Below are 113,870 nucleotides of genomic sequence, written 5' to 3'. Positions count from 1 at the left end.
GGCCGGTCAGCCTGGCGAGCAGCACTCCCCAGGCGGTCTGGAACACCGTCGTCGGGGTGATGCCGCGTTCGCGGGCGAAGGCTCGCAGCCGTTCGCTGAACTCTCCGCCCAGTTCCACGGTGACGCGTTCCGGACGCTCCACAGTGGACTCGACGCTCGCCGGGGCCAACCGCGTGCCCTCATCGAGCCCGGCAAGTGCCTCGCGCCACGCTTCCAGCGCGGCGTCCGGGTCGCGTTCGCCGAGCACCCGGTGGTATTCCGAAAGCGGCGGCGCGACCGGGGCCGCCGGGCCGCCGCCGAGTTCGGCGTAGGTGGCCAGCAGGGTGCGGCCGACCAGCGGCATCGACCAGCCGTCGAGCAGCGCGTGGTGGTTCGTGAGCACCAGGCGGTGCTCGTCGGGGCCGAGGGTCAACAGCAGGAACCGGATCAGCGGCGGCGTCGCCGGATCGAAGGGCCGGGCCAGTTCGGCACGGCACTCGGCCTCGACCTGGTCCGGTGAGACCCGCGCGAATCGCCAGTCCAGCGAGACGTCGGCGGGCACCACCTGGACGACCTCGCCCACGTCGGTGGTGTGCAGGTGGACGCGCAGCGCGGGATGCCGTCGCAGCACCTCCGCCGCGGCCTCGCGCATGCGGTCCGCGTCGAGCGCGCCGCTGAGCAGGGTGACGGCCTGGACCACGTACACGTCGGTGTCTTCGGTGCCGCGCGCCAAGGTGTGGAACGAGAGGCCGGTCTGCAGCGGGGTCGCGGGCAGCACGTCCTCGACTCGGCCCCGGCGTTCGAGCGCGTCGATATCGGCCTGGCTGAGGCCGACCAGCGGGAGATCCGACGGCGTCAGCCCACCACCGTCCGGGCCGATCCGGGCGGCGTGCGCGGCCATCGCTTCCAGGGCGAGTGACCACGCTTCTTGGAGCTCGGCAACACCTTCCTCGGACAGGACGGCACCGGCCGCGGTCCATTCGACGGCGAGCCGGGGTCGGCCGTCCTCACGGACGAAGCAGTTGAGCGCCAGTACCTGTTCCAGCGATTTGGCGTCCGGTTCGGTGACCGCGAACGGGTCCTCTTCGGGCAGACGCCAGCCGGTGCCGGGCAGGGCCGCGAACCGGCCGAGGTAGTTCAGGACGACGTCCGGCGGCGGGACGGCGGCGAGTTCGTCCCGGGTCAGGGGGTCGAGATACCGCAGGACGCCGAAGCCGACGCCGTTGTCCGGCACCGCGCGTTTGGCCTCCTTGGCGGCCCGCAGGAGCCGGCCGGCCTCCGCCACGCCAGCGGGAACGCGCAACGGATACTCGGCGGTGAACCAGCCGACGGTGCGTGAAAGGTCCAGGCCGTCATGGTCTCGGCCGTGCCCTTCGAGCGACACCGTCTCGGCCTCGACCGGGGCATCGCGCCAAGACCGCAGAGCCAGCACGAGCGCGGCGAGCAGCACGTCGTCCGGCCCGGCGCGATAAGCCGCGGGCAACGCGGTGAGCACCGCGTCGGTCTGCTCCGGGGTGGCGAGGGTGACCGACCTCCGCGCCGTCGCGACCGTGTCGACGGCACGGTCCAGTGGCCGGTGGCCGAGACGCGGACCGCCGAGCGCGCCGCGCCAGTGGTCGAGTTCACCGCGCCGGGCACCGGAAGTCCCTTGCTCGGCAAGGAGAAGCGCGTGCCGTCGCCACGACGTCCCGACCGGTTCGAGCGGCTCACCGGCGCAGGCCGCGCGCAGGTCCGGCAGGAGCACCCGCCACGAGACACCGTCGACCGCCAGATGATGGATCACGATGACGAGGTGATCCGGCAGCAGGGCGACCTTGAACACGCCGGTCCGGAGGTCCAGGGACTCCGCGAGTTCCGCCGCGACCTCGGCCGGGTCGCCCGTCCGCTCGACCACGACGTCGGACGCCCTGACCACTCCGCGTTCCCCGACCCGCATTTCGTCCTCTAACCGCAGCCGGAGGACGTCGTGGTGGTCCAGGAGTGTTTGCACGCCTTCGGTCAGCACGGCGGGAGGGAGATCCTCGTCGAGCCGAAGCGCGGTCCATTGCGTGTAGCCGGCGATCGTCGCGACGTCCGGATGCGGGTCGAGCAAGGCTCGGACGATCGGCGGAGCGGGCACCACACCGACCGGCTCGTCCGGCGGAGCGGCGGGCCCGCCGATCTCGGCGCTCGCCGCGGCCAGCGCCTCGAAGCTGCGGCGGGCCAGCAGGTCACGCGGGCGCAGGTCGAGTCCGTGCGCGCGCAGCCTGCTGCTGACGCTGATCGCGGTGATGCTGTCGCCACCCAGCGCGAAGAAGTCGTCGTCGACGGCGACCTCGTCGACGCCGATCACCTCGGCGATGGTGGCGCACAGCAGCCGCTCGCGTTCGGTGGCGGCGGTCCGCCCGGCCGCGGCGCGCGGGGCGGGCAGCGCGGCACGGTCGATCTTTCCGTTGGAGGTCAAGGGAAGTGTGTCGAGTACGACGACCGCGGCCGGTACGAGATGCTCCGGCACCCGCCCGGCGAGCTCCGCGCGGACCTCGTCCGGGACGACCTCGCCGACGACGTAGCCGACGAGCCTGGGCCCGCGCACCGCGGCGGCGGCCGCACGCACGCCGGGAACGGCGGCCAGCGCGGCTTCGACTTCACCGAGTTCCACGCGGTGACCGCGCACCTTCACCTGACCGTCGCGGCGGCCCAGGTACTCCAGACCGCGGCCGGGCACCCAGCGGACGAGGTCGCCGGTGCGGTACATCCGGTCGCCGGGGGCGCCGAACGGGTCTGCGACGAAACGTTCGGCGGTCGCGCCGGGACGCCCCAGGTAGCCGCGCGCCAGATGCGGCCCCGCGAGGTACAGCTCACCCGGCGTTCCGGCGGGCGCCGGACGCAGCGCGGCATCGAGCACCCGGACCGCCGTGCCCGGAACCGCGGTACCGATGGTCGGTTCCCCGTCGTCCAGCCAGGATCCGGCACCGTCCACAGTGGCCTCGGTCGGGCCGTACATGTTGCGCGCGCGGACACCGGACGCGGCGACGCGTCGCCACAGCGCGGGCGGAGTCGCCTCGCCACCGAGGACGAGCAGCGTGGGCGCGCCGGGGCCGTCGAGCAACCCGGCGTCGACGAGCGGAGCGGCCATCGACGGCGTGGTGTCGACGACGTCGATCCGGTCGCGGGCGAACGCGGCCAGCAGTTCGTCGGCGTCCCGCGCGACGTCGGTGCCGTAGACGTGGAGTTCGTGCCCGAACAGCAGCCACATCAGCTGGTCGAGCGCGGAGTCGAAGGCGAACGAGTAGGTGTGTGCGACGCGCAGCCGCCTGCCCGCGGCGCGTTCGGTCTCGGCGACCGTGGTCGCGCGATGGTGGCGCAGCAGCGTCGCGAGCCCGCCGACCCGGCCCAGAACACCCTTGGGGCGCCCGGTGGAGCCGGAGGTGAAGATGACGTACGCGAGATCTTCCGGATGGCGCGGAATCCCCAGCGGTGAAGAGTCCAGAGTGGACAGATTGGTTTCGCCGAGCAGGAGGTGAGGCCCTGGCACGATTCCCGGGTCGTGGGTCACCGTGAGCACCGCCTCGGCTTCGGCGGCGAGCTCCCGCAGGCGTTCGACGGGATGCGCCAGATCCAGCGGGAGGAAGGCGGCTCCGGCGTCGAGCACCGCCAGCAGGGCGACGACGAGATCCGCGGACCGCGGCAGGGCCAGCGCGACGACGTCGTCCGCTCCGACGCCGCGAGCCCGCAGCGCCCGGGCGAGGCGGTGGACCCGCGTGACGAGTTCGCCCGCGGTCAGCCGTTCGTCACCGAAGACCAGTGCGGTGTGTCCGGGATCCAGCCGGTCGAGAAGTTCAGGTACGCCAAGGAGTTCACCCTCGGGTGCGGGCGTCGACCACGCCGTCAGCACCGTGTCCCGCTCCCCAGCCGGGATCAGATCCACACCCGCGATCGCCGGGCCGTCCGGCTCGGTCAGCGCGGTGATCAAGCAGCGCAACGCGGTCAGCTTGGCGTCGACGGCGGCCTGGTCGTGCGTCCGCGCGTCGACCTCGAACCCGAGCAGCAGCCCACCGTCCGAGGTCGGGAGCACCGACAGCCCCATGTCCTCCGGCGGCCCGCCCGCGACGTTGCGCATCGTGCCGTGCGAGCCCGCGAAGTCGAGCTTCAGGTCGAACGCCTTCAGGTTGATGCCGCGGCCGTGCAGCAGCGCTCCGGCGCCGGGCACCGCGAGATCCTGGGGCAGGTCTTCCCCGCGATACCGCTGGTGCGTGCGCATCTCCTTGAGCGCGCCCGCGACCCGCGCGGTCAGCTCGGTTCCCGTGTCCCGCGGCAGCACCTCGACCCGCAGCGGCAGCACGTTGACCGCCATCGCCGGGGTCCGCAGCGCCGCGCCCTCGCGGCACATCAACGGCATCGCGAACACGACGTCGGCCCAGCCGAGCACGCGGTGCAGGAACGCGGCGTAGCAGGCGATCAGCGCGTCGCCCCACGTCGTCCCGGCGCGCTTGCCCAGTTCACGAAGCCGGGCGACGTCCGAAGCGGGCAGGACCGACCGGGCGGTGACCGTGCTTTCCGGAGGCCCTGAAGCGCTGCCGGCGTCGTCGAGATCCGGCAGCGGCGTGAACCGCTCGCGCCAGTACTCGCGGTCCTGGGCGAACCGTTCGCTCTCGCGGTAGGCACGGTCGGCCTCGACGAGATCGGCGAACCGGGCGAACGTCGAAGCCGGAACGTCCTTGCCCTGCACCGAAGCGGTGTAGCGGCCCGCCGTCCGGCGCGCGAGCATCGCCGCGGTGTAGCCGTCGAACACCAGGTGGTGCCCGAGCTGGGTGAACCACACGTGCGAGTCGGACAGCCGCAGCACGAGATGGGCGAACAGGGGCCGGTCCACCATCCCTCGGCAGGACTCGGCGACCCGGCGGCGTTCGGCGTCCACCCGCTCGTGCGCGGCGGCGACCGGATCGGTCTCACCACGCAGATCCACCACGTCCGGCAGCGGCAGCGCGTCTTCCGACACGACCTGGCGCGGACCGTCCGGCGTCTCGAAGACCCGAAGCCGCAGGCTGTCCGCCTCTTCGGCGGTCGCCCGGATCGCTTCGGTCAGCGCGACCACGTCGACCGCCTTGTCGCCGACGATCTCGATGACGTCACCGACGACGTAATACGGCGAGTCGGGTTCGAGGCGCTGCGCGGTCCAGATCCCCAGCTGGGCACCGGTCAGGTTCAGCATGAAGGCACCACCATCGGAGTTCCGGTCACCGGGTCGGGCACGACGACGCACGGGAGATCGAAGACCTCCTTCATCAGCTCGGCGTCGACGATGTCGGCGGGCGCTCCTTCGGCGACGATCCGGCCGTCCCGCAGAGCGACGAGGTGATCGGCGTACCGGCAGGCCTGGTTGATGTCGTGCAGGACGGCGATCACCGTGCGGCCTTCGTCGCGCAGCCGCGCGAACAGGTTCAGCAGCTGGTACTGGTGCGCGATGTCGAGGAACGACGTCGGCTCGTCGAGCAGCAGGTACGGCGTCTTCTGCGCCAGCACCAGCGCCACCCACACGCGCTGGCGCTGCCCGCCCGAAAGCTCCTGGACCGGCCGTTCGGCCAGCCCCGCCACCCCGGCCGCGGTCATCGCGTCGATCACCGCGCGTTCGTCCTCTTCGGACCACGAGGCGAACAGCGACTGATGCGGGAACCGGCCGCGCGCGACCAGCTGCCGGACGCGGACGTCCTCCGGGGCGACCGGATCCTGCGGCAGGAATCCGAGTTCCCTCGCCAAACCCTTGCCGGGAAAGGAACCCACGTCCTTGCCGTCGAGAAGGACCTCGCCGTCCGACGGACGCAGCAGCCGGACGAACGCGCGCAGCAACGTCGACTTGCCACACGCGTTCGGTCCGACGACGGCGGTGAACGCACCGTCGGGCACGTCGAGGCTCAGCCGGGTCGACACGACCCGCTCGCCGTAGCGCAGGGTCAGGTCCCGAGCGGTCAAGCGGGCACTCATGTGCGCCGAACCTCCTTGGTGAGCAGCCAGATCAGGTAGCCGCCGCCGATCACGGTGCTGACCACACCGACCGGCAGCGATTCCGGCGCGAGCAACATCTGGGCGGCCAGGTCGGCACTGGTGAGCAGCACGGCGCCGGTGAGGGCGGCGGGCAGCAGGGCGATCCCGGGCGTGCGGGCCAGCCGCCGCCCGATCTGCGGTGCGGCCAGCGCGATGAACGCGATCGGGCCCGCCACGGCGGTGACGGTGGCCGTGCAGCCGACCCCGATCAGCACCAGGACCAGCCGCAGGCGGTCCCAGCGGACCCCGGTGGTGACCGCCAGCGCGCCGCCGAGCGCGGCCTGGTGCAGCGCCGGTGCCCTGGTGAACAGCACGACGAACAGCACCGCGAGCACACCGAACGGGATGGCCACGTCGTCCCAGCCGACCCCGTTGAGGGAACCGGCGTTCCAGCCGACGGCCGCGATCGCGATCTCGAGTTCCGCGCGCAGCACGATCCACGAGTTGAACGCCAACAGCATCGCGTTGATCGCGATCCCGATGACGATCAGCCGCAGCCCGGACAACCCGCCACCGAGCGACAACGCGTAGACGATGGCCGCCGTGATCACGCCGCCGAGCACCGAGCCGATGGTCAGCTGCGTCGACGTCCCCGAGAGGACGGTGATCGCGAACAGCGCGCCGGTGTACGCGCCGGCGTCGAGACCGATCACGTCCGGGCTGCCGAGCGGGTTGCGGGTGACGTTCTGGAAGATCGCGCCCGCCAGGCCGAGCGCGGCACCGAACACCAGCCCGGCCAGTACCCGGGGCAGCCGCCATTCGCGGATGACCACGCCCGGCCCGCCGCCGGAACCGGTGAGCGCGGCGAACACGCGGGCGGGACTCGCCCACGCCGCGCCGTAACAGAGCCCGAGCAGCGTCAGGCCGGCGATGACCACCAGCATCGCCACGAGGAAGACGAGGGTGCGGCGTTCCATCCGGGCGGAGAACCGCCCGCGCCGCAGGACGAGGGTGCTCACAGTGTTCACAGCGGCGCCGCCCCGTATTTGCGGACGGCCCAGATCAGCACCGGGCCGCCGAGGAACGCGGTCACGATCGCGACCGGGACCTCGCCGGTCGGCAGCAGCACCCGGGAGCCGACGTCCGCGGCCAGCATCAGGACCGGCCCGAGGAGCGCGGCGAACGCGATCAGCCACGGGATCGACGCGCCAGCCACCCGGCGGGCCAGATGCGGCACGATCAGCCCGACGAACAGGATCGGCCCGGCCAGCGCGGTCGCCGCGCCCGCCATCAGCGTGATCAGGAGCAGCGTGATCGTCCGGACGCGCGCGACGTTCGCGCCGAGCGTGTGCGCGACCGTCTCGCCGAGCGCGATCGCGTTCAGCTGACGGCTCACCGCGAACGCGCCCAGCAGGGACAGCCCGATGATGATCAGCGGGACCGTCGTCGGCGCCTGTTCGCGACCGGCCAGCGAACCCACCGACCAGAACCGGTAGACGTCGAAGGTGTCCGGGAACAGCAGCCGCAGGCCGAGGGTGAGCCCCAGCAGCACGGCGCTCAACGCGGTTCCGGCGAGCACCAGCCGCAACGGCGACTTGCTGCCGACCGCGTACACCAGCGCCGACGCGCCGACCGCGCCCAGCACCGCCAGGCCCAGTTCGACGGGTGCCGACGCGGCCAGCCCGAGCGAAGAACCCACCGCGATGGCAAACCCGGCCCCGGCGGTCACGCCGAGCACGCCGGGTTCGGCCAAGGCGTTGCGCGACAACGCTTGCACGAGCACACCGCCGACGGCGAGCGCGGCGCCGACCCCGATCGCCAGCACCGCCCTCGGCATCCGGATGTCCAGGACCACCGCCCGGTCACTCGGATTCCCGTCGCCCAGCAGGGCGCGCACGACCTCGCCGGGGGCGATGGCGTGCGCGCCGACGCCGACGCTCAGCACGGCGACCACGACGAGCCCGAGCAGTGCGGCGCCGAGCAGCGCGGACCGCCCGGTGGTGGTCACTGCTTGAGCAGCGGCGCGAACGCCTGGTCGACGGCGTCCAAAGTGGACGTCGCGGCCCGGTAGGTGGCGGCCTCGGTATAGCGGAACGGGTAGACCTTGCCCGCCTTCACCGCGGGGAGTTCCTTCCACAGCGGCGAATCGAGGACGTACTTGACCGGCGCGGGCACGGAACCGTCGGCGCTGACCGAGTAGGTGATCGCGTCGGCCTCGGCGAACGCGGTCGACAGCTCTTCGATCGACGGGTACTCGCTGACGTCCTTGGAGCCGCCGCCCTTGACCTTGACCTGGCCGTAGTACGTGGCACCGACGTCCTGCGCGATGTTGGTGCCCCAGGAACCGTTGAACTCCCGCTGGAAGTTGCCCTTGGCGACCTCGCCGTAGGCACCGACGTGGCCCAGCTTCAGCTGCGGCACCACGGCCTTGTACTTCTCGGCCAGCCCCTTGGCCTTCGTGTCGTACGCGGTCTTGACCGCGTCGAACCCGGCGGCCGCGCCGGCGGCGTCGGCCTGCTTGCGGGACAGCTCACGCCACATCGACGGCACCGACGGGCCGATGGCCACGACCGGCGCGATCGCTTCGAGGCGCTTGATGTCGATGTCGGCGAGCACCGGCTTCGGCACACCGATGACGATGAGGTCCGGATCCGCCTGGGCGATCGCCTCGTAGTTCGTCTCCGAAGCCGACTCGCCCGCGACCTTCGCCAGCTCGTCGTACTTCTTGCGCTCCTGCTCGTTGAACAGCGGGATGCCGCGCTTCCAGCTGGAGACCCCGACCAGCGGCGCGCCCGCTTCGAGCAGGGCGGGCACGGCGTAGCCGGTGGCGATGACGCGCTTCGGCGAGACCGGGATGGTGATCTGGCCGTTGTCGGCGGCGAACACCCGGGTCGGACCGCCATCCGCCTGCCCGGCGTCGCCGGACCCGCAGGCGGTGGCCGCGGTCACGACCGTCAAAGCGAGCGCGAGCGCTCCGGCGAGACGGCGGGTTCTTTTGGTGCGCATGGGTTTTCCTCAGTTTTCTTGGTGGGGATCAGTGGTCGTGCTCGTCGTCGAAGTCCGCGACGCCGCGTTTCCAGTAGCCGGTCACGTCGTGGTCGTCCTTGCCGAGCCCGAGGTCGTTCTTGAGCCAGCGGCGCAGCGGCTTGATCTGCCCCGCTTCACCGGCGACCCAGGCGTAGAGCCGTTCACCGGCGGGGACCTCGATCGTCATGACCGCGCGGGCGAGCATGTCCGAGGCGCCCGGCGCGACGTCGCCTCGGTGCAGCCAGTGCACCTCGACGTCCTCGGGCGCGGACAGCTCGATCTCCTCGCTCGCGTCGGTGACCTCGATGAACGCCCAGCCCGCCGCGGTACGCGGCAGTTCTTCGAGCCAGCGCGCGATCGCGGGCAGCGCGGTGAGATCACCGGCGAGCAGGTAGCGGTCGTAGGTGTGCGGCACGATCAGCCCGCCGGGCGGACCGGCGACGTGCACCGGCGTGCCGGGCGTGACCTTCTCGGCCCAGCCGGAGCCGAGCCCGCCTTCGTGCAGCGCGACGTCGAGGTCGAGTTCCCCGGAGGCCGGGTCGTATCGGCGGACCGTGTACTCGCGCGACGTCGGGGATGGCTTGGGCCAGCGCAGCATGTCGCCGTCCTGGACCGGCAGCTTCGGCTCGGGATCCAGCTCGGGGAACAGGACCTTCACGTGCTCGTCGGGCGAATGCGCCTCGAACCCCGCCGTTCCCGGCCCGCCGAGGGTGACCCGGAGCAGCCCGGAACCGATCATCTCGGTGCGTACGACCGCGGCCTGCCGGACCCGGATCGGGTACGGGACCTTCTCCGCGTGCGCTCCCCCGCGCACCTCCGCGATGCGTTCGAGGTGCCGGTGGCGATGGTCGGCGCGGCTCACGCGGTGCTCCCGGTGAGCACCTGGGCCCAGTGACCGAGGGTCGGCTGCTCGGCGAGGTCGGCGAATTCGAGCGTGTCGGCGCCTTCGGTGCGCCACTGCTCGACCAGGCCCATGATCCGCATCGAGTCGAGACCGAGGTCGGTGAGGTCGGTCTCCGGCTTCAGCTCGGCCGGGTCGCAGCCGAGCAGTTCGGCGACGTCGGCGTGGATCTTCTGGACGGTCAAGCTCATCGCTGTGCTCCCGCGTGGATGGGGGCCAGCGCGGCGAGCGCGGCGGCCGTGGTGGTCAGTGCGCCGCAGCGCTGGGCGACGTACTCGCAGGCCTGGTCGTGGCGTTCGCGGGAGAAGTCCGCGACCGCGTCGCCGACGAGGAACGGCTGGATGTCGCGCATGAACGCCTCGACGGCGGTGGCCTGGCAGCCGATATGCGCGTAGACGCCGGTGATCAGCAACTGGTCGCGGCCCGCTTCGGCGAGCTGCTCGGTGAACGTGCTGCGCTGGAAGGCGCTGTAGCGCCACTTCGTCAGGACCTTGTCCCCCGGTTTCGGGGCCAGCTCGGCCACCACGTCGGCCGCGGCGGGGTCGTCGTCGATGACCGCGCCGATCCCGTCGCCCCAGAACTCGGTGAGCAGGCCGCGATCCTCGGCGGCCTGGTGACCGGGCTGCGCGGTGTAGAACACCGGGACACCCGCCGCGCGGGCGGCGTCGGCCAGCGCGGCGATGTTCGCGACCATCTCCGGGACCGGGGATCCCGCGTACGGCGCGAGGAAGTACCGCTGCGCGTCGTGCACCAGCAGCGCGGCACGGGCGGCGTCGGGCTTCCAGCCGACCCGTCCGGCGGGCAGCTCGGCCTCCGTCGGGAGGGCGTAGGGCTCGATCTTGGGCAGTGACACTCTCACTTCTCCTTTGCCAGAGCGGCCAACGCCGCCCTCAGCTCGCGTTTGCTGGTCTTGCCGACCCCGGTCACCGGGAACTCCGGCACGACCTGGACCAGATCGGGCACCTTGAACGCCGCGACTCCGCGTTCGCGCACGAACCGGCGCAGCTCCGCCGCGGCGGGCTCGGCGCCGGCCGCGGGAACGACGTAGGCGCAGGTGCGCTCGCCCAGGTACGGGTCCGGCACCGCGACGACGGCGGCGTCGAGCACGCCGGGGTGGGCCATCAGGTGGTTCTCGACCTCTTCAGCGGCCACCTTCTCGCCACCGCGGTTGATCTGTTCCTTGGCCCGGCCGACCACTTCCAGATGCCCGGACGGATGCCGCCGCACGAGGTCACCGGTGCGATAGAAACCGTCCTCGGTGAACGCGGTCTTGTTGTGCTCCTCGGCGCGGTAATAGCCGCGGATCGTGTACGGCCCCCGGGTCAGCAGCGCGCCGATCTCCCCCGGCGCCACCACATCGTCCGAAGTGGACAGTGGGTCGTCCGGGTTCACGACGCGGATCTCGTCGTCCGGCGAGATCGGCCTTCCCTGCGTTGCGAGGACGTACTCGTCCGGGTCGTCGAGCCGGGTGTAACAGACCAGTCCCTCGGCCATGCCGAACACCTGCTGCAGACGGCACCCCAGCGCGGGCCCGATCTTCTCGGCCAGTTCGCGGGCACATTTCGCGCCGCCGACCAGCAGGACGTCCAAAGAGGACAGATCGCGCTCGGTCCGCGCGGCGGCTTGCGCCCATGCGGCGGCCAGTGGCGGCACGAGCCCGGTGATCGTCACGCCCTCGGCCTCGATGAGCCGGAACGCGGTGTCGGCGTCGGGACGCGGCGCGAACACCGTGGCCGCGCCCGCGTGCAGCGCCCCGAGCAGACCGGGCGAGCTGAGCGGGAAGTTGTGCGCGACCGGCAGCGCGGCCAGGTACACGCTTTCCGGACGCAGGCCGCAGATCCGCGCGCTTTCCCGGACGCTGTAGAGGTAGTCGTCGTGCGTGCGCGGGATCAGCTTGGGCAGACCGGTGCTCCCGCCCGACAGCTGGAGGAACGCGACGCCTGCCGGATCGGGATCCGGCAGGGCGCGCGGAGTCGCCGCTTCGAGCACGGCGAATTCCTCCGAGCCGACGACGAAGACACTGCGCACCGACGGGCTCTCGGCCGCCACCGCGCGCGCCATGGCGGCGTGGTCGAACCGTTCGTGTTCGCCGACGGTCAGGATCGCCGCGGCCTCGCTCTGCTCGGCGAAGTGCCGCAGCTCGCTCGCGCGGTGCGCGGGCAGCGCGAACACCGGCAGGGCACCCACCCGCCACAGTCCGAACACGACGGACGCGAACTCCGGCACGTTCGGCAGTTGCACGACGACCCGGTCACCGGCCTGGATCCCGGCCCCGGCGAATCCGGCGGCGAGCCGGTGCGCCCGCTCGTCGAGTTCGGCGAAGGTCCAGCGGGCGTTCTCACCGATCACCGCGGGGCGCTCGGCGTACGCCTCAGCAAGGCTGGTCAGCAGCTTGCCGAAGGTCTGGCCGCGCCAGTAGCCCGAAGCCCGGTAGAGCGCGGCGGTTTCCGGCGGCCAGGGCACGTGATCGGCGGTCATTCCGCTCCCTCCAGCCCGAGGGCTCGCAGCATGGTGCCGAATTTCGCGCCGGTCTCGGCGAGTTCGGCCGCCGGATCGGAACCCGCCACCACTCCCGCGCCGGCGAACAGGCGGACAGTGCGGTCCCGGACCTCGGCGCAGCGGATGGTGACGACCCATTCGCCGTCCCCGGCCTGATCGGTCCAGCCCACGAGACCCGCGTAGTAGCCGCGATCCTCGGGTTCGAGCGCGGCGATCGTGTCGCGGGCGAGCGCGGTCGGGACGCCGCAGACGGCGGGTGTCGGATGGAGCGCCTCCGCCAGCCCGAGCGCGGACGAACCGGCGTCGTCCGGGTCGGCGAGCCGTCCGCTGATCGTGGTCGACAGATGCCACATCGTGGGGGTGCCGATCACCTCGGGCTCGGCGGGGACATCGAGGTCGGCGCAGAACCGGCCCAGCACTTCGGCCACCTGGGCGGCGACGTGCGCGTGTTCGGCACGGTCCTTTTCGGACGCCAGCAGATCCTCGACGCGGCGGGCGTTTTCGGCGTCGTCGGCCACTCGCGGCCGCGATCCGGCCAGCGGGTTGGCCGTGACGACCCGGCCGCGGCGGGAGACCAGCAGCTCCGGGCTCGCGCCGACCAAGGTGCGCGGCAAGGGATCCCCCGGCGCGCTGACGTCGACCGCGAAGGCGTGGGCCGCCGGATCCGCGTGGACGAGCCGGGCCAGCAGCCGCGGCACGGCGACGGGGTCGCCACCGGTGACGTCGAGGCAGCGGGCCAGCACGATCTTGCGCAGGTCTCCGTCGCGGATCTCGGCCAGCGCCTTGGCGACGGCAGTGGTGTAGACCTCCGGCGCGGGCCGCGGCGACACCGACCAGGCCCCGCCGCCGAGCGGGGCGACCGGACCACTCGCCGTCGGTGGTCCTGCCCGGCGCACCACCGCGGGCACCACCAGGCTGCTCGGCGCGTCGGGCCGGAATCCGATGGCCCCGGCCACCACGGGCTCGGTCACACCCGCCACGAGCGCGGCGTCGAGGACTTCGGCGGCGGCGCGGGCGCGTTTGCCCGGAACCGCGTGAACCGGGGAATACACCCCGTCCGCGAGAAGCGATCCCCGGGCGGACGAGTAGTAGAACGATCCGGGCAGGTACGCCGCCAGCAGATCGGCCGCCTGGTGGACCGGCCTTGGTCGGGCCGGTGCAGGTGAGGACACGACTGGATTCCCTTTCGCGAATACTACTGACCGAACAGGCGCCGGTGACACCCCAGCACGAAAGCGCCGACTACGACTTTTCGGTTAGCCTAACCTAATCGTACGGACCCGAAAAGTCTTCGTTGCGTCATCGAGATCACGCACGGAGCGTGGCCCCGCCGTCGACGTACAGGTTCTGCATCGTGATGTGCCGCGCGCGATCGGAGGCCAGAAACAGGACGGCGTCGGCGATATCGGCGGGTTCGGCTATCCGGCCCAGTGGTATGCCGACCCGGTATTGCTCCGGATTCCCCGCGATGACACGGTCCGCACCGTTCTCGTCCGTCCACAGTAGACGTTGCATCTCGGTGTCGGTCGAACCAGGAGAGACGATGTTGCAGCGGATGCCGGAGCCGGCGAGTTCGAGCCCGAGACACCGGGTCAGCATCGTCGCCGCGGCCTTCGAAGCCGCGTACGCGGCCATCCCGCCGCGTGGGACTCCGGCCGCGTTCGACCCGACGGTCACCAGCACCCCGCTCCGGCGGGGCACCATCCGGCGAGAGATCTCGCGGAGCACAGTGAAGACACCGGTGGAGTTGACCGCGAAGGTCGCCGCCCAGTCTTCGTCGCTCGTGTCGCAGACGGACCCCGGCTTCAGCACACCCGCGACGGACGCGCCGATCCCGATCGGACCGAGTTCGCGCTCGACCTCGCCGACGACCCGCGCGACGGCCACGGGATCCCCGACGTCCGCGACGAACGGCGTCACTCCGTCCCTGGAAGCGCTTTCGGCCAAATCCACCGACGCCACGATCGCACCCGCCCGGGCGAGCCCGTCCACGACGGCCGCCCCGATCCCGCGCGCGCCTCCGGTGACGAGCGCGACCTTGCCCTCGATCCCTTCCACGCCACAACCACCCCCTGTCTCATTTGCTTAGCCTTGCCTAAGCTAGCGGGCGGATCCGGGCAAAGCGAGGGACCGACACCGGTGATTCGGGACACTTCCGAGGTGGGCGGTGTCGGTAAAAATGCCGTCGCGCTTGCCATTCGTGCGTGCTCGGCCCCGGTCCGTGAAGACCCCTAACCAGGCAAGGGGCACGACAGCGGACCGCGTACGGATCCCCCGCCCCGCAACGTGATCTGCGCGCTTCCCCCGAGAGAATCCCTGGCAGTGCACACGATCTGGTCGACCGCCCGCGCCGACAGCGCGGCGACGCCGATCGACAGGGTCACCGTGACCCCGTTCGACGCGGGCGTCTGGTCCAGGACCGCGGTACCGGGCGGGACTTCCGTGGTGTACTGCCGTTCCCGCTCGGTCTCGTCCGGCCCGGCGGCGAGCAGATCGACGGGACTCGCCGGAGGCGACTCCCCGGCGAGCGGGCGCAACACCCGGACTGGTTGCCCGCCGGAGAGGAAGTAGAGCACCGCGGCGTTGGCCGGGCCCGCCGGTGCGGGCGCTCCGGTGATCACGGCGCTCGGCCGGACACCACAGCCCGCCACCGTCGAGACGAGCAGAAGTGCCGGGAGCCAGATCTTCCTCATGCCGTCACTCCCCGCCGGGGCAAGCGCAGGGTGAACACCGCGCCACCGTCGGCTCCGTTGGCGGCGCTCAAGTCACCACCGTGGAGCCGGGCGTTCTCCCAGGCGATCGCCAGTCCGAGCCCGCTGCCGCCGGACCTCGCCCTGGCCGAATCCGCCTTGTAGAACCGATCGAACACATGCGGCAACACCTCGGGCGCCAGCCCGGGGCCGTGGTCCGAGACCTCCAGCGTGATCTGCTCCCCCGCTTCGGAAAGGCGGAGCGAGACCGGCTTTTCCCCGTGCCGCAACGCGTTTCCGACCAGGTTCGCCACGATGACGTCCACCCGCCGCGGATCCCACTCGGCGAAGATACCGGCGGGCAGGTCTTTTTCCACCTCACCCGTCCAGCCCCGGATCCGCAGGCTCGCCGTGACCACCTCGGCGACGTCGACTTCCTCTCGCGCCAGGGCGGCCGCCCCGGCGTCGAAGCGGGAGACCTCGATGAGGTCGTTCACCAGCCGCGTCAAGTTGTGCGTCTCCTCGATGCTCATCCGCGCCGCGCGGCCGGCGTCCCCCGGCAGCTTCGACGCCTCCTGCTCCAGCACGTCCGCGACCGCGGTCATCGCGGCGAGCGGGGTGCGCAGTTCGTGGGAGACGTCGGCGACGAACCGCCGCGCGTCGGATTCCATCCGTTCCAGCTCGCCGACGTGCCGCTCCAGCGATTCGGCCGTCTCGTTGAACGTGCGCGCGACTCCGGCCAGCTCGTCCGAGCCACGGACGCTGATCCGCGCCCGCAGATCGCCCTTCCCCAGCCGCCGCGCCGCGTTCCCGAGTTCGCGCACCGGCCGCAGCACACCGCGGGCGGCCAGCAACGCCAGCCCGATGGCGAAGACGAGCGCCAGCCCGCCGATCAGCCAGGCCCGGGTGGCCAGTTCGTCGATACTCTCCGCCTCCGGCGCCATGCTGCGCGCGATGTAGGCCTCGATCCCCGAATCCCGTTGCTGCCCACCGGGTAGCACGACGGTGAACCTGGTGCCCACCACCAGCATCGGCGCGCCGCGGGCGTCGACTCGCTGCCAGGCGACGTCTCCCGACCGGACCCGCTCGCGTAGCTCGGGCGAGATCAACGACCGCATCTGCTCGTTCCCGCTCGCCTTGTCCTGGTACAGGACCAGAGAGCTCAGGTCGCGGTCGGACAGCTCGCCGCTGATCCGGCTCAGCGTCCCGTCGGCCGGCGGCAGCGGGCCGAGCGGGAAGAGCGAGGTGGCCTTGTCGACCAGGACGCGGGCGGTGGCGTCCTGCGCCTGCTGGAGGATCACGGTGCGGGACTGGACGTAGGCGCCGCCGGCGACCGTCGCCGCGGTGATCACGACCAGCAGGCTGAACGCCAGGAGCAGCCGGGTGCGCAGGCCACCGAGCTTCACAGTGGCCCGAACCGGTAGCCGAAACCCCGGACCGTCTGCACGTACACCGGCGCGGACGAATCGTCCTCGATCTTCGCGCGCAGCCGCTGCACGCAGGCGTCGACGACGCGGGAATCGCCGAAGTACCCGTGCTCCCACACGCTTTCCAGCAGGTACTGGCGGCTGAGCACCCGGCCGGGGACCTGGGTGAGTTCGAGCAGCAGCCGCAGTTCTGTCGGGGCGAGGGCGAGCGGCTTGCCCGCCTTGGTCACCGTCAGCCCGGCACGGTCGACACCGAGATCGCCGTGACGCTCGATCTCGGCGGACGTGGGCACCGCGGGCGCCGGTTGCCCGGTGCGGCGCAGCACCGCGCGGATCCTGGCCTCCAGCACCTGGGCCCTGGCGGGTTTGACCACGTAGTCGTCCGCGCCGGCGGCGAGCCCGGCCACCACGTCGATGTCCTCGTTGCGCGCGGTGAGCATGATGATCGGCAGATCCCCCGCCGCGCGGATCCGGCGGCAGACCTCGAAACCGTCCAGTCCGGGCAGCATCAGGTCCAGTACGACGATGTCCGGCGGCCGGGTCGTGAGCCGGGCGAGGCCTTCTTCGCCGGTGGCCACCGCGTCGACCGCGTGGCCACGGCCGCCCAGCGCCATGCTGAGCCCGTCACGCACGGCTTGGTCGTCCTCGATGAGCAGCACCCTGGGCATGCCGACGACTATCGCAGCGCCGGACGGAATCCGCTCGTCCATGACACGCCATGGTGCCCGTTCCGTTTCCCCGGAACGTCCACGGAACGTCATGGTTGCGTCACGGCGTGATCCGTGCGGAACGGTGACATTTTCGTGGGCGTCCGCGAACGTCGCCGCGATCGGGTCCGCACGGTGGGCGGCGAGTGTTGGCGTCATGAAAGAACTCGTGCTCGCGGCGATCACCCGCGTCCTCGCGGTACTGCTGCTGATCCCGGCGTGGCTGCGGTCCCCCGGCCAGGCCCGCCGGCTCGCCTGCGGCTGGGCGCTGTCGCTGAGGTTCCCCGCCGAGAACCTCGCCGGGCTCACCGCCGGAACACTCGCCGCGTTCACCGCCGCCAGGACCGAGGCGTTCTGGCGGCACCGCACGCTCCTCGGCGTCACCTCGGGGCACCGGGACGCCGCCGAGCAGCACCGGCTGTTCCTCGCCGAGGCCGGGCGAAAGCGGGTCTTGCCACCCAAGGACTCCGCGCATGTCCGTGGCACCGCGCTCGACGTGCGGCCGCGAGAAGGCGCGCAGTGGCTGGAGGACCACGGAGCCCGCTTCGCGCTCTACCGGATCTACGACAACGAGTGGTGGCATTTCGAGTACCGGCCCGGTGAGGCTCCGCCCGCGCGGTTGCCGCACCCGGGCTGGCAGGCCGGTGTCACCCGGTGACGGTGACCCGCGGCGCCAGCGCCGCCAGGAAGTCGGCCGCGTCGAAGACCTCGCCCGCCGAGACGACCCCGGTCGCCTTCGTCCGGCCGTCGAGCACGCGCTGGACTGCCTCCACCACCAGCGGAGCGGTGATCGCGTAGATGTCCCGCCCCCGCGCGACGATCCGCCGCTCTTCGCCGCCGGCTCGCACCACGACGTCGACCACGAACTCCTGTGCCGACGGCCCGTCGGCGGGAGGCGCGGGCGTCTCGGGCGTCACGACCTCGCGGGCCGCGCTCACGGTCATGTAGGTGGTCACTTCGGGAATGTCGAGGTGACTGGGGACGGTGACGACGTCGGCCATCGTGAACTCGCCGAACACGGCTCGGGTCCCGAACGGCGCGGGGAAGTCCCAGTCCAGCTCCGGCAGCGCGTCGTCCCGGTGTTCGATCCGGCCGCGGGCGAAGCGGATCCGCTTCCCGTCACGCCGCTCCCGCGAGACCTTGCCGGCCGCGCGAGTCCCTTCCGTCGGATGCCAGCTGCTCAGCCCGTAGGCGACGTGCGCTTCGTCGGCGGACGTCCAGTCGCCCATCGCGGCGGTGACCATCAGGTCGCCGAGACCGCCGAAGAAGGCCATCGCCGGGATCACCGTCGCTCCCGCCGCGCGCTCGCCGAACTGAGCGAAGGTGTCGATGTTCGCTTCGAGCTCCGCGGCCACGTCGAGGTACGGGACGCCCGCCCGCAGCGCCGCTTCGATCACCGGAGCGGCGGTGCCGGCGAACGGCCCGGCGGCGTTGATCACCGCGTCCGCGCCCGCGAAAGCGCGGTCGAGCGAAGCCGGGTCGTCGGCCGACGCCTGCCGCACGTCGAGATCGGGCCACGGCAGGCCCCGCAGTTTCGTCTCGTCGCGTCCCACGGCCAGCACGCCGAATCCGCGTTCGCGCAGCTCCGCCACCACGAACCGCCCGGTGTGCCCGTAGGCCCCGAACACCGCGACGTCGTACGTACCCATGTGCTCTCCTGCCATCGATTGATCCACTGTGGACCATCCTGTCGGCCGATCCGGCCGATCGACAGTGTCCGGAACGCCATCATGCGTACACTTTCGGACATGAGTACGGTCGCCCTCGCCGCCACGGACGGGATGCTGCAATTCGAGCTGTCCATCGCCCACGAGGTCTTCGACACCGGCCTGTACGACTTCGGCGTCTACGGCTCGGAAGCGGTGAAGGTCGGGCGGTTCCTGCTCGAACCGGATCACGGGCTCGACGAGCTGCAGCGCGCCGGCACCGTCATCGTCCCCGGCTGGGCCGACGTCGACGTCGATCCGCCGCCGGATCTGGTCGAGGCCGTGCGCGCCGCCCACGAAGCGGGCGCACGGGTGGCGTCGCTGTGCACGGGCGCGTTCGTGCTGGCGGCCGCCGGGCTGCTCGACGGCCGCCGGGCGACCACGCACTGGGCGCACACCGACGTCCTCGCCGCCCGGTTTCCCTTGGTGGAGGTCGATCCGGACGTCCTCTACGTCGACAACGGCAGCGTGCTCACCTCCGCGGGCAAGGCCGCCGCGATGGACCTGTGCCTGCATCTGGTCCGTCGCGACCACGGCTCGGCGGTCGCGAACACCGTCGCCCGCCGTCTGGTCGTCCCGCCGCACCGCGCGGGCGGGCAGGCCCAGTTCGTCACCACCCCGGTGCCCGACCAGGACGACCATCCACTCGGCGGGCTGCTCCCCTGGATCACCGAACGGCTGGATCTTCCGTTGACCGTCGAGGACCTCGCCCGGCACGCGAACATGAGCTCACGCAACCTGGCGCGGCACTTCCGGTCGGCGACCGGGACGACCCCGCTGCGCTGGCTGCTGACCCAGCGCATCCGCCGTGCGCAGGAACTCCTGGAGCGGACCGACGACAGCGTCGACCTGATCGCCGAGGCCACCGGGATGGGCACCGCGGCGACGCTGCGGCGGCACTTCAACCGCACGGTCGGGGTGCCGCCGGACAGCTATCGCCGCACCTTCCGCGCTGCGGCAGCCGCGCCGTGACCAGATCCGCGACGGCCGCCATCCCGGCCTCGTTCGGGTGGTACGGCACGCGTCCCGGCGCGGCCGCGTACCGCTCCATCCACGGGACGGCGGCGCAGGCGTCGTGGTCCGCGCTGGCCGCGGCCGCCGGAACCGGGGTGGCCCGTTCGTCGCGCGCCGCCCGCCGGGTCGCCGCCGCGAGCCGGGCCGCGACCTCGCGTTCGAAGGCCAGCTGATCCGGGGTGAGCGGAACGCCGTCGCAGGCGGGCGCGGTGCGCGGCACGATCGTCAGGTAGTCGACGATCAGCACCCGCGCCCGCGGTGCCCGCCGGTGCACTTCCGCGAGGACGGCGCCGATCTTCTCGTGCACCGTGGTCAGCGCCGTGCGGACGGCGTTCTGGTCGACCTGGCCGCAGTTCGTGCCGCCGGTGTTCTGGCAGCCGTAGGTGAACAAGCTCCCGACGTAGCCGACGTCGTTGCCGCCGATGGTGACCGTCACGAGCCGGGTGTCCCTGGTGACGGCCTCGATCTGCGGCGGCTGCCCGGCCTGTCCCGAGGTGAGGATGTTCGCCGTGGTCGCGCCGGAGCAGGTGACGTCGGTCAGCGCGAATCCGCGTTCCGCGGCCACGAGGGTCGCGTAGTTCTTCGTCGAACGTCCGCACGCCGCGGGGGTTCCGGGCTGCTGCGGCGGGATTCCCGGCCCCGCGGCGAAGGAACTGCCCATGGCGACGTAGCGGGCGGCCCCGGCGGCTTGGCCGGGCGGCGTGACCAGGAGACCGAGCATGACCGCGGCGAGCACCGCGACGGACATCCGCTTGACCATGTCGAACCCCTTATCTCAGGAAGGTGACCGGTTCCGGTCCCGCGATGCCGTCGATGACACCGAGGGCGAGCAGATCTTCGGGACGCGGCTTCAGCGCGTCGGCGAGGGCGGGGATCTCTTCAGGATCCCGTTTGAGGATCCCGGCCGCCAGTTCCGGGGCGATCACGGAGAAACAGGCGTCCGGGGTGAGCCAGATCCGGTCCGCCGAACAGAAGGCGAGCGCGCCGCCCGAACCGCCTTCCCCGATCACCAGCGTCGTGATGGGCACCTCCGCCGCCGCGATCACGCCGAAGAGTTCGGCGATGGCGTTCCCGGCCCCGGCCGTCTCCGCGGCCGGATCGGCGGCCGCTCCCGGGGTGTCGACGAGGGTCAGGACCGGCGACCCCAGCCGATCGGCGAGGCGGATCAGGCGGGTCGCCGTCCGGAAACCACCGGGCGTGGTCGCGGTCCCGGTCTGCGCCGCGAAGGCGATCGGCCGCCCGTCCCTGCTTCCGAACCCGCAGAGGACGCCGTCGTCGGCGCCGCCCCGGAGCGTGACGCGGGTGTCGAAGTAGTCGTCGAGGTAGGCGCCCGCGCGGGGCCGGTCCGCCGACCGCGCGCGCTGGACGGCTTGCCAGCCGTCGGTCGCGGAGTCGAGGGCGCCGAGCGCGCGGGGCAGATCCGCCGGGCGGTTCCGGGAAGCACCGGTCAGGAGCCCGAGCCAGACCTCCAGCCGGTCGGCGATCGCGTCCTCGGTGACGAGATCGTCGACATATCCGGCCGTGTACTGGTTTTCCGCCGTATACGCCGGATCGTCGGCGTACCGCTCCGGCCGCACCCGTCGTCCGGCGAAGCCCACCTGGGCGCCGCCGACGGCGAGCACGACATCGGCGTCGGCGCCGAGGGACGCCCACACCCCTCCGGTGGTGGGATGCCGCGCGACGGTGATGTGCGGCAGCCGCTCTTCGCGCAGGAGTGCCAGTCCGCGCGCGATCCGCTGCAGTTGCCGCAGCGCGGGGACGCCCTCCTGCATCCGGGTCCCGCCCGTGGACAGCAGCGAGACGACGGGCAGGCGATGCGAGCGCGCCTCGTCGAGCGCCCGCTCGATGAGCGCGCCGGCGCCGGTCCCGACCGAACCGCCGAGGAATCCGAACTCGAAACGGATCACCACGACCTCGTGGCCGCCGATCTTCGCGCGTTCCCAGGCCACCGACTCGTCCGTACCCGTGCGTTCCCTGGCGCGAGCCGAAGAAGCGGCGTAGCCCGCCCAGCCCAGCGGGTCAGTCATGGAGAGCCCGCTTGAGGACCTTGCCCATCTCGTTGCGGGGCAACGCTTCCAGGTAGTGCACCACCCGCGGCCGCTTGTGCGGGGACAGCAGACCGGCGACGTGGTCGGCGAGTTCGCCCGGCGACGGCGTTTCTCCGGCGGGGACGATCCAGGCCACGACGCGCTCGCCGAGGTCTTCGTCCGGTTCCCCGGTGACGGCCGCCTCCGCGACCCCCGGATGTTCCAGGAGCGCGTTCTCGATCTCGCCCGCGCCGATCTTGTAGCCGCCGCTCTTGATGAGATCGGTGGCGCGGCGGCCCACGATCCGCACGTAACCATCCGGATCGCGCACCGCCATGTCGCCGGTCTTGAACCAGCCGTCGCGCAACGCGGCCTCCGTGGCGTCCGGCCGGTTCAGGTACCCGAGGAACAGGTTCGGGCCGCGGACCTCGATCTCGCCGACGGTCTCGCCGGAGAGCGGTTCCCCGGCGTCGTCGACCAGGCGCAGTTCGACGCCGGGCACCGGCGGGCCGACCGCACCGGGCCGCCGGTCCCCCGTGGCGCGGACACCGCAGTTCATCAGCGTTTCGGTCATGCCATAGCGTTCGACGACCCGCTGCCCGGTGGCGGCGGTGATGCGCTCGTGGTCGGTCGCGGGCAGGGCCGCCGAACCCGAGACCAGCAGGCGCGCCGCGCGCACTCCGGCCGCCAGCGCGGGGTCGGCCTCGCAGTCGGCCGCGAGCCGGTGGTACATCGTCGGGACCCCGAAGAGCATCGTGCCCGCGCCGGCGAGTTCCTTCGCGGCCGCTTCGGTCGAGAACCGGCCGAGATGGTGCAGCGAACCGCCGCGGCGCAGCGGGCCGACCACGCCCAGGATCAGGCCGTGCACATGGAAGAGCGGGAGGGCGTGCACGAGGACGTCGGCGTCGGTCCAGCCCCAGATCTCCGCGAGCGCGTCGAGATTCGAGGCCACCGCGCGACGCGGGAGGAGCACGCCCTTCGGCGGTCCGGTGGTGCCGGAGGTGTAGATGACGAACGCCGGGCTCTCCGGATCCGGTTCCTCGCCTCGCCACGGCGCACCCGAGGTGTCCAGCTCGACCGGGACCCGCGGCAGCACGTCGAGCTCCGGCGGCAGCTCCGCGTCCGGCGCGGCCAGCACCAGGTCCGGCACGCTGTCGGCGACGATATGCGCCAGTTCGCGTGCTCCGGCCTTCGGGTTGATCGGTACCACGGGGACGCCGGCGGTCAGCGCGGCGACGATCGCGACACAGGTCCGCAGCGACGGTGTCGCCCACACCGCGACCCGCGGGCGGCCGGCCAGCCCGGCGGCGAGCGGGCCCGCGACGCGCGCGAGTTCGCCGTAGGTCAGGGATTCGTCGCCGAACCGCAGGGCGACGCGGTCACTCTTCCCGGCAACCAGCATGGATCTCCTCCTCAGCCCCAGTGGGGCACGACGAACACGAGCCAGGCGACCAGTGGCACGACGGCCACCACGAGCGCCCCGTAGACAAGAAGTTGTTTGAAGAACTTGTCGCGGTCGACGTCCTTCGCGTTGGCGAGGACGAGCGCGCCGTTGGTGGAGAAGGGACTGACGTCCACCATCGTCGCCGAGACTGCGAGGGCGGCGATCATGCCGACCGGCCCGATCGTGCCCTGCGCCAGGAACGGCACGGCGAGCGGGATGAGCGCGCCCATCAGTCCGACCGACGACGCGAAGGCGGACACGACACCGCCGATGTAGCAGAGCAGCAGCGCCGCGAGCAGCGGGATCCCGACGGTGGTGACCGCGTTGCCGACATAGTCGATGGTGCCGATCTCCTTCAGCACGGCCACGTAGGTCAGCACACCGCAGATCAGCAGGACGGTCGGCCAGGTGATCTCGGAGACGGCGGAGCGGCTGGTCTTGGGCCACGCGACGCTCAGCAGGACGGCGACGGTGATGGCCGTCAGGCCCGGGTCGAGGTCGAACACGAGGGTGCCGACCACGAGCGCGACCAGGCCGGTCAGCGTCACGATCTTGGGCCCGTCCAAGGGAATCCGCTGTTCGTGCGGCAGCGGTTCTTCGTCGGTCTCCGCTCCGCCGGCGCCCGCCGTCACGAGCTGGCGGCGCCGCAGTCTGGTTCCGCCGAGGACGACGAACAGGACGCCCGCGATGGCGAGGTTCATGCCGAGGCTCGCGAGGAACAGCACCACGGGGCTGCCCGCGATGTGGTTGCGCTCGACGATCCCGTTGACGATCGAGCCGTAGACGCTGATCGGCGAGAATCCGCCGCCCTGCGCGCCGTGCACCACCATCGCGCCCATGAGCAGCGGGCTGATCTTGTAGCGGGCGGCGAAACCGAGCGCGATCGGCGCGACGATCGCGCAGGCCGCCGGGCTCACCGCACCGATCGCGGTCAGCGCGCCGGTGACGACGAACATCACCCACGGGATGAGCGCGATCCGGCCGCCGACCAGGCGTACGGCCGCGGCGACCAGCCAGTCGGTGGTGCCGTTGGCCCTGGCGATGGCGAACAGGTACGTGACGCCCACCAGCACCACGAAGATGTCGCCGGGGAATCCGGCGAAGATGCCGTCGGTGTCCAGGCCGCCGGCCAGGGTGCCGACGAGGAACGCACCGGCGAAGGCGAGCGCCCCCATGTTGATCGAGCGGGTCGTGGCGAGGGCGAAGATCACCACGAGAACGAGGATCGAGATCAGCTGGGCGGACATGACCGTCCTCCTTGACGGCGGGAGCCCCCTGGCGAGTGGCCGAGTGGACTAGTGGCTGAGCCACTTTCCCTGTGACGCCGACCACCTGTCAAGGGATGAGTGGTAAATTGGCTAAGCCACTTGTCCAGTCGTGGGAGGGGACCGAGTGCCGGAGGCGTTGAGCCGGTTGAACCGGGCGAAGCTCTACGAGCAGGTCGTCGAGCGGATCAAGGCGCACGTCGAGGAGTCCGGCCTGCGCGCGGGCGACAAACTCCCCAGCGAGCGCGACCTCGCCGAGCGGCTCGGGGTCAGCCGCGCGTCGATCAAGCAGGCGATCGTCGTGCTCGAGGTGCAAGGTCTGCTCGAATCCCGGCACGGCGGGGGCACCTACCTGCGCAACGATCATCTCGACGTCGAACCGGTCGACGAGCTCGTCGCCCGCCGCAGGCGGCTTCCGGAAGTACTCGAAGCCCGCGAGGCGATGGAGACCAAGCTCGCGGAGCTGGCCGCGTCGCGACGATCCGAGGCGGATCTCGCCGCCATCGACGCGGCACTGGAGTACATGAAGACCGAGATCGAGGACGGCGGGCACGGCGCCGAAGGCGACCGCCGGTTCCACGAGGCGATCACCGCCGCCGCGAACAACGCCCTCCTCGCCGAGTTCATGCGCTCGATCGACACGCAGATCGCGGAAAGCCGCAACGAGTCCTTGCGCCAACCCGGCAGGCCGTGGCGTTCACTGAGCCAGCATCACAACATCGCCGAGGCCATCCGGAACGGCGACCCGAAGGCGGCCGCGAACGCGATGCGACGGCACGTCCAGACCGTCAGCAAGGTCCGGCTGCTGACCTGGGACCCGCAGGCCGACTAGCGCTTCGACAGCTGCGAAACCCCGGAACGCTCTTGGCCGCCCGAGCCCGGCGGGTTCGGGCTGCTCAAGGCGACCGCCGCCCATCCCGCGACCTACCGGGCGCTCTATCAGGCGTTGCGGATCCGCCGCACCTGGCGCTGGCGCAACACCTACGGGTGGCTGGCCAAGTACCCCGTCGAGGCACGGGCCATGGAGAGCTACATCGGCCCGGCGCTGACCGACCCGGCGATCCGCCACGACGGCCGCAAGGCCATCGGCAGCGTGTCGGCGCGGTACAGCCGCGAGGCGGCCGCCAACCTCGCGGCCGGGTTCGGCAAACCGATCCTGCTGGCCTGGGCCGCCGAGGATCGCGTGTTCCCGCTCGCCAACGCGCAGCGGTTCGTCGAACGACTGGACGCACCGTTGGAGACCATTCCCGACAGTTACGCCTACACGGCCGAAGACCAGCCGGCGAAGACGGCCGCCGTGATCACCGAATGGGCGCGGCAGCTTCTCTGAGAGGCCGGCGGAGCCGCTTCGCGTGACCGGATGGACGACACACGTGACCAGATGGACGACACACGTGACTGGCCGGACGGCACACGTGATCAGCGGGACGACACACGCCTGCGGCCGGTCCGCCGCGAGTCGTCCGCCTGATCACACGTGTCGTCCATCCGGTCACGCGTGTCGTCCCTTGAGACACGGTCGCTGCCGACCCGACCCGCCCCTTACACACCCGAGCCGGGGTACGAGACCCCGGACGACGCTCACCTCACCGCGACAGGGCTTTGCCCAGCCTCCGCAGGCCCTCGGCGATCGTCTCCGGAGCGTGCGTGGCGAACGACAGCCGCAGCGCCGACCGATCCGGCTCCCCCAGCTGGAACGCCGAGCCGGGCACGAAAGCGACGTCCTCCCGCAGCGCCTCGGGAAGCAATCGGTCCGTGTCCGCGCCGCCGGGAAGAGTCACCCAGACGAACATCCCGCCGTCCGGATCGGTCCACGTCGTGCCCGGCGGGGTGATCGCGGGCAGTTCGGCCAGCATCGCGTCACGGCGCACGCGGTACGTCGCGCACAGCTTCCGCACGTGCGCATCGAGATCCGCGACGGCCAGATACTCGGCCGCGGCCGCCTGGTCGACGGTCGAACTGTGCAGATCGGTCGCCTGCTTGAGGATCGTGACGCGGCGCAGGAGGTCCGTCGGCGCGCGGAACCAGCCCAGCCGCATCCCCGGGGCGATCACCTTCGAGAAGCTGCCGAGGTAGATCGTGCGCCCGGCGAGTTCCGGGCGGGCCGACAGCGGTTCCTCGCGTTCGCCGCGATACCGCAGCTCGTGGTACGGATCGTCCTCGACGAGCCAGAACCCGTGACGCGCGATGACTTCCGCGAGCGCGCGGCGTCGCCGCGGACCGATCGTGCGCCCGGACGGATTCGAGAACGTCGGGACGAGGTACAGCAGCGCCGGCCGCTCCCTCGCCGCGATCTCGTCCAGCGCGGCCGGGTCGATCCCTTCCGCGTCGCCGGGGACGGGCACGACGCGCGCCTCGGCGAGCTGGAAGCATTGCAGCGCCGACAGGTACGCCGGTTCTTCCACCAGCACGGTGGCGCCGGGATCGAGCAACGCGGTGCTCAGCAGTTGCAGGCCCTGCTGTGAACCCGTGGTGATCAGGAGATCGTCCACAGTGGTCGCGAGCCCGCGACCGGACAGCCGTCGCGCGAGCAGCTCGCGCAGCCGCGGATTCCCTTCGGTGGGCGAATACTGCAGCGCCGACTTGTCGGCGAGTGCCCGGTCGAAGGCGGCGCGGAGGCCGTCCACATCGAACAGTTCCGGCGCGGGCATGCCACCGGCGAACGAGATCACGCCCGGGCGGGCGGTGAGCGCGAGCAGATCGCGCACGGGAGAACTGGTGACGCCGTCCATACGACGGGCGAGGGGAAGAGACATGAAGGCTCCTCGGGAGAAACGTGCGGCTCCAGTGCAGCAGCCGGGGATCTTCCCGCGCGAGCAAGCAACTGCCGCCACGATAGCAGTTTTCACCTGTCCTAGGCTTGTGCCGTGCCTCTCGTGGAAATCACCTACGCGCCCCATCTTCCCGAAGCCAAGCTTCGTGAGCTCGGCTCGGTTCTGCCGCATCTCGTGTCCGTCGCGGTGGAGTGCCCCGAGGAGCCCTACGACGGCGACCTCCAGCCGGGCGACGTGGAACTGCGTTTCCGCGCACCGGGGCCCTTCGACCGCTCCGGGCTCGACCTCCTGGTGGAAGTCCGGTCGAAGTGGTTCCCGAGCCGGGCGGACAATCGCCAGGAGCGGGCGGACCTGCTGCGCACGAGTATCGAATCCGCGACCGGGATCGACGACGTCGGCGTGTACCTCTCCCTGCCCGTCGCGGCCTGGTCGCAATCGGACTAGCGCTCCCCGAACACGTGCCGCCTGACGAACGGGTTCCGGAACTTGCCGTCCGGGTCCAGTTCGTCGGCGAGCGCCCGGAAATCGGGCAGCCTCGGGTAGTCGGCCGCGCGGTGGAAGAGCTTCCCCCAGTGCGGCCGGACGTCGAACGGGGCGAGCCGTTCCTCCATCACGGGCAGCAGCTCCCGGACCGCCTTCTCGTCCGGCAGCCAGGTGAAGTGCAGCGCCAGCCGTTCGCCTCCGTGGAACGGGCTGAGCCACAGGTCGTCCCCCGCGACCGTGCGGATCTCGGACGTGAGCAGGACGGGTGCCAGCCGGGACCCGAGTTCGCGCAGCGCCTCCATCGCCGCGACGGCGTGCCGGACGGGCACGAAGTACTCGGTCTGGAGTTCGTTCCCGATGCTGGGCGTGAAGTCCAGGCGGAAATGCGGGATCCGTTCGTGCCACGGTCCGGTGACGCCGAGCTGTCGCGTGCAATTGTCCGCCGGGACACCCGCCGCGTGGGCCGGATGCCGTGGCCCGTCCGCCGCCGTCGCGCCGAAGAAGTCCCCGCCAGCTCGCCCCGGTCCTTTGATCCAGATCTGGTCCACCTCGTCGCGGGCCCAGTTGGTGAACAGGCTGACGCTGTACCCGGCGTCCTGGATCTCGTCGAAGTGCTCGTACACCGCTTCCCAGGGCAGGCCGTCGAAGACGTCCTGGCGGAGGTCGAACGACGGCACCAAGTCGAGGGTCAGCCGGGTCACCACACCCAGCGCGCCGAGACCGACGACCACGCCGCCGTGCCGGGAGAACGACTTCAGCTCGCCGTCGGCGGTCACCAGCTCCACACCGGACACCGCCGACGCCAGGCTCTGGTTACGCCGTCCGGAGCCGTGGGTCGCCGTCGCGACGGTGCCCGCCACCGTGCAGTGCGGCAGCGACGCGAGGTTGGCCAGGGCGAACCCGGCGGCGTGCAGCTGGACCGCGATGTCACCGTAGCGGGCCGACGCGGGCACCGTGACCGTCGCCGAACCCGCGTCGAGGACGATGTCCCTGTAGAGCGCGGAGAGATCGAGCAAGACGCCACCCGGGCTGTCCGCGATGTCGTTGAAACAGTGCCTGCTGCCGATCGCCTTGACCGCGCTCGCGCCGGCGACGGCCTCCTGAACCTGTCCGATCGTGCGTGGCCGGAGGATCCGCTCCGCGGCGAAGGTCTGATTTCCCGCCCAGTTCGTCTCTCGCACCAGGCCCAGCCTAGATTGCCGGAGTCGGCTTCACCCGGAGGAGGTGCGCACTGACAGGCATTCCCGGCGAGCTGGTGTCCATCGCGCTGTTGCTGGTCGTCCTGGCCTTCGCGGTGATCCGGCCACGCGGTCTCCCGGAAGCGGTCGCCGCCGTCCCCGCCGCGGCGATCGTCCTGGTGACCGGAGTGATCTCGTTCCCCGACGCCCTCGACGAAGTGACCAGGCTGGCACCGGTCGCGGGCTTCCTCGTCGCGGTGCTCGTCTTGGCCAAGTCGTGCGACGACGAGGGACTGTTCCAGGCGGCGGGGACGCTCATGGCGCGGTTCAGCCGGGGACGGCCGCGACGGCTGCTGCCCGCGGTGTTCGTCGTCGCCGCGGCCGTCACCGTGGTGCTCAGTCTGGACGCCACCGTCGTGCTGCTGACCCCGGTCGTGTTCGCGACCGCCGCGCGGATGGGCGCACGCGCCAAACCGCACGCCTACGCCTGCACGCATCTGGCCAACTCGGCCTCGTTGCTGCTGCCGGTGTCCAAACTGACCAATCTGCTCGCCGTCGCCGCGACCGGGATCTCGTTCCTGCGGTTCACCGCGCTGATGACGTTGCCCTGGCTCGCGGCGGTGCTCACCGAATACCTGGTGTTCCGCCGGTTCTTCGCCGCAGACCTGGCAGCCCCGCCACGAGGCGCGAAAGCCGTTCCGGCCGGGAAGGTTCCGGCATTCGTCCTCGTCGTGCTCGGGCTGACGCTGGCCGGGTTCGTGGTCACTTCCCTGCTGGACGTCAGCCCCGCGTGGGCCGCGTTCGCCGGTGCCGCCGTCCTGGCCTGCCGTGCGCTCGTGCGGCGGCGGACCTCGCCCGCCGCGATCGTGCGGTCGGCGAGCATCCCGTTCGTCGCTTTCGTGCTCGCGCTGGCGATCGTGGTCCGCGCCGTCGTCGACAACGGGCTGGACGAGGCGCTCAGCCATCTGGTGCCGACTTCCACCTCGTTCGCCGCCCTGCTCGGCGCCGCCGCGGTGGCGGCCGTCCTCGCCAACCTGATCAACAACCTGCCCGCCGTGCTCGTCCTGCTGCCGCTCGCCACCGCCGGCGGGACACCGGTGGTGCTGGCCGTGCTGATCGGGGTCAACCTCGGGCCGAACCTCACCTACGTCGGATCGCTGGCCACGCTGCTGTGGCGGCGGATCCTGCACCGGCACGACACCCGGCTCGAGCTGGGTGAGTTCACCCGGCTCGGCCTGCTCACCGTCCCGGCGTCCATCGTGCTCGCGGTCGGTGGGCTGTGGCTCGGGCTCGCCCTGACTTCCACTCAGTGAGAGCATGGGTGGATGCCCGGGAATCTGTCGACGCCCGGCGCCAGCGTCACGTCGCGGGCGTTCGCGCTGCTCGGCGCCTTCGACGTCGACCATCGAGAGCTGTCCCTGACCGAGCTCTCGGAGCGGGCCGCTCTCCCGCTGCCCACCGCGCACCGGCTCGCCCGCGAACTCGTGGGCCTGGGAGCGCTGGAGCGGCGCGAGGACCGGTACGCCGTCGGAAGGCGGCTGTGGGACCTCGGGCTGCTCGCGCCCGTCCAGTTCGAACTGCGGCAGGTCGCCGCTCCCTTCCTCCAGGATCTCTACGGCGCGACCGGCGCCACGGTGCACCTCGGCGAGCGTGACGGCGACCAGGTGCTCTACCTCGACCGGCTCTCCGGGAACGCGTCCGTGCCGGTGGTCAGCCGGATCGGCGGACGGCTGCCGCTGCACGCCACCGGGGTCGGGAAGGTCCTGCTGGCCTGGGCACCGGAGGACGTTCAGCGGCAGGTACTCGCCTCGCTGACCCGCGTCACGCCGTACACCGTCACGCAGCCCGGGCGCCTGCGCGAACAGTTGCGCCGCGTCCGGCGAGAGGGTTACGCGCAGACCGTCGAGGAGATGAGCCGGGGTGCCTGCTCGGTCGCCGTCCCGATCCGGCCGTCGGGTGGCGAAGTCGTCGCGGCGCTCGGCCTGGTCGTTCCCGATCTGAGCCGGGGCCGGGCCCGGCTGATCTCCGCGCTCCAGGTCGCCGCCGCCGGTATCGGCCGGAGCCTGCGGGTTTCACTGAGTGGAAGCGGGCGCTAGCGGTTCGGCGACCGGGCGGCCAGACTCCGGTCATGCGTACCCCAGTCGCCATCGTCGGCGCCGGCCCGGCCGGACTGCTCCTGTCGCATCTGCTCGATCTGGCCGGGGTCGAATCGGTGATCGTCGAGACCCGCTCGCGCGAGTACGTCGAGGCGCGGATCCGGGCCGGCATCCTCGAACAGTCCACAGTGGACCTTCTTCGCGAGGCGGGACTCGGTGCGCGGCTCGACCGTGAAGGCGACGAGCACCGGGGCATCTACCTGCAATGGCCCGAAGAACGCCATCACCTCGACTTCGTGGCCCTGGTGGGCCGAAGCGTCACCGTGTACGGGCAGACCGAGGTGACGAAGGATCTCGGCATGGCGCGCGCGGCGGCCGGGCAGCAGATCCACTACGAAGTCACCGACACCGCCGTTCACGGCATCGATACCGAACGGCCCTACGTCACCTTCACCGACGCGGAAGGCGCACGACAGCGGTTGGAGGCCGACGTCGTCGTCGGCTGCGACGGCTCCTTCGGGCCCTGCCGCACCGCGATCCCCGACGCCGCGAAGCAGACTTGGGAACGTACCTACCCGTACTCGTGGCTCGGGGTGCTCGCCGACGTCGCCCCGTCGACCGACGAGCTCATCTACGCGTGGCATCCCGACGGTTTCGCCATGCATTCGATGCGCTCGGCCACCGTCAGCAGGCTGTACCTGCAAGTGCCCAACGGCACCGACATCGACGCCTGGTCCGACGACCGGATCTGGGAGGCGCTCGCGACCCGGCTCGGCCACGGCCAGCACGGCTGGACGCTCACGCCGGGGCCGATCACCGACAAGAGTGTGCTGCCCATGCGCAGTTTCGTGCAGCAGCCCCTGCGGCACGGCCGCCTGTTCCTCGCCGGCGACGCCGCCCACATCGTGCCGCCCACCGGCGCGAAGGGGCTCAACCTCGCCGTCGCCGACGTCGCCCTCCTCGCTCCCGCGCTGGCCGCTTTGGTGCGAGACAAAGACTTCGCGCTCGCCGACGCCTACTCCGACAACGCACTGCGCCGGGTCTGGCGGTGTACGCACTTCTCGTGGTGGATGACGACGATGCTGCACCAGTCCGGCGACCCGTTCGACCGGCAGTTGCAGCTTTCGCAGTTGCAGTGGCTGGCGCGGAGCGAAGCCGGACGGACGGGCCTGGCGGAGAACTACGCGGGCCTGCCCATCGGATTCTGATCGGTGATCCCCCGTGACCGCATAGGATCGCTCCGGCCGGACGTCCTGGTTCCGGCGGAGAGCTGCGGAAGGCGAGCATGTCCCCCTTATCGTTCGCGAGCATCGAGTCCATTCCACTGGTATTGCAACTCGCGGTGGGCCTGGTCGGCCTGATCGTCTCGGTCAAAGGACGCGCTCGGGGCGTCTCCGGCCTGATGGTGGCCGCGTTCGCGGTCATGCTCGTCACGACGGTGATGGCCATCGTGTGGCAGTTCCTGGCGTTGAACGTGCCGGACTGGAGCGCGTCCGGCGACCTGTCCATCGACGCCATCCGCACGATCTACCTCGCGGTCGCCTTGGTGTTCGACATCGCCTCACTGCTCTCCTGGCTGCTGGTCGCGATCGCGGTCGTCAAGAGCGGCCGTCCTTCCCAGCGGCAGCAGGGCTTCGCACCGCCCGCCGGCTACCCGATGGCCGCCCAGCCGGGCTACCCGGCCGCACAGCCCGGTTACCCCGCCGCACAGCCTGGCTTCGCTCCTCCGGCTCAGGCACAACCGACTCCTCCGGCCCAGCAGCCGCCGGAACCCCGTTCGCAGGCAGAGCAGCCGCCGAGCTGACACCCGACCCGCCTCGCCCATGACGGCCGTAGGGCAATTGTGTCCTGTCGGGCGGGGAGGCCTTCACGGACCGGTGCTCGGGGGCGCTCGGCGAAGTGAAGGGAGCTTTCCCCTCATCGCACGCGAGGAAAGTCCCCTTCGCCACAGCTGGTGCGGTCCTTGTGGGCGACGGAAGGCTCGGACACGTCGCGAAAGCCACTTTCGCGACGCCTGATGTCCCGAAAGTGGCTTTCGCGACACCGAAGCCCGCATCCAGCAAGCGCCCGAACACGCCACATTTGCCTTACGGGTCACTAGAACCGGCTTTACCACTCACGAGGTGACGTGAAGCCGCAGCAGGTCTTCGACTCCTTCGAGGAAGGTTTCACAGATCGGCGCGGGATCGGACAGGCAGCCGGTGGCCATCGCGCCGTCCCGCAGCAGGACGAAGCGGCGAGCCGCGAGTCCGGCCGGAGCGCTCCCCGCTCGGGCCAGCACTTCGGTGATCACCCGCGCGAACCATTCGCGGTGGGCGAGGACGGCTCGATGCACGGGATGTGCCGGATCCGGGTACTCCGACGCCGCGTTGAGGAAGGCGCAGCCGCGGAATCCGGGTGACCGGATGCCTTCCGCGATGTTCCCGGCGATCGCCCGCAGGGTGTCCGGCGCCGCCGTCCCCCTGGCGACGATGGCGTCGATCTGGCCACGGATCGCCTGGTCGGCTTCCTGCAGGTAGTAGACGATCAGGTCGTCCTTGCCCGGGAAGTGCCGGTACAGGGTCGCCCGGGTCACCTTGGCCTCGGCCACGATCCGGTCGATACCCACGGAGTGGATGCCCTCCGTGTAGAAGAGCCTGGTCGCCGTGGTGAGCAGCCTTGTGCGCGCTTCGGACGCTTGACGTTGAGACATTACGGCCAGCTTACGGGATAGAACGTTCGGTCTTGACCGAACCCGCGCGCAACTGCCAGAGTCCATGTAGACCGAACGTTCTCCTCACTTCTAGGGAGCCATTGTGAGCAGCCGCACCGCCATCCTCGCGCCCACCCTGCGACGCCTGTACTTCGTTCGCTTCGGCTTCGCGCTCGTGTGGGCCGGCCTGCTGTTCGCGAGCGCGTCCAAGCTCGGACCGGTCAGCGTCGCGCTGCTCGTGCTGTATCCCCTGTTCGACGTCGGCGCCGCCGCAATCGATCTTCGCTCGGCACAGGACGCGAAGCCCGCGCCCGGTCTGTACGTGAACATCGCGATCAGCGCGTTCGCCGCCGCCGGCCTCGTGTTCGCCGCCACCTCCGGCATCCCGTCGGTGCTGCGAGTCTGGGGCGCTTGGGCGATCGTGTCGGGTCTCGTCCAGCTCGCCGTCGGCGTCGGCCGCCGCGAACTGGGCGGTCAGTGGGCGATGATCGCCAGCGGGGCCATCTCGGCTCTCGCCGGGACTTCCTTCGTCCTGCAGGCCGCCCGACCGGACGCCTCACTGCTGAACCTGGCCGGATACGCCGTCCTCGGCGGAGTGTTCTTCCTCGTCTCGGCGATCCGGCTCAGCGCGCGAGGCTGAGCCGCCGTTCCCGGTGCGCGGTCATGTACACCGGCGTGTTCACGACCCCGTACCCGCGATATCCGCCGATCCGTTGCACGACCTCGAAGAACACCCGCGATCCGACCAGTTCGGTGCAGAAGTGCAGGAACTCGCCGGAAGAGTCCCGGTCGTACAGCACCGAGTTCTCCCGGAGAGCGGCCGAAAACGGCAGATCGAACCGCGCGTCGAGGTCGTCGTAGTAGTTCCCGGGGATCGAAAGCAGTGGCGCGCCCGCCTCCCGCATCGCCCTCGCGACCGCGATCGCGTCCTCGCAAACGAGGGCGATGTGCTGGGGCGAAGGCACTCCCGGCGCCCACTCCCCTCGCCGCACCAGGGCGCTGTCCAACGTCAGCCGGACGTCCCGGTTCCCGACCGCCCGGCTGCGCACCAGCCCGAACGGCGCCGCGAATTCGGACACCGGCTCGGGCCGCAGGCCGAGCACCGAACGGTAGAACAGCGTCGCCTCGTCGAAGTGGTCGAAGGGCTGGGTCAGGGCCACGTGGTCGATGCCGGTGATCCCCACCCCCGCCGGAAGCGCCCCGGTGGGAACGAAGTCGCGAAGCCATTCTTCGTTGCCACAGAAGAAGATCTCGGTCCCGTCCGGCGCGGCGACGGCGGAGAGGTCCGCCTCGCCCGGGCCGTGCTCGCGGGGCAGCACGGGCGCGAGCAGGTCCTCCGCGCGCCGGGCCGATCCGGCCGGGTTCGCGCTGGTCAGACCGAGTGCGCTGATCGTGCCCGCCGCGGCGGCTTCGTTCACCAGCAGCCGTGCCGATCCCTGTTGCCACAGGCGAACCGGTTTCGAGCGATGCGTTCCGACCTGCGTGAAACCGAGCTCCGCGAGCACAGTGGCCGGAACCGCGAGTTCCGCGAAGGCGTGCCCGTCCAGCCGGGGCGCCTCGGGAACCGCGAGGGCGCCGACGGATTCCCGCAGCGCCACCAGCGATCGCATGGCGTCGACGGCCGCGGGCCGCGGGTCAGCCTGCCGGAAGACGTCGTTGAACACCTCCAGCGAAAGCGGCCCTCGATAGCCGGCCGCCAGCACGTGCCCGGTGAACGTGGCCAGGTCGAACGCGCCCTGTCCGGGGAAGAGCCGATGGTGCCTGCTCCAGTGCAGCACGTCCATGTCCAGCAACGGCGCGTCGGCCAGTTGCAGGAAGAAGATCTTCTCCCCCGGGATCGTCCGGATCGCGCGAGGATCGCTGCGCCGCGACAGGATGTGGAAACTGTCGAGGCAGACTCCCAGCGCCGGATGGTCGGCCCGCCGCACGACGCGCCACGCGTGCTCGTAGGTGTTCACGAACCGGCCCCACGCGAGCGCTTCGTAGGCGACGCGGATTCCACGGGACGCGGCCAGCGAAGCCAGCTCGCGCAGTTGCTCGGCGGCCAGATCGTCGTCGTCGACGGCGTCGGGCGAGACCGACGAACAGACCAGGACGGTGTCGGCCCCGAGTTCGGCCATGAGGTCGAACTTCCGCCGCGCCCGGCGGAGATTCGCACGGAGCACGTCCGGCGGTACCGCCTCGAAATCGCGGAACGGCTGGTAGAGATCGATCGTGAGGCCGAGGTCCGCGCAGAGCCGCCTGATCTCCGAAGGCGTCCGCCGGGACGCGATCAGGTCGTTCTCGAAGATCTCGACGCCGTCGAAGCCGGCCGCTGCGGCCGCGGCGAGTTTGTCCTCCAGCGTGCCGGAAAGGCAGACGGTCGCGATGGCGGTGTCACCGGGCATGGGCGGGATTCCCTTCCAGCGCTTCGAAATGCCGGAGCATCCGGTCCGCGTCCGGTTCCGCGCCGGTGAACAGGCGGAACGAGTCCGCCGCTTGGTAGACCACCATCCCGCCGCCGTGCAACGTCCGGCAGCCCCGCTCTCGCGCCTGTTCGAGCAGCGAGGTCGCCAACGGCCGGTAGACGATGTCGGCCACCCACATGCCCGGGCGCAGCGCCCCGGCGGGAACGGGCGATCCCGGGTACGCCGCCATCCCGGTCGGGGTGGCGTGAACGAGGCCGTCGGCCATCCGGACGTCTTCGAGGGAACCGGTCAGGGCCCGGTCGTCGCCGAACCGCCGTCGCAGCGCGTCGACCAGGGTTCCGGCACGCGCCGAGTCGACGTCGTGGACGATCAGCCGCCCGGCGCCCAGCGAGAGCAGGGCATGGGCCACGGCCGCGCCCGCGCCGCCCGCGCCGAGGAGGACGACCGTGTCCATGTCGGCGTCCGGCAGCCCCTGGATGAGGTTGCGGGCGAAACCGGTCGCGTCCGTGTTGTGCCCGGTGGCGAGCCCTTCGCGGAACACCACCGTGTTCACCGCGCCGAGCGCCGCGGCGTCCGGCGCGACCTCGTCGAGATAAGGCAGTACCAGCTGTTTCACCGGATGCGTGATGTTGAGACCGTCGAAACCCGCGGTCCTCGCGGCGGCCAGCACCTCGCCGATCGGCAGCTTCAGCACGTCGAGATCGAGGCGCCGGTAGAGATAGCGCAGCCCGAGCTCGTCGGCTTCCCGTTCGTGCAGCGCCGGGCTCAGCGAAGGCCCGATACCGGTGCCGACCAGGCCGATGAGGTAGCCGCTCACCAAGATCCTCCTTAATGTACGAACTAGTGAGTTCACTGTAGCGCGGACCGCTCGGCACGAGAAGGGCTGCGCTAGAGTGGGGCCTCCACCAGCGGTTCGGAGGGAGTCAGGTGGCCGCACCGTCGTCCGAGGTCGAGCGCCAGCGCGACAAGGAACGCACCCGCGCCGAAATCCTCGCGGTGGCCACCAGGGAGTTCGCCGACAAGGGCTACGCCGGCGCCAGGGTGGACGAGATCGCCGCCCGCACGAGCACCACGAAGCGGATGATCTACTACTACTTCGGCGGCAAGGAGCAGCTCTACGTCGCCGCACTCGAACGGGCGTACGCGACCATCCGCGCCCTCGAACAGGATCTCGACGTCGACCATCTCGAACCCGAGGACGCGATCCGCCAGCTCGCCGAGCTCACCTTCGACCACCACGAGGCGAACCCGGACTTCATCCGCCTCGTGAGCATCGAGAACATCCACCACGGCGAGCACATCGCGCGTTCGGAAGCCTTGTCCGGCATGGCGAACCCGGCCCTCGACGTGCTCACCCGCATCCTCGACCGCGGCCGCGAGGCCGGCCGGTTCCGCGACGACGTCGACGCGCTCGACGTGCACATGGTGATCAGCTCGTTCTGCGTGTTCCGCCTCGCGAACCGGCACACCTTCTCCGCGATCTTCGGCCGCGACATGCTCGACCCCGCGCGCCGCGATCACTATCGCCTGATGCTGGGCGATCTGGTGATCGACTACCTGACGGCCTGAATTCCCGGCTCTTGACAACCTCGGCACCGTCTCACAGGCTGTATTAACTAACTAGATCGTACATTGCTGGCTCATCCCCTGGAGCGTCGACGTGGCCTCTCCCTCCCCTGGCACGCAAGGCATGCCCCGCAAGGCGGCGTTGGCCGCCTGGATCGGCAGCGCCTTGGAGTACTACGACTTCTTCATCTACGGAACCGCCGCCGCACTGGTGTTCAACAAGGTCTTCTTCCCCGCGTCCTCCCCCGCCACCGGCACACTCCTCGCGCTGGCGACCTTCGGCGTCGGCTACCTCGCCCGGCCGGTCGGCGCGTTCGTGCTCGGGCACGTCGGCGACCGGCTGGGCCGCAAGAAGGTCCTGGTCTTCACGCTGGTGCTGATGGGCGTCACGACATTCCTGGTCGGCTGCCTGCCGACGTACGCCTCCGTCGGCGCGCTCGCGCCGGTCCTGCTGGTGATACTTCGCCTCCTGCAAGGACTTTCGGCCGCCGGGGAGCAGGCGGGCGCCAATTCGATGTCACTGGAGCACGCGCCGCCCCACCGGCGCGGCTACTACACGAGCTTCACCCTCAGCGGTACCCAGGCCGGGCAGATCCTCGCCACCGCGGTCTTCCTGCCGATCGCCGCGCTCCCCCAGGAGCAGTTGCTCACCTGGGGCTGGCGGATCCCGTTCTGGTGCAGCGCCGTCGTGGTGGTCGTCGGGTTCGTGATCCGCCGCAAGATCGACGAAACCCCGGTGTTCGAACAGAACCGGGCCGAGGTCGCCAAACTGCCGGTCGCCGTGCTGTTCCGGACGCACTGGAAGGACGTTCTCCGCGTCGTCGTCGCGGCCACGATCGCTTCGGTCAGCACGATCTTCACCGTCTACGCGCTGAGCTACGCGGTCAACACGGTCGGGCTGGAACGTGGGCCGATCCTGTGGGTCGGCGTACTGGCCAACGTCGCCGCGCTGGTCGCGATCCCTTTCCTGGCCGGGCTTTCCGACCGGATCGGCCGTAAACCGGTGTTCGTCGCGGGCTGCCTCGCCTGCGCGGCGCTGATCTTCCCGTACCTGTGGTCCCTTTCGGACGGTTCGTATCCGCTGATCTTCGCCGTCGGAATCCTGCTGTTCGGCGTGGCCTACAGCGCCGTCAACGGGGTGTGGCCGTCGTTCTACGGCGAGATGTTCAGCGCCAAGGTCCGGCTTTCGGGCATGGCGATCGGCACGCAGATCGGGTTCGCCATCGCCGGCTTCGCCCCGAGCGTGGTGGCCGCGATCGGCACCGGGAAGGGCGACTGGCTCGGCGTCGCCGTCTTCACCGCCGCCGTGTGCCTGGTCAGTGCCGCGGCCGCGCTCACCGCCCGCGAGACACACGACGTGCCGACCGAGGACCTCGGCGCGGACGGTCAGAACCCCGGCCAGCCTCGCCGAAGGAACACGAACGCGGCGTCCAGCGCGGCGGCGGGATCGGCCTCGACCCCGGCCAGGTCCGGGACCTCCAGGACGTAGCGCGCCAGCAGGCGCACGGAGAAATCGTCCTGCCCCGACGCTTCGGCGATGACCTTCGCGAGCGCGTCCTCGCACCCCGTCCACAACGCCCTGGCGTAGGCGCGCAACGCCGGGGTGGCCACCACCAGATCCGCGACACGCCGCGCCAGTGGATCAGGATCCGGGTCGAACGGGCCACGGGTCGCGAGGAAGTCCCGCAGCGCTTGCAGGATCGACGTGCCCTCGGCCCGGTCACGCACCGCGGCGGCCAAGGCCGCTTCGCGTTCGTGGCCGTGGCCGAGGATCAGCGCCTCCTTGCCGCCCGGGAAGTGCGCGAACAGCGTGGACACCGCCGTGTCCGCGGCGTCGGCGATCTCCGCGACGGTGACGTTGTCGAAACCCCGTTCCAGGAACAGGTCTCGCGCCGCGCCCGCGAGGGCCTGGCGCGTCGCCGCCTTCTTGCGTTCACGCCTTCCCGGCTCGGTCGCTCCCATGCGCCCACCTTACAGCGAAGTCACTCCCAACTCGGAATGAGTGTACTTTCGGAGTGACTTCGACTTTGAGGAGAGCTCCGTGAGCCACTGGGACGTCCACCACCCGCCGCGCGCCGACGGAAAGACCTTCCTGGTCACCGGCGGCAACGCGGGGATCGGCTATTTCGTCGCCGAACAGCTCGCCGGCACCGGCGCCACCGTGCTCCTCGGCAGCCGCGACACCGCCAAGGCGGAAGCGGCGATGACGTCGATCCGTTCCCTGGTGCCGGACGCGAGTCTCGGGCACGTGCGGCTCGATCTCTCCGATCACTCGTCCCTCAAGTCCTCAGTGGACACTCTGGGGATCGACCGGCTCGACGCCGTCGTCTGCAACGCGGGCGTACTCCTGGAGAACCAGCCGAGGCGGGAGACCGCCGATGGCCTCGAACTGACATTCGCCACCAACCATCTCGGGCATTTCGTACTGGTGCACCAGCTGATGCCCTTGCTCGAAGCGGCGGACGCCGGCCGCGTCGTCACCACGGGCAGTTTCGTGGGCAAGTCCGCGGAACTCGATCTGGACGATCTCCAGAGCAAACGGGACTACCAGCCCAAACGCACTTATGCGCGCTCGAAGCTGGCGCAGATGCTGTTCGCCTTCGAGCTCGACAGGCGGCTGCGCGCGGCCGGGAGCCCGGTACTGAGCGTCGTCGACCATCCCGGCGGCGCCCTCGATTCCCTCACCCCGCCGAGGCCGGTGCATCCCGAGGCCTCCGGGCGGAAGTTCCCGGCCGGGCTTCTGGTGCAGGGCAAAGAAGCCGGGGCTTGGCCCGCGGTACGCGCGGTACTCGATCCCGCCGTGCGCGGCGGCGAGATGTTCGGCCCCCGCGTGTTCGGCCTGCGTGGTGAGCCGAGGCTGGAGCCGGTCCGCGGGAAGCTCGCCGACACCGCGCTCGCCGCCCGGTTGTGGGCGGCGAGCGCGGAACTCACACCGTGACGTCGGTCGAGTCCGCTGTGGACCGGCCGCGGGATCGCAGGCCCAGCAGCAGGTCGATCACCAGGAACGCGAGCAGGCTGATGCCGAGCAGCGGCACGAACCAGCCGATCCCGGCGGCGGCGACGAGCAGCCCGACCACCAGGGCGAGCGGGGCCTTGCGCCACTGACCGCGCGGGATGGGGCGCCCGAAGGTCAGCCCGGTGGCCCGGGTCGGCCTGCGCCGCCACCACATGCGGTAGCCGAGCACGACGAGCGTGACCAGACCGGCGCCGAGCAGGAGCAGCACGATCTGGTTGGGCCAGCCGAACAGCACGCCCATATGCGCGTCGATCCCCCACCGGGCGAGCTTGGCCATCAGCGGGTAGTCGTCGAACCGGACCTCGCCCAGGATCTGCCCGGTGGTCCCATCGACCGCGACGGCGTCGACCTGTGTCGGCCAGCCGCGCTCGATTTCCGCCACCTGCCAAGGAGCGCCGGGTTTCGTGGGCAGCCCGATCTCCACCGAGGCCGCGTCGATCCCGGCCGCGCGGGCGGAGGCCAGCATCGCGTCCACGCTCTCGGGCTTCGCGGGCGCCGGTGCGGCAGGAGCTTCGCCATGACCCGCGTGTCCGGCATGCTCGTCGCCGCCGGTCACCTTCAACGCCGGGGTGGCCCAGCCGAGGGATTCACGTAACGCGGAGACGTTCTCGCCCGCATACGCCGACCACGTCAGCCCCGTCGCGGAAAGGAACAGCGCGCCGAGCAGCACCCACAGGCCGACGGATCCGTGACGGCGCACCGACTTCCCGCGCTCGGACTCGGCCTTCTCGGTCCGGCGGGCGCGGCGGCGGCTCACCCACAGCACGAGACCGCCCAGCGCGACCACCCACAACCAGGAGGCGGCCAGCTCGCTGTAGAGCCGTCCCGGTTCACCGAGCAGCAGGTTGCGATGCAACTGGTCGAGCGTGGTCCGGAACGGCAAGGCACCGCTCGAGCCATACGCGACGAGATCCCCGCGCACCTGCGCGGTGGCGGGGTCGACGAAGATCGCGCGCCGTTCGGACTCGCCGAGCCCGTCTTCGGCGAAGAGCACGCGGGTGGTGTCGCCCGGTTCGGGGGCGGGCCGGACGGCGACCAGGTCACCGCCGGGGTTGGCCGCTTGGGCCGCTTTGACCTGGTCGGCCAGGGAGGCCTGATTCAGTCCGACGGGCGCCCGGAGCTGATCGGCGTAGATCCAGGACTCCATCTGCGGCGTCGCCGCGTACAGCACGCCGGTGAGCGCGGCGATGAGGACGAACGGTCCGACGAGAACGCCGGCGTAGAAATGGAGACGGAGGAAGAGCCCGCGCCAGCCGGACGCGCGCGGCGGGCTGGTGGTCGATTCGATTCGTGTTGCCATGGGGGGGGGGAACTCCTGAGGCGTCGGTGGGGAGGCGTGCGCCTGCGCCGCGCGCCGGAGTGGTCACGGCACGCGTGCTGAGCCCTGCCGCGACATGGGGTCTCGGCAGGGTTTCGGGGGTCAGGCGAACGTCACCGGCGGGCCGCGCCGCGACAGCACGTCGCGCAGGAGCGCCTCGGTCGCGGGGAACTCCACCACGAGCGGGACGTGGATCCGCAGCGGCGCCGTCGCCGGCCGCGGGGTCAGGCGGCGCGGAAGAACCGAAGCGATCAGGGCCGTGAGCGCGAACACGGCGTGCTCGGCGCCCGCCAGCACCATCACCACCACGAGGGTCGCGACGGCGTGCCCGGCCGTCATGGCCAGGCCGTTGCCCGGGGTTTCGGCGTGATGGGCGTGCGACTGCCAGGTCAGGAAGGTCAAGCAGGCGTGCATCGCCAGCTGCCCGCCCGCCACCAGGCCGAGGATGGCCAGCGGACCGCGCCGGCGTCCGGCGAACGCGTACGCCACCCAGCTCAGCAGGGCGACGAGCAGCACGACGACACCGAGGTCCGGGGCGCGTCCGCTGGTCCCGGCGTGGGCACCGGTCGCCAAAGTGCCGGTCAGGACCCCCACGGCCCCGCCGCGGAGACGCCTGACCGGGCCTCGGGGCGAGGTCGGCGTGCGCACGGGAGGCAGAGTAGAGCGAGACAGGGCCCGTTGTCTCTCCTTGCTATCGTCACCCCGGTGTTCCGCAGCCTGTCCTTCCTCCGGCTCTGGACCGGGAACACCGCCTCCGGGCTGGCGACCTGGGCGCTGCCGTTCATCCTCGGGCTCGCGGTGCTGGAACGGTCGCTTTCGGCCGTGGACCTCGGTATCGTGCTCGCCGCCCGGACCGTGGGGTTCCTCGTCGCCGTCCCGGTCGCGGGGGTGCTGGCCGACCGGTACCCGCGGCGCGGGGTCGTGCTCTGGGCCGGTCTCGTCGCGGGTGCCGCCACTCCCCTGATCGCGGCCGGTATGGGGCGGTCGGTCCTGGTGACGGCCACCGCGGCCGCCGTCGTCGGCGTCGGGCAGGGCGCGTGCCGCCCGGCGTTCCAGGCGCTGACCGCGGAAGTGATCGCCGAGGACCGGCGTCAGCAGGCCAACGCCGCGATGACGCTCGCCGTCCGGGTCACCACCCTGGTCGCGCCCGGGCTCACCGCCCTGCTCTCCCAGCTCGCTTCGACGTCGGCCCTGGTGATCGCGACCGGGGCGCTGTGGCTGGGGGCGGCACTGATCCCGCCGAGAGGCACCTTCGCGCCTGCGCCTGCCAAGGTCCGCTTCTTCGGCGAGTTCGCCGAAGGTCTCCGCGAAGCCCGCCGTCACCCGTGGTTCCTGGCCGGGCTGGGCGCCCTGACCGCCGTGATCGCGACCGGCTATTCCGCCACCGGGGTCGTGCTGCCGCTGGTCAGCCGCGACCGCTACGACACAGAAACCGTCTTGGCCGCCGGGCTCACCGCGTACACCCTCGGCGCGCTCGCGGGCGCCGTCGTCATCGCACGCTGGCGCCCGAAACGGCAGGGCTGGGCGGCGCTGATCGGGCTCGGCTGCTACGGCTTCGCGCCGCTGAGCCTCCTGTTCCCGGTGCACCCGGCCTTCGTCGTCGCCGCGTACGCGATCGCGGGGCTGGGCATCGAACTGTTCAACGTCCCGTGGTTCACCGCGACCCAGCGGGAGGTCGAGCCGGGGAAGCTCGCACGGGTGTCCTCTTTGGACTTCTTGTTCTCGTACGGCCTGGCGCCCGCCGGGCTCGCGCTCATCGCGCCCGCGATCGACCGGTTCGGGGCGGAGCCGGTGCTGACGGTGTGCGCGGCCGTCTGCTTCGCCGCTCCGGCGGCCGCCGCCCTCGTGCCCTCCTCACGTGACTTCCGGGTAACCGCACCGATCAAGAGTGTCTAGTTCTTGCGCTCACTTGCGGTAATGTTTCAGCCATGACGCGTCGTCTTGCCGAAGTCGCCCGCAAGGTCGGGGTCAGTGAAGCCACGGTCAGCCGGGTACTCAACGGCCGGTCCGGGGTCTCCGCCGGCACCCGGGCCGCCGTCCTCACCGCGCTGGACGTGATGGGCTATGAACGGCCGACCCAGCTGCGCGGGGATCGCGCCCGCCTGGTCGGGCTGGTCCTTCCCGAACTGCAGAACCCCATCTTCCCCGCGCTGGCCGAGATCATGGGCAACGCACTCGCCCAGCAGGGTTTCACCCCCGTGCTGTGCACCCGGACAGCGGGCGGCGTCTCCGAAGCGGAGTACGTCGAGCTGCTGCTGCAACAGCAGGTTTCCGGTGTCGTGTTCGCCGGCGGGCTCTACGCCCAGGCCGACGCGGTGCACTCCCACTACCACCATCTCGCCGAGCGCCGCCTGCCGACGGTGCTGATCAACGCCGCCGTCGACCATCTCGGGCTGCCGCAGATCTCGTGCGACGACGCGGTCGCCGTCGAGCAGGTCGTCGGGCATCTGAGCTCCCTCGGCCACGAGAAGATCGGTCTCGTCCTCGGCCCGAACGATCACGTGCCCTCGCAGCGCAAACTCGAGGCGTTCCGGGCCTACGCGGCGAAACTCGGTCTCCCGGTGCTGGACGAACTCGTCGAACATGGCATGTTCTCCATCGAAGGCGGGCACGCGGCCGCGGCCAGGCTGTACCCGCGCGGCGCGACCGCCGTCCTGTGCGCGAGCGACCTTCTGGCCCTGGGCGCGATCCGCGCGGCCCGGCGGCAGGGGTTGTCGGTACCCGAAGACATCTCGGTGGTGGGCTACGACGATTCGGCCCTCATGAACTGCACCGACCCGCCGCTCACCACGACCCGCCAGCCGATCGAGGCGATGGGTCGCGCCGTGGTGGAACTGCTGGTCAAACGCATAAACGGCGGCGAGGTCGCGGCCGAGGAACTGCTGTTCGCGCCCGAACTCGTCGTCCGAGGTTCGACCGCGCGCCGCGTTTAGCCGACTAATTGCGGGGCGTCGCGCCCCAAGTACGTGAAGGCCCCCTTCATTGCGCCTAGCGCAGTGAAGGGGGCCTTCACGTACTTGGGGCACCCCACGACCGCGACTGTCGCAAAGTTGCAAGTTCTCATTCAGTTATTGCGTTGATCCGGGGCTTCACTTTAGAGTGACCGCAATCACGTGACAGCCGTCGCGATCCCGAGATGAGGCTTGAAGATGAGCAGCACTTGGTCCCCTGCCGTGCGCCGCCGGATGTTCTGCCTGCTCCTCGCGGGCGGGCTCACCCTGGGGGTGGCCGCCTGCGGTTCCGGTTCCGGTGAAAGCACCGGGGGCAAGGTCAAGATCACCGTGACCGGCCAGCCCCCGACCAGCCAGCCGTTCGAGCGCGGCGTTTTCGACGCCGACGTCAAGGAGTTCGAGGAGAGCCACCCGGACATCGACATCGAACCGCACGAAGGGTTCATGGATCCGAAGACGTTCTCCGCCAAGCTCGCCGGCGGGCAGCTCGAAGACGTCTACTACGTCTACTTCACCGACCCGGCCCAGATCATCGCGCGCCGCCAGGCCGCCGACATCACCGAAGCGGCCAAGGGACTGAAGAACTTCGGCGACATCAAGCCGGAATTACTGGACAACTTCCGGGACGCCGACGGCAAGCTCTACGGCCTGCCGACGATGAACTACAGCATGGGCCTGGTCTACAGCCGCCCGCTGTTCCAGAAGGCCGGGCTCGACCCGAACAAGCCGCCGCGAACCTGGGACGAGGTCCGCGAGGCCGCGAAGAAGATCACCGCGCTGGGCAACGGAACAGTCGGGTACGCCGACTACAGCAAGAACAACCAGGGCGGCTGGCACCTGACCGCCTGGCTCTACTCGATGGGCAGCGAGGTCGCCCGCAAGGACGGCGACAAATGGGTCGCCGCGTTCGACAACGACAAGGCCAAGGCCGCCCTGAACCAGCTGCGCGCCATGCGGTGGGAAGACGACACCATGGGCAGCAAGCAGCTGCTCGAAGCGCAGGACGTCCAGCGCATGATGGGCGCCGGTCAGCTCGGCATGTACATGGCCGCCCCGGACAACGTGCCGGTGCTGGTCAAGCAGTTCAACGGCAAGTACGAGGACTACGGTGTCGCGGGTATGCCGGGCGGGCAGGGCACGCTGCTCGGCGGCGAGGGCTACATGCTCAACCCCAAGGCCTCGCCGGAGAAGATCAAGGCCGGCCTGGAATGGGTCCGCTGGAAGTACCTCAACCCGGAGCGGTTCGAGAAGCACGTCCAGCAGTACGTCGACGGCAAACAACCCGTGGGGCTGCCGGCCGAGCCGACCCCGGATGTCTGGCAGGGCGCCGTCCGTGACCAGCAGCTCGCGATCAAGGCCAAGCACGCCAACGTTCCCGCCGAGAACTACCAGTCCTATGTGGACGCCAGCTCGCGGATCAAGGGCAGTATCGAACCGCCGAACGCGCAGCAGGTCTACGCCATCCTCGACAGTGTGATGCAGGCGGTGCTCACCGATCGGAACGCGAATATCGATCAGCAGCTGTCGTCGGCCGTGTCGAAGGTCAACAGTGTCCTCGCCCAGGTCAAGTAGCGTCCTCGACTGGCCCGCGACAGCGTCGTCGCGGGTCCGTCGTCCGGTCGCTTCGGCCGCCGAACGCCGCCGGAACCGGTTGCGCCGCAAGCTCAAGGAGAATCTCACCGCCTACGGCCTGCTGTGCGCCGCGCTCGTGGTGTTCGCGCTGTTCTCCTGGTACCCGATCGTGCGCGGGGTGCTGCTGAGCTTCCAGCAGGTCGACTTCGTCAACCCGCCGACGTGGGTCGGGTTCGACAACTTCACCCGCCTGTTCGAAGACCCGCTGTTCGGCGTCGCCTGGCGCAACACGCTGTTGTTCACCGGGCTCGCGCTGGTCTTCGGGTTCGTGGTGCCGTTCGTGACCGCGGTGCTGCTCAACGAACTGCGGCACGCCAAGGCGTTCTTCCGGCTCGCCGTCTACCTGCCGGTGATGCTGCCGCCGGTCGTCACCGCCCTGATGTGGAAGTGGTTCTACGACCCAGGTGCCGGTCTGTTCAACTCCGCGCTCGGTGCCGTCGGCCTGCCCGGCGGCCAGTGGCTCGACTCGAGCGACACGTCGATGTTGTCGCTGGTGTTCGTGTCGACCTGGGCGAACATGGGCAGCACCACACTGATCTACCTCGCCGCGCTCGGCACCATCCCCGGTGAGCTCTACGAAGCCGCGGAGCTGGACGGCGCCGGGCTGTGGAAACGCCTGATCCACGTCACGCTGCCGCAGACCCGGTTCGTGTTGCTGGTGCTGCTGTTGCTGCAGGTGGTCGCGACCATGCAGGTGTTCACCGAGCCGTACGTGATGACCGGCGGCGGCCCGGACGACTCGACCGTCACCGTGCTCCTGCTGCTGTACCGCTATGCCTTCGTCTACAACGACTTCGGCTCGGCCAGCGCGTTGAGCCTGCTGCTGTTCGTCGCGCTCGGGGTGTTCTCCGCGTTGTACGTGCGCCTGACCCGGAAGGCGGATCAGTCATGAGGACGCTCGTCTCCCCCAGCACGTTCCGCAGTCCGGGCGGCAAGATCGGGTACGCGGTGATCTTCGCCTGCACCCTGCTCCTGTTCGTCATCGCGTTCCTGTTCCCGCTGTACTGGGCGGTGACCGGTGCGATGAAGTCACCGCAAGAACTGGCGCAGACCCCGGCGACGTTCATCCCGGCCGAGTGGCATCCGGAGACCTTCGCCGACGCGTGGGACCAGCTGAGCCTCGGCAAGTACTTCCTCAACACCGTCGTCGTCGCGGGCGGCGCCTGGCTGGCCCAGCTGGCGATCGACGTCCCCGCGGCGTTCGCGTTGTCGAAGCTGCGGCCGAAGTTCGGCAACGTCGTGCTCGGGCTGATGCTGGTGACGCTGATGCTCCCGGCGGCGGCGCTGCTGGTGCCCACCTACGTGACGATCACCGATCTGCCGCTGCTGAACGTCAACCTGATCAACTCGCCGGCGGCGGTCTGGCTGCCCGCCGCCGCGAACGCGTTCAACATCTATCTGCTGAAACGGTTCTTCGACCAGATCCCGGACGAGCTGATCGAGGCCGCGCGGCTCGACGGCGCCGGACCGGTCCGCACGCTGTGGCGCGTCATCCTGCCGATCTCCCGGCCGATCCTGGCCGTGGTCTCGATCCTCGCGGTGGTGGCCGCGTGGAAGGACTTCATCTGGCCGCTGCTGGTGTTCCCGGACACCGAAAAGCAGACGCTGTCGGTGATGCTGCAGCGGGTGGCCATCGACATGCCGCTGAACGTGCTCGTCGCCGGCATGGTGCTGGCCAGCCTGCCGATGGTGGCGCTGTTCCTGGCGTTCCAGCGGCATATTCTCGCCGGGCTCACCGCCGGCAGCCTCAAGGGCTGAATTTCTCGCCGCATTTCGGGGTATCCACGAACAACTGAGGAGGGCACTTCCGTGACCGCATTGGGGCAGTCCGCCGGATGGTGGCGGAGCGCGGCGATCTACCAGGTCTACATCCGCAGTTTCGCGGACGGGAACGGTGACGGTGTCGGTGATCTCGCCGGCGTCCGCGCACGGCTGGACTATCTGGCCGAACTGGGGATCGACGCGATCTGGTTCACCCCGTGGTATCCGTCGCCGATGGACGACGGCGGCTACGACGTCGCCGACTTCCGGGAGATCGACCCGCTCTTCGGCACGCTCGCCGAAGCGGAGGACCTGATCGCCGCGGCCCACGCCAAGGGGATCCGCGTGATCATCGACATCGTGCCGAACCACTGCTCCGACGAGCACCGCTGGTTCAAGGACGCACTCGCCGCCGAGCCGGGATCGCCCGAGCGGCAACGGTTCTGGTTCCGGCCGGGTCGCGGGCCGGACGGCTCCGAGCCGCCGAACAACTGGAAGTCACGCTTCGGCGGATCCGCGTGGACACGGGTCCCGGACGGCGAGTGGTACCTGCACCTCTACAGCTCGCGCCAGCCGGACTTCAACTGGGAGAACCAGGACATCCGCGCCGATTTCGAGGACGTGCTGCGGTTCTGGTTCGACCGCGGGGTCGACGGTTTCCGCATCGACGTCGCCGACGGGCTGGTGAAGGACCCGCGGCTGCCCGACGTCGACCCCGGCGACGAGACACCGTTCTCGGATCAGGAAGGGCTGCACGAGATCTACCGGTCGTGGCGCAAGATCGCCGACAGTTACCCGGGTGACCGGGTGATGGTCGGCGAGATGTGGCTGCCGGACATGTCCAGGGCCGCGCGGTACCTGCGCCGCGACGAACTGCACGCGGCGTTCAACTTCGATTTCCTGGTGTGTCCGTGGGATTCCGCGCGGTTCCGGGACGTCATCGAGCGGACGCTGGCGGCGCACGACGAGGTCGGCGCGCCCGCGGCCTGGGTGCTGTCGAACCACGACGTCACCCGCCACGTGACCCGGTACGGCCGCGAAGGCGACACCGGCTTCGCGTTCGCCGACCGGCTGCACGGCACCCCGGTGGACCGCGAACTCGGGACCCGGCGGGCGCGGGCGGCGGCGTTGCTGACCATGGCGCTGCCCGGTGGTCTGTATGTCTACCAAGGGGAGGAACTCGGGCTCTGGGAGATCGAGGACATCCCCGACGGACTACGTCAGGATCCGGTGTGGGTCCGGACGAACGGCGCCGACCCGGGCCGTGACGGCTGCCGTGTCCCGCTCCCCTGGTCCGGCGACGCGCCGCCGTTCGGTTTCGGCAGCGGTGGGACGTGGCTGCCCCAGCCCGGGGAATGGCGCTCCAGCACGGCGGAGGCGCAGGCGGCCGAACCGGCGTCGATGCTCCGGCTCTACCGCGACGGCCTGCGCCTGCGGAGTGAACTTCCCGCGCTCGGCCCGGGCGATCTGGAGTGGCTGGCGCTGGGCGACGGTGTCCTCGCGTTCACGCGGGAGCCGGGTTTCGCCTTCGTGCTGAACTTCTCGGACAAGCCGGTGGCGTTGCCGCCGCACCGCGAAGTGCTCATGGCCAGTGGCCCGGTCGAGGGTGCGCTCCCGACGGACACGGCGGTGTGGCTGCTCACCTGATCAACGGCCGGCCGGGTCACGCCACCCGAGGTGTCTGTCGAGCATCTCGCGGAGCACGAGACCTTGGGTGGCGGTCTCGACGCAGGGGTGGTCGCGGAGCCAGTCGTACAGCTCCGACGACCACGCTGGGCGCTCTCTTCGACCAGGCCGAACGAGGCGAGGCACCGTCGACCCTGTCCGCGGAGAACGGCGACAAGACCGTCACCCGCGATCTCCGCCCGTATCCGCAGGTCTCGCGGTACCGGCCGCCGAGGCCACGCACGACGGGCACTTCCCCACAGTGTGAGAAGTTCCGGCGTTCCCTTTGCCATACCCCTCCAAAGTACGGTAATCACTCCGAAGGGCACCGAATCACACGTCGGCGCCGCCTTTCCTCCGAGACCGCCTGAACCGTTGCACCGCAACGAAATCGACCGCCGGACCAGCACGGATCACCGCCATATCACCCCACGTTCCAGCCGGGCGATATGACCCAAATGGTATGTACCAGTTGCGTGATCCGCCTCGTACGGTCGGGGACGAATCCCCCTCCCCCGCCCGTTTCGAGGAAGCGTCGAAATGAACAGAAAGATCTTGGCCGCCACAGCTGCGGCGATAACCGGGGCCGGCCTGGTCACCGCCATCGCCCTCACCCCCAACGCGAGCGCCGGTCAGCAGGCCACCGCCGGTGACCAGTCCCAGTCCGAAATGCTGGCCGCGATGGCCCGCGACCTGAAGATCAGCCCGGATCAGGCCAAACTCCGGCTCGCGAGCGAACAGCGCGCCGCGGTCGCCGACAACACGCTGAAGAAGCAGCTCGGCACGTCGTACGCCGGTTCGTGGCTCGACGGCAGCGGGACCACGCTGACCGTGGCGGTCACCGACGCCGCCGTGGGCGACCTGGTGCGCGCCGCGGGCGCCACCCCCAAGACGGTCGCCCGTAGCGCCGCCGATCTCGACGCGGCGAAGCTGCGGCTCGACGCCAAGTCCGCCAAGGCCCCGAAGACCGTGCCCGGCTGGTTCACCGACGTCACCACCAACTCGATCGTCGTACTCGCCAACGCCGGTGGCGAAGGCGCCGCGAAGTCGTGGGCGGCCGAGTCCGGTGTGCCGTCCGACCTGGTCCGGGTCGAGGCCAGCACCGAACAGCCACGCGCGCTGATCGACATCATCGGCGGCAACGCCTACACCTTCGGCTCGGGCCGCTGCTCCATCGGTTTCGCCGTCGACGGCGGCTTCGTGACCGCCGGGCACTGCGGCCGGACCGGAACGCGCACCTCGAACCCGAGCGGGTCCGTCGCCGGTTCCAGCTTCCCCGGCAACGACTACGCCTGGGTCCGCGCCGACGCCGGCAACACCCCGCGCCCGCTGGTGAACCGCTACCCCGGCACCGTGCCGGTCGCCGGTTCGACCGAGGCCCCGGTCAACTCGTCGGTGTGCCGCTCCGGCTCCACCACGGGCTGGCGCTGCGGCACCATCCTGCAGAAGAACACCTCGGTCACCTACCCCGAGGGCACCATCACCGGCCTGACCCGGACCAACGCCTGCGCCGAGCCCGGTGACTCCGGCGGCTCGTGGATCACCGGCGACCAGGCACAGGGTGTCACCTCCGGTGGCTCCGGCAACTGCACCTCCGGCGGCACCATCTACTTCCAGCCGATCGCGGAGATCCTGAGCGTCTACAACCTGCGTCTGACGGTCAGCGGCAACCCGCCGTCCAGCACCACCACGACGCCGACCACGCCCACCACACCGACCAGCCCGACGACGTCGAACCCGCCGGGCGGCACCTGGGCGCCGTACACGTACTACGGCTCCGGCGCGACCGCCAGCTACGGCGGCAGCAACTACCGGGTCATCCAGCCGCACACCTCCATGCCCGGCTGGGAACCGCCGAACGTGCCCGCGCTTTGGGAACTCGCCTGACCTGGACCGCCCCCGGCGACCTCACCTCGCCGGGGGCGGCTCCTCCCACTGACGACGGCGCGCTGACGGCGGATCTCGAATCCCTCGTCCCCCGCGCCCGCCGCGGCGACCCCGCGGCGACGAACGAGTTGATGACCATCGTCCAGCCGGTGGTCGCGGACTACTGCCGGAACCGGATGGACGGAACGGACGCGGACGACGTCGCACAGGAGACCTGTCTCGCCGTCCTCACCGCGCTGCCCGCCACGCGCGCCACCGGCGGTTCCTTCCTCACCGCCGTCCTGAGGATCGCCGCCCGGAAAGTCGCCGCTGCCTTCCGGAGGCGGGCCCGGGACCGATCGGAACCCACGCCCGATCCGCCCGATCACGCGACGCCCGAACCCAACGAACCCGAGTGGCAGGCCCTGGCGGCCGACGGTCACGAGCGATTGACGCGGCTGATGGGCAGCCTGCCCGATATCCAGCAGGAGATCCTGCGGCTGCGGATCACCGTCGGTATGACGGCGCTCGAGGCGGGCGCGGTCCTGCGGGTGAGCCCCGGCCTGGTCAGGGTCGCCCAGCATCGCGCCCTGCACAAACTCCGCACGATCATCAGCGAGGACGACCTGTGATCAGCCCCCTGATCGGTCCCGGGGACGGCCACACCTGGCCGGCGGAGGTCGACGTCCGGCATCTCCGCCTGCTCGACGCGATCGCGTCGGCGGGCAGCATCGCGAAGGCCGCGACCGCGCTCGGGCTGTCCCAGCCCGCGTTGAGCGCGCAACTCCACCGGGTCGAGCGGGCACTGGAACGGACGGTGTTCGAACGCGACCGGCACGGCGTGCGGCCCACCGCGCTGGGCGAAGTGCTGCTCGACCACGCGCGCCGGGTACTGGCCGCTGCGGACGACCTCGAACTGGCGATCCGCCGGTTTCACCGCGCGCCCTCCGAGGAACCGCTCCGGATCGGCGCGCTGCCGACCAGCTTCGCCGAAACGCTGAGCGGCGTGGTCGCCGCGGCGGCCCCCGGCCGTCCCGTCGAACCGGTGGCGGTGACGAACCGGGCGGCGTTGTTCTCGGGTCTGCTCGACGGCACGATGGAATTGGCTCTGTACGTGGATCACCCTGGGCGGGAGATCGTTCCGCCCGACGGACTCCGCCTGCTGCCCGTGGGCATCGAGCCGGTCTTCGTGGTCGTGTCCCCGGACCATCCCGCCGCCGGGGTCGGCGAGGTGTCCCTCGCCGAGCTCGACGGCTCGGTCTGGCTGCTACCGGCGGGCGAGGACGAAGAGTTCCACGAACATCTCGCCGACCAGTGCGCCCGCGCCGGCCTGGGCGCGATCACCGTGCGGCACCTGGAACCGACGGTGTTGCGGCGGACCGTCGGTCACGAACCCCGCGCGGTGGCTCCCGCCCGCTCCCTCGATTCCGGCTCCACGATCCCGGGCACGGTGGTGGCGCTGCGGGGTGTGCCGCTGCGGACACGGCATCTACTGCTGTGGCGCGACGGTTCGTCCGTCGACGTCCCCGCTGTCCGAAGTGGACTGACGCACTCGATCACCGAGGCGGCCGTGATCCGGCATCGGCTTCCCGAGTGGGCGGCGGCCAACCCCGGCTGGCTCGGCACCTGACCGGATTCAGCGCTGGATACAGTCGAGGCCGAGGCCGAAGGCCGTGAGCACGTACTGACAGATATGCGTCGCGTGCTCTTCGCCGGTCTCGAGGCACCCCACCGGGACGCCCAGCAGGTCGACCGCGCAGGACGCGTAGAACTGGTTCGGGCTGCCAGGCACCGGGTCGGCCATGGCGGGCGAGGCGGTGACGGCACCCAAGAACGTGACTGCGGCCGCCAACGCGGCGATTCGGGTCTTCATGGTGATCTCCTTCCGTCGATGTCCCCGGGTTCCCCGGTTCCGGCCGGTTCACGGGGTGATCACCGGAAAGTGTCACGGTGACGTCGTCCGACGGGCGCCTTGGCACCCTGAGCCGTCCTGGCGTGGATTCGTGCCCGCACTGGGGAAAGCCGCTCTCGTCGTTTTGCTCACCGACGCCTGTGGCGCTCCCTCGCCCGCTCCGCCTGCTGGTCGCTCGTTCCCGTGGTGCCGCTGCCGTCGCTGATCTAGGACGAGAGGCGGTACCGGCCACTGCGCGCCGCCGTGACCTGTCACCGTTCCGAGGCGTCAGGTCATGATCAGAGCTGAGATCTGGGGCCTCGGCATCGGCCTGTCGCCGTTTCGCGGCAACCCGCCACTGCGGTCTGGCCATCGGCCTGTCGCCGTTTCACGGCAACTCGCCACCCGGCTCGGCATCCGCCCGTCGCCGTTTCACGGCAACCCACCACCCCGGCTCGGCATCCGCCCGTCGCCGTTTCACGGCAACCCACCACCCCGGCTCGGCATCCGCCCGTCGCCGTTTCACGGCAACCCACCACCCCGGCTCGGCATCCGCCCGTCGCCGTTTCACGGCAACCCACCACCCCGGCTCGGCATCCGCCCGTCGCCGTTTCACGGCAACCCACCACCCCGGCTCGGCATCCGCCCGTCGCCGTTTCACGGCAACTCGCCACCCGGCTCGGCATCCGCCCGTCGCCGATTCGCGGCAACTCACCACCACAGCCCCATCGCGAAGCCAGGTCCACCCCACCCCATCGCCGATTCCCGGCAACAAGCCGCAGACGCCAAGCCACCCCGCAGGCCATAGCCGTTTCTCGGCCACGCACTCCACCACGTAGCCCTTTCGCGGCGAAACCCACAGAACTCCGCCACCGCCACACAGTATAGGCCGTTATACGAGCTCAGCACGCAACCGCGGCCGGATCCAGCCGAGCCGAAGTCCAGCGACGCCGAGCATCAAGCCCGCAGGTGAGCCCGATCCGGCGCGACGGCGTGCTCCAGCGGCTCCCCGAGCACGAAGCGCCGCAGCTCAGCCGCGACCAGCTCCCCCATCCGTGCGCGTTCGGCGCCCAGCGCGCCCGCCAGGTGCGGGGTGAGCACCACGTTCGGCAAGGTGTACAGCGGCGAGTCCGGCTCGGGCGGTTCGGGCCAGGTGACGTCGAGGATCGCCGTGAGATCGGGTCGCTCGCGCAGCACCGGGACGACCGACGGCTCGTCGACGACGGCGCCGCGGGCGGTGTTGATCAGGGTCGCGCCGATGCCCATCCTGGCCACCAGCTCCCCGTCGACCAGGCCTTCGGTCTCCGCGAGCAGCGGCGCGTGCAGGCTGACCACGGGACACGTGGCGAACAGCTCGTCCAGGCCCACCAGCCGCACGCCGAGGGCTTCGGCGGTCGCCGGGTCGACGACGGGGTCGCTCGCGAGCACATCGACGTCGAAACCGCGCAAATGGGACGCGACGAGAGCACCGATCTCGCCGAGGCCGAGCAGGCCGACGCGGGACCGGTAGGCACCCGCGACCCGCGGATCCGGCGGATAGGCCCGCCGCTCCCGGATCTCCCGGGAGATCCGGTGCACCTGCTTCAGTCCTAAGAGGACCTGGGCCAGGGTGAACTCGGCGACCGGGACGGCGTTCGCGGCCGCGGCGGACACGATCGGCAGCTCGCGCGCCCAGAACTCGGGCGTGGTCAGCGGCCGGACCGAGCCGGCGGCGACGAGTACGGCCCGGAGGTCCCGCGCGTGTCCCAAGAGGACGGAGTCCAGCACCGGCGCACCCCAGCCGGACAGCAGGATTTCCACGCCTTCCAGCGCCGCCGGGTCCTCCGCCAGGCGCTCGCGGGTGAGCGGCTCACGCAGGTCCGCCAGCGTGCCGATCTCCTTCAGCACCGCCTCGGGGTAAACGTCGTCGCGGCGGCGCTCCTCCATCACGAGAAGGGCCGTCGGCCGGTGTCGCAGCTCGGTCATTCCTACCTCCGGCGGCGACCATACATCGGATGCCTGAGCCGGTCCACGCGCGGCGAGTCCCGCGCAGAGGCAAACACGGGAGATTGAAATTCGTAATGATCGGACCATTGACCGGAGACCGGGAAAGCGCTTACCGTCCCCTCCGAGGTAGACAGCGTGGTCCACAGTGAACAAGGAGAAGCGATGCGGAAATCGCGGTGGATCGGCGTGGGACTCACTGTCTCAGCGCTGGTCCTTTCGGGCTGCTCGGCAGGCCCCGCCGGAACGAACGTCGCGCAGGACACCAAGGCGCCGTTGGAACTGTGGACCCGGACGACCCCCGGCGGCCCCGGCGAACAGGCCACCAAGCGGCTCGCCGAAGCCTTCGAGAAGGCCACTGGGTTCAAGGTGCAGGTCACCGCGATCTTCGACGACTTCGAGACGAAGCTGGCCCAGCGCGCCGCCCAGCGCGACCTGCCCGACATCGTGATGAACGACGTCACGCAGCTGGGCACCCTGAAGAGCCAGGGTCTCGTCCGCGAGGTCGAACCGGGCAAGATCAAGCACACCTCGGAGCTCACCGAGCAGGCGCTGAAGTCGAACCAGACCGCGGACGGCAAGCTCTACGGCCTGCCCTACAGCGCGCAGGCCTCGGCGCTGCTCATCCGCAAGGACTGGCGCGAGAAGCTCGGCAAGGGCGTCCCGCAGAGCTGGGCCGAACTGGCGGACCTCGCCAAGGCCTTCACCACCGGCGACCCCGACGGCAACGGCAAGGCCGACACCGCGGGCCTGAACGCGACGCTGTCGACCAAGCGGGGCTACGCCTCCTGGTACTTCTCGAACTTCCTGTGGGCCGCGGGCGGCGACTTCATCTCCGAGGCCGGTGGCGGCAAGTACAAGCCGGCGATGAGCACCCCCGAATCCGTGGCCGCGGCGCAGTGGTTCCGTGACCTCGGCTGCAAGGACAACGTCATCCAGCCCGGCTCGGTCACCATGCCGACCCCGGCGACCAACGAGACCTTCGAAGCGGGCAAGGCCGGGATGTACGTCGTCGGCCCGTACCTGCTGCCTCGGTTCGACAAGTCGCTCGGCAAGGACAAGTACGAGGTCGTCCCGATGCCGAAGGGCGCGAAGAACGCCGACGTCCTCGCCGAGGGCCTGTCGATCTACATGATGGCCGGTTCGCCGAACCAGGCCGGGCAGGACGCCTTCGGTGACTTCGCGATCTCGGTCGACGGCCAGAAGATCGGCATGGAGGGCGAATCGGCCTTCATCGTGCAGCTTCCGGTGAACAAGAACGTCGACATCACCCAGGTCCGCTCCGACCCGCGCTGGAAGACCTACGCCGAGATCTACACCAAGTCCGGCCACTACGCGCCGTCCATCCCGAACTGGACGCCCGTCCGCCAGGACACCGCCGACACGATCAGCGCGCTCGTCGCCGACTGCAAGCTCGATCTCAAGGCGGAACTGTCCAAACTCGACACCAAGCTCACCGCGACGTTGCAGCAACAGGGGATCAGCGCCTCATGACCGTAGATCACGCCAAGCCGGCGGCCGTCGGCGCGGAGCGTCCCGCCGTGAAGCGGGCGCCCGCGCCGAAGGCCCGCAGGCGCAGCGACCGCGACGGGAAGTGGTGGACGCCGTGGCTGTTCCTGGCCCCCGCCCTGATCCTGTTCGTGTACTTCAAGTTCATCCCGATGATCACCGCGGTGACGATGTCCTTCCAGGACGTCCAGCCGTACCTGGGCAACCAGTGGGTCGGCGGGCAGAACTACAGCACGGTCCTCGGTGACGAGGCGTTCCACTCCGCGATCTGGCACACCGTCGTGATCGCGGTCGGGCAGACCGCGGGGTCGATGATCATCGGCCTCGCGCTCGCCCTGCTGATGGAAGGCCAGAGCAAGCGGCTGAAATTCCTGCGCTCGGCGGCCTTCCTCCCGGTCGTCGTGCCGATCGCGGTTGTCGCCGAACTCTGGCGGATCATGTATCACCCGACCGAGGACGGGATGCTGAACTCCATCCTCGGCCTGGTCGGGCTGGGCCCGTCGGGCTTCATCAACGATCCCGACAGCTCGATGATCTCGGTGATCGTCACCGGCATCTGGCGCGGCGCACCGTACGACATGATGATCTTCCTCGCCGGTCTGGCCGGCATCGACCGGGGGCTCTACGAAGCGGCCACTGTGGACGGTGCGTCGCGCTGGCGCAAGATCCTCCACGTGACGCTGCCGGGCCTGCGGTCGGTGTTCTCGATCCTGTTCGTCCTCGCGGCGATCCGCGGCCTGCGGGTGTTCACCGAGGTGTTCCTGCTGACCAACGGCGGGCCGAACGGCTCGACCGAGGTGGCGATGACCCTGATCTACAAACTCGGCCTGGAACAGAACCGGCTGGGCGTCGGTGCGGCGGGCGCGGTCCTGCTGTTCCTCGCGACGCTCGTGCTCACCCTGTTCGTCCAGGTGCTCCGACGGAGGCGAGACGTATGACCGCGGCCAACGATTCCGCACTCGGCCTCGACGCCGTCAAATCACCGGCCGGGCGGATCCTGAAGTTCGTCCTGTACACCCTGCTGCTCCTGGTGTTCGCCGGACCGCTGCTGGCACTGCTGGTCAGCGCGTTCAACGACGTCTCCGATCCGACGGCGCTCAGCGTCGTCCCGTCCAGCCCGACCCTGGACAACTTCGGCATCGCCTTCGACCTGGGTGTGGGGATGTATCTCCTCAACTCGTTCCTGGTGGTCGGCTTCGGCCTCCTGCTGCAGGTCGTCATCTCGGTGCTGGCCGGTTACGCGCTGGCGCGCAAGAAGTTCCGGTTCATGACCTTCGTGCTGGTCGCGATCCTGGCGACGCTGATGCTGCCGGAGGAGATCCTCGCGATCCCCCTGTCGCTGATCCTGTCGGATCTGCCGGTGGTGCATCTGAACCTGATCGGCAGCCTCGCCGGGATGATCGTGCCGCTGGGCGCGTGGGCCTTCTCGATCCTGGTGATGACCGAGTTCATGAAGGACGTCCCCCGCGAACTCGAAGAGGCCGCCCGGATCGACGGGGCGGGCGACCTGCGGATCTTCGCGCAGATCATCCTCCCGATGTGCAAGCCCGCGCTCGGCGTGATCGGCGTCTTCGGCTTCACGATGATCTGGGACCAGTATCTGCTGCCGTTGCTGGTGTCGACCGACGCTTCGACCTACACCCTGCCGCTGGCCCTGCGGACACTGCGGATCGACACGAACGTCACGCCCGGCGTGATCATGGCGGCGTCCCTGCTGGCGCTGCTCCCGTCGGTCGCCGCGTTCCTCTTCTTCCAGCGTTCGTTCGTCCGCGGCCTCGCCTCGGGCGCGCTCAAGGGCTGACCCACCATCTGCAAGGAGCGATCCTGAAGTGAGTTCCACCGCCTGGTTCACCCACGACCGGTTCGGGATGTTCGTCCACTGGGGACTGTATTCCCTCGCCGCCCGGCACGAATGGGTGCAGAACCGCGAAAAGCTGACCGACGAGCAGTACCGGGTGTACTTCGACCACTTCGAGCCGGACAAGTACGACCCGCGGTCCTGGGCGCGGGCCGCGAAGGCCGCGGGCATGACCTACGTCGTGCTGACCACCAAGCACCACGACGGTTTCTGCCTGTGGGACAGCGACCTCACCGACTTCAAGGTGACGAACACGCCCTACGGCAAGGATCTGCTCGGCCCGTTCGTCGACGCCTGCCGCGAAGAGGGCTTGAAGGTCGGCTTCTACCACTCGCTGATCGATTGGCACCACCCGGCTTTCCCCGTCGACGGCACCCATCCCCGCCGTGACGACGCGGAGTACATCGCGGCGCACCAGTACGCGGACATCGCCGAATACCAGCTCTATCTCCACGGTCAGGTGCGCGAACTGCTCACCCGTTTCGGCACGATCGACTACCTGTTCTTCGACTTCTCCTACAAGGGCCGCAAGGAATGGTGGGGCGGCAAGGGACCGGACGACTGGGACTCCCCCGGCCTGCTCGCGCTGGTCCGCGAACTGCAGCCCGGAATCCTGGTCAACGACCGCACCGGGATCCCCGGCGACTTCATCACCCCGGAGCAGTACCAGCCGTCCGGGCCGATGACCCGCGACGGTGTCCCTGTGGTCTGGGAGGCGTGCCAGACGCTGAACGGCAGCTGGGGCTACGACCGCGACAACCTGGACTACAAGAGCCCGGAACTGCTGATCCGGATGCTGGTCGACGGCGTGTCGAAGGACGGCAACCTGCTGCTCAACGTCGGGCCGAACGGCCGGGGCGAGATCGACCCGCGGGCGCTGGAGGTGCTCGCCGAGATCGGCCACTGGATGGACCGGCACGAACGCTCCATCCGCGGCTGCGGTCCCGCCGAGTTCACCGCGCCCGCCGACGGCCGCTACACCCAGCGCGGCGACCGGCTCTACCTGCACCTGTTCAGCTGGCCGATGAACCACGTCCACCTGCCCGGGCTCGCCGGGCGGGTGCGCTACGCCCAGTTGCTCGACGACGCCTCGGAGATCCGGCAGGTGCACACGGATCCCGGGCAGACCGCGCAGAACACCCAGATGGGCGGGCAGCCGGAAGGCACGCTCACCCTCAGGCTCCCCATCCGGAAACCGGACACCCCGGTCCCGGTGATCGAACTGTTCCTCAGCACCGAAAGCCCCGCCGCCGCCACCCTCCCCACCGATTGAGCACGGAGGCATCATGGATCGCAGAAGGTTCCTCAGCGGCGCCACCCTCGGCGCCGCGCTGATCACCGTCCCCTGGGCCACCGCGGGCACGGCGTCGGCCAAACCGAAGAAGCTGTGCGCCCTGAACGTCAGTTCGCTGACCGAACTGCAGAACGCGATCAACCAGGCGGGTCCCGGTGCCGTCATCACCGTGAACAACGGCACCTACACCGTTCCGACGGGTAAGCCGATCAGCGTCAAGGGCAGGCGCGGCACGAAGGACCAGCCGATCACCATCGTCGCGCAGTCTCGTGGCGGCGTGACACTGAACGGCGAGCAGAGCTTCGTCTTCGACGACTCCACCGGCGTCACGATCAGCGGGTTCAAGTTCCGCCAGAGCACCACGCTGGAGATCCCGGCGAACTGCTCGCGGATCCGGCTGACGCGCAACGATCTCCAGTTCGCCGACCTTCCGGACCTGCACTGGGTGATGGTGCGCGCCGACAACAGCAAGATCGACCGCAACCACTTTCACCACAAGACGACCCTCGGCGTCATGCTCTGCATCGAGGGCGCGGACGACGACAAGATGGCGGCGGGCGTCGAAGTCTTCCGGAACTACTTCTCCGACCACACCTTCCCCGGCGACAACGGCGGCGAGCCGATCCGGCTCGGCGTCAGCCCGCGTGCGCTGACCACCGCCGGCGCCAAGATCGAGTTCAACCTGTTCGAGCGTGCGAACGGCGACCCGGAGGCGATCTCGGTCAAGTCGTCGGGCAACTTCATCCGCAACAACACCATCCGGAACAGCCTGGGCGGCATCGTGCTGCGGCACGGGAACAAGTCCGTCGTCGAGTCGAACTTCATCCTCGGCGGCAAGGAAGGCATCCGGATCTACGGCAACGACCACAAGATCGTCAACAACTACGTGGCCGGGGTGTCCGGCACCGCGCTGGTCGTCGGCAGTGGCTCCGTCCGGGACCACTTCCCCGGTGAATCGAAGGACTCACGGCGCGGCAACGACGCCGCGGACCGCGTGCTCATCGCGCACAACACGCTGCTGAACAACGGCGGCACGCTCGCCGGCGAGACCAAACGGACGATCGAACCGCGCGACTGCACGATCTCGGACAACCTCTTCGTCGGAGGCAACGGCGACCTGGTCGCGATGAGCACCACGGGCAACTTCACCTGGTCCGGCAACATCCTGTGGGGTGCGGGCGGGAACGGCAACGTCCCGGCCGGCACCTTCCGCCGGGTCGACCCGAAGCTCGTGCAGGGCTCCGACGGCGTCTCACGGCTCGCCGCGGGCAGCCCGGCGATCGACGCGGCGACCCTGTCGACCGCGCCGGTCACGCTGGACATCGACGGTCAGGCCCGCGGCGGCCTGCGTGACGTCGGCGCCGACGAGTACTCGACGGCGGCCATCGCCAACCGGCCGCTCACCACCGCGGACGTCGGCCCCGGCGCTCCGTAGTGAAAGCCGGGCTCACGCCGGCGGCAGCCCCCGCCGGCGTGAGCCCACCGCACCACCGAGGAGGAACCATGGCGCAGCGCGCCGCGGGTTCGGCCACCCTGGCCGACGTCGCCCGCGAGGCCGGAGTGTCGCTCGCGACGGCGTCGAGGGCGCTCAACGGCGGGACCAGACAGGTCAGCGTGACACTGCGCGAATCGGTGCTCCGGGCGGCGGAACGGCTCCAGTACACGGCGAACGTGCCCGCGCAGGCGATGGCCCGCGGCCGCGGCAACGTCGTCGGGCTGCTGGTGCACGACATCGTCGACCCGTACTTCTCCTCGATCGCGTCCGGCGTCATGCGCGTGGCGGCGCGGCACGGGCTGACGGTGACCATCGCGAGCACCGAGAACCATCCGGAGAAGGAACTCGACTACGTCACCACGTTGCGCGGGCAACGGGCGCGAGCGGTCATCCTCGCCGGTTCACGGAACGAAGACAGTGCCCTGCAACGGAATCTGACCAAGGAACTCAAAGCGTTCGAAGCGGCCGACGGCCAGGTCGTGGTGATCGGGCAGCGGAAACTGCCCTTCGACACGGTCATGCTGGAGAACCGCGCGGGAGCGGCGGATCTGGCGGAGAACCTCGCCGCGCTCGGGCATCGGGACTTCCTCGTGCTCGCCGGGCCCCCTGGCCTGCTGACGTCGCGGGATCGTGTCCTCGGCTTCCGTGACGGACTCGCCCGGCACGGTGTCCCGCTGCCCGAGAACCACGTGCTGCGCGCGGAATTCACCCGCGACGGCGGCTACGCGGCGATGGTGCGGGCGATCGAGACCGGTTTCCGCGGCTGTGTCTTCGCGGTCAACGACGTGATGGCCGTCGGCGCGATGGCCGCCTGCCGCGACCACGGGCTGCAGGTCCCCGCGCAGATCGCGATCGCCGGATTCGACGACATTATTACGTTGCGGGACATAAGGCCGTCGCTGTCCACTGTGCGCGTGCCGATCGAGCGCATGGGCGAACAGGCGCTCGATTTCATCCTCGACGCCCGCGCGGCCGTCCCCCGGGTCAAGCCGATCACCGGCGAGGTCGTGCTGCGCGAAAGTACCCGACCGTTGGAGGGAAAATGATCCGCCCTGGACTGTGTTCGGTGACGCTGCGGCGGCTGGACGCCGACGAAGTCGCCCGCCGCGCCGAAAAGGCGGGTCTGCAGGTGATCGAGTGGGGCGCCGACGTCCATGTGCGTCCCGGTGACGACTGGGCGGCCGAGCGCGCGTTCGAGGCGATGGCCCGGCACGGGCTGACGTGCGACTCCTACGGTTCCTATTTCCGCGCCACCCCGGTCGAGGCCGGGAAGTTCGGCGAGATCGCCGCCACGGCGGTCCGGCTCGGCGCCTCGCGGATCCGGGTGTGGGCGGGAAAGGCGGGCTCCGCGGACGTCGACCCCGACGAACGCGAGCAGGTCGTCGCCGGTCTCCGCGAGGCCGCCGACGTCGCGAACGAGCACGGCCTGGAGGTCGCGCTGGAGTTCCACGGCGGGACGCTGACCGACACCGCGGAATCGACCGTGCGGCTGCTCGAAGAAGTCGGCCGCGACAATCTCGGCACCTACTGGCAACCGCCGCAGGACCTGCCGGACGAGCAGGCGCTGGCGGGGCTGGAGCTGGTGCTCGACCAGGTGCGCGCGGTGCATGTCTTCTCCTGGTGGCCCAGCAACGAGCGGCATCCGCTGACCTTCCGGGCGGAATTGTGGACGCGCGTGTTCGCCCTGCTCGCCAAAGCCGGGCGGCCGCTCGACGCGTTGCTGGAGTTCGTCCCGGACAACGATCCGGAGCTGCTCCCCGGCGAGGCCGACTCGCTGCGGAAGCTGATCGAGGCGGGCGCGTGAGGTTCACCGAAGCCGACAGGCTGCTGTTCGCCGGCGACTCCATCACCGACTCCAGCCGTGACCGCACCGACCCCGCGTCGCTGGGCAAGGGCTACGTCCGGCAGATCGCGGATCTCCTGGGCGACGGGCCGGAAGTGGTCAACCGGGGAATCAACGGCAACCGGATCTACGACCTCGAAGCCCGGTGGGCCGCCGACGTACTCGCGGCGCGGCCCACGGTGCTGACGGTGAAGATCGGCATCAACGACACCTGGCGGACCTTCGATCGCGGCCTGTCCAGCCCGATCGGGAAGTTCCGGGCCGCCTACTCCCGGCTGCTGGCCGGTGCGCGGGAGCACCTCCCGGCCGAGTTGTACGTGATCACGCCGTTCCTGCTGCCGGTGGAGCCGGACCAGCAGGAGTGGCTCGGTGATCTGGCGCCCCGCGTCGAAGCGGCGATCGACGTGGCGACCGAGTTCGGCGCGCGGCTGGTGCGCGCGGACCTGTTCATGCCACGCGCGGCGGCCGAGCACGGGGCGGCGGCGCTGGCCCCGGACGGCGTCCATCCCAGCCCGCTGGGTCACCGGCTGCTCGCCGAAGCCTGGCTCGCGGCCGCCGGGGCGCCGGTCGAGGAGGCCACGCTCCCTTAGCGGATACAGTTGTCCCGTGAACCGGAACGCCATCATCGCCGGTCGTTACCGGCTGGAGCACAAGGTCGGCCGGGGCGCGATGGGCGTGGTGTGGCAGGCGCGGGACGAGCGGCTCGACCGCACGGTCGCGGTCAAGCAGTTGCTGCCGGACACTTCGCCGGGCGATGCGCCGTTCCGGTCGATCGTGCGCGCAATGCGGGAGGCCCGGGTCGCCGCGCGGCTCAAGCATCCGCACGCCGTCACCGTCTACGACGTCGTGGAACAGGACGGAACCCCGTTCCTCATCATGGAGTTCTTGCCGTCGCGGCCGCTGACGGAGCTCCTCGCCGACGACGGCCCGCTCCCCGCGGGACGCGTCGCGGAACTCGGCGCGCAGATCGCCTCCGCGCTGGCCGCGGCGCACGAGGACGGCATCCTGCACCGGGACGTCACGCCCAACAACATCCTGATCACCGGAGACGGCCAAGCGAAGATCGCGGACTTCGGCCTGTCCCACGTCACGGGCGAAGGGACGATGACCGGCGATGGTCTCGTCGTGGGTACCCCGGCGTACCTCTCCCCCGAGGTCGCCGACGGTGAGGAACCCGGATACCCGTCGGACGTGTTCTCGCTCGGCTCCACGCTCTACACCGTGTTGGAAGGCGCGCCGCCGTTCGGCACCGACGGCAACCAGATCGCGCTCCTCAAACGGGTCGCCCGCGGCGAGATCACCGCGCCGAGGTCGACCGGCCCCCTCACCGACGTCCTGCTGAGGCTGCTCCGGCGTGATCCGCTGGAACGGCCGGACATGGCCGAGGCGGAGCGGATGCTGGCCGCTGTCGCCGACGGCCGTCCGGCGATCCTGTCCGGCACCAAACGGCTTCCCGCACCCACCCGCCGTTCGCGGTTGCCGTTCGCCATCGCGGGCGGTGTGGTCGTGGCGGGCGGTGTGCTGGCGGGGATCCTGCTGTTCGACGGCGATCCGCCCGGCGCCGCCGCACCGGTGGCGGCGCCGGTGCCTTCGGCCACGAAACCGGTGTGCGAAGCGCGGTACGAGATCGCCAACCGCTGGCCCGGCGGCTCGGAGATCCGCGTGTCCGTCCGGAACGCCCAGGAAACCCGGCTCACCGGCTGGGAGGTCAGCTGGACCCTGCCGGCCGGCACCCGCATCGCCAACCTGTGGAACGGTTCCCTGGTACAGGACGGCGACCGCGTGCGAGTGTCCGAATTGGACTGGAACGCGGTTCTGCCCGCCGGCGGGACGACCACCTTCGGGTTCATCGCGACCACCGAGGACGACGGCGGGGCCGTGCCGGTCGCGGCGTGCCGGAGCTCCTGAGCATGCGTTTAGTCCTCTAATTGCGGTAGTTGCACGTGCAAGGACCGCATCTAGAGGACTAAACGCATGCTAGCGAGCGGTCGATTCCCGCGCGTTCAGCAGCACGGGGACTTCGATCCGGCGCGGCACGCCGCCGGAGGCCTTCCCCTCGACGAGGTCCATCAGCGCCGTCGCCGCGCGGCCGCCCACCTCGCGCGGATGCACGAACATCCCGGTCACCCGCGGTGAGGTGAGCCGGAGCGAACCGCTGTCCACCGCGCTGCAGATCCCGAGCGTGCCGGGCACCGCGAGCCGTCGGCGGCGGGCCTCGTGGAGGACACCGAGGGCGAGGTTCTCCGACGTCGTGAAGACGGCGTCCGGGCACACCCTCCGGTCGAGCAGCCTGCCCAGGGCCGCCGCCGTGCCTTCGGTGGTGGGCGGCTCGTCGATCTCGGCCACCACCGGCTCCAGCCCCCGCTCTTCCATCCAGCCGGTGTACCCCGCGACCAGATCGGCCGCATAGGACCGGGCGGTGTCGGTGGTGATCATCGACGGCCGTTCGTAACCGTTGCCCGCCAAGTGATCCAACATCTGCCCGGCGGCCGCGACCAGGTCGTTGTCGACGACGACCGGCACCGGGCACGGCGCCGCCATCGGCCGCCCGACGGTCACCAGCGGCCGGTCCTGGCACCAGCCGGTCGCGAAGAAGGGCTCGTCCCCACGGGGATCCACGAGGATCGCACCGTCCACGGAGAAGGCGTTCAACCGGTCGAGGTCGGCGTCCATCGGAGTCAGGAGCAGGGCGTACGAACGTTTCGACGCGGCTTCGGCCGCGCCGTTGAGGACTTCGAGGAAGTAGTCCGAATTGGGCACGAGCGCGCAGGCGCTGCTCGCGTCGACCGAGTTCGCGAGCTGGATCGCCAGCGTGCGGCTGCGCCGGGTGACCAGCTGCTGCGCGTGCACGCTGGCCTGGTAGCCGAGTTCGGCCGCCGCCCTCGCGACGCGCCGCCGGGTCTCCTCGGCGATCCGGCCCTGGCCGCTGAGCACATGGGAAACGGTGGTGATCGAAACCCCCGCGGCGGCGGCGACGTCACGGATGGTCGGCGACACTCAGGCCTCCACGGGCGGTCCCCAAACGCGGTTCGGCCGGTCGGTGTCCAGCCGATAGTCGGTGACGTGGGCGTCGCCCAGCCTACGACCGAGGTCCGCCGCGGCCTCCATCGGCCGCGCGGGATCGCGTTCCACCTCGCCCCGGCTGTTGCCGACGCCGACCACGATCCCGGTGAGGTCCTGGCGCAGGTACCGGGTGAGTTCCTGGAACTGGGCCTCGAGCCCGAGCGTCGCGCCGCGATAGCTCTCCTCGCACGAGATCAGCACCGCGGCGCGCTTGCCCATCAACCCCGGCACGACGTCGGCGGTATGCGGCGAACTGCCGGAGGTGTAGCAGAACAGCCGGTCGAAGAAGGATTTGAGCCGCCCGGTCATGCCGTACCAGTGCAGCGGTGTCGCGTAGACGATCGCGTCCGCCGGGAGCACGTGGTCGAACAGCAGGCGCTCGTAGCCGTCCCCGATGCCACAGGACCGGTCGCTCAGCCGGCAGTCGCGACAGTCCCCGAGCGGCGATTCGACGTAGTCGGAGAGGCGGACGAAGCCGACCGTGTGACCCGCTTCCTCCGCCCCCTTGGCCAGCGCCTGGGCGAGCGCCCAGGAGTTGCCTTCACGACGCGGGCTCGAATCGAGCACCAAGACCTTCACGGGTTCCCCCTGGAGAGACTGCCAAAACGTTTTAGCAGTCTCTCCAGGGAAGGTTTCCCTGTCAAGCGACCTTGGCCGCGGCGGCGAGCAGGATCTCCGCGACGACGTCCGGCCGCGAGACCGAGACAGCGTGGGAAGCGTCGACCCTGGTGACCTCCGAACCGGCACGCTCGGCCATGAACGCCTGCGCGGCGGCGGGGATCGCGTGGTCCTGCTCGGCGATCAGCGCCCACGAGGGCAGGGTCTTCCACGCCGGCTCCCCGTCGAACGGCGTGCCGAGCGCGCGCTCGGTGACCGGACGCTGGGTGACCGCCATGACGTCCGCGGTCTCCGCCGGCACGTCGGCCGCGAACACGTCCGAGAAGTTCTCGGGTTTGATCGACAGCTCACCTTGCGCGGCAAGGACGTTCGTCGTGTCCGGGCCGAGCTTGCCACCCTCGAACCGGCCCGACAGCTCGAACACGCTCTCCCCCGCTTCCGGCTGGAAGGCGGCGACGTAGACGAGTGCCTTGACGTTCGGCGCGGAGGTGGCCGCGCGGCTGATCACCACGCCGCCGTAGGAGTGCCCGGCCAGCACGACCGGGCCGTCCACGCCGTTGACGACGTCGGCGACGTAGTCCGCGTCGGACTCGATGCCGCGCAGCGGGTTCGACGCGGCCAGCACGCGATAGCCCTGCTCACGCAGCTTCGGAACGACGCCGTTCCAGCTGGACGAGTCGGCGAAAGCGCCGTGGACCAGGACGAAGGTGGGCTTCTGGTTGCTCATGGTGACTCCTTCGGATCAGGAAGAACGATCGGTCTTTCTGCCTGAACGATGCTCGCTCGCCCGGCCTTCCGCAACGTGACGAAGGCGACCTGGTGGAATGACCGTTCTTTCTCTAGGGTTGAGAGATGCCGACTGTCGACCGGGACGTCCACCCCAAGATCCGGCTGCTCGAGACAGCGACCCGGCTCTTCTACGCCAAGGGCATCCATGCCGTCGGCGTGGAGCGCCTGGTCTCCGAAGCGGCCGTCACCAGGGCGACGTTCTACCGCCACTACCCCACCAAGGACGACCTCGTCGCCGCCTACCTGAGCACCACGAGCGAGCGGATCCGTGAGGGCGTCGGCGCGGTGACGCAAGGGAAACCCGCTCGCGAAGCACTGCTCGCCGCATTGGGCATCGTCGGCGACCGGACACTCGACGACGACTTCCGGGGCTGCCAGTTCCTCAACGCCGCCGCCGAATACCCCGATCCCGGGCATCAGGTGCGCCAGGTCATCGACGACCACCGGGACTGGTTCTTCGGCGTGCTCCGCGACTTGGCGCGCGACGCGGGTCATGCCGATCCCGAACACGCCGCGCGCACCCTCGTCCTGCTCCGCGACGGCGCGCTGCACGGCGGCAACCTCGACGACGCCGAGACCGTTCGCGCCACTTTGCACCGAGCCGTGGCCGAGCTCGTCCCCTGACTTCATCGCGTCTTCTCGACGGTCGTAACAAGTGCTACCTTCGCGGGAGGGGGCACGGCCGGACCGAGGAGCGGCGACGATGAGGCTTTCTCCCAGCGCGCACGTCGACCCGTTCTGCCGCGACCGGCTGCCGCCCGCCGATCAGTGGCCGGAGTTCGTGTTCGAGCTGCCGGAACTCCGGTATCCGGACCGGCTGAACGCCGCGACCGCGCTGCTCGACGACACCGCCGCGCGGCTCGGCCACGACAGGCCATGCCTGCTCTCTCCCACCGAAACGTGGACCTACGGCGAAGTCCTGGCCCGCGCGAATCGCGTCGCGCATGTCCTGGTCACCGAATTCGGTGTGACCCCCGGCGACCGCGTGCTCTTGCGGGGCACCAACACACCTTGGCTCGCGACCGCGTGGCTGGCCGTGCTCAAGACGGGCGCGGTGGCCGTCACGACCATGCCGATGCTGCGGCGTTCCGAACTCGACAAGATCGCCGGCCGCGCGAAGCCCAGGGTCGCGATCTGCGACGAACGACTGCTGGACGAACTCCCGCCCGATCTCCCCGTGGTGTCCTACGGAACCGAACTCGACGCCCGCGCGGAACGGTATCCGGCGACGTTCGCCGACGTCCCGACCGCGGCCGACGACGTCGCCCTGCTGGCCTTCACCTCCGGCACGACGGGCTCCCCGAAGGCCACGATGCACTTCCATCGCGACCTGCTCGCGATCGCCGACACGTTCTCCCGGCACGTCGTGCGCCCGACGTCCGCCGACCTATTCTGCGGCACGCCACCCTTGGCCTTCACCTTCGGCCTCGGCGGCCTGCTGATCTTCCCTCTGCGCGCGGGCGCGGCCACCCTGCTCGTCGAACGCGCCACCCCGGCGGAACTCGCCGCCATCGTCGCCACGCACGACGTCACCGTTCTCTTCACCGCGCCGACCGCGTACCGGGCGATCCTGAACGCCGGCGACGGGCGGCTGCTCGCCGGAGTACGCCGGGCCGTGTCGGCGGGCGAGTCGCTTCCCGCCCCGGTCGCCGAGCAGTACCGGGAGATCGTCGGACGGCCGCTCATCGACGGGCTCGGCAGCACCGAAATGCTGCACGTGTTCATCTCCGCCGCCGACGACGACACGCGTCCCGGCGCGACCGGCAAGGTCGTACCCGGCTACCAGGCGACCGTTCTCGATGTCGACGGCTCACCCGTTCCCGACGGCACTCCCGGTTTCCTGGCGGTGCGAGGGCCCACCGGTTGCCGCTATCTCGAAGACCCGCGCCAGCGAGACTACGTCCGCGATGGCTGGAACTTCACCGGCGACACCTACGTCCGCGACGCGGACGGCTACTTCCGGTTCGTCGCGCGCAGCGACGACATGATCATCTCGTCGGGGTACAACATCGCGGCCCCCGAGGTCGAAGAGGTCCTGCTCACCCATCCGGATGTGGACGAATGCGCCGTGATCGGCACGCCGGATCCCGATCGCGGCTCGGTCGTGACGGCCTACGTCGTCCCCCGGCCCGGTATCGAGCCGGGCGCGGATCTGGTGCGAGCGCTGCAGGACCACGCCAAGGCGGCCGCGGCGCCGTACAAGTACCCGCGCCGGGTGCGGTTCATCGAGGCGTTGCCGCGCAATGCGAGCGGGAAGCTGCAGCGATACCTGCTTCGGGAGCTGTGATCTCTGTCCATATTGGACACACGGAGTTCGGCGGCGCGCGCCGACAAGGCCCCTCCAGCAAGGAGCTAGGAACGTCCGCTCGTCCCGCCTTCGCCGATGTTGCGAAAGCCACTTTCGCAACATTGAAGGTTGCGAAAGTGGCTTTCGCAACCCGCTTCGTTTGCTTTACCCGTGAATAGCCGCCGAAGCACTTCCCCGGTAGATGAAAGCGATTCCAGAATTCATCCCACCCCAATACCTGGACCCACTACAAACACCACGCCACAACCACCGCTGACCCCGAAGAGCCCGCCGCACCGCCGGCGACGGACCCTTCGGCATGCCCACGTGTCGAGGAACGGCGGCACTGCTGTCACTTCATCGCGGGACGTCCGGGCTGAGCCCCGAGGCAGGTCGCGAAAGCCACTTTAGGGACATCTAACGTCGCGAAAGTGGCTTTCGCGACACCCTTGCCACCCGACGGAGCACGCCGAAGCCTCACAAGGTGCCACCGAGGCGACTATCCGTCCACTCTGGACAGAAACGCCGACTTCACCGGATCCCACGCCGCCGATTCGCCGCGACCAGCGCGACAATGCTCAACGAGGCGGTCGCCAAAAGGTAATAACCGGGCGAAACGACGGATCCGGTGGCCGCGATCATCGCGGTCGCGATGGTCGGCGTGAATCCGCCGAAGATCCCGACGGTGGCGTTGTAGGCGAACGAAAGCCCCGTCGCCCTGGTGTGCGCCGGGAACACGTCCGCCATCACCGACGGAAGCGCGCCGAAGTAGATCGCCTTCACCAGCCCCAGGATCGTCATCGTGATCGTGAGGGTCAGGAACGAAGGCGAGGTGGTGACCCACAGGTACAGCGGCACCACGCCGGCCCCGATCACCGCCGCGGCACCGATCATGATCCTGATGCGGCCGTGCCGGTCGGTGATCAGCCCGACGATCGGTGTCACGACGGTCAGGATGGCGGCGGTGATCATCAGGGCGACGAACGACAGCGAGTCGTCGAGGCCGAGGTTCTTGATCGCGAACGTCGGCAGCGACTGAAGGATGAAGTTCAGCGACGTAGAGACGACCAGCGCTCCCCCCGCGATCAGCAGGCCACCCCACTGGAAGCGGAACAGCGTCCGGACCGGCGTGGACTTCGGCTGCTCCTCCCGCGTGACCTCGGGTTCGTCGACGTGGCGCCGGATGTAGTAGCCGACCGGGCCGACGAGCAGCCCGAAGACGAACGGGATCCGCCAGCCCCACGAAGTCATCGCGTCGGCGCTGAGTGCAGCGGTCAGCCCGGCGGCGAACCCGGCGGACATCAGCGTCGCGAAACCCTGGCTGGCGAACTGGAAGCTGCCGAGGAAACCCTTGCGGCGATCGTCCTGTTCGATCAGGAACGACGTGGCCGCCCCGAATTCCCCGCCCGCGGCGAAGCCTTGGATCAGCCGCGCGACGATCACGCCGGCCGGGGCGAGGAAACCGATCGTCGCGTAGCTCGGCATCACCGCCAGCAGGAACGTCCCGGCGACCATCAGCCAGATGGTCAGCACCAGCGCTTTCTTGCGGCCGAACCGGTCGGCGTAGGCGCCGAGCACGAGACCGCCGAGCGGACGCACGAGGAACGTGATGCCGAAGACCGCGTACGCCTGCACGAGCTGGACGGCGGCGTTCCCGCCGGGGAAGAAGGTCTTGCCGATGTAGGCGGCCATGAGCGCGTACACGCCGAGGTCGAACCATTCGAGCGCGTTGCCGATGGTCGCCGCGGCGATCGCACGCCGCGTCGACGACGGTGTCCGTGGCTTGGCCACCGTCTGGTCGGTCGTCATGCCTCCTCCCCGCGCCGTCCGAGCGCGTGGAACAGCGCCGTGGCGAGGACGAGTCCTTCGCGGGCGATCGGCGCGAGCAGGTGTTCGTCGGGCGCGTGTTGCAGGCAGCCGGGATAGGAGTGCGGCAGCCACAGCGTCGGCAGGCCGAGGAGGTCGGTGAACACATGGTTCGGCAGTCCCCCGCCGAAGCTCGGCAGGATCGCCACTCGCCGGTCGGCGACCTCGTCGAGGGCGCTCTTCGCCCAACCCACCCACGGGTCGTCGACAGGAGTGCGGCTGGCACGGAAGCTACCCTCGGCGGTGACGTCGACCATGGAGAACCCTTGTGCGGCAAGGTGTTTCGCTATCGCCTCGCCCACCCCGTCGACGTCGGTGCCCGCGACGTAGCGCAGTTGCAGCATCGCCCGGGCACGGCCCGGGATGGCGTTGACCGGGCGGTCGATGTCGGCCGCGCCGAGCGAGAGGACTTCGAGGGTGTTCCAGCCGTACAGCCGTTCCGCCGCGGTCAACCCGGTGTCGCCCCAGGTCGTGTCCAGCGCCGGATCGCCCGGCTTGTCGCCGATCCGGAGTCCGTCGAGCGCCGCGCGGACGCTGTCCGGGAGCTCGGGCGGCAGGAGTTCGGGCACCTGGACGCGGCCGTGGCCGTCGACCAGACAGGCGATCGCCCCGGCGAGGGTGGTGGCGGGGTTGCGCAGCACGCCACCCCAGTTCCCCGAGTGGTAGGCGTCGGGCCGGAGGTCGACGTCGAGGGCGATCCGGACACTGCCCCGCGCGCCGAGGAACAGCGTCGGCGTCGCCGCGTCCAGCCGTGGGCCGTCGGAGGCGATGAGGACGTCGGCGCTCAGCGCCTCCCGGTGCGCCGAGACGAACTCGTCCAGGCCCGGCGAGCCGATTTCCTCCCCGGTCTCGAACAGGAACTTGAGGTTGAACCCGAGCGAACCCGTTTCGGCGAGGAGCAGCCTGAGCGCGGTCAGGTTGATCAGGTGCTGCCCCTTGTTGTCCGCCGAACCGCGGCCGTACCAGCGCTCGCCCTCGGCGGTCAGGGTCCATGGGTCCCGGTCTCCGCTCCACCGGCCCTCGTGCCCGTCGACGACGTCGGCGTGGCCGTAGCACAGCAGGGTCGGCAGCTCCGGCGACTCGATCCGGGTACCGATCAGGAACGGGCCACCGTCCGCTGCAGGGTTCGGGTATGTCTCCACCGAACAGCCGAGCGCGGTGAGTGCCGGACCCAGCACCTCGTCCAGGTATGCCTTGATGGCAACGCGACCGCTCGGATGATCGCTCACGGTCGGATACCGGACCAGCTCGGCGAGTTCGGCGAAGAACGCTCCCGAGTCGACGTGCTCCTGGGCCTTCACGACCAATTCTGCAGGGATCACCGCGTAGTCTCCCGATTCGCTCGACGACTGTCGCAGAGGAGCGTAAGTCGGTTTGCGCACCCTGACCATTGCCGTTTACCGTGCTCCGCGTTCTCATTGCGGCAAACCTGCGGAGCCTCTGATGCGACTACTGCCGATCGCGCTGACGTACTTCCTCGAAGTCGCCCGCACCGGTTCGGTATCCGAGGCGGCGACGGAACTGACGGTGGCCCCCTCGGCCATCAGCCGTCAGATCGCCAAGCTCGAAGCCGGTCTCGGGGTGCCGTTGTTCGTGCGGCATCCCCGCGGCATGGTGCCGACCGAGGCCGGGACCCGGCTGCTGGACCACGTCCGGCGCGCCGAGGCCGAATCCGCCGTTCTCGTCGACGAACTCCGCACCGGCCGCGGGCTCCACGCCCGGTCCCTGACGGTCGCCTGCTCCGAGGGATTCGCCCGCCGCGTGGTCCCGCAGGCCATCGCCGCGTTCCGGCGCGATCACGACGTCTCGTTCCACATCGACGTGGTCACCAGGGACGAGGCGACGCGCCGTGTCCTCGAAGGCACCGCCGACGTCGCCGTCACGTTCGCGACCGGGCCTCAGCACGGCGTGCGCGTCGAGAGCGCCGCCGTGGTCCCGGTGTACGCGATCGTCCCGCTCGATCATCCGCTGACCGGCCACGACTCCGTCGGGCTCGCCGAACTGTGCGAGCATCCGCTCGCGCTGCCGGCGCCGGGGCAGAGCCTGCGCGACCTGTTCGACATCGCCGCGCGGATCGAAAACCTCACCGCGCATCCGGTGCTGGAGTGCAACGAACTGAGCCCGAAGTACGAGTTCGTCCGCTGCGGTGGCGGGATCGCCTTGGTCGGCGGATTGGGTGACATCGAGCAGGACGCGGCCACCGAAGGGGTCGCCTACGTGCTGCTCGACAACGCAGTGTTCCGCAAACGCGAAGCCCAGGTGCAGACCATGGCGGGACGGACGTTGTCCTTGGCCGCCCTGCGGTTCACCGCGCTGCTGACGTCGTTCGTGCGCCCCCCGGTCAGCCGATCAGCACCCCCGGATTGAGGATTCCCGCCGGGTCGAGCGCGGCCTTGGCGGCGGTGATCGCGGCGGCGAAGGGGCCGGGACGCTGCCGGTCGTACCAGGGCCGGTGATCGCGGCCGACGGCGTGGTGATGGGTGATCGTGCCGCCGTGGCCCGCGATAGCCTCGGAAACCGCGGCCTTGATCTCGTCCCACTGGGCGACCGTGCTTCCCCAGCGCCCGGCGGCGTAGATCCCGTAGTACGGCGCGGGGCCATCCGGGTACACGTGGCTGAAGCGGCACGTGACGACACCGGCACCGTCGCACACCTCGTCGATCGCGGCGCGGGCCGCCGAGGTGATCGCGTCGTGGAATTCCGGGAAGCCGTCCCACGTGCACGCGGTTTCGAAGGTCTCGACGATCAGGGAGCGGCGGGCGAGCGCGTCGCGTTGATAGGGCATCCGCAAGAAGGACGATCGCCAGGCCGACGCGCTGTCCTGCCCGGCGGAATCCTTGCCGCGCCTGGCTTTCACGACGCCGCCGTGGCCCGCGGTCAGTTCGAGCGCGCGGTCGAGCCAGGTGTCGACCGGGTGATCGGCGGATTCGAACGCGACCAGCAGGAGACCACCACCCACGCTCGCGCCCGCGTTGATGAACGCCTCCGCCGGGTCGAGCAGCCGGCAGTTCGACGGGTACAAACCGGACTGCGCGATCGCGCGGGTGGCGGCGACGGCGTCTTCCTGCCGTTCGAAGGCGACGGACGCGGTCACCTGCCACACGGGCCGGTCCTGCAGGCGCATCCAGGCTTCGGTGATCACGCCGAGCGTCCCCTCGGAGCCGAGGAACATCCGGTCCGGCGAGGGACCGGCGCCCGAACCCGGCAGACGCCGGGATTCGCTGATGCCGGCAGGCGTGACGACGCGCAGTGATTCGGTGAGATCGTCGATATGCGTGGCGAGGGTGGCGAAATGCCCGCCCGCGCGGGTGGCGAGCCAGCCGCCGAGGGTCGAATGGGCGAACGACTGCGGGAAATGCCGAAGGGTCAGCCCCAGCGGACGAAGCCGGTCTTCCAGCGCCGGCCCGAAGATTCCGGCCTGGATCCGCGCCGCGCGGCTGACCGTGTCCACTTCGAGCACCTCGCCGAGACCCGCGAGATCCATCGAAACCGCGGGGGCGTCGAACCGCGGCTCGACCCCGCCGACCACGGAACTGCCGCCACCGTAAGGAATCAGCGGGATCCCGGAGGCTGTGCACCAGTCCAGGAGGTCGACCACATCCTGTTCCGTACGCGGGCGGGCGACCAGATCCGGGACGTGGTCGAGCCGTCCGAGCAGATTGCGGACGACGTCGCGGAACGCCTTGCCGCGGGCGTGGGACAGCCGGTCGGCCGCTCCGTCACCGCACAACGCCGCGAGCGTCGCGGGCGGCCGGATCCTCGGCGCCGGGAGGCCGAGATCTTCGGGGTCCGGTGGCGCGTGATCGGTGAAGTCGTGACCGGGCAGCACTCCCGAGGTGCGGGCGGCCAGCGCGTCGGACTCTTCCTTGGACAGTTCGCCGTCGGTGGTGCCCCAGCCCCACCACGAACGCTCCTCGGCCGGCATCGTCGCCTCCGTTCGATCTGACTCTCTAGTAAGTTACTCATCAGTCAGTTACCGTGTCAACGCATGGAGCACCGCACCGCCGGGCTGCTGCGGAAAGCCGCCCCCGTTCTGGTCGACCGGATCCTGCCCCGCCTGGATCACCGCATCGAGGAATCACGCCGGCCGTTCAGCCGCCCCGGCTTCCTGCGGCCACACGTGGACTCGCGAACATGGGCATGGACGCACTACGGCGTCTTCGTGCCGCGGCTGCCGTCGCCGTTGCGCTACCTCAACACCATGACCTTCATCGGAGCCACCGGCTCGGTGTGCTTCGACAACGACTACCTCGCCCGGCCGGACGCCCGCCGCACCGCGACGGTCCTGTCCTCGACCGCCGCGCCGGGACACCATCATTACCGCGCCTACGACACCCGGCTGGACTGCCGGTTCGCCGCCGACGGGTCGCGTCTGGCCTGGGGCGAGGATCTGGCCATCGAGGCGGACCATCCGAACTACCGTCTGCGCGCGGATTACGGCGGCTTCGGCGCAGACCTGGAGATCACCGCCACGCCCCAGGTTTCGTACTTCGTGCGCACCCCGGTCTACGACCATCTCAGCCTGCTCGCGACCTGTCGCGGGACGGTCTCCGACGGAACCGAGCGCGTCGACGTCGACGATCTCTGCACAGTCGAATACGCGCGATGTGTTTCACCGCAGGCGCTGTTCCGTATGCCGGTGTCGCCACGGTGGAAGGTGCCGGTCGATTTCTTCACCTACCACGTGATCAACCTCGACGAGCACACCCAGCTCCTGCTCACCGACGTCCGCGCGGCGGGCGCGACCGCGTGCCGGCTGGCGCACCTGCGCACGCTGGACGGCTCGGCGACGGTGTTCCAGGACGTCTCGGTGGAGGTGACCGCCCGCGAGGAGCCCGAGATCGACCCGCGAGGGCGCGCCATGCGGGTCCCGCGAGTATTCCGCTGGACCGTGCGGGACGGCGACGACGAGGTCGCCGTGCTCGACGGGACCGTGGACGCCCCGCTGCGCTATGGGCACGGACGCGGCTACGCGGGCGCGTACTCGTTCGAGGGCAGGTTCAGGAGCCGGGCGGTCTCGGGGACCGGGTATTTCGAATGGGTGGACTGCGAAGACCGATAACGTGCGTCCTCGTGACGGCGACCCCCGAGACGCTTCCCCTGATCTACCTCGACGTCGATGGCCCGCTCATCCCGTTCGGCCTGGCGCCGTCGCAGTACCGGTCGTTCGAACCGTCGCCGGGAGATGACGAGAACCCGCTCCTCGGCAGGCTCGATCCCTCGCATGGACCACAGCTGAAGGCACTCCCCGGAGAACTCGTCTGGGCCACGACCTGGCTGCACGACGCCAACGACTCCCTTTCTCCCCGGCTCGGCCTGCCTCGCCTGCCGGTCGTGGATTGGCCGGAACCCGCCGAGAGCGACGAGTTCGACACCCGCGTCGGTCTGCACTGGAAGATCCGACCCCTGCTGGAGCATGCCCAGGGTCGCCCGTTCGCCTGGATCGACGACGAGATCTCCGAGATCGATCGCGAATGGGTGGCCGCCCATCACGACGGGCCTGCCCTGCTTCACCGCGTCGATCCCAGGGACGGCCTGACCGGCGCCGACTACCGCGAACTCGACGAGTGGCTGCGGGGAACCCGCCGCTCCTGACACCCAGGACAGCTCCCCCATCCACGACCGATTCGACGCGTTCGACGCTTTACAACGTTGTATCAACGATGTAAAAACATCCTGACGGCCTGCCGTGGCCCGGCTCACACCGGTTCCCACCGGCCACGGGGTCGTGGTTTCACGCCTGCACAGGTCCAGTGGGAGGCGCACCTCCGCCGAGGCGGCCGCCCCCGGAGAAGGGTGTCGAGCAGATGTTGCCAACGTTGTCACCACACCGCCCCCGGAGACGCTTCCGGAAATCCCTGACCGCCGCGGTGGTCGCCATCACCGCCCTGGCGTCGACGTCGGGGCCCGCGGCGGCCGCGGAGAGCGGCTGGAAGATGGGCAAGCCGCGCCTGACCACCCCGTGGACGAACCAGGTGTCGCCCACCAACGCGTTGCCCGAGTACCCCCGCCCGCAACTGGTGCGCGAGAACTGGCAGAACCTCAACGGTGTCTGGGAGTTCGCCGGCGCCGCGCCCGGTGAAGTCCCGCCCTTCGGGGAGAAGCTCGCCGAGAAGATCCTGGTCCCCTACCCCACCGAATCGGCCCTGTCCGGGATCCAGCGGCACGAGGACCACATGTGGTACCGGCGGACGTTCACCGTGCCCCGGCACTGGAACGTCGGCAGGGACAACACGCTCCGGATCAACTTCGGCGCCGTCGACTACAAGGCGAAGGTCTACGTCAACGGCAAGGAGGTCGCCGCACACCAAGGCGGCTACGGCGCGTTCTCCGCGGACGTGACCTCGGCGCTGAAACCCCATGGCGAACAAGAGATCATCGTCGGCGTCGAGGATCGCGCCGACGCGACCTGGCAGCCCGTCGGCAAGCAGCGGCTGGTGCCCGACCGAGGCATCTTCTACGAGGGCGCCTCGGGTATCTGGCAGACGGTCTGGATGGAGCCGGTCGCGGCGAAGCACGTCGGCACGCTCGGCATGGTCCCCGATCTCGAATCCTCGACGCTCAAGCTGACCGTCGACACCGGCGGGAACTCCGGGCTGACCGTCGAGGCCGTGGTCCGCGACGGCAGGAAGGTGGTGAGCCGCACCAAGGCGTCCGCTGGCGGGACGATTTCCCTGCCCGTGCCCAAGGCGAAGCTCTGGTCACCGGATTCGCCGTTCCTCTACGACCTCGACGTCGATCTGAAGGACGGCCGCCGCACCGTGGACAGGGTGTCGTCCTACTTCGGCATGCGCGAATTCGGCACGGCCAAGGGCGCCGACGGCAAGCTCCGGTTCACCCTGAACGGCAAGATCCTCTTCCTCCAGTCCACTTTGGACCAGGGCTACTGGCCGGACGGCATCTACACCGCGCCGACCGATCAGGCGCTCCGCTTCGACCTGGAACAGCACAAGGTCCTCGGTTTCAACACGGTCCGCAAGCACATCAAGACCGAGCCCGACCGCTGGTACCACCACGCCGACAAACTCGGTCTGCTCGTCTGGCAGGACATGCCGTCGATGCGCACCGGCGGCCGTCCGCCCGCCGATGCGCAGCAGCAGTTCCAGGTCGAGCTGAAGGAACTGGTGGAGCAGAAGAAGAACTGGACCTCGATCGTCGGCTACGTGCCGTTCAACGAGGGCTGGGGCGAGTGGTCGCGCGAGACCACCGGCAAGATCGCCGACGACGTCAAGGCCCAGGATCCGACGCGCCTGGTCAACGCGCACAGTGGCGTCAACTGCTGTGACTCCCTCGGCGACTCCGGCAAGGGCGACGTCATCGACTGGCACGCCTACCCCGGCCCCGCCAAGCCGATGCCCGACGCCAAGCGGATCTCGATCGACGGCGAACACGGCGGCTACGGCCTCGAAGTCGAGAACCACATGTGGTTCGGCGAAGGCCACGCCTACGAGATGGTCAAGGACCAGGCGACCTTGAACAGCCGCTACGTCCAGAACCAGCGCGACGTGCTCGCCTCGGCGCAGAGCTGCGGCATCAGCGGCTCGATCTACACGCAGATCACTGACGTCGAGCACGAGGTCAACGGCTTCTTCACCTACGACAGGCAGGTGAAGAAGATGGACTTCGCGCAGGTGCGCGCGGTCAACCAGGCGATCATCCGTAACGCCGACGGCAGCGGCTCCGGCGCTCCCGACCCGGGCCCCGGCACTCCGGGGATCGACGGCGTGCACGCCTACAAGTTCGACGAGGGCACTGGATCCAGTGCCAAGGACTCGGTCGGCACCGCGCACGCCACGCTGACCAACGCGCAGTGGGCGGGCGGCGTCCAGGGTGGCGCGCTGGCCTTCGCGGGCAACGGGCAGGCCGACACCGGGGCGAACCTCGTGAACACGGCCGGCAGCTACTCGGTTTCGGCGTGGGCCAAGCTGGATGAGGCGAGCGGCGCGTTCCAGACCGTCGTCAGCCAGGACACCGGCCGCGACAGCGCGTTCTTCCTGCAGTACTCCGGACAGGACCAGCGGTGGGCGATGAGCTTCATCGGCCTCCGTGCCCTCTCCCCGGAGAAGCCGGAAGTCGGCCGCTGGTACCACCTGACCGGTGTTCGCGACGCCAAGGCGGGCACGTTGTCGCTCTACGTCGACGGCACGAAGGTCGCCTCGCAGAACGCCTGCTCCGCCGCGCCGAGCACCGGGCACACGGTGATCGGCCGCGGCCAGTACGGCGGTCAGCAGGTCGACTTCCTGCGCGGCGCGGTGGACGACGTCCGGCTCTACGACCGGCCGCTGACCGACGCCGAAGTCGCGACGCTCGCGAAGCGCGACTGAGCCCGGGCACGCGGCGCCGGGGTCACTCCCGGCGCCGCGTGCCGGCCCACTCCCGCACGATGCCGTCGAGCACGGGCAGCGGCACCTGCCCGTTCCCCAGCACGACGTCGTGGAAGTCCCGGATGTCGAAGGCATCGCCCAGCCGCTCCTCGGCGAAGGCGCGTAACCGCTGGATTTCCAGCCTGCCCGTCATGTACGACAGGGCCTGACCGGGCCATTCGATGTACCGGTCGGTCTCGGATTGCAACTCCACGTCGCTGAGCACGCAGTGTTCGGCGAGGTAGTCCACGCACTGCTGCCGGGTCCAGCCCAGCGCGTGCAGTCCGGTGTCCACCACGAGCCGCGCCGCGCGCAAGGAGTCCTCGGCGACCATGCCCAGCCGCATGACGTCGTCGGAGTACAGGCCCATCTCGTCGGCGAGGCGCTCGGTGTAGAGCGCCCAGCCTTCGTCGAAGGCCGAGAGCGGGACGAGCCTGCGCAGCCGGGGCACGTCTTCCAGCTCGTAGGACACGCAGGCCTGGAAGTGGTGGCCTGGAACGGCTTCGTGGAAAGCGACCGACTCGGCGATGAACCGGAACCGTTCGGTCACCCGGTAGGTGTTGGTGAAGTAGAGCCCGGGCCGGGTGCCGTCGGCCGACGGCGGCATGTAATACGCCTGCGCGGCGGAGGGCCCGTCGGCTTCCGGCACGGCACGGACCACGCATTCGGCCGACGGCACCCGGCGGAACCAGCCGGGCGCGGCGGCGGTGGCTCGCGCGACCGCTTCCGTCGCGGTCGTGAGCATCTCGTCCGCGTCCCGCCAGCACAGCGACGGATCGGTGCGCATCCGGCGCCGAACCGCGACGGGGTCGTCCTCACCGAACACGGCCGCACCGAGCCGCCGGTACTCGTCGTCCAGCGCCCGGCCGACCGCGAGACCGGTCTCGTGCAGTTCCTCCGGCGAGATCCCAGTGGTGGTGTGCGTCCTGACCAGGCCCGCGTAGCTCTCCTTGCCGCCGTCCAGCCAGCAGAGGCCCGGCCGGTCGTCGGAACGGCCGTGTCCGGCGATCTCGCGGGCGAGCACCTCGCGATAGGCGAGGAGCGCCGGCCGCACCTTCTCGGTGAACAGCCGCTCTCGTCGCTCCGCGCGGTCGCCGGTCAGCGGCGGGACGAGCAGCGGGTTGGGCTCGGCGGCCAGGAACCGGTCGACATGGTCGATCGCGCCGCGTACCGCCCGTTCCACCGGGGTCCGCCCCGCCGCGACCCCCGCACGGTGGCGGCCGGCCAGCGCCGCGAAGAACTCCGGGAACGCCGCCAGCCTGGCCAGGTAGTCCTCTTCCGCCTGCTCCCCCGACGGCGCGAGCTGCGGAAGCCAGGACAGCACCCCGGTCCCTTCAGCGGCCATCTGGTCGGCGACGACGAACTCGGTCAGCCGCGAGTCCAGCCTGGTCAGCAGCGATTCCGCGTGATGGGCGATCACCCCGAGGGTGATCCGGTCCGGATCCGCGGACCGGGCGGCGTGCGCGGCGATGCGGGTGGCCCGCTCCCGCAGCCGCTCGTCGCCCGCCGCCGAGACGTCCCTCAGTTCGTGATCGTGTCCGGGGACGTTGTCGAAGGTCGCCATCAAGGGCATCTCGGTCGCGAGGACGTCGAGGAGTTCGTCGGCCAGCTCCGCCGCTGTGGGCTGTTCGGTCATGACCGACGACTACCAGAATTCTCGCGGCGGCCGCCCGCAGATGTTCGCATTCGCAAACACGGATCGGCGACAGGAACGCTGAGGCGTGCGCCACAGGCGCCACATGGTCGGACTTCCGACTTTTAGGGTGGCTTCGTGAACGACGTCCAATTCCTTGTCGAGAGCGGAATCGGCCGGATCACGCTGAACCGGCCGCGCGCGCTGAACTCGCTGAACCACGGCATGGTCCTCGCCATGCTCGACCACCTCGAAGCGTGGCGCACCGACCCGGGTGTCCGCGCCGTGCTGATCGACGGCGCCGGCGATCGCGGACTCTGCGCGGGCGGCGACATCCGCGCCATCCACGAGGACGCTCGCGGTGGCGGCATCGCGTCCCTGCGGTTCTGGGCCGACGAATATCGCCTCAACACCGTGATCTCGCGCTATCCGAAGCCCTACCTCGCGCTGATGGACGGGCTGGTCATGGGCGGCGGGGTCGGCGTCTCCGCGCACGGCAGCCACCGGATCGTCACCGAACGGTCCCGGGTCGGCATGCCCGAGACCGGGATCGGCTTCGTCCCGGACGTCGGCGGCACGTACCTGCTGTCCCGCACGCCCGGCGAACTCGGGACGCATATGGCGCTCACCGCCGGGGCGATCTCGGGGCCCGACGCGATCCACTGTGGACTCGCCGACCATTTCGTGTCCAGCGAACGGATCCCGGACCTGCTCGACGCGCTGGCGGCCCGCACACCGGACGACGCGCTGAAGCTGATCGCCGAACCCGCGCCGCCGAGCACGCTGGCCGCCGACGCCATCTGGATCGACCGGTGCTACGCGGCGCACACCGTCGAGGAGATCCTTGCCAGGCTCCACGCCGAGGGCGACGCCGCGGCCACCGCCGCCAAGGAGATCGAGGCGAAGTCGCCGACGGCGTTGAAGGTGACTCTGCGGGCGCTCCGGTCCGCCGCCGCGATGCCGGATCTGGAAACCGCGCTGGCACAAGAGCTCCGGATCTCGACGCACGCGCTCTCGACCGCCGAATTCGCCGAAGGGATCCGAGCGCAGATCATCGACAAGGACCGCTCCCCGAAGTGGCGCCCCGCCACTCTGTCCGAAGTGGACGATGACATCGTCGGCGCCTACTTCGCCTGACCGGTGATCGCCCGGTAGAGCGGTCGCAGCAGATCGGTGACCGACGTTCCGTCCACTGTGGCCGTGAGCGGCGGGACCTCGTCGAGCAGCCCCAACGGATCCCCGGCGCGCGGCCGTCGCGTGTTCGTGACGTCGCCCGCCGGACCCCAGCCGAAGAAGTCGCCCATCACCTCGTCGAGGCCGGGTGTCTCCGCTTCCGCCGACGGGGCGGTCACCCTGGCGCCCGCCTGCCGTCCGATCTCCTCGATCAGAGCCGTCCGGTCCCGTCCGCGGAGCGCGAAGATCGCGAACGGGTCCGCCTCCGCTTCGAGCGCGATCAGCGCGGCGACGAGGTGATCGCACGGAACGCGGGTGCCGGGGCACGTGCAGTCCAGCGACAGCTCCCACGCCGCCTCGGGGAACAGCGGCACCTGCTCGGCAGCGAAGAAGCGATCGATGTCGTCCGGGACCCGGCCGTCGAGCAAGGCGGTCTTCGCGGTCTCGTCCGCGACGACGGCGGCGATGACCGCCGTCCACACCTGCTTGCCGAACGTCGGCAGGCCGATGCGGGCCTCGTAGAAGCGTTGCCGGGTCACCCGGACTCCGGCGACCGCGGCGCCGGGACCGATCGCGAGCGTGTCGACCCGGCAGGGCGGTATGAGTCCTTTGTGGACGCCCAACTCGTCGAGTGCCCGGCGGAACCCGTCAGTCATCGCCCGCCTCCCGTCCGAGCGCGAAGACCTCGCGCAGTGAATCGGTGGAGAGCTCGGTGAGCCAGTCCTCCCCGTCGGTGACGACGAGGCCCGCCAGCGCCTCCTTCTTCGTGATGACGGCGTCGATCCGCTCCTCGATGGTGCCGGGGCAGACGAACTTCCGCACCTGGACGCTGTGCCGCTGGCCGATCCGGAAGACACGGTCGGTGGCCTGCTCCTCGACCGCCGGATTCCACCACCGGTCGAGATGCAGGACGTGGGTGGCCGCGGTCAGCGTCAGCCCCGATCCCCCGGTCTTCAGTGACGCGAGCAGGATCGACGGCCCGTCGCCCGACTGGAAGTGCTCGACGATCGAGTCGCGGCGCCGCTGCGAAAGGCCTCCGTGCAGGAAGGCGATCTTCGCGTTCAGCCGATGCGAAAGATGCGGTACGAGCAAGTGCCCGAATTCCGCGAACTGGGTGAAGCACAACGCCCGATCACCGGCGTCCAGGATCTCCGCCAGGAGCTCTTCGAGCCGGTTGACCTTGCCGGAGCGGTGCCCGATCGGCGAGCCGTCGTGCAGCAGATGCGCGGGGTGGTTGCAGATCTGCTTGAGCTTGGTGATCGCGGCGAGGATGTTGCCGCGCCGTTTGACCCCGGCGCTGTCGGCGATCTTGGTCATCATCTCGTCCACGGTGGCGCGGTACAGCGTCACCTGTTCGCGGGTGAGGCGGTATTCCTGGAGGATCTCGATCTTCTCGGGCAGATCGGCGAGCACGGTGGGGTCGGTTTTGAGGCGCCGCAACAGGAACGGCCGGGTCAGCCGGCGTAGTTCGGTGGCCGCGGGAACATCGCCCCGGCGCTCGATGGGCACCTCGAACCGCTCGCGGAACTCCTGCCTGCCCCCGAGCAGGCCGGGGTTGAGCAGATCCGAAAGCGCCCACAGGTCGGCCAGCCGGTTCTCCACCGGGGTCCCGGTCAGCGCGATCCGGTGCCCGGCGGGGATCCGGCGCAAGGCCTGCGCGGGCCCGGTGTTCTGGTTCTTGACCGCCTGCGCCTCGTCGAGCACGAGCCGGTGCCACCGGATGGCCGCCAGTTCGTCCGCGTCGCGGGCCGCGGTGGAGTAGGTGGTGACGACCAGGTCCGCGCCCTCGGCCCGCACGCGTCCGCGATCCGCGCCGTGGTGGAGGTGGACGCGCAGTTCCGGAGCGAACTTCGCCGCTTCCCGTCGCCACGTGCCGAGCAGCGACATCGGGCAGACCAGCAGGGTCGGCCGCCGGTCGCCCTGAGCCCGCTCGATCGCTTCGAGCGCGAGCAGCTGGACGGTCTTGCCCAGCCCCATGTCGTCGGCGAGGCAGGCCCCGAGCCCGATCGACGTCATGAACGAAAGCCACGCGACACCGCGGCTCTGGTACGGCCGCAGGGTCGCCAGGAACGCCGGCGGCGGCTCGACCGGCTCGATCGTGCGCTGGACCCGGCCGGCGAGGAAGTCGTCGATCCAGCCGTCGGTCGTGACCTCGGTGACCGGCAGTGGCGCCTCGAAGCCACCGTGGAGCAGAGCCAGGAGGTCCGCCGGGGTGGGCAGCGGCGGCTTCTCGCGGTCCGGGTCGCGACGGAGGTATTCGAGGCCGGCGCGCAGCAGGTCCGGGTCCACGCTCACCCATCGGCCGCGTAACCGCACCAACGACGACTTCGCGGCGGCGAGCCCGGCGAGTTCTTCGTCGGTCAGCGCGTCCTCCCCGACGGCGAGCGCCCAACGGTAGGAGGCGAGCTGGTGACGGCCGAGCCGGTGCACGGCGGCCTGGTCGACCGGCGCGCCGCGGACCGACAGCTTGAGCGCGAGCTTGCGCCTGCCGCCCCAGCTCGCCGGGAGCTGGACGTCGAATCCGGCCGCCACCAGCCGTTCCGCGCCGCCTTCGAGGAACTCCACGGTTTCGGCGACGGTGAGGTCGTAGCCGCCCGGCTTCTCCGTCTCGACCGCGGGCCCGAGCAGCGGCAGCACTTCGGCGGCGCGCTCCAGCTCGGCGCTGAACAGGCCCTCGGGATCGGTGAACTTGGCCCCGGCCTTGCCGGACCAGACGTCTTCCGCCGGGAGCAGGAGACTCGGATCCGCGGTGGAGCGCAGGAGGAACCGCAGCTGCCACTTGGTGCCGTCGCCGGTCTGGTCGTCGGGGTCGTCGGCCGGATCGTGCAGGGTGGGAACCTCGTCGAGCCGGACGCAGACGGTGCCCTCGGTCAGGTCGGTGTCGCCGACCGCGTCCCAGGCGGCGATGCCCTCGGCGACGATCCCCATGCGGCCCGGCGCCTGGCCGATCCGGTCGTCCGCGCTCTTCAGCGCGTGAAGCCACGACCCGAACGGGCCCTCGCGGCCATCGCTTTCCGTGGCGTGCCCGGCGGCGGCGAGGCGATCGCGGACCGCGGCGTCGACCAGGGTGTGGAGCGCGTCGGTGACGAGCGCCGCCGGATCCGGCCCGGGATGTTCGGCCCGGCCGACCGGCGGCGTCGCTGCGATCAGCGCCCGGACCGCGACCGCGTCACCACCTCTGGCCACGGGCCGCCAGCGCGCCCGCGCCACGATCTCGTCGCGGACGAGCGTGGGCAGCACCCGGCCGCGGCGCACCAGATCGTCCGCCAGCCGGACGACGGCGCGCAGATGGCGGACCGAGGTGCCGTAGCCGACCGTCTCGGCCAGGTCCTCCAGCTCCGAAGGATCGACCAGGATCGCCGGGACCGACCAGGATTCCAGCGTCGACTCCTGCTGCGGACGAGCGCGAACGCCCAGTTCGGGCGAGGCGACGGGACCGCCGCGCCGCGACGGGAGCAGCAGGACGGCCGACGCCGGTTTGCCGGGGTGCAAGGCGGTCAGATCCGCGACCGACGCGGCGAACGGATGCGGCCGGGCCGCGTTCGACGGCCGCATCGACGTCGTCGCCGGGCGGTCGCCGTGCTCGCCCCAGAGCACGATCCCGCGGCCACGGGACCACAGGCCGTGCACGACGAGTGGCGACATGGTCCTCCTTCCGCGGTCTGGTCCCTCCAGCATGCCCGGGACCGATCAGCGTCCGGTCAGCGAGGCGCTTTAGGGTGCGCGGGTGACCGTTCTGACCGCGATCGAGCCGAGCGAGAGCCTGATCGTGCTCGGCCCCTCGAAGGCGAAGAACCGAGGCGGCGAGGCGCCCACGTGGACTGAAGCGCCGTGGCCCGAGCCGATGCTCCGCGCACGGGCCGAAGTCCTGACGCGGTCCAAGGTCGACGGTGGCGGGCTGCGGCCCGCGTGGCTCCGCTACACCGGGAACTTCTACCGGAACGTCGGCGGTGCCCTCGGCGAGGCCGCCGCCTCCGGGCGGTTGCTGATCCTCAGCGGTGGCTACGGAATCCTGCGCGCCGAGGAGCCGATCTCCTCCTACGACCGGAAGCTCAAGCTCGGTGACTGGCCGCCGGGAGTGCTCGAAGACGCCGTGCTCGGAGAAGCCCGCCGCATCGGGGCGACGAAGGTGGTCACGTTCGTGTCCGCCAGCGCCGACTACGCGAAACTGGTCCGGCGAATCCCTTGGGACACCACGGAAATCGGCGGGGTACTGGTCACGATCGACTTCCACGGCGGTGGTGCGCAGGTCGAGGTGCCGAGGCGGCTGGCTCAGGCTTTCGGCGCGTGGTGGCGGCGTTCGCCGTCGGACTACCCGCCGGGCGTGGTCACCGAAGTCCTCGGCTGAACCCGGTCACGGCCACTCGGCTTCGGACAACACACGCGCGGCGCGAAGGAAGGCTTCACGGTCGGCGGCGGGAAGCCGTCCGAGCAGCCGTTCTTCCTGCTCCTGGATCTTCGACTGGGCCGACCTTCGCGCGGTCCGGCCTGCCCCGGTGATCCCCAGCAGCCGGACCCTGCGGTCCTTCGGATCGGGCTCGCGGGTGATCAGCCCGTCCTCTTGAAGATTGTCGAGGGTGCCGATGATCCGGGTCTTGTCCGCGCCGATCGCCTTCGCGAGGGCGGCCTGCGTGCGGACGGGTCCGTCGTCGAGCGCGCTCAGCACCACGTAACCCCACATGGTCAACCCGTGCTCGGCCAGCACCGGCGTCTCGGCGTTCATCAGCCGTCGCATCAGCCCGCCGAGCATCGCCGCGAGATCCGGCCTCCCCTGCTCCGCCATGGGCAGACCATACCGACCTCGTCCGCGAAACCTGTTGACGAACTCGTATGCACATGTAGATGATATGCGTATGCCTATCGATAAACTCCGCATCCTCGACGCCCTGGCGACCCGGACCAGCCTCGACCTCGTCGGCAAGATCACCCCGTCGGATCTGGCCAAGCCGACCCCGTGCAGCGCTTGGACCTTGCACGGACTGCTGGCGCACATGGCGACCCAGCACCACGGTTTCGCCGCCGCGGCCGAGGGCGGGAGCAGCCTCGACCAATGGCGGCTGCTCCCGCTGGGAGACGACCCCGTCGCGACCTATCGTGCCTCGGTGAACCGGGTCCTGAACGCTTTCGTCCCGCACGACCTGGCCGACCGGAGGTTCGTCCTTCCCGAGTTCTCCACCGAAATCACCTTCACCGCGGAGCAGGCGCTGGGGTTCCATTTCGTCGACTACCTGGTGCACTCCTGGGACGTGGCCAAAACCCTCGGCCTTCCACTGAAGTTCCAGCGAGAGGTGCTCGACGCCGGACTGGGCTTCGCGAAGGCGATCCCGGACGGGAAGAACCGGAAGGCTCCGGGCGCCGCCTTCGCCCCGGCCGTCGACGCATCAGGTCGGTCCGCTTTGGACACGATCGTCGCCCTGCTCGGCCGCTCGCCGTCATGGCCGGATCAGGTGGCCGCGGCGTGACGCGCGGCCTCGAGGATCCGGGCGGTGACCAGCTCCGGTTTCTCCAGGGACAGCCCATGGGTCGTCTTGGGAACGACTTCGACCTCGATATGCGGGTTCACCGAGCCGAGCCGGGCTTCCACCTCGCGGGCACGCTGGATGACGCTGCGTTCGGCGACGAGAATCCGGGTGGGTACGTCGATCCTGGACAACTCGTCGTCGCCGAACAGGTGCATCTCAGGTAGCTGCTGCTTGTACTTGAGCGCGGCGAACAACAGGGGCCGGAAGGTGCGCCGCGCGTCCGGATCGCCGGACGCCACCAGCCGCAGGACCCACTTGGGCAGGAACCAGAGGAAGATCTCCCGGAAGCTCCACCAGATGAAGCTCCGGTCGATCACGCCGAAGCCGGCGGCTTCGATGGCGACGACTCCGGCGATCCGGTCGGTCTTCCGGGTGGCGAGGTTCAAGGCGAGCCAGCCACCTCGGGAGACGCCGGCGAGGTGGACCTTGTCGTGGCCGGTCCCCGCCAGTACCCCGTCGACGACCTCGGCGAGCCAGTCCGCGCAGTCCTCCACGGACTCCAGGGGAGCGGTCTGGACCGATCGCCCCGGCTCGCCGATGCTGTCGACCGCGTAGACCCGGTGCCGGGCGGCGAGTTCGGCGATATGCGGATACCAGGACAGCGAGGTGCCCATTCCCCCGGAGAGCAGCATGATCGGCGGACCGTCTTCCGGCCCGCCGGCCCGGACGCGGGTCGGGCCGAATCTCGTCGCGATGTCCAGCTCCTCGGCGGGAACCGGCCACTTCCGCAGGATGGCGTCATAGGTCGCGAAGAACCGTTCCTCGGCCTTCTTGTCGGTGAACTCCCCCAGCATCGGACCTCCTCGTGTTTTATGGTGCACTTGCACCATAACAGTGGGTGGCCGTTCCGGCCAGCCCCGACCGGCATGGCAGAGTGATCGCGTGCCGAAACGTGTCGACCACCAAGAGCGCAGGCGCGAGATCGCGGAGGCCCTCTTCCGGATCGCCGCCGCCCAAGGCCTGCAGGCGGTCACCCTGCGTGCGGTCGCCGCGGAGGCGGGCATCTCGATGAACCTGGTCCAGTACTACTTCCCGACCAAGGAAGAGATGCTGCGGTTCGCGTGGCAGCGAGTGGTCGAACTGACCGGCGAGATCGCCGGGAAGAGCATCGGCGAGGCGATGAAGACGGGCGACGAACGCACCATCGTGCGCGCCTACCTGACCGCCGTCCTGCCGGACGGTGAACGCCGCCGCATGCTGGCCGCGGTCCAGATCGCGTACTTCGCCGTCGACGTCACGCGCGGGAGCCAGGATCCGGATCAGGAACCTCTGCTGCCCCACCTGGTCGCCGCGATCGCCGGCCTGCTCCAGGCGGCCCAGGAGAAAGGCGACGTCCCCGCCCGCCTCGACGCCGGGCTCGAGGCGGACGCGCTCGCGACGATGTCCGCCGGCCTCGTCACGGGGATCATGGTCGACGCCTACACGGCCGAGCGCGCGGAAGAGATCGTCGACTACCGGCTCGACGGGGTGTTCACCGGCGTTCGATGAGCGCCTCGATGCCGTCCAGGATGCGACCGAGACCGAACTCGACGTCGGTCTCCTCCATACCCTCCTCGCCGTACGCCTCGCCGGAAACCACGGCGGCGACGCGCGCATAGCCCCGGCCTTCGAGGCGTGGGCCGAGGAACGCGCTCAGCGCCCGGACCTGATCGGGCGGGCTCGCGTTCACGTCCCGGAGCAACGAAGCGGTACTGCGAACCCATCCGTCGACCAGGACGGCGCAACCGGTCGCGTCCTGGACACCCAGGCCCGAGCCGGCCATCGCCTCCAGGAAGTTTTCCAGCCACCCCAGCAGATTCGGCGTACTCGGCACGCTCCGCACCGGCAGGTCGATCAACCACGGATGGCGGTGGCAGCGTTCGAGGAGCGCGCGTGCCCAGACGGTGACCGCCGAGCGCCAATCGCCGGAGACCGGCTCCGGCGGCGGGCCCCACGCCGCCTCGGCAACCAGGACGAGTAGCTCCTCTTTGGAGCTCAGGTACCGGTACAGCGCGTTCGCGGTGATGCCGAGCCGTTTGGCGATCGACGGCATGGACAGCGCCGCGTAGCCCTCCGCGTCCGCCTGCGCGATGGCCGCGGCGACGATCTGTTCGAGGCTGTATCCCGGTTTCGGCCCGCGCCGGGGCGCCGGGGCGTGCCCCCACGCCAGCGCGGTACCCGGCGGCAGCAACTCGATCTCGGCGTCGTCCATGGCCGCATTGTTGCACCCAAAACAGGTAAAGGCATACACTGTTCATGACATACACAGTTATTCGGCGAACTGGGGGATCGACCATGACCGAACCGACCAGGCGGACCGTGCTCCGCGGAGCGGCCGCGCTGACCATCGGCGGGGCCGCCGCGACCTTCGTGAGCGGCGAATCCGCCTTCGCCGCACCGAATCGGCGCTACCCGTTCGTCGAAGGCGCGTTCGCGCCGGTGAAGGAGGAGGTGACCGCGTTCGGCCTGCCCGTCACCGGCCGTATTCCCGAGGACCTGTGCGGGCGATACCTGCGCACCGGGCCGAACGTGCTCGGGCTCGAAGACCCGCGCGCCCATCACTGGATGCTCGGCGAGGGGATGGTGCACGGCGTCCGGCTGCGCGACGGCAAGGCCGAGTGGTACCGCAACCGCTGGGTGCGTTCGTCCGGCGTCGCGGCGAAACTCGGCGAGCGGTACCCGTGGCCGGTGCCCGCCGAGGACTTCGCGCCGAACACGCACGTGATCAGCCACCACGGCCGCATCCTCACCCTTCAGGAGTCCGGCGCACCGCCGTACGAGCTCGACGGCGAACTGAACACGTTGGGGCCATTCGATTTCGGCGGTTCACTGGAAGGCTCCTACACCGCGCACACCAAGTTCGACGCCCGCGCCGACGAACTGCACGCGGTGACGTATCACCCGACCTGGGATCACGTTCGGCACCTGATGGTCGACCGGACCGGCCGGGTCGTGCGGACCACCCGGATCCCGGTCAGCGACAGCCCGATGATGCACGACTTCGGGCTCACCGAGAACTACGTGATCGTCTTCGACGTCCCGGTGACTTTCGATCCGCAGCCGGGAAAGGTCGTGCCGTACAAGTGGAATCCGGACCATCCGGCCAGGGTCGGGGTGATGAACCGCGACGGCGGCCCGGTCCGCTGGTTCGGGGTGGATCCGGTCTTCTACTCGCACACGCTCAACGCCTACGAACAGGGCTCCACGGTGGTGATCGACCTGACCACGATGCCGGCTCCGTTCGAGGTGGCGGGCAAGCGGGGCTTCGGCGGCCCGTCGGCGTCGGGCCCGCCGGTGCTGGAGCGCTGGACGATCGATCTCGCGCGGGGGCGGGTCCGGCGCCGGGTGCTCGACGACCGGCCGCAGGAGTTCCCACGGGTCAACGAAAGCCTGGTGTCGCGACGGCACAGGTACGGATACTCGGCCTCGCCCGGCGAACTGTTCGACGTCTACCTGGACAAGCCCTCCGGTTCCTTCGGCAACGCGCTGATCAAGCACGATCTGCGGAACGGGCGTTCGGAGGTGCACCGCTTCGGCCGGGGCGCGGACGCGAGCGAAGCGGTGTTCGTGCCGTCTTCTCGCGGCAAGTCCGAAGACGACGGCTACGCGCTGGCCTACGTGAACGATCCCGACCGCGATGCCTCGGATCTGGTGATCCTCGCGGCACAGGACTTCACCGCGAAGCCACTGGCCCGCATCCACCTGCCGAGGCCGGTGCCGCTGGGCTTCCACGGCAGCTGGGTGGCCGACTGACGAATCGGGTGGTCGCCGGAGGCCCGGCGACCACCCTCGGGTTCACACCCTGGTCAGCACCTCCTCCAACGCGGCGGCGGAGTCCGGATACCGCTCGAGCAACGCCAGGCCGGTGGGCGCGGTGCTCCCCCACGGTTCCTCGCAGCCCAGCAGCCCCGCCACGGCGTCGCACGCCGCCGGATGCGCCGCCAGCAACGCGAGGCCGCCTCCCCTGGCTTTCCTCGCCGCCGCAAGGGGTTCCGGCCGACCCTTCCAGGGCGGGACCCATTCGTCGAGCGCCGTGAGCCTGCCGGGAAAGATCCGGCCCGCCTCACGCACGAGCAGCGGCACCAGCTCCGCACCGCGGGACCGCAGCGTGGTGATCAACGTCGGCAACCACGGCAGCAGCAGCCTGTCCGGCAGCTCGGCGAAGGCGTTCGACACCGCCTCGACGACGAAGTCGGCCAATCCCGGTGCCGGTTCCAGCGCGTGGACGAACCCGCTCAGGTAGCGCGGATAAGCGGGCAGCACCATCGGATTCGCCAGCAGCCCGGCGCACCGCTCACGCAGTTCCGCCCGCGAGAGGCGGCCGAGCTGAACCTGCGCCGCCCACAACAGCGCCACCTTCGACGGCTCATCCGGATGCGATCCGGCGATCGCCAGCTCCAGCTGCGTACGGTCGCACCCCAGGGACAAGGCGAGCGACTCCATGCTGAACAGGAAGCCCAGCATCGCGGCGACCTGCTCGACATCGGCCTCCTCGTCGGCGAAGGCCGCCGGGAGCAGGGTGCAGTAGTGCGCGTACCCCGCCCTCACGAAGTCCTCGATCCACCGCGGCAGCAGCGGCTCACTGGTCCGGTAGTGCGCCAGCAGCCTCCGCACCCGTCGCAGCACTTCCGGGGCGCCGTCGACGGTGCGTTCGGTGGACAGGACCTCCAGGGCACGGGTGCCCAGCTCCCCCGCCAGCCGGGGACTGCGAAGGTAGAGCGTCGCGTCCTCGACCGCGCCGAGTACCTTCGCGGCGGTGGCCTGCGGGTGGTAGGCCGCTCGACGAAGCCGTTGCTCCAGCACCTGTTCGACACTGACGCCCTCGTAACCCAGCTCGATGAGGGCCCGCTGATGGGTGCCCAGCGCCAGATCCCACGACTCCTGGATCGGCCGTTCGCCCAGCCGCCGCTCCCCCATGATCGGCCGAGCCGCGCCGCGCGGCATCAGGTAGCGCAGCATCCACAGCAGATCGGAGCAGGGCTCCAGCTCCGGCTTCGACGCGATGTCGAGCAACGCCCGCTGCACACCTCGTTGCTGCAGCTTGAGGTTCAGCGGCTCCAGCCTGTCGTGCACGTCGCGCGCCAGCGGCGGCAGCGCGTCGTAGCCGACCTGGCCGATCCTGTCCCCGCCCATCATGATCTCGACGAGGCGGCGCACGTCGCGCCTGCCGGGCACGACGTCCTTTTCGATGCAGGTGACCGCCGCGTCCTGGAAGTCGTAGGGCGTCGGCTTGGCCCGGTCGCGCAGGCCCGCCAGCAGGATCGAGGTCTCGAACACCGCGATGGCGTCGGCCGTCGAGGCCAGGTACCCGTTACGGCGCGCCGCCCGGACGATCTCGACCGACCAGCCCAGCAACTCCGCCTCGTCGAGCCGATCGAGCACCGGAGGCCGTTGCAAAAAGCCGGAAAGCTGGTCCGCTGGATCCACCGTCACCGGATCCGGCGTCGGCGCGGGCAGCTCCGCGGCCTTCTTCCGCTTCGGCCCTCCTACCTGTCCATCCAGCTGGAACTGCTTCACCCTGGTGCGCTTGAGGTTCTTGGCCCATTCGGTCGCGGCGATCGACACCGATCCCCCCGCGAGCCCGAACTGCGCCTCGATCGAGGCGTGGCTCGACGGGATGAGCCCGTACTGCCACGTGCTCTCGCTGCGCGGGCTGATCACGAAGCCGTCCGTACCGTCGATGCCGAACTCGGCGACCCGGCTGGCCGCGTGGAACGCACCGCAGATGTAGAGGCACTCCGCGGGATCCGCGCCCGAGGCGGCGAGGTGCTCGCGCATCCGGGTCCACATGTAGCGCTCGCGGTCTTCGTCCACCCGGACGCGCCGGGTGTCGCCCGGCGCGAGACGGCGGAACAGGCTGCCGATCAGGAACATGACCTGGCGGTAGGTGTCGTGGTCGCTGTCGCCGAGCGGCAGCTCGACGTACTGGTGCCACCACTCCGACCAGTGCCGCACCCGCCCGTGACGCAGCAGGTGCTCCTCGAGTTCGGCGAACCGGGGCCGGAGATCACCGATCTCGACGCCGACCGCGTCACCGTGCAGCGTCGCTTCTTCCTCGGCGGGCGGCGCGTCCGGGTCCGGGGCCGGTTCCCGCTCGTTCCACTGGAAGACGTGGTCCGCCGACCGGTCGACGAGGACCAGCTCGACGCCCGGGGTGTCGAGGGCGTACGCGATCGCCTGGTACTCGGCCGAAGCCTCGGTGATCGGCGCGACCACGGACAGCGGCGCCCACTCCGCGGGGAAGCCCTTCACCTCCGTCGCGAAAGCCTGCACCGCCACGGGGAGACGGCAGTTGCGCAGCTCGGACAGCAACGGCGCCATGTCTTCGCACAGTTCGAGGTAGACCACCTTCGGCTGCTTCTCCCGCAGCCGCCGTGCCATCGCCACGGCCGACGCCGGGGAGTGGTGGCAGACCGGGAAGATCTCCAAAGGCTCGCGCACCGCGCGGTCGACGTCGTCGACGAGCCCGAGCAGGATGCCCTCCAGCGCGCCGGGCCCGTCGGCGAAGGCGGCCGCGGCCTCCTGCAACTGGCCACGCAACGCCTCGAAGGCGCCGCTCACGAGAGGGAGGCGATCGCGTCGCGGCCGCCGCCGAGGAACTCGGGCCAGTCCCCGCCCTCGTCCTTGCTGCGCGGCTCGACGACGCCGTGCAGGTACTTGTTGAGGATCGCCAGATCCTCCGGCTCACGACGGGCGAGCGAACCGACCAAGGAGGAGGCCAACGTCCGGGCCGTCAGCTCGCGCTCGCCGAAGAAGTTGCTGTGCAGCACCGCGTCTTCGAGTACGCCGATCTGCTCCGCGGTGGACAACGCGGACTCCAGCTTCTCGTCGTCGCTGCCCGCTGACGCGGCCGCGGCACGCAGGTCCCCGAAGCTGCGCAGCAGCACGTCGAGCAGTGTGGGCGGCACGTCCAGCTCGATCTGGTGGCGGCGCAGGAGTTCTTCGGTGCGGAAACGGACGATCTCCGCCTCGCTCTTCTTGTTGGTCACCACCGGGATACGGACGAAATTGAAGCGGCGCTTGAGCGCGGACGACAGATCGTTGACGCCGCGGTCTCGGCTGTTGGCGGTGGCGATCACGGAGAACCCGGGTTTCGCGAAGACGATGCCGTCGCTGTCCAGCTCCGGTACCGAAATGTACTTCTCCGACAGGATCGAGATCAGCGCGTCCTGCACGTCGCTGGTCGACCGGGTCAGCTCCTCGAAACGGCCGATCGAGCCCGCCTCCATCGCGGTCATGATCGGCGACGGGATCATCGACTCACGGGACTGGCCCTTGGCGATGACCATCGAGACGTTCCACGAGTACTTGATGTGATCCTCGGTGGTCCCGGCGGTGCCCTGCACGACGAGCGTGGAGTCGCGGGAGATGGCCGCGGCCAGCAGTTCGGCGAGCCAGCTCTTGCCGGTGCCGGGGTCGCCGATCAGCAGGAGACCGCGGTCGGAGGCGAGCGTGACGATGGCCCGCTCGACGATGCTCCGGTCACCGAACCACTTCTGCGAGATCGCACGGTCGAGGCCGTCGGCGCGCTCGGAACCGAGGATGAACTGACGCAGCATCTTCGGGGACAGACGCCAGGCGAACGGCTTCGGGTTGTCGTCGACGGACTCCAGCCAGTCCAGCTCTTCGGCGTACTTGATCTCGGCGGGGGCGCGCAACAGGTCGGACATGTCTTGCCTTTCGGGGAGGTTCAGGAGGTGAGGAAAGTCTTGAGTTCGTGCACGAGCTTGGTGATGTGGCCGGAGATCACCGGCGTGCCGAGATCCTTGAAACGTTCGCGGAACCACGGGTTCACGCTGCCCCGGCCGGCGCTGGTGACCGAGCCGACCGGGATGAACTTCGCCCCGGACCGGTGGATGGCGGCCATGCTCTCGAAGAGCTGCTCGACGCGCGTCTCGTAGAAGTCGGAGATCCACACCACCACGGTGTTCGCGGGTTCGGCGATCTTCGGCTGGGTCAGCCCCATCGCGACCATGCCGTCGTTGCCGCCGCCCAGGTTGGTGCGCAGCAGCGTTTCGAAGGGGTCGTGCACCCACGGTGTGAGGTCGAGCGCCTGGGTGTCGTAGGCGATCAGATGGACGTCCACTTTGGGCAGTCCCGCGAAGATCGAGGCCAGCACGGCGCAGTTGACCATCGAGTCCACCATGGAGCCCGACTGGTCGACGACCGCGATGAGCCGTTGCGGCGTGGTCTTCTTCGCGGTCTGCTTGTAGTAGAGGCGATCGACGTAGAGCCGCTCCTCGTCGGGGCTCCAGTTGGTGAGGTTCTTCCAGATGGTGCGATCGAGGTCGAGGTTGCGGAACACGCGCTTCGGCGGGACCGAACGGTCCACCTTGCCTGTCGAGGCCTTCTCGACCTGGGTCCGCAGAACCTCCGCGATCTCGTCGACGTAGCGGCGGATGAGCGCTTTGGCGTTGGCCAGTGCCACTCCGGACAGGTTGTCCTTGTCGCGCAACAGCTGTTCGATGAGCGACATGCTCGGGCTCAGCTTCGCCGCGAGCGCCGGGTCGGCGAGGACCTCGCGCAGATGCATCCGTTTGACGAGGTCCGCCTCGATGCCGCCGAGCTCCGGGCCGATCGCCGGGAGCAGGGTGCTCAAGTCGGGCGCGCCGCCACCCCCCGTACCGCCGAGGCCGCTCGGGGCGCCGCCGGGGCGACCTCCACGCAGCTCGCCGGGGCGGCAGCCCAACGCGCGCTCGAGCCAGCCCGCGTCGGCCTGCCAGCTGGAGAGCCGGCCTGCGGTCACCGTGTGCGGCGGCTGGGCGAAGACGTTCAGCAGCACCTTCGACACGAGCGCCGCGCGCCGCACTTCCACGGCTTTGTCCCGGCCCTCCTCGGCTTCGGGGACCATCAGCCCGTCGAACTCGGCCGCCAGCTCCGGGTGACGCTGGACGACCGAGTCGACCGCGACGTTCGGATCCAGCACCGCCGACGGCAGCCCGATGTCCTCGACCACGGCGACACTCGCCGCTTCGAGCGTGGCCTGCTCCTCGGCGTCGAAGAGCCGGGCGAGCAGCCGCCAGTACAGGACCTGGCGGCGGTTGTCCTCGGATTCGGTCATTTCCGCAACAGCCTTCCGGCGCGCTCGCGGAGCACGGCCGCGGCGTCGGTGGCGGCCTTCTCGGCCTTCGCCCCGGCCTTGTCCGTGGTGCCGCCCGCCCAGGCTCCGGCATGCACGGCGGTGGTCTTCTTGCGCACGGTGGTCTCGACTGCGAGCGGCTGGACGCGGAAGCCGCCGTCCCACCGGATCAGGCCGATGCACGCACTGGAACCCGCGACCGCCTTCGGTGTCAGGGGGCCGGCGGCCGGGATGCGATCGGTCTCGACGGGGAGCCGATTCCCGGCGAAGGTGAACGTGAGCGCGTCCTCGTCGCCCTCGATGCCGTACCCCTCCAGGAAGACGGGAACGGCAAGCCGGACCGGGTGCCGATCCAGCGGGGCGACCGCCGGCGTGACGGCCTTCGGCAAAGCGACACGCGCCGTGGAGAACGCGTCCGCGGGCTCCCCGGGACGAGCGTGTTCGTCTCGCCAGAGCAGGTCGCCCTCCGCGGTGACCGGCATACCGGCGATGTCCATCGAGCGGCCCTCACCCATCGCCGTGAGCAGGGAAAGGTGCGGACGCAGCACCTGCCAGATCCCGGCGCCGATGATCGTGTCCGGCTTCGGGACGGTCACGTTCGCCCGGACGAGCCGTGCGGGAGCGCCGTCCTCGGGCTCGAACACCGCGTGGACCTGGGCCTGTGCGGCCGTCGCGTGCTCCAGCAGGTCGACCCCGAGTGGCAGCAGGCGGCCGGTGACCGTGCCGATCGCCGGTGTGGCCGCCGCCCCGGGCAGGGTCAGCAGCATCGCGCGCGACCACAGGTCGCCCCAGCGCCGGGCGGGGATCCGATCCAACGCCGCGCCGGGACAGGACGCCGCGAGTTCGGCGGCGAAGCCGTCGAGCAGGACGGCCGACCTCCGCAGGCTCGGCTCCGCGAGCAGAGCGGAGATCACCCGCGCCGAAGCCGAGATCAGGTCGTGGTCGATCCCCTGCCAGCCCGCGCGGGCCAGATCGGACAGCCAGGACCGCGCGGCGATCAGGAGATTGGGCGCTTCCGGCTCGGCGGCTTGCCCGGCTCGGTCTTCGCCCAGCGGACGACCGGTCGCTTCGGCAAGCCGCGCGAGAACCGCGTCGTGTACGGAGCCGAACACCGCGATCCTCGCCGCCGCAAGGGAAACGAAGTGCTCCTCGCCCGCGGCACCGGCCGCGGTCTTCTCCGCTGCCTCCGCGACCAGTGCCGCCAGCGGCGACCCGGCGACCGCATCGGCCAGCTCGGTCAGGCCCGCGGTCTTCTGGGGACGCAGCAAACCGGTGACGAGCACGTCGTCGAAGGAATCGACGACCGCCAGCGCCTCGTCGAGACCGGCGACGGGATCGGTGAGCAGATCGACGCGCATCAGACCACCGCCCTGGTCGGCGGGAACCACTGCAGCTCCGGCACCGGCTCCGTCGACGGCTCGAATTCGAGATAGGCCAAGTGCCGCAAGAACTGGCTGAACACCGAAGCGGCGGCGGTGTTGTCACCTTGGGACGGTCGCGTCGCGCTCATCGTCTGGGAAATGGCCTGCGCGGTCGGCTCCGGAACCTCGACACGCAGGTATCGCGCGACCCGCTCGGCACCGTACTGCAGGGTGGATTCGGTGATCAGGGCGAGAATATGGTTGCAGAACATGCCGCGAGCCCCGCCGCAGGGCCGGTTGTTGTTGGTACTACACGAGAATTCGTACGTGCCCGCCGCGACCGACGAGACGTACACCCGGCCGATGTCCGATCCGCTGGACACCACGCCCTGCACCCGTCCGTCGGCCAGCTCGACGAACGGGACCTTCGCGAGCTTGCGCGGGCGGGCGGGTGGCAACACCCTTGCCGTGCTCGCTCTTTCCCAGTCTGACAACGCATCTTCTCCTTGCGGGGTGCCTCGGTGGGGACTGGGAAGAACCTAGCGGGAGGCACCGACAGTTTTGCTCAGATCCGGAGTTTCGCGAGCTGAACGGCCAGATCGGTGAGGCCGTCGGCATGGAAGTCGAACCGGTCCGTCTCGGACGGCGGGTCACCGACGGGCCGGGCGACGTACGCGGTCCGGAAGCCGACGCTCTGTGCTCCCCTCAGGTCCCATGCGTGTGCGGCCACCATCAGCAGCCGCTCCGGCGGCGCGCCCGAGACCCTGACAGCCAGCTCGTAGACAGCCGGCTCGGGTTTGTAGGTCCGGGCGTCCTCGGCGGAGAGGGCCTGGTGCCAACGGAGACCGGCCTGGGCGTTGATCCGGAGCAGGCTCGCCCGGCTCGCGTTGGAGAGCCCGATCAGCGTGTGAAGCTCTGCGAGCTTGGCCAGCCCTTCGACGGAGTCTGGCCACGGCGCGAGCTTCGGCACCACCTCCGTTTTGGTGGCGAGCTGAGCCGCTTCGCGGTCCAGGACGTCACTCGGAACGTACGGCCTCTCCCCGGCGACGATGCGCCGCTGCTCGGTCTCGACGTGACCAAGCCACTGGCCGACCAGCTCCTCCACATCGGCGGCAGGCACGGCTCGCCGAACGGCCTCGCGGATCCCGGCCGGCTCGTCGACGAGCGTGCCGAGTATGTCGAACACCAAGGCGTCGATTTCCACGAGCAACCTCCCGGTAAGGGTTAAAGTATCGGTTAACCGCGAACGTACGAGAGGCCGGTAAGGGATGCAAGTAGCTTTGGACGATTACGTCCACGCGGCGGGTGTCGCTACCGACCTGGTCAACACCGCCCCCGAGGTCTGGCAGGGCGAGGACAAGCTGCCCGACCTGGGATCTCTCGCCGCCTTCGCCGAGCTTCACTCGCTGCCTGAGCCCACAGGGCCCGGGGACCTGCGAGCCGTTCACCGGCTACGCGCCACGGTGCGGAAGCTCATCGACCGCCCGGACCAGGCACGCCTCATCGCCGGTGCCACCGCGCTCACTTCGTCGATCGGCGAGGTCACCCTTCTGCCCGGCAGCGCACGGTGGGCCGTTTCGGCCCGGCCTGGTGCGAAAGTCGCGGATTCGCTGGCCCTGGTCTGCGGCGTCGGAATACTCGGCGTCGTCCAGTCCCTAGGTGTGGAGCGCTTCCGCGGTTGCTTCGCGCCCACCTGCCGGGGCGCGTTCATCGACACGACGCGCCCCGGACGGCGCCGCTATTGCATGCCGGGATTATGCGGAAACCGCGTCAATGTGGCGAACCATCGGGCACGAAAGCTTTCCCGAACTGGATTTTTCGAGGCACCGTAGGCGAAATGCCGTAACAGCGGTTCACGAATTCGGCCCATCAAAGAATAGTGCTCGCAGCGAAGTATGATGCACGCGAGTGAACCTTCTCGACAGCGGCCGGGACATGTCGGAAAATCAGACGCGCGCGACACCATGCGGTCGACTTCTGTCGCGTTCAGTTCCCTTACTCCCATCATTTGGCGAAAAGGAACCTCATGCATGACGATGATGAGCCGGTAGGCCGAGTTCTCGGCAGGCGGCAGGCGTTGATCCTCCTCGGCGCCGCCGGCGCGACACTCGCCGTCGCCGGATCCGCCACCGCGAGTGCCACCACCTCCAGTCCGGACGCACCCGATATCTGCACACTGGACTGCGTGGTCAAGCCGGAGCAGATGGAGGGCCCGTACTTCGTCGACGAACGGCTCAACCGCTCCGATATCCGCAGTGAGCCCTCCACCGGGCAACTGGTCCCCGGCACGGCACTGGCGATCAATTTCACCGTTCAGCAAATTCGCCAGCAGCAGTGCACGCCCCTGCCCGGAGCGATGGTCGACCTCTGGCAGTGCGACGCTTTCGGGCTGTACTCCGATATTCCTTCCCAGGGAAGCCGCGGCCGCCGTTTCCTGCGCGGTTTCCAGAACACCGACCAAGCCGGAGCGGCCCGGTTCACCACCATTCTGCCCGGCTGGTACACCGGACGCACGCTGCATATCCACGTCAAAATCCGCACCGTCGGCACCAACGGCCGCCCCTATGAGTTCACCTCGCAGCTCTACTTCACGCCGGAATTCGGCGCGGCTTATCTGCGGACCGAACCGTACCGGCGGAAAGGACCGGCCGACACGACCAATAGCCGGGACTCGATCTACCGCAACGGCGGGGCCCAGATGCTGCTGCGTCCGCAACAGGCGGGCAGCGGCTACACGGCGGACTTCGCGATCGGTCTCGATTTGTCGAACACCCAGGTCGGCCGTCCCGACTAACGCCACGCTCCGGCAAAGGGTCCTCCCCGGCAATCGCCGGGGAGGACCCTTTGGCGAGGGGCAGGACAAATCCGGCGTGTCGCGAAAGCCACTTTCGGGACGCCTGATGTCCCGAAAGTGGCTTTCGCGACACATTCTGCCGGGGCCTGAGCCGCCGGGGGGGCACGCCGGAGGGCAGTGAAGGCCTACGGCACCTTCTGCCTCAGACGCCGGCGATCTGCTGGATCCAGGGCCGGTACCGCGTGATGTTCGTGTACGCGGTCGTCGTCTGGCGGTCACTCGTCGACGCGACGCCGACCTGGCGGCCGGAGGCGAACATCGGGCCGCCCGAGTCTCCGCCGGCGGTGATGCCGTCGCCGCGGCGCGCGCACACGGCGATGCCGCCGTTGTAGTCACGGCAGGAGACCGACGTGACCGAGACGTTGGCGACCTTCAGGTAGCGGGACTGGCAGTTGATCTCCGAACCGCACTGGCTGGTCGCACCCCAGCCGTAGACCTGGACGGTCTGCCCGACGGAGACGTTCGCGGTGGTGCCCAGCGGCGAGTACGTCGCGTTCACCGGGGCGGTGAGCCGCACGATCGCGAGGTCGGCGCTCGGGTGCCGGGTGACGGTGGAGCCGGTGGCCATCGTGCCGCCGCTCTGCTGGTCGAGGCTGCCGATCCGGAAGGTGAACGTACCGCTGCTGGCGACACAGTGCTTCGCGGTCAGGATGTACTGCGGCGCGATGATCGTCGAGGTACAGGTCTGCCTGCCGTTGGCGAAGAGCCTGGCCGCCCACGGGCCGCTCGACGCGTTCTGGCCGCCGATGATCATCGGCTGGACGTCGGAGGACGGTTCCGCGGCGGACGCCACGGGGGCGGTGACGCCGAGCAGCGCCGCGAAGGCGGTACCGGCGATCAGGGCGAAGGAGCGCAGTCGCATGGTTCCGACTCATTTCTGCGGCCCGGGTTCGGCCGCGCGAGGGGGACGGGGTGTGCTGATTCTGGGGCGCGGCAAGATGAACCTGACACCGACGAAAGTCGTGCAGTGGCTACCTATCTCCACGCCGCGAGCACCACTAAGTGGCGCTCTGGGTACCGGAAACGCCCGCCGGTTACGACGACCGGCGTCCGTCCACTTGAGACAGACGGCGGCATAACCCCAGGGACATAACCTCGCTCCGGGTCTTTCGGAAAGACGGGTCCGGCGCCAGAATCGCCATCATGACCACAGCACAGTGGACCCCGACCTACGGTGACCCCTTCGAGCCGGTGCCCTACCGTCCGGCGCGCGTGTCCGCGGAGGAATCCCTGGCCACCGCCGCCGACCTGCGCCGCCGCATGGGCACCCGCCGCACCGTGCGGATGTTCTCGACGGACCCGGTGCCCGAACAGGTGGTGGTGGACGCCATCGCGGTGGCGGCCACGGCACCCAGCGGCGCGCATCAGCAGCCGTGGACGTTCGTGCTCATCGAGGACGCCGAGACCAAACAGCGGATCCGTGAGGCAGCCGAAGAGGAAGAACGCGTTTCGTACGAGGGCAGGCTCGGCGAGGAGTGGCTGTCCGCCTTGCGCCCGCTGGGCACCGACGCCGTCAAGACCCATCTCACCGACGCCCCGTACCTCATCGTGGTCTTCCAGCAGCGCTACTTCCTCGACGAGGACGGCACCAAGCACAAGCACTACTACGTCGACGAGTCGGTGGGTATCGCGGTCGGCATGCTGCTCACGGCGTTGCACCTGTCCGGGCTGGCCGCGTTGACGCATACGCCGTCGCCGATGCGGTTCCTCGGCGAACTGCTCGGGCGGCCGCAGAACGAGAAGGCGTTCGCCGTCATCCCGGTCGGCTATCCGGCGGACGACTGCGTGGTGCCGAACCTGGTGCGCAAGTCCGTCGACCAGGTGATGATCCGCCGGTGACCGTCGGCGCGGCCCGGGTGTGTACGCGCACCCGGGTTGCGCGAAACACCGTCGAACAAGCAGCTCAATTGCTCAATAGTGCAGTTTACTGCACACTTTGGCGCATCTCTTGACATATCCGGCGGCGATTGGACAAGGTCTGGGCAACGAAGGCGACACGAAGGAGTGTTCTTCATGGCCGACCTGCCCTCAGTCTCCCGGCGGACACTGTTCGGTGGCGCGCTCGCCGCCGGAGCGCTCGCCGCGATCCCGGCGGGCGCGACCGCGGCGGAAGAGGCGGAAAGCTCACCCCGCCGCCCTGGTCAGCGCAGCATGATCGGGGTCCCGTTCGAGCGGCACCAGACCGTCCGGATCGCGCTCATCGGTCTCGGCAATCGCGGGAAGTCCATGATCGGCGGGTGGAGCGCCGTTCCGGGCGCCGTGGTCACCGCGGTCTGCGACATCCGCGCCGAGCGCGCGAAGGCCGCCGCGGACAAACTCGCCGCCGACGGGCGTCCGCGCCCGGCCGAGTACGGCGGATCGGCCGACGCCTACAAGAAGATGCTCTCCCGCGACGACATCGACCTCGTCTACATCGCCACCCCGTGGGAGTTCCACTACGCGCAGGGCAAGGCCGCGCTCCTGGCCGGCAAACACGTCGGCGTCGAACTGCCCATCGCCACCGAGCTCGATCAGCTGTGGGATCTCGTCAACACCAGCGAGCAGACCCGCAAACATCTGTTCCTCGCCGAGAACTGCAGCTACGGCCGCAACGAACTGGCGATCCTCAAGATGGCGCACGAGGGTGTCTTCGGCGAGGTCACCAACGGACACGGCGGTTATCTGCACGATCTGCGCGAACTGCTGTTCTCCGACACGTACTACACCGACGCGTGGCGCCGGAAGTGGCACACCCGCAGCACCGCGAGTTTCTACCCGATGCACGGTCTCGCGCCGATCGCCGCGTGCATGGACGTCAACCGCGGCGATCGGTTCGCCACGCTGCGCGCCACGGCGACCGAGCCGAAGGGGCTGGCCGACTACCGGAAACGCCACATGCCGCCGGGTCATCCGTCGTGGAAGGAGACCTACGTCAACGGCGACCTGGTGACCTGCCTGATCGAGACCGAGCAGGGCCGGATCATCCGCGCCGAGCACGACGTCAGCTCGCCGCGTCCGTACAGCCGCATCAACAGCCTCGCCGGCAGCCGCGGCATCGTCGAGGACTACCCCGCCCGGATCTACGTCGAGCCCGACCACAGCGGCCACGCGTGGAAGGACTTCGGGCCGTACCGCGACCGCCACGACCACTGGCTGTGGAAGAAGCTCAAGGACGACCCGAACCTCGGCGGGCACGGCGGCATGGACTACGTGCTGCAATGGCGGATCGTCCAGCAGATGCGCGCCGGGCTGGTGCCGGACATCGACGTCTACGACTCGGCGGCCTGGTGCTCCCCCGTGCCGTTGAGCGTGGTCTCCCTCGCCCGCGGCGGGAAACCGGTCGCGGTACCGGACTTCACGCGCGGCGGCTGGACGAAGCCACGGGCGGGGCTGGACTCGCAGCCTTCGGAGATGCCCGGCTAGGACTCGCGGCCATTCGACGGGTAAGGCAGCGGTGGCACGTTGCGAAAGCCACTTTCGCAACGTCGAAGGTTGCGAAAGTGGCTTTCGCAACGTCTGCGGGGACCGTGAGAGCGACGGCGCGTGTCCCGAAGTGGCTTTCGCGACGCGGCCTCACCGCGATCCGACACGTTGCCTTACCCCTCAAGACAACACGACTGACCACTCACGAGGAGTAGCGAGGCACGACCCGGTAGACACGGAGGTCCTTCGGGGTCCCCTTCGCGCGGAAACTCCGGCGCGGTCGCACGATGACCGCGCCGGGGTCCAGCTCGTCGACGACGCTTCCGCTGGCCAGCACCTCGTCGCCGTCGGCGGCGGCCATGATGCGGGCGGCGATGTTCACGTCGACGCCGAGGTAGTCGTCGCCGACCCGCCGCGGATTCCCTCGATGGAGCCCCGCGCGAAGGTGCGGGAGGTAGCCCTCGGCCTTGATCACGCTCACGGCGGAGCAGGTCTCGTACGCGGCGTTCACCGCCTCGCCCGGGTCGGCGAACACGGCCATCACGCCGTCGCCCAGCCCCTTCACGATGCTGCCGCGATGCCCGGTGACGACCGATTCGGTCACCTCGGCGACCGAACGCAGCAGCTCCAGCACGCGCTCGTCCCCCGCCTGCAACGCCCACGTCGAAAAACCGACCAGATCGGTGAACAGCACCGTGATCCCGTCCGCGGACACCGGTGGCGCACCGGACCGGCGGACGGCCTGCCAGGCCTGCACGGCCGCCAGCCCCAGCTCGCGGGTGGCGCTGGGCCGGTCCGCGCCCGCCTCGGTGAGCAGCCGGGCGAGCCGGTCGGACGAGCGGCCCGTCGATGGGGCCGAGGCGTCACCCGGGACCAGCCCGCGGAGGAACCGTGCGCCGCGCACCAGCTCGCCGCGCTGATCCGTCGCGCGCAGGAACCTGCGGGTCCGGAGGTGCCACGGCTCTGGTCGTTCGGTCACGATCAAGACAGTAGCCCGCTCGGCCCGGCGCCGTCGCACCTGTCACCGAGGTGACAAGAACGCGGCCGCCGTTTCCCCTTTCCTCCTCCATATGACAATTCACGAACTCGCCATTCCACATACGCGTGACAAGATCGAAGCGTAAAGAAAACGCGAGAGATCTTTTCCTTTCCTCGTTGGTGACTTTCCACCTACATTCGGTTTCGAGCCCATTCAACGACGAAAGGACCAGACATGACGAAAACCCTGGTACGAAAGGGTGTTCGGCGGTTCTGCGCGGCCGGGATCGCGGCCGCGGTCGCCGGGACGGTCATGCTCGCCGCGGCGGGAACCGCTGCCGCCGCCGAAAAGAATCTGACGTACAAGGGCGGCTTCCCCATCATCGGCGACCAGAAGGTGGCGGTGGTCGTGAAGGCGGAAATCCCGGCGGCGGCGAAAGCCGGGGAGCCGGTTTCGGTGCCGTTCACCCTCGACGTCGACGCCGGTCAGGCCGCGGGCGACGGGCTCCGGCTCGTCGGCGCCAAGAAGCTCTCCGGCACGATCAGTTCGAAGGTGAACATCGCGCTCGGTGAGCAGAAGATCTCGATCCCCATCGAGCTGCCGATCCCGGACACCGAGGTCCCCGCCGAAGGACCGCTGAAGTTCACCGCGCAGGGCAAGGTCGACTTCACCATCCCCGCGGGCACCCCCGCCGGTGAGGCGACCAGCAGCGTGGACGCCGCGGCGACCTCGCATATCGTCACCGACAGCTCGCTCGGCGAGTTCGACGTCCAGCTCGCGCTCGACCCGCCCGACCAGGACGCCGTCCTCGGCAAGACGACCATCAGCTGATCCCCCGTCCTTTCCCCCGGTTCGCCGAGCCGGGGGAAAGGCGCGTCTTGACCTCCAGCGCACTGGAGGTCGCAAGCTGTCGATCATGTGGATCTGCGACAGGTGCGGTATCGAACATCCCGCCACCCCCGAGCCGCCCCGCTGCGTTCTCGACCGCGGTGAGGTCGGGATCGAGGAGGCCGGCGACCTCGGCGCGCACACCGGACGATGGTGGACGCACGAGGAACTGATCTCCGCGCCGCACAAGACCTTGCACCGGGATCACGGACGCGGCCTGCACAGCATCAAACGGGAACCGAACTTCGCGATCGGGCACTGGTCGTTCATCGCGGTGACCCCGTCGGGCACCCTGCTGTGGGATCCGCCGTCCTGGCTGGACACCGAGGTGCTCGACGTCGTGCGCGGGCTCGGCGACGTCGCCGTGATCGCCACCAGCCACCCGCACATGTTCGGCGCGCAGCTCGGCTGGAGCCGCGCGCTGGGCGGGGTCCCGGTGCTGGTCAACGAACGCAACCGCGAATGGCTGCCCGCCCCCGATCCGGCGTTCGAGTTCTGGGACGAGCATGTGGAACCCTTGCCCGGCCTCGAACTCGTCCGGCTCGGTGGACACATGCGCGGCAGCGCCGTGGCCAGGACGCCGGACGGCAGCGTCCTGGCCGGCGACACGATCTCGGGCGGGCTCGCGCCGAACTGGGTGTCGTTCCAGCGCAACTTCCCGAAGCACATCCCGCTGTCGGGCGCCGTGGTCCGGCGGATCGTCGACCGGCTCGACGAATTCGCCTACGACCGGCTCTACACCCTCGGCGGCGACACCATCGACCAGGACGCCCGCGCGGTGGTGCGCCGAAGCGCCGACACCCACGTCCGGTGGGTGAACGGCGACTTCGACCACCTCACTTGATCGCGCGTTTGTCCTTGCCGCGGAAGGTCAGCGCGATGGCGCCCGCCATCGCCATGAAGAAGGCCACGGCCCACATCCCGGCGCGGAAGCTCCCGGTCAGCCCCTGCAGCCAGCCGGTGAGGTACGGGCCGACGAAACCCGACAGGTTGCCGAACGAGTTGATCAGCCCGATCCCGGCGGCGGCGCCGACCCCGGTCAGGAAGGCGTTGGGCAGCTGCCAGAACACCGGGATCGCGGTGAACACGCCGACCGCGCAGAGGGTCACCGCGACCATCACCCACAGCGGCGAGCCGAGATACAGCGCACCGGCGATCGCGACCGCGCCGACGAACGCGGCGATGGCGACATGGCCCGCCCGTTCACCGGTGCGGTCGGAATGGCGCGCCCACAACACCATGGCGACGGCGGCCACGGCGTACGGGATCGCCGTGATGAGCCCGATCTCCACGATGCTGTAGCTGGTCTGGAACTGTTCCTGGAAGCCCTTGATCACCTGCGGGAGGAAGAACGCGAGCACGTAGAGGCCGAAGATGATTCCGAAGTAGACGGCGCTCAGCGCGAGCACCCGGGGGTCGGTCAGCGCCGATCGGGTGCTCACCTCCTTGCCGACCTCGCGGACGTCTTCCGCGTCGATGGCCGACTGCAGCGCCGTACGCTCCCCCGGGGTCAGCCACTTCGCGTCCTTCGGTTTGCTCGGCAGCAGGAAGAACACCGCCACCCCGAGCAGGATCGAAGGCACCCCTTCGGCGAAGAACATGAACCGCCAGCCCGCGTCGAAGCCCAGCACGCCGTCGCCGTGCTTGATCAGCAGGGAGGAGACCGGGCTGCCGATGACCGACGAGAGCGGCACCGCCAGGAAGAACAGCGCGACGATCTTGGCTCGCTGCTTACGCGGGAACCAGTAGGTCAGGTACAGGATGATGCCGGGGAAGAACCCGGCCTCCGCGATCCCGAGCAGCACCCGGACGATGTAGAAGCTGACCTCGCCCTGGATGAACGCGGTGGCCGAGGCGACGATGCCCCAGGTGACCATGATCCGCGCGATCCAGATCCGGGCGCCGACCTTGTGCAGGATGACGTTGCTGGGCACCTCGAAGAAGAAGTACCCGACGAAGAACAGGCCCGCGCCGAGCCCGTAGGCGGCCGCGCTGATGCCGAGATCGGCGTTCATGGTGAGCGCCGCGAACCCGACGTTGACCCGGTCGAGATAGTTGAGCAGATAGAGCAGCCCGAGTAACGGGACCAGCCGGATCATCGCCTTGCGCACCGCCGGGGCGGTGGACACCTCTGCCGTCTGTTCGTCCATCCGCGGGAGTGTAGAGGGCGATCAGAACAGCGGAGGCAGGAACGCACCGAAGTTTCCGCCGGCGGCCCGATCCGCCGGATCCGGATCCACCTGGACCGTGTCGGGGTTACGCGGGTCGTAGGTGACCTTCACCGTCGAACCGCGGGCGGGGGCCTGCAACGGCGGGGTGATCATCGTGGCCACGACGGTCCGCTCGCCGCCGTCCGCGGGGAAGCGGACCTGCACGGTGAACCGCGGATTCCCCATCACCCAGACGTTCGTGAACTCGACGCCGAGCACCTCTCCGAGCACCTGCCTGCCGGTCTGAGCGAGTGCCTGCGCGCGGTCGTCCGCCTCCGCCTTGGTGACGAACGCGCGCCCCAGCACCATGATCATGACCAGCGCGGTCACCCCGGCCACCGCCGGGACGAGGTACGGCTCGTAGTAAACGATCCAGTCCACTTCGGTCCAGGGTTCGGACGGCAGCCGCTTCCCCACCGACTCGGGCGGTGTCCAGGAAGGGATCGCGGCGCCGCTGCCCAGCGCGATGCCGAGGGAAGCGGCGAGGCTGCTCGCCCGGAAGCCGACGCCCATGCCTCTCAGGGACATCCCGCCGCCCCACAGCATCGCGAACCCGAGCGACGAGGCCACCGTGATCGAGACGCTGAAGAACAGGACGAGCGAAACCGCCGGGCCCGCGTCGGCCCCCCACGCGTCGACGCGGTTCAGCGACATCAACCGGAAGCCGTCCAGCAGCCCGAGTGCGCCCGACCAGCCGACCGCCGCCCACGCGAGCGTCGTCGGCACGCCGAGCAGCCAGAGCCGGAGGCCGGGACGGCGGTTCTGGCGGGGGTCTCCCGGCAGGCCGAACTCGAAGGTCCCGAACATCGCCGCCGCCTAACCGATCGGCCCGAACACGGCGACCTTGCCCGGGTCGGCCGGGTCGACGCGGGCTTCGTGACGGGTGCCGGGCGCGTACTGCTGGATCGTCGCCAGCGGTGCGATCAGCTGTGTCACCGTCCGGTACGTGGCGCCGTCGGCGCGGGTGACCTCGAGGGTCGCGGTGTACTGCGCCTGCCCGGCGATCTTCCGGCCGGTCGGCTCCAGCTCGCGGATCACCAGGGTGGCGGGCTCGCAGGTGTCGTACAGCCGCCGCAGTTCGGTGCCGTAGGCCTGGAGTTCCTGCTGCTGACGCAGTTGCTCGTCCATCGGCAGGGCCAGGAACGCCGCCATGTCCGGGTCGGCGTTCAGGTTCCGGAAGGCCTGCGCGGCCAGCTGGGGAGTCGGCAGCTGCGGGGTGATGTCGTGGCCCTGCGCGGCGGCCGCCTGCCGGAATTGTTCCGCGTGGCGCTGGAAGTCCTGCGCGCCCCGCGCCATACCCTGCTGCGTCGCCTCGTTGATCTTGTCGCGGATCTTCTTGAACATCGGGTGCCGCCTTTCGCCGTGTCGTTCGTGCTGGACACAGCTTCGGCGGGGTGCTGCGCTACCGAACCCAGGTTTTGCCGTCGTCGGTCGCGTCGAGGCAGGTCAGCGGCGCCCAGAAGACCGGCGACACGGCAGGCTCGGGCTTCTCGCGCCAGCGGGCGAGCCGGGATCGCTGCCAGGCGCAGAGTTCGGTGACCGGGTCTTCCCCGGCGAGCGCGGTGTCGACGGCGATGACGAGTTCGGACATCGGGTCCGCGCCGGGCACGGCGGCGGAGGTCGGCAGCGCCCAGACCGTGGCGGCGACCAGTCCCGCGCCGGCCGCGACGGCGGCGAGCAGCACGCCGAACGGTTCGGCCAGGCCGAAATCGCTCGCGCTGGCGCAGCCGATCAGCGCCACCCGCGCGGGCATGGTGTCCCTTTCGGACAGGACCAGATCGGCGGCGGTGAACGGCCGGTGCGCGCCGATCGGCGCGGCCGTGCCGGGAAGATCGGCGGAACAGGACAGATGGAGCGCGGTCTGCGCGCCGTACTCGTCGCGGACGCGGCTGACGTGCCCGACGAAGACCAGCCGTGCACAAGGACCTGTCAGGAGTTCGGCCAGCAGACGACGGTCGGTGTCGGTGCGGCGGACCAGATCGAGCCCTTGTCCGGCGGCGGGCAGGACCGGGCCTTCGGCGAGCCGCGCGTCCAGGTGGCGGATCAGCGGCGACGCCGGATCCTGCTTGCCGAGCACGGAGCCCAGCTCGCCGAACGCGCTCTGGCCCGGGATCCGCGGGTCGAGCAGGTAGATCGGCGGGCCGTCGGAGGCGGGCGGACGGCGCGGGATCGCGGCCGGGGCGAGCAGCGAGACGTCGGCGACGTCGAGAACGCGCTCGTCACCGTCGAAACAGAGGCCGATCTCGTCGATCTCCAGCACGTGGCCCGCCCGCCGGTCGGGCAGGGCCAGCAGTCCCCACGGGACACCGGCCAGGCTCGGAGACGGCTGGATCCGCAGGAGCGGGCGGGTTTCGGCGCGCCGCAGCCTCTCGACCAGGTCCGCGGGCAGAAGGTTGAGAGCGAGGACACGCGCCAGGCGTTGCTCACCGGCGAAGCTGCCGAAGGCGTCTTCGCTCAGTGAGCGGCGGACGGCGTCAGCCACGCTCTCGCCTTCGCGCGGTGTGGGGGACGCGGCGTCCAAGTATTGACGAGCGGTCGCGACCAGCGCGAATTCGATCGGATGGGTGTGGACGGTGTCGAGGTCCTCGGTGGTCCGCCAGGTGAGGAAGGTATGCCCGGCGTCGGCGTAGCGCAGGAGGAACGTCTCGCGTCCGGGCTTCGCGGACGGCCAGGTCTCGACGGTTTCGGCGGCCGCGCGGGGCAGCCGATACCGCTCGGCGGCGAGGCGGAGCCACGGATCCAGCTCCATGGGTGAGGAGGGCGACCACCGCAGCGCGGGCGGCGGGGCGAGCCGCAGCGGAAGGGACGACGTCACGGAACCCAGTGCCGCCAACGGAAGTCCTTCGGCGACCGGGCTCATTTCGAGGGCGGGCAAGGCGCCGGTGAGGTCGAGCGAACGCCCCTCCACACCCGTGTACGCCCCGACGGCGCAGGTGCGCTCGATCAGTTCCGCCGCCAGCCTCGATTCCTGGAGCCGGGCCAGCAGCGCCATCAGCATCTCCGTCGCCGGACCGGCGACGTCGCGAGCCCAGGCCGTGCGTGCCTGCGGCGAGCTGAACTCGAACCGGTACTCCGCCGCCGCGAGCGCCAGCGGAAGCAGCAGGTCCAGCACGGCCGGGAGGTCTTCGCCGTACGCGAAGCCGATCGTGGCCGCGACGAAATCCGTGTGCAGGCGGTCCGACCAGTCCCCCGCCGTCCTCGCCGACTCCCGGGCGCGGGTCGCGTGGTCGCTCGCCGTCGCCCAGTCGCCTTCGGCCATCGCGCACCGGGCCAGCGCTACGTCGAGACGCCGCAGGCCCGGAACGTCGGCGTTGGCCGTCCAGATCTTTCCCGCGTGGTCGAACTGTTCCCTGGCCTGCGCGACGTCGCCGGTGTACAGCAGCAGGGTGCCCAGCGCGTGGCTCGCCTCCGCGACATCGCCGTTCAGGCCCGCGTCCGCGAGCTCGTCGCGGGCGGCGACGATCGCGGCGACCGCTCCGGGGAGGTCGCCCCCGAAGGCCCTGTCGGCCGCCAGGTCGATGCTCGCCCTGGCGGCCAGGGGACGGCCTTCGTGCTGGGCGCTCAGCCGCAGCAGATCCGCGCGCGCGTCGGCGTCTTCACCACCCGCCTGCCGGACGCGGGCCCGTTCGGCTCGTGCCATCGCCCGCAGGGCCGCCACCTGCGCGCGGACCTCGTCGATCTCCGCGATGGCGTCCAGCGCCGTCAGGATCTCCTCGATCGCGGCCCGCGCACCCGCCATGTCCCCGGCGGCGATCTGGACGCGCACGTCGAAGATCCGCAGTTCCAGCTCGTCCGCGCCGTGCACGTCGAGCAGTTCGGGCGGATACTGTTCCGGTCCTTCGTCCTTGCGCAGCGCCGCCCGGCGGCGTTGCCCGGCG

Annotated in this window: 101 protein-coding genes and 1 pseudogene (2 of these 102 cut by a window edge); 49 read left to right on the top strand and 53 right to left on the bottom strand. The window is 70.1% G+C overall.

Annotation, left to right across the window (positions count from 1 at the left end; translation table 11 throughout):
* The 14 genes from ACOCEP_RS29365 to ACOCEP_RS29300 all read right to left on the bottom strand — a co-directional run.
* Nucleotides 1-5,170, bottom strand: the 5' portion of a protein-coding gene (locus tag ACOCEP_RS29365) for an amino acid adenylation domain-containing protein (protein WP_482332312.1). The gene continues 4,736 nt to the left of window position 1, outside the view; only the first 5,170 of its 9,906 coding nucleotides appear in the window; the start codon lies at nt 5,168-5,170; its stop codon lies beyond the left edge, outside the window.
* Nucleotides 5,164-5,940: an ABC transporter ATP-binding protein gene (locus ACOCEP_RS29360; RefSeq protein WP_482332311.1), complete on the bottom strand. Its 777-nt coding sequence runs from the start codon at nt 5,938-5,940 to the stop codon at nt 5,164-5,166. The genes ACOCEP_RS29365 and ACOCEP_RS29360 overlap by 7 nt, the downstream gene beginning before the upstream one ends.
* Nucleotides 5,937-6,917 (bottom strand): FecCD family ABC transporter permease, encoded by a 981-nt coding sequence (locus ACOCEP_RS29355; RefSeq protein WP_482339842.1) that lies wholly within the window; start codon nt 6,915-6,917, stop codon nt 5,937-5,939. Before ACOCEP_RS29355 ends, ACOCEP_RS29360 begins: the two co-directional genes overlap by 4 nt.
* A 47-nt stretch (nt 6,918-6,964) precedes the next feature.
* Nucleotides 6,965-7,948: a FecCD family ABC transporter permease gene (locus tag ACOCEP_RS29350; RefSeq protein WP_482332310.1), complete on the bottom strand. Its 984-nt coding sequence runs from the start codon at nt 7,946-7,948 to the stop codon at nt 6,965-6,967.
* Complete coding sequence (locus ACOCEP_RS29345) at nt 7,945-8,946, bottom strand: ABC transporter substrate-binding protein (protein WP_482332309.1); 1,002 nt, start codon at nt 8,944-8,946, stop codon at nt 7,945-7,947. The genes ACOCEP_RS29350 and ACOCEP_RS29345 overlap by 4 nt, the downstream gene beginning before the upstream one ends.
* Nucleotides 8,947-8,974: 28 nt before the next feature.
* Nucleotides 8,975-9,829 (bottom strand): siderophore-interacting protein, encoded by an 855-nt coding sequence (locus tag ACOCEP_RS29340; protein WP_482332308.1) that lies wholly within the window; start codon nt 9,827-9,829, stop codon nt 8,975-8,977.
* Complete coding sequence (locus ACOCEP_RS29335; RefSeq protein ID WP_482332307.1) at nt 9,826-10,059, bottom strand: phosphopantetheine-binding protein; 234 nt, start codon at nt 10,057-10,059, stop codon at nt 9,826-9,828. Before ACOCEP_RS29335 ends, ACOCEP_RS29340 begins: the two co-directional genes overlap by 4 nt.
* Nucleotides 10,056-10,727, bottom strand: coding sequence for an isochorismatase family protein (locus tag ACOCEP_RS29330; RefSeq protein ID WP_482332305.1), 672 nt, complete (start codon nt 10,725-10,727; stop codon nt 10,056-10,058). The genes ACOCEP_RS29335 and ACOCEP_RS29330 overlap by 4 nt, the downstream gene beginning before the upstream one ends.
* On the bottom strand, nt 10,724-12,346 hold the full coding sequence (locus ACOCEP_RS29325) for a (2,3-dihydroxybenzoyl)adenylate synthase (protein ID WP_482332304.1): 1,623 nt from the start codon (nt 12,344-12,346) through the stop codon (nt 10,724-10,726). Before ACOCEP_RS29325 ends, ACOCEP_RS29330 begins: the two co-directional genes overlap by 4 nt.
* On the bottom strand, nt 12,343-13,539 hold the full coding sequence (locus ACOCEP_RS29320; RefSeq protein ID WP_482332303.1) for an isochorismate synthase: 1,197 nt from the start codon (nt 13,537-13,539) through the stop codon (nt 12,343-12,345). Before ACOCEP_RS29320 ends, ACOCEP_RS29325 begins: the two co-directional genes overlap by 4 nt.
* 136 nt (nt 13,540-13,675) lie before the next feature.
* A complete protein-coding gene (dhbA, locus tag ACOCEP_RS29315) occupies nt 13,676-14,425 on the bottom strand; it encodes a 2,3-dihydro-2,3-dihydroxybenzoate dehydrogenase (protein ID WP_482332302.1) in 750 nt (249 codons plus the stop codon).
* Nucleotides 14,426-14,598: 173 nt separating this feature from the next.
* A complete protein-coding gene (locus tag ACOCEP_RS29310; protein WP_482332301.1) occupies nt 14,599-15,060 on the bottom strand; it encodes a GerMN domain-containing protein in 462 nt (153 codons plus the stop codon).
* Nucleotides 15,057-16,463: an ATP-binding protein gene (locus ACOCEP_RS29305; RefSeq protein WP_482332300.1), complete on the bottom strand. Its 1,407-nt coding sequence runs from the start codon at nt 16,461-16,463 to the stop codon at nt 15,057-15,059. The genes ACOCEP_RS29310 and ACOCEP_RS29305 overlap by 4 nt, the downstream gene beginning before the upstream one ends.
* On the bottom strand, nt 16,460-17,194 hold the full coding sequence (locus ACOCEP_RS29300; protein WP_482332299.1) for a response regulator: 735 nt from the start codon (nt 17,192-17,194) through the stop codon (nt 16,460-16,462). The genes ACOCEP_RS29305 and ACOCEP_RS29300 overlap by 4 nt, the downstream gene beginning before the upstream one ends.
* A gap of 154 nt (nt 17,195-17,348) precedes the next feature.
* Between ACOCEP_RS29300 and ACOCEP_RS29295 the strand changes: the two genes are divergently transcribed.
* Nucleotides 17,349-17,849 carry a M15 family metallopeptidase domain-containing protein gene (locus ACOCEP_RS29295; protein WP_482332298.1) on the top strand — a complete coding sequence of 167 codons (501 nt, stop codon included), beginning with the start codon at nt 17,349-17,351 and terminating at the stop codon, nt 17,847-17,849.
* Here the strand turns inward: ACOCEP_RS29295 and ACOCEP_RS29290 are convergent.
* Nucleotides 17,839-18,840 (bottom strand): saccharopine dehydrogenase family protein, encoded by a 1,002-nt coding sequence (locus ACOCEP_RS29290; RefSeq protein ID WP_482332297.1) that lies wholly within the window; start codon nt 18,838-18,840, stop codon nt 17,839-17,841. The two genes, ACOCEP_RS29295 and ACOCEP_RS29290, sit on opposite strands and share 11 nt — an antisense overlap.
* Before the next feature lie 99 nt (nt 18,841-18,939).
* On the opposite strand from ACOCEP_RS29290, the gene ACOCEP_RS29285 reads away from it, so the two are divergent.
* A complete protein-coding gene (locus ACOCEP_RS29285) occupies nt 18,940-19,869 on the top strand; it encodes a helix-turn-helix domain-containing protein (RefSeq protein WP_482332296.1) in 930 nt (309 codons plus the stop codon).
* Here the strand turns inward: ACOCEP_RS29285 and ACOCEP_RS29280 are convergent.
* From ACOCEP_RS29280 to ACOCEP_RS29265, 4 genes are read right to left on the bottom strand one after another with little or no spacing between them, the layout of a single operon-like run.
* On the bottom strand, nt 19,799-20,671 hold the full coding sequence (locus ACOCEP_RS29280) for an SGNH/GDSL hydrolase family protein (RefSeq protein WP_482332295.1): 873 nt from the start codon (nt 20,669-20,671) through the stop codon (nt 19,799-19,801). The two genes, ACOCEP_RS29285 and ACOCEP_RS29280, sit on opposite strands and share 71 nt — an antisense overlap.
* A gap of 10 nt (nt 20,672-20,681) precedes the next feature.
* Nucleotides 20,682-21,938 carry a carboxyl transferase domain-containing protein gene (locus ACOCEP_RS29275; RefSeq protein WP_482332294.1) on the bottom strand — a complete coding sequence of 419 codons (1,257 nt, stop codon included), beginning with the start codon at nt 21,936-21,938 and terminating at the stop codon, nt 20,682-20,684.
* The gene (locus ACOCEP_RS29270; protein ID WP_482332293.1) at nt 21,931-23,340 is read right to left on the bottom strand and encodes an acyl-CoA synthetase; all 1,410 of its coding nucleotides are present in this window, start codon (nt 23,338-23,340) and stop codon (nt 21,931-21,933) included. Before ACOCEP_RS29270 ends, ACOCEP_RS29275 begins: the two co-directional genes overlap by 8 nt.
* 11 nt (nt 23,341-23,351) lie before the next feature.
* Nucleotides 23,352-24,629 carry an SLC13 family permease gene (locus tag ACOCEP_RS29265; protein ID WP_482332292.1) on the bottom strand — a complete coding sequence of 426 codons (1,278 nt, stop codon included), beginning with the start codon at nt 24,627-24,629 and terminating at the stop codon, nt 23,352-23,354.
* A 145-nt stretch (nt 24,630-24,774) separates the two neighbouring features.
* On the opposite strand from ACOCEP_RS29265, the gene ACOCEP_RS29260 reads away from it, so the two are divergent.
* Both ACOCEP_RS29260 and ACOCEP_RS29255 read left to right on the top strand, forming a co-directional pair.
* Complete coding sequence (locus ACOCEP_RS29260; RefSeq protein WP_482332291.1) at nt 24,775-25,479, top strand: FadR/GntR family transcriptional regulator; 705 nt, start codon at nt 24,775-24,777, stop codon at nt 25,477-25,479.
* 114 nt (nt 25,480-25,593) lie between these two features.
* Nucleotides 25,594-25,977 carry an alpha/beta fold hydrolase gene (locus ACOCEP_RS29255; protein ID WP_482332290.1) on the top strand — a complete coding sequence of 128 codons (384 nt, stop codon included), beginning with the start codon at nt 25,594-25,596 and terminating at the stop codon, nt 25,975-25,977.
* 256 nt (nt 25,978-26,233) lie between these two features.
* Here the strand turns inward: ACOCEP_RS29255 and ACOCEP_RS29250 are convergent, their stop codons facing one another.
* Nucleotides 26,234-27,403: an aminotransferase-like domain-containing protein gene (locus ACOCEP_RS29250; RefSeq protein WP_482332289.1), complete on the bottom strand. Its 1,170-nt coding sequence runs from the start codon at nt 27,401-27,403 to the stop codon at nt 26,234-26,236.
* Between the two features lie 111 nt (nt 27,404-27,514).
* Between ACOCEP_RS29250 and ACOCEP_RS29245 the strand changes: the two genes are divergently transcribed.
* Nucleotides 27,515-27,865: a hypothetical protein gene (locus ACOCEP_RS29245; RefSeq protein WP_482332288.1), complete on the top strand. Its 351-nt coding sequence runs from the start codon at nt 27,515-27,517 to the stop codon at nt 27,863-27,865.
* Here the strand turns inward: ACOCEP_RS29245 and ACOCEP_RS29240 are convergent.
* Nucleotides 27,862-29,085: an FAD-binding protein gene (locus ACOCEP_RS29240; RefSeq protein ID WP_482332287.1), complete on the bottom strand. Its 1,224-nt coding sequence runs from the start codon at nt 29,083-29,085 to the stop codon at nt 27,862-27,864. The two genes, ACOCEP_RS29245 and ACOCEP_RS29240, sit on opposite strands and share 4 nt — an antisense overlap.
* Before the next feature lie 71 nt (nt 29,086-29,156).
* Here ACOCEP_RS29240 and ACOCEP_RS29235 point away from each other — a divergent pair, with 71 nt between their 5' ends.
* From ACOCEP_RS29235 to ACOCEP_RS29220, 4 genes are all read left to right on the top strand, one after another.
* Nucleotides 29,157-30,395 (top strand): ArsB/NhaD family transporter, encoded by a 1,239-nt coding sequence (locus ACOCEP_RS29235; protein ID WP_482339841.1) that lies wholly within the window; start codon nt 29,157-29,159, stop codon nt 30,393-30,395.
* 12 nt (nt 30,396-30,407) lie between these two features.
* On the top strand, nt 30,408-31,178 hold the full coding sequence (locus tag ACOCEP_RS29230; protein WP_482332286.1) for an IclR family transcriptional regulator: 771 nt from the start codon (nt 30,408-30,410) through the stop codon (nt 31,176-31,178).
* A gap of 32 nt (nt 31,179-31,210) precedes the next feature.
* Entirely contained in the window at nt 31,211-32,386 is a 1,176-nt protein-coding gene (locus ACOCEP_RS29225; RefSeq protein ID WP_482332285.1) for a 4-hydroxybenzoate 3-monooxygenase, read from the top strand.
* Between the two features lie 77 nt (nt 32,387-32,463).
* On the top strand, nt 32,464-32,982 hold the full coding sequence (locus ACOCEP_RS29220; protein ID WP_482332284.1) for a hypothetical protein: 519 nt from the start codon (nt 32,464-32,466) through the stop codon (nt 32,980-32,982).
* Between the two features lie 312 nt (nt 32,983-33,294).
* Here ACOCEP_RS29220 and ACOCEP_RS29215 read toward each other — a convergent pair whose 3' ends face one another.
* The gene (locus ACOCEP_RS29215) at nt 33,295-33,870 is read right to left on the bottom strand and encodes a TetR/AcrR family transcriptional regulator (protein ID WP_482332283.1); all 576 of its coding nucleotides are present in this window, start codon (nt 33,868-33,870) and stop codon (nt 33,295-33,297) included.
* A gap of 103 nt (nt 33,871-33,973) precedes the next feature.
* Here ACOCEP_RS29215 and ACOCEP_RS29210 point away from each other — a divergent pair, with 103 nt between their 5' ends.
* Entirely contained in the window at nt 33,974-34,510 is a 537-nt protein-coding gene (locus ACOCEP_RS29210) for a hypothetical protein (RefSeq protein WP_482332282.1), read from the top strand.
* Here the strand turns inward: ACOCEP_RS29210 and ACOCEP_RS29205 are convergent.
* Nucleotides 34,494-36,257: a bifunctional sugar phosphate isomerase/epimerase/4-hydroxyphenylpyruvate dioxygenase family protein gene (locus tag ACOCEP_RS29205; protein WP_482332281.1), complete on the bottom strand. Its 1,764-nt coding sequence runs from the start codon at nt 36,255-36,257 to the stop codon at nt 34,494-34,496. The two genes, ACOCEP_RS29210 and ACOCEP_RS29205, sit on opposite strands and share 17 nt — an antisense overlap.
* Nucleotides 36,247-37,095, bottom strand: coding sequence for a shikimate dehydrogenase (locus ACOCEP_RS29200; protein WP_482332280.1), 849 nt, complete (start codon nt 37,093-37,095; stop codon nt 36,247-36,249). Before ACOCEP_RS29200 ends, ACOCEP_RS29205 begins: the two co-directional genes overlap by 11 nt.
* A gap of 110 nt (nt 37,096-37,205) precedes the next feature.
* On the opposite strand from ACOCEP_RS29200, the gene ACOCEP_RS29195 reads away from it, so the two are divergent.
* Entirely contained in the window at nt 37,206-37,847 is a 642-nt protein-coding gene (locus ACOCEP_RS29195; protein ID WP_126732242.1) for a TetR/AcrR family transcriptional regulator, read from the top strand.
* A gap of 121 nt (nt 37,848-37,968) precedes the next feature.
* Nucleotides 37,969-39,333 (top strand): MFS transporter, encoded by a 1,365-nt coding sequence (locus tag ACOCEP_RS29190; protein ID WP_482339840.1) that lies wholly within the window; start codon nt 37,969-37,971, stop codon nt 39,331-39,333.
* On the opposite strand, the gene ACOCEP_RS29185 is transcribed toward ACOCEP_RS29190, so the two are convergent.
* Nucleotides 39,231-39,806: a TetR/AcrR family transcriptional regulator gene (locus tag ACOCEP_RS29185; RefSeq protein WP_482332279.1), complete on the bottom strand. Its 576-nt coding sequence runs from the start codon at nt 39,804-39,806 to the stop codon at nt 39,231-39,233. The two genes, ACOCEP_RS29190 and ACOCEP_RS29185, sit on opposite strands and share 103 nt — an antisense overlap.
* A 79-nt stretch (nt 39,807-39,885) precedes the next feature.
* Here ACOCEP_RS29185 and ACOCEP_RS29180 point away from each other — a divergent pair, with 79 nt between their 5' ends.
* The gene (locus tag ACOCEP_RS29180) at nt 39,886-40,782 is read left to right on the top strand and encodes an SDR family NAD(P)-dependent oxidoreductase (protein ID WP_482332278.1); all 897 of its coding nucleotides are present in this window, start codon (nt 39,886-39,888) and stop codon (nt 40,780-40,782) included.
* Here ACOCEP_RS29180 and ACOCEP_RS29175 read toward each other — a convergent pair.
* Entirely contained in the window at nt 40,772-42,160 is a 1,389-nt protein-coding gene (locus ACOCEP_RS29175) for a PepSY-associated TM helix domain-containing protein (RefSeq protein WP_482332276.1), read from the bottom strand. The genes ACOCEP_RS29180 and ACOCEP_RS29175 overlap by 11 nt on opposite strands.
* A gap of 120 nt (nt 42,161-42,280) precedes the next feature.
* Entirely contained in the window at nt 42,281-42,826 is a 546-nt protein-coding gene (locus ACOCEP_RS29170; protein ID WP_482332275.1) for a hypothetical protein, read from the bottom strand.
* Nucleotides 42,827-42,883: 57 nt separating this feature from the next.
* Between ACOCEP_RS29170 and ACOCEP_RS29165 the strand changes: the two genes are divergently transcribed.
* The 9 genes from ACOCEP_RS29165 to ACOCEP_RS29125 all read left to right on the top strand — a co-directional run bounded on the left by ACOCEP_RS29165 (nt 42,884) and on the right by ACOCEP_RS29125 (nt 53,683).
* On the top strand, nt 42,884-44,074 hold the full coding sequence (locus tag ACOCEP_RS29165) for an MFS transporter (protein WP_482332274.1): 1,191 nt from the start codon (nt 42,884-42,886) through the stop codon (nt 44,072-44,074).
* 32 nt (nt 44,075-44,106) lie between these two features.
* Nucleotides 44,107-45,111, top strand: a complete 1,005-nt coding sequence (locus ACOCEP_RS29160; protein WP_482332273.1) for a LacI family DNA-binding transcriptional regulator — start codon at nt 44,107-44,109, stop codon at nt 45,109-45,111.
* Between the two features lie 216 nt (nt 45,112-45,327).
* Nucleotides 45,328-46,701: an ABC transporter substrate-binding protein gene (locus ACOCEP_RS29155; protein ID WP_482332272.1), complete on the top strand. Its 1,374-nt coding sequence runs from the start codon at nt 45,328-45,330 to the stop codon at nt 46,699-46,701.
* Nucleotides 46,679-47,653: a carbohydrate ABC transporter permease gene (locus ACOCEP_RS29150; protein WP_482332270.1), complete on the top strand. Its 975-nt coding sequence runs from the start codon at nt 46,679-46,681 to the stop codon at nt 47,651-47,653. The genes ACOCEP_RS29155 and ACOCEP_RS29150 overlap by 23 nt, the downstream gene beginning before the upstream one ends.
* A complete protein-coding gene (locus ACOCEP_RS29145; protein ID WP_482332269.1) occupies nt 47,650-48,519 on the top strand; it encodes a carbohydrate ABC transporter permease in 870 nt (289 codons plus the stop codon). The genes ACOCEP_RS29150 and ACOCEP_RS29145 overlap by 4 nt, the downstream gene beginning before the upstream one ends.
* Nucleotides 48,520-48,570: 51 nt before the next feature.
* Nucleotides 48,571-50,169 carry a glycoside hydrolase family 13 protein gene (locus ACOCEP_RS29140; RefSeq protein ID WP_482332268.1) on the top strand — a complete coding sequence of 533 codons (1,599 nt, stop codon included), beginning with the start codon at nt 48,571-48,573 and terminating at the stop codon, nt 50,167-50,169.
* Between the two features lie 558 nt (nt 50,170-50,727).
* Complete coding sequence (locus tag ACOCEP_RS29135; protein WP_482332267.1) at nt 50,728-52,074, top strand: alpha-lytic protease prodomain-containing protein; 1,347 nt, start codon at nt 50,728-50,730, stop codon at nt 52,072-52,074.
* Entirely contained in the window at nt 52,059-52,685 is a 627-nt protein-coding gene (locus ACOCEP_RS29130; RefSeq protein WP_482332265.1) for a sigma-70 family RNA polymerase sigma factor, read from the top strand. The genes ACOCEP_RS29135 and ACOCEP_RS29130 overlap by 16 nt, the downstream gene beginning before the upstream one ends.
* The gene (locus tag ACOCEP_RS29125; RefSeq protein WP_482332264.1) at nt 52,682-53,683 is read left to right on the top strand and encodes a LysR family transcriptional regulator; all 1,002 of its coding nucleotides are present in this window, start codon (nt 52,682-52,684) and stop codon (nt 53,681-53,683) included. Before ACOCEP_RS29130 ends, ACOCEP_RS29125 begins: the two co-directional genes overlap by 4 nt.
* Nucleotides 53,684-53,689: 6 nt before the next feature.
* Here the strand turns inward: ACOCEP_RS29125 and ACOCEP_RS29120 are convergent, their stop codons facing one another.
* Entirely contained in the window at nt 53,690-53,926 is a 237-nt protein-coding gene (locus ACOCEP_RS29120; protein ID WP_482332263.1) for a hypothetical protein, read from the bottom strand.
* Nucleotides 53,927-54,239: 313 nt separating this feature from the next.
* On the opposite strand from ACOCEP_RS29120, the gene ACOCEP_RS29115 reads away from it, so the two are divergent.
* Nucleotides 54,240-54,752 carry a hypothetical protein gene (locus tag ACOCEP_RS29115; protein WP_482332262.1) on the top strand — a complete coding sequence of 171 codons (513 nt, stop codon included), beginning with the start codon at nt 54,240-54,242 and terminating at the stop codon, nt 54,750-54,752.
* Between the two features lie 149 nt (nt 54,753-54,901).
* Here ACOCEP_RS29115 and ACOCEP_RS29110 read toward each other — a convergent pair whose 3' ends face one another.
* Nucleotides 54,902-55,909 carry a hydroxyacid dehydrogenase gene (locus ACOCEP_RS29110; RefSeq protein ID WP_482332261.1) on the bottom strand — a complete coding sequence of 336 codons (1,008 nt, stop codon included), beginning with the start codon at nt 55,907-55,909 and terminating at the stop codon, nt 54,902-54,904.
* Between the two features lie 183 nt (nt 55,910-56,092).
* Between ACOCEP_RS29110 and ACOCEP_RS29105 the strand changes: the two genes are divergently transcribed.
* From ACOCEP_RS29105 to ACOCEP_RS29065, 9 genes and pseudogenes are all read left to right on the top strand, one after another.
* Nucleotides 56,093-57,421, top strand: a complete 1,329-nt coding sequence (locus ACOCEP_RS29105) for a sugar ABC transporter substrate-binding protein (RefSeq protein ID WP_482332260.1) — start codon at nt 56,093-56,095, stop codon at nt 57,419-57,421.
* The gene (locus ACOCEP_RS29100; RefSeq protein ID WP_482332259.1) at nt 57,418-58,374 is read left to right on the top strand and encodes a carbohydrate ABC transporter permease; all 957 of its coding nucleotides are present in this window, start codon (nt 57,418-57,420) and stop codon (nt 58,372-58,374) included. Before ACOCEP_RS29105 ends, ACOCEP_RS29100 begins: the two co-directional genes overlap by 4 nt.
* Entirely contained in the window at nt 58,371-59,237 is an 867-nt protein-coding gene (locus ACOCEP_RS29095; RefSeq protein ID WP_482332258.1) for a carbohydrate ABC transporter permease, read from the top strand. The genes ACOCEP_RS29100 and ACOCEP_RS29095 overlap by 4 nt, the downstream gene beginning before the upstream one ends.
* 22 nt (nt 59,238-59,259) lie before the next feature.
* Nucleotides 59,260-60,567 (top strand): annotated as a pseudogene (locus ACOCEP_RS29090) (alpha-L-fucosidase); the annotation flags it as partial.
* A gap of 13 nt (nt 60,568-60,580) precedes the next feature.
* Nucleotides 60,581-62,023 (top strand): chondroitinase-B domain-containing protein, encoded by a 1,443-nt coding sequence (locus ACOCEP_RS29085; protein WP_482332257.1) that lies wholly within the window; start codon nt 60,581-60,583, stop codon nt 62,021-62,023.
* Nucleotides 62,024-62,091: 68 nt separating this feature from the next.
* Entirely contained in the window at nt 62,092-63,129 is a 1,038-nt protein-coding gene (locus ACOCEP_RS29080) for a LacI family DNA-binding transcriptional regulator (RefSeq protein ID WP_482332256.1), read from the top strand.
* A complete protein-coding gene (locus ACOCEP_RS29075; RefSeq protein WP_482332255.1) occupies nt 63,126-63,887 on the top strand; it encodes a sugar phosphate isomerase/epimerase family protein in 762 nt (253 codons plus the stop codon). Before ACOCEP_RS29080 ends, ACOCEP_RS29075 begins: the two co-directional genes overlap by 4 nt.
* Nucleotides 63,884-64,516, top strand: a complete 633-nt coding sequence (locus tag ACOCEP_RS29070) for an SGNH/GDSL hydrolase family protein (RefSeq protein ID WP_482332254.1) — start codon at nt 63,884-63,886, stop codon at nt 64,514-64,516. The genes ACOCEP_RS29075 and ACOCEP_RS29070 overlap by 4 nt, the downstream gene beginning before the upstream one ends.
* A gap of 16 nt (nt 64,517-64,532) precedes the next feature.
* Nucleotides 64,533-65,834: a serine/threonine-protein kinase gene (locus ACOCEP_RS29065; RefSeq protein ID WP_482332253.1), complete on the top strand. Its 1,302-nt coding sequence runs from the start codon at nt 64,533-64,535 to the stop codon at nt 65,832-65,834.
* 69 nt (nt 65,835-65,903) lie between these two features.
* On the opposite strand, the gene ACOCEP_RS29060 is transcribed toward ACOCEP_RS29065, so the two are convergent.
* The 3 genes from ACOCEP_RS29060 to ACOCEP_RS29050 all read right to left on the bottom strand — a co-directional run bounded on the left by ACOCEP_RS29060 (nt 65,904) and on the right by ACOCEP_RS29050 (nt 68,334).
* Nucleotides 65,904-66,923 carry a LacI family DNA-binding transcriptional regulator gene (locus tag ACOCEP_RS29060; protein ID WP_482332252.1) on the bottom strand — a complete coding sequence of 340 codons (1,020 nt, stop codon included), beginning with the start codon at nt 66,921-66,923 and terminating at the stop codon, nt 65,904-65,906.
* Entirely contained in the window at nt 66,924-67,568 is a 645-nt protein-coding gene (locus tag ACOCEP_RS29055) for a flavodoxin family protein (protein WP_482332251.1), read from the bottom strand.
* Between the two features lie 61 nt (nt 67,569-67,629).
* On the bottom strand, nt 67,630-68,334 hold the full coding sequence (locus ACOCEP_RS29050; protein WP_482332250.1) for an alpha/beta fold hydrolase: 705 nt from the start codon (nt 68,332-68,334) through the stop codon (nt 67,630-67,632).
* A 125-nt stretch (nt 68,335-68,459) separates the two neighbouring features.
* Between ACOCEP_RS29050 and ACOCEP_RS29045 the strand changes: the two genes are divergently transcribed.
* Nucleotides 68,460-69,020 carry a TetR/AcrR family transcriptional regulator gene (locus ACOCEP_RS29045; RefSeq protein ID WP_482332249.1) on the top strand — a complete coding sequence of 187 codons (561 nt, stop codon included), beginning with the start codon at nt 68,460-68,462 and terminating at the stop codon, nt 69,018-69,020.
* A gap of 79 nt (nt 69,021-69,099) precedes the next feature.
* The gene (locus ACOCEP_RS29040; RefSeq protein WP_482332248.1) at nt 69,100-70,683 is read left to right on the top strand and encodes an AMP-binding protein; all 1,584 of its coding nucleotides are present in this window, start codon (nt 69,100-69,102) and stop codon (nt 70,681-70,683) included.
* Between the two features lie 531 nt (nt 70,684-71,214).
* On the opposite strand, the gene ACOCEP_RS29035 is transcribed toward ACOCEP_RS29040, so the two are convergent.
* Together ACOCEP_RS29035 and ACOCEP_RS29030 are read right to left on the bottom strand one after the other, a co-directional pair.
* Entirely contained in the window at nt 71,215-72,492 is a 1,278-nt protein-coding gene (locus tag ACOCEP_RS29035) for an MFS transporter (protein ID WP_482332247.1), read from the bottom strand.
* Complete coding sequence (locus tag ACOCEP_RS29030; RefSeq protein ID WP_482332246.1) at nt 72,489-73,871, bottom strand: M20 family metallopeptidase; 1,383 nt, start codon at nt 73,869-73,871, stop codon at nt 72,489-72,491. Before ACOCEP_RS29030 ends, ACOCEP_RS29035 begins: the two co-directional genes overlap by 4 nt.
* 121 nt (nt 73,872-73,992) lie before the next feature.
* Between ACOCEP_RS29030 and ACOCEP_RS29025 the strand changes: the two genes are divergently transcribed.
* Nucleotides 73,993-74,916 (top strand): LysR family transcriptional regulator, encoded by a 924-nt coding sequence (locus tag ACOCEP_RS29025; protein WP_482332244.1) that lies wholly within the window; start codon nt 73,993-73,995, stop codon nt 74,914-74,916.
* On the opposite strand, the gene ACOCEP_RS29020 is transcribed toward ACOCEP_RS29025, so the two are convergent.
* Nucleotides 74,891-76,474: an FAD-binding oxidoreductase gene (locus tag ACOCEP_RS29020; RefSeq protein ID WP_482332243.1), complete on the bottom strand. Its 1,584-nt coding sequence runs from the start codon at nt 76,472-76,474 to the stop codon at nt 74,891-74,893. The genes ACOCEP_RS29025 and ACOCEP_RS29020 overlap by 26 nt on opposite strands.
* 63 nt (nt 76,475-76,537) lie before the next feature.
* Here ACOCEP_RS29020 and ACOCEP_RS29015 point away from each other — a divergent pair, with 63 nt between their 5' ends.
* The 3 genes from ACOCEP_RS29015 (at nt 76,538) to ACOCEP_RS29005 (ending at nt 80,873) form a co-directional block, all read left to right on the top strand.
* Nucleotides 76,538-77,611, top strand: a complete 1,074-nt coding sequence (locus ACOCEP_RS29015; protein ID WP_482332242.1) for a DUF6670 family protein — start codon at nt 76,538-76,540, stop codon at nt 77,609-77,611.
* An 11-nt stretch (nt 77,612-77,622) separates the two neighbouring features.
* Nucleotides 77,623-78,144 carry an HAD domain-containing protein gene (locus ACOCEP_RS29010; protein ID WP_482332241.1) on the top strand — a complete coding sequence of 174 codons (522 nt, stop codon included), beginning with the start codon at nt 77,623-77,625 and terminating at the stop codon, nt 78,142-78,144.
* A 275-nt stretch (nt 78,145-78,419) separates the two neighbouring features.
* Nucleotides 78,420-80,873, top strand: coding sequence for a LamG-like jellyroll fold domain-containing protein (locus tag ACOCEP_RS29005; RefSeq protein ID WP_482339839.1), 2,454 nt, complete (start codon nt 78,420-78,422; stop codon nt 80,871-80,873).
* Between the two features lie 22 nt (nt 80,874-80,895).
* Here the strand turns inward: ACOCEP_RS29005 and ACOCEP_RS29000 are convergent, their stop codons facing one another.
* On the bottom strand, nt 80,896-82,548 hold the full coding sequence (locus tag ACOCEP_RS29000) for a DUF885 domain-containing protein (RefSeq protein WP_482332240.1): 1,653 nt from the start codon (nt 82,546-82,548) through the stop codon (nt 80,896-80,898).
* A gap of 135 nt (nt 82,549-82,683) precedes the next feature.
* Between ACOCEP_RS29000 and ACOCEP_RS28995 the strand changes: the two genes are divergently transcribed.
* Nucleotides 82,684-83,682 carry an enoyl-CoA hydratase/isomerase family protein gene (locus ACOCEP_RS28995; protein WP_482332239.1) on the top strand — a complete coding sequence of 333 codons (999 nt, stop codon included), beginning with the start codon at nt 82,684-82,686 and terminating at the stop codon, nt 83,680-83,682.
* Here ACOCEP_RS28995 and ACOCEP_RS28990 read toward each other — a convergent pair.
* Both ACOCEP_RS28990 and ACOCEP_RS28985 read right to left on the bottom strand, forming a co-directional pair.
* On the bottom strand, nt 83,670-84,374 hold the full coding sequence (locus ACOCEP_RS28990) for an SWIM zinc finger family protein (protein ID WP_482332238.1): 705 nt from the start codon (nt 84,372-84,374) through the stop codon (nt 83,670-83,672). The genes ACOCEP_RS28995 and ACOCEP_RS28990 overlap by 13 nt on opposite strands.
* Entirely contained in the window at nt 84,367-87,363 is a 2,997-nt protein-coding gene (locus ACOCEP_RS28985) for a DEAD/DEAH box helicase (protein ID WP_482332237.1), read from the bottom strand. Before ACOCEP_RS28985 ends, ACOCEP_RS28990 begins: the two co-directional genes overlap by 8 nt.
* A gap of 82 nt (nt 87,364-87,445) precedes the next feature.
* Here ACOCEP_RS28985 and ACOCEP_RS28980 point away from each other — a divergent pair, with 82 nt between their 5' ends.
* Nucleotides 87,446-88,066 carry a YaaA family protein gene (locus tag ACOCEP_RS28980; RefSeq protein WP_482332236.1) on the top strand — a complete coding sequence of 207 codons (621 nt, stop codon included), beginning with the start codon at nt 87,446-87,448 and terminating at the stop codon, nt 88,064-88,066.
* A gap of 6 nt (nt 88,067-88,072) precedes the next feature.
* On the opposite strand, the gene ACOCEP_RS28975 is transcribed toward ACOCEP_RS28980, so the two are convergent.
* Complete coding sequence (locus ACOCEP_RS28975) at nt 88,073-88,501, bottom strand: MarR family winged helix-turn-helix transcriptional regulator (RefSeq protein ID WP_482332235.1); 429 nt, start codon at nt 88,499-88,501, stop codon at nt 88,073-88,075.
* Nucleotides 88,502-88,571: 70 nt separating this feature from the next.
* Between ACOCEP_RS28975 and ACOCEP_RS28970 the strand changes: the two genes are divergently transcribed.
* Entirely contained in the window at nt 88,572-89,180 is a 609-nt protein-coding gene (locus ACOCEP_RS28970) for a TIGR03086 family metal-binding protein (protein WP_482332234.1), read from the top strand.
* Here ACOCEP_RS28970 and ACOCEP_RS28965 read toward each other — a convergent pair.
* Entirely contained in the window at nt 89,162-90,034 is an 873-nt protein-coding gene (locus ACOCEP_RS28965) for an alpha/beta fold hydrolase (protein ID WP_482332232.1), read from the bottom strand. The two genes, ACOCEP_RS28970 and ACOCEP_RS28965, sit on opposite strands and share 19 nt — an antisense overlap.
* Nucleotides 90,035-90,122: 88 nt before the next feature.
* Here ACOCEP_RS28965 and ACOCEP_RS28960 point away from each other — a divergent pair, with 88 nt between their 5' ends.
* Nucleotides 90,123-90,728, top strand: coding sequence for a TetR/AcrR family transcriptional regulator (locus ACOCEP_RS28960; RefSeq protein ID WP_482332231.1), 606 nt, complete (start codon nt 90,123-90,125; stop codon nt 90,726-90,728).
* Here the strand turns inward: ACOCEP_RS28960 and ACOCEP_RS28955 are convergent.
* On the bottom strand, nt 90,712-91,431 hold the full coding sequence (locus ACOCEP_RS28955; protein ID WP_482332230.1) for a TetR/AcrR family transcriptional regulator: 720 nt from the start codon (nt 91,429-91,431) through the stop codon (nt 90,712-90,714). The two genes, ACOCEP_RS28960 and ACOCEP_RS28955, sit on opposite strands and share 17 nt — an antisense overlap.
* A gap of 83 nt (nt 91,432-91,514) precedes the next feature.
* Here ACOCEP_RS28955 and ACOCEP_RS28950 point away from each other — a divergent pair, with 83 nt between their 5' ends.
* A complete protein-coding gene (locus ACOCEP_RS28950) occupies nt 91,515-92,972 on the top strand; it encodes a carotenoid oxygenase family protein (RefSeq protein ID WP_482332229.1) in 1,458 nt (485 codons plus the stop codon).
* Nucleotides 92,973-93,014: 42 nt separating this feature from the next.
* Here the strand turns inward: ACOCEP_RS28950 and ACOCEP_RS28945 are convergent, their stop codons facing one another.
* The 6 genes from ACOCEP_RS28945 to ACOCEP_RS28920 all read right to left on the bottom strand — a co-directional run bounded on the left by ACOCEP_RS28945 (nt 93,015) and on the right by ACOCEP_RS28920 (nt 100,863).
* Nucleotides 93,015-95,780, bottom strand: coding sequence for a DUF5682 family protein (locus ACOCEP_RS28945; RefSeq protein ID WP_482332228.1), 2,766 nt, complete (start codon nt 95,778-95,780; stop codon nt 93,015-93,017).
* Entirely contained in the window at nt 95,777-96,889 is a 1,113-nt protein-coding gene (locus ACOCEP_RS28940; RefSeq protein WP_482332226.1) for an ATP-binding protein, read from the bottom strand. Before ACOCEP_RS28940 ends, ACOCEP_RS28945 begins: the two co-directional genes overlap by 4 nt.
* 20 nt (nt 96,890-96,909) lie before the next feature.
* Complete coding sequence (locus tag ACOCEP_RS28935) at nt 96,910-98,280, bottom strand: VWA domain-containing protein (RefSeq protein ID WP_482332225.1); 1,371 nt, start codon at nt 98,278-98,280, stop codon at nt 96,910-96,912.
* The gene (locus tag ACOCEP_RS28930) at nt 98,277-99,656 is read right to left on the bottom strand and encodes a hypothetical protein (protein ID WP_482332224.1); all 1,380 of its coding nucleotides are present in this window, start codon (nt 99,654-99,656) and stop codon (nt 98,277-98,279) included. Before ACOCEP_RS28930 ends, ACOCEP_RS28935 begins: the two co-directional genes overlap by 4 nt.
* A complete protein-coding gene (locus ACOCEP_RS28925) occupies nt 99,656-100,153 on the bottom strand; it encodes a hypothetical protein (protein WP_482332223.1) in 498 nt (165 codons plus the stop codon). Before ACOCEP_RS28925 ends, ACOCEP_RS28930 begins: the two co-directional genes overlap by 1 nt.
* A 71-nt stretch (nt 100,154-100,224) precedes the next feature.
* Complete coding sequence (locus tag ACOCEP_RS28920; protein ID WP_482332222.1) at nt 100,225-100,863, bottom strand: haloacid dehalogenase type II; 639 nt, start codon at nt 100,861-100,863, stop codon at nt 100,225-100,227.
* A gap of 64 nt (nt 100,864-100,927) precedes the next feature.
* Here ACOCEP_RS28920 and ACOCEP_RS28915 point away from each other — a divergent pair, with 64 nt between their 5' ends.
* Both ACOCEP_RS28915 and ACOCEP_RS28910 read left to right on the top strand, forming a co-directional pair.
* Nucleotides 100,928-101,491 carry a CGNR zinc finger domain-containing protein gene (locus ACOCEP_RS28915; RefSeq protein WP_482332221.1) on the top strand — a complete coding sequence of 188 codons (564 nt, stop codon included), beginning with the start codon at nt 100,928-100,930 and terminating at the stop codon, nt 101,489-101,491.
* Nucleotides 101,492-101,736: 245 nt separating this feature from the next.
* On the top strand, nt 101,737-102,453 hold the full coding sequence (locus tag ACOCEP_RS28910) for a dioxygenase family protein (RefSeq protein ID WP_482332220.1): 717 nt from the start codon (nt 101,737-101,739) through the stop codon (nt 102,451-102,453).
* A gap of 202 nt (nt 102,454-102,655) precedes the next feature.
* Here ACOCEP_RS28910 and ACOCEP_RS28905 read toward each other — a convergent pair whose 3' ends face one another.
* On the bottom strand, nt 102,656-103,375 hold the full coding sequence (locus tag ACOCEP_RS28905; protein ID WP_478227090.1) for a S1 family peptidase: 720 nt from the start codon (nt 103,373-103,375) through the stop codon (nt 102,656-102,658).
* A 281-nt stretch (nt 103,376-103,656) separates the two neighbouring features.
* Between ACOCEP_RS28905 and ACOCEP_RS28900 the strand changes: the two genes are divergently transcribed.
* Both ACOCEP_RS28900 and ACOCEP_RS28895 read left to right on the top strand, forming a co-directional pair.
* Nucleotides 103,657-104,352 carry a nitroreductase family protein gene (locus ACOCEP_RS28900; RefSeq protein ID WP_482332219.1) on the top strand — a complete coding sequence of 232 codons (696 nt, stop codon included), beginning with the start codon at nt 103,657-103,659 and terminating at the stop codon, nt 104,350-104,352.
* A gap of 174 nt (nt 104,353-104,526) precedes the next feature.
* The gene (locus ACOCEP_RS28895; protein WP_482332218.1) at nt 104,527-105,915 is read left to right on the top strand and encodes a Gfo/Idh/MocA family protein; all 1,389 of its coding nucleotides are present in this window, start codon (nt 104,527-104,529) and stop codon (nt 105,913-105,915) included.
* Nucleotides 105,916-106,117: 202 nt separating this feature from the next.
* On the opposite strand, the gene ACOCEP_RS28890 is transcribed toward ACOCEP_RS28895, so the two are convergent.
* Complete coding sequence (locus ACOCEP_RS28890) at nt 106,118-106,900, bottom strand: adenylate/guanylate cyclase domain-containing protein (protein ID WP_482332217.1); 783 nt, start codon at nt 106,898-106,900, stop codon at nt 106,118-106,120.
* A 228-nt stretch (nt 106,901-107,128) separates the two neighbouring features.
* Here ACOCEP_RS28890 and ACOCEP_RS28885 point away from each other — a divergent pair, with 228 nt between their 5' ends.
* Both ACOCEP_RS28885 and ACOCEP_RS28880 read left to right on the top strand, forming a co-directional pair.
* A complete protein-coding gene (locus ACOCEP_RS28885; RefSeq protein WP_482332216.1) occupies nt 107,129-107,725 on the top strand; it encodes a DUF6801 domain-containing protein in 597 nt (198 codons plus the stop codon).
* An 85-nt stretch (nt 107,726-107,810) separates the two neighbouring features.
* A complete protein-coding gene (locus ACOCEP_RS28880) occupies nt 107,811-108,626 on the top strand; it encodes an MBL fold metallo-hydrolase (RefSeq protein WP_482332215.1) in 816 nt (271 codons plus the stop codon).
* Here ACOCEP_RS28880 and ACOCEP_RS28875 read toward each other — a convergent pair.
* The 4 genes in view from ACOCEP_RS28875 to ACOCEP_RS28860 are tightly spaced (at most 58 nt apart) and all read right to left on the bottom strand, a layout consistent with a single transcriptional unit that may run on beyond the window.
* Nucleotides 108,619-109,932, bottom strand: coding sequence for an MFS transporter (locus ACOCEP_RS28875; RefSeq protein ID WP_482332214.1), 1,314 nt, complete (start codon nt 109,930-109,932; stop codon nt 108,619-108,621). The two genes, ACOCEP_RS28880 and ACOCEP_RS28875, sit on opposite strands and share 8 nt — an antisense overlap.
* Nucleotides 109,933-109,953: 21 nt before the next feature.
* On the bottom strand, nt 109,954-110,799 hold the full coding sequence (locus tag ACOCEP_RS28870) for a DUF3592 domain-containing protein (RefSeq protein WP_482332213.1): 846 nt from the start codon (nt 110,797-110,799) through the stop codon (nt 109,954-109,956).
* Between the two features lie 9 nt (nt 110,800-110,808).
* On the bottom strand, nt 110,809-111,336 hold the full coding sequence (locus ACOCEP_RS28865) for a DUF3592 domain-containing protein (RefSeq protein ID WP_482332212.1): 528 nt from the start codon (nt 111,334-111,336) through the stop codon (nt 110,809-110,811).
* Between the two features lie 58 nt (nt 111,337-111,394).
* Nucleotides 111,395-113,870 carry the 3' portion of a hypothetical protein gene (locus ACOCEP_RS28860; RefSeq protein WP_482332211.1) on the bottom strand. 557 nt of this gene lie beyond the right edge of the window, so only the last 2,476 of its 3,033 coding nucleotides appear in the window; the start codon falls outside the window, past its right edge; it ends in the stop codon at nt 111,395-111,397.

The organism is Amycolatopsis sp. CA-211722 (assembly GCF_056828465.1).
The sequence above is the reverse complement of the archived record's forward strand: the minus strand, read 5'-3'. Positions and strand labels throughout refer to the sequence as shown.

What these genes read in the sequence shown, in the direction of transcription:
- ACOCEP_RS29280 (WP_482332295.1), bottom strand. Translation starts at nt 20,671, where the DNA reads ATGGTCAAGCGGATGTCCGTCGCGGTGCTCGCCGCGGTCATGCTCGGT.
- ACOCEP_RS28895 (WP_482332218.1), top strand. Translation starts at nt 104,527, where the DNA reads ATGGCCGACCTGCCCTCAGTCTCCCGGCGGACACTGTTCGGTGGCGCG.
- ACOCEP_RS29290 (WP_482332297.1), bottom strand. Translation starts at nt 18,840, where the DNA reads ATGGGTACGTACGACGTCGCGGTGTTCGGGGCCTACGGGCACACCGGG.
- ACOCEP_RS28905 (WP_478227090.1), bottom strand. Translation starts at nt 103,375, where the DNA reads ATGCGACTGCGCTCCTTCGCCCTGATCGCCGGTACCGCCTTCGCGGCG.
- ACOCEP_RS29000 (WP_482332240.1), bottom strand. Translation starts at nt 82,548, where the DNA reads ATGACCGAACAGCCCACAGCGGCGGAGCTGGCCGACGAACTCCTCGAC.
- ACOCEP_RS29270 (WP_482332293.1), bottom strand. Translation starts at nt 23,340, where the DNA reads ATGCTGGTTGCCGGGAAGAGTGACCGCGTCGCCCTGCGGTTCGGCGAC.
- ACOCEP_RS28870 (WP_482332213.1), bottom strand. Translation starts at nt 110,799, where the DNA reads ATGTTCGGGACCTTCGAGTTCGGCCTGCCGGGAGACCCCCGCCAGAAC.
- ACOCEP_RS29050 (WP_482332250.1), bottom strand. Translation starts at nt 68,334, where the DNA reads ATGAGCAACCAGAAGCCCACCTTCGTCCTGGTCCACGGCGCTTTCGCC.
- ACOCEP_RS29215 (WP_482332283.1), bottom strand. Translation starts at nt 33,870, where the DNA reads ATGTCTCAACGTCAAGCGTCCGAAGCGCGCACAAGGCTGCTCACCACG.
- ACOCEP_RS29085 (WP_482332257.1), top strand. Translation starts at nt 60,581, where the DNA reads ATGGATCGCAGAAGGTTCCTCAGCGGCGCCACCCTCGGCGCCGCGCTG.
- ACOCEP_RS29360 (WP_482332311.1), bottom strand. Translation starts at nt 5,940, where the DNA reads ATGAGTGCCCGCTTGACCGCTCGGGACCTGACCCTGCGCTACGGCGAG.
- ACOCEP_RS29135 (WP_482332267.1), top strand. Translation starts at nt 50,728, where the DNA reads ATGAACAGAAAGATCTTGGCCGCCACAGCTGCGGCGATAACCGGGGCC.
- ACOCEP_RS29300 (WP_482332299.1), bottom strand. Translation starts at nt 17,194, where the DNA reads ATGGACGAGCGGATTCCGTCCGGCGCTGCGATAGTCGTCGGCATGCCC.
- ACOCEP_RS29035 (WP_482332247.1), bottom strand. Translation starts at nt 72,492, where the DNA reads ATGACGACCGACCAGACGGTGGCCAAGCCACGGACACCGTCGTCGACG.
- ACOCEP_RS29275 (WP_482332294.1), bottom strand. Translation starts at nt 21,938, where the DNA reads ATGACTGACCCGCTGGGCTGGGCGGGCTACGCCGCTTCTTCGGCTCGC.
- ACOCEP_RS28875 (WP_482332214.1), bottom strand. Translation starts at nt 109,932, where the DNA reads ATGGACGAACAGACGGCAGAGGTGTCCACCGCCCCGGCGGTGCGCAAG.
- ACOCEP_RS29265 (WP_482332292.1), bottom strand. Translation starts at nt 24,629, where the DNA reads ATGTCCGCCCAGCTGATCTCGATCCTCGTTCTCGTGGTGATCTTCGCC.
- ACOCEP_RS29295 (WP_482332298.1), top strand. Translation starts at nt 17,349, where the DNA reads ATGAAAGAACTCGTGCTCGCGGCGATCACCCGCGTCCTCGCGGTACTG.
- ACOCEP_RS28865 (WP_482332212.1), bottom strand. Translation starts at nt 111,336, where the DNA reads ATGTTCAAGAAGATCCGCGACAAGATCAACGAGGCGACGCAGCAGGGT.
- ACOCEP_RS29100 (WP_482332259.1), top strand. Translation starts at nt 57,418, where the DNA reads ATGACCGTAGATCACGCCAAGCCGGCGGCCGTCGGCGCGGAGCGTCCC.
- ACOCEP_RS29105 (WP_482332260.1), top strand. Translation starts at nt 56,093, where the DNA reads ATGCGGAAATCGCGGTGGATCGGCGTGGGACTCACTGTCTCAGCGCTG.
- ACOCEP_RS29175 (WP_482332276.1), bottom strand. Translation starts at nt 42,160, where the DNA reads ATGGCAACACGAATCGAATCGACCACCAGCCCGCCGCGCGCGTCCGGC.
- ACOCEP_RS29075 (WP_482332255.1), top strand. Translation starts at nt 63,126, where the DNA reads ATGATCCGCCCTGGACTGTGTTCGGTGACGCTGCGGCGGCTGGACGCC.
- ACOCEP_RS29285 (WP_482332296.1), top strand. Translation starts at nt 18,940, where the DNA reads ATGAGTACGGTCGCCCTCGCCGCCACGGACGGGATGCTGCAATTCGAG.
- ACOCEP_RS29145 (WP_482332269.1), top strand. Translation starts at nt 47,650, where the DNA reads ATGAGGACGCTCGTCTCCCCCAGCACGTTCCGCAGTCCGGGCGGCAAG.
- ACOCEP_RS29230 (WP_482332286.1), top strand. Translation starts at nt 30,408, where the DNA reads ATGCCCGGGAATCTGTCGACGCCCGGCGCCAGCGTCACGTCGCGGGCG.
- ACOCEP_RS29110 (WP_482332261.1), bottom strand. Translation starts at nt 55,909, where the DNA reads ATGACCGAGCTGCGACACCGGCCGACGGCCCTTCTCGTGATGGAGGAG.
- ACOCEP_RS29095 (WP_482332258.1), top strand. Translation starts at nt 58,371, where the DNA reads ATGACCGCGGCCAACGATTCCGCACTCGGCCTCGACGCCGTCAAATCA.
- ACOCEP_RS29185 (WP_482332279.1), bottom strand. Translation starts at nt 39,806, where the DNA reads ATGGGAGCGACCGAGCCGGGAAGGCGTGAACGCAAGAAGGCGGCGACG.
- ACOCEP_RS28975 (WP_482332235.1), bottom strand. Translation starts at nt 88,501, where the DNA reads ATGGCGGAGCAGGGGAGGCCGGATCTCGCGGCGATGCTCGGCGGGCTG.
- ACOCEP_RS29160 (WP_482332273.1), top strand. Translation starts at nt 44,107, where the DNA reads ATGACGCGTCGTCTTGCCGAAGTCGCCCGCAAGGTCGGGGTCAGTGAA.
- ACOCEP_RS28915 (WP_482332221.1), top strand. Translation starts at nt 100,928, where the DNA reads ATGCAAGTAGCTTTGGACGATTACGTCCACGCGGCGGGTGTCGCTACC.
- ACOCEP_RS28885 (WP_482332216.1), top strand. Translation starts at nt 107,129, where the DNA reads ATGACGAAAACCCTGGTACGAAAGGGTGTTCGGCGGTTCTGCGCGGCC.
- ACOCEP_RS29120 (WP_482332263.1), bottom strand. Translation starts at nt 53,926, where the DNA reads ATGAAGACCCGAATCGCCGCGTTGGCGGCCGCAGTCACGTTCTTGGGT.
- ACOCEP_RS28955 (WP_482332230.1), bottom strand. Translation starts at nt 91,431, where the DNA reads ATGGACGACGCCGAGATCGAGTTGCTGCCGCCGGGTACCGCGCTGGCG.
- ACOCEP_RS28900 (WP_482332219.1), top strand. Translation starts at nt 103,657, where the DNA reads ATGACCACAGCACAGTGGACCCCGACCTACGGTGACCCCTTCGAGCCG.
- ACOCEP_RS29115 (WP_482332262.1), top strand. Translation starts at nt 54,240, where the DNA reads ATGATCAGAGCTGAGATCTGGGGCCTCGGCATCGGCCTGTCGCCGTTT.
- ACOCEP_RS29355 (WP_482339842.1), bottom strand. Translation starts at nt 6,917, where the DNA reads ATGGAACGCCGCACCCTCGTCTTCCTCGTGGCGATGCTGGTGGTCATC.
- ACOCEP_RS28935 (WP_482332225.1), bottom strand. Translation starts at nt 98,280, where the DNA reads ATGACCGAATCCGAGGACAACCGCCGCCAGGTCCTGTACTGGCGGCTG.
- ACOCEP_RS28965 (WP_482332232.1), bottom strand. Translation starts at nt 90,034, where the DNA reads ATGCTGGGGGAGTTCACCGACAAGAAGGCCGAGGAACGGTTCTTCGCG.
- ACOCEP_RS29205 (WP_482332281.1), bottom strand. Translation starts at nt 36,257, where the DNA reads ATGCCCGGTGACACCGCCATCGCGACCGTCTGCCTTTCCGGCACGCTG.
- ACOCEP_RS29155 (WP_482332272.1), top strand. Translation starts at nt 45,328, where the DNA reads ATGAGCAGCACTTGGTCCCCTGCCGTGCGCCGCCGGATGTTCTGCCTG.
- ACOCEP_RS29040 (WP_482332248.1), top strand. Translation starts at nt 69,100, where the DNA reads ATGAGGCTTTCTCCCAGCGCGCACGTCGACCCGTTCTGCCGCGACCGG.
- ACOCEP_RS29335 (WP_482332307.1), bottom strand. Translation starts at nt 10,059, where the DNA reads ATGAGCTTGACCGTCCAGAAGATCCACGCCGACGTCGCCGAACTGCTC.
- ACOCEP_RS29345 (WP_482332309.1), bottom strand. Translation starts at nt 8,946, where the DNA reads ATGCGCACCAAAAGAACCCGCCGTCTCGCCGGAGCGCTCGCGCTCGCT.
- ACOCEP_RS29225 (WP_482332285.1), top strand. Translation starts at nt 31,211, where the DNA reads ATGCGTACCCCAGTCGCCATCGTCGGCGCCGGCCCGGCCGGACTGCTC.
- ACOCEP_RS29045 (WP_482332249.1), top strand. Translation starts at nt 68,460, where the DNA reads ATGCCGACTGTCGACCGGGACGTCCACCCCAAGATCCGGCTGCTCGAG.
- ACOCEP_RS29250 (WP_482332289.1), bottom strand. Translation starts at nt 27,403, where the DNA reads ATGTCTCTTCCCCTCGCCCGTCGTATGGACGGCGTCACCAGTTCTCCC.
- ACOCEP_RS28940 (WP_482332226.1), bottom strand. Translation starts at nt 96,889, where the DNA reads ATGTCCGACCTGTTGCGCGCCCCCGCCGAGATCAAGTACGCCGAAGAG.
- ACOCEP_RS29020 (WP_482332243.1), bottom strand. Translation starts at nt 76,474, where the DNA reads ATGCCGGCCGAGGAGCGTTCGTGGTGGGGCTGGGGCACCACCGACGGC.
- ACOCEP_RS29310 (WP_482332301.1), bottom strand. Translation starts at nt 15,060, where the DNA reads ATGAGGAAGATCTGGCTCCCGGCACTTCTGCTCGTCTCGACGGTGGCG.
- ACOCEP_RS29015 (WP_482332242.1), top strand. Translation starts at nt 76,538, where the DNA reads ATGGAGCACCGCACCGCCGGGCTGCTGCGGAAAGCCGCCCCCGTTCTG.
- ACOCEP_RS29080 (WP_482332256.1), top strand. Translation starts at nt 62,092, where the DNA reads ATGGCGCAGCGCGCCGCGGGTTCGGCCACCCTGGCCGACGTCGCCCGC.
- ACOCEP_RS28970 (WP_482332234.1), top strand. Translation starts at nt 88,572, where the DNA reads ATGCCTATCGATAAACTCCGCATCCTCGACGCCCTGGCGACCCGGACC.
- ACOCEP_RS28985 (WP_482332237.1), bottom strand. Translation starts at nt 87,363, where the DNA reads ATGTCGCCACTCGTCGTGCACGGCCTGTGGTCCCGTGGCCGCGGGATC.
- ACOCEP_RS29325 (WP_482332304.1), bottom strand. Translation starts at nt 12,346, where the DNA reads ATGACCGCCGATCACGTGCCCTGGCCGCCGGAAACCGCCGCGCTCTAC.
- ACOCEP_RS29220 (WP_482332284.1), top strand. Translation starts at nt 32,464, where the DNA reads ATGTCCCCCTTATCGTTCGCGAGCATCGAGTCCATTCCACTGGTATTG.
- ACOCEP_RS28930 (WP_482332224.1), bottom strand. Translation starts at nt 99,656, where the DNA reads ATGCGCGTCGATCTGCTCACCGATCCCGTCGCCGGTCTCGACGAGGCG.
- ACOCEP_RS28950 (WP_482332229.1), top strand. Translation starts at nt 91,515, where the DNA reads ATGACCGAACCGACCAGGCGGACCGTGCTCCGCGGAGCGGCCGCGCTG.
- ACOCEP_RS29190 (WP_482339840.1), top strand. Translation starts at nt 37,969, where the DNA reads ATGCCCCGCAAGGCGGCGTTGGCCGCCTGGATCGGCAGCGCCTTGGAG.
- ACOCEP_RS28990 (WP_482332238.1), bottom strand. Translation starts at nt 84,374, where the DNA reads ATGACTGACGGGTTCCGCCGGGCACTCGACGAGTTGGGCGTCCACAAA.
- ACOCEP_RS28880 (WP_482332215.1), top strand. Translation starts at nt 107,811, where the DNA reads ATGTGGATCTGCGACAGGTGCGGTATCGAACATCCCGCCACCCCCGAG.
- ACOCEP_RS29025 (WP_482332244.1), top strand. Translation starts at nt 73,993, where the DNA reads ATGCGACTACTGCCGATCGCGCTGACGTACTTCCTCGAAGTCGCCCGC.